The 115,017-nt window shown below is 68.0% G+C and carries 101 protein-coding genes and 1 riboswitch (1 of these 102 only partly in view); of the genes, 40 read left to right on the forward strand and 61 right to left on the reverse strand.

Annotated elements, in window-relative coordinates:
* Positions 1-413: 413 nt before the first annotated feature.
* The 3 genes from E3O67_RS10735 to E3O67_RS10745 form a co-directional block, all read right to left on the reverse strand.
* Positions 414-1,898, reverse strand: coding sequence for an amino acid permease (locus E3O67_RS10735; protein ID WP_134429329.1), 1,485 nt, complete (start codon positions 1,896-1,898; stop codon positions 414-416).
* 140 nt (positions 1,899-2,038) lie between these two features.
* The gene (gene manB, locus E3O67_RS10740) at positions 2,039-3,535 is read right to left on the reverse strand and encodes a phosphomannomutase/phosphoglucomutase (RefSeq protein ID WP_135102682.1); all 1,497 of its coding nucleotides are present in this window, start codon (positions 3,533-3,535) and stop codon (positions 2,039-2,041) included.
* Positions 3,532-3,765 (reverse strand): DUF3499 family protein, encoded by a 234-nt coding sequence (locus tag E3O67_RS10745; protein ID WP_134429333.1) that lies wholly within the window; start codon positions 3,763-3,765, stop codon positions 3,532-3,534. The genes manB and E3O67_RS10745 overlap by 4 nt, the downstream gene beginning before the upstream one ends.
* Positions 3,766-3,809: 44 nt before the next feature.
* On the opposite strand from E3O67_RS10745, the gene E3O67_RS10750 reads away from it, so the two are divergent.
* Positions 3,810-4,262, forward strand: a complete 453-nt coding sequence (locus tag E3O67_RS10750; protein WP_135102683.1) for a metallopeptidase family protein — start codon at positions 3,810-3,812, stop codon at positions 4,260-4,262.
* A gap of 211 nt (positions 4,263-4,473) precedes the next feature.
* The gene (locus E3O67_RS10755; RefSeq protein WP_135102684.1) at positions 4,474-5,151 is read left to right on the forward strand and encodes a hypothetical protein; all 678 of its coding nucleotides are present in this window, start codon (positions 4,474-4,476) and stop codon (positions 5,149-5,151) included.
* 619 nt (positions 5,152-5,770) lie between these two features.
* Here the strand turns inward: E3O67_RS10755 and E3O67_RS10760 are convergent.
* On the reverse strand, positions 5,771-7,165 hold the full coding sequence (locus tag E3O67_RS10760) for a glycosyltransferase family 87 protein (RefSeq protein WP_167726589.1): 1,395 nt from the start codon (positions 7,163-7,165) through the stop codon (positions 5,771-5,773).
* A gap of 112 nt (positions 7,166-7,277) precedes the next feature.
* Here E3O67_RS10760 and E3O67_RS10765 point away from each other — a divergent pair, with 112 nt between their 5' ends.
* Positions 7,278-8,585: a molybdopterin-dependent oxidoreductase gene (locus E3O67_RS10765; protein WP_134429341.1), complete on the forward strand. Its 1,308-nt coding sequence runs from the start codon at positions 7,278-7,280 to the stop codon at positions 8,583-8,585.
* Positions 8,582-9,103, forward strand: coding sequence for a hypothetical protein (locus tag E3O67_RS10770; RefSeq protein WP_134429343.1), 522 nt, complete (start codon positions 8,582-8,584; stop codon positions 9,101-9,103). The genes E3O67_RS10765 and E3O67_RS10770 overlap by 4 nt, the downstream gene beginning before the upstream one ends.
* Here E3O67_RS10770 and E3O67_RS10775 read toward each other — a convergent pair.
* Genes E3O67_RS10775 through E3O67_RS10785 form a run of 3 tightly spaced genes read right to left on the reverse strand, consistent with a single transcriptional unit; the run spans position 9,052 to position 11,065 of the window.
* Positions 9,052-9,747 (reverse strand): bifunctional 2-polyprenyl-6-hydroxyphenol methylase/3-demethylubiquinol 3-O-methyltransferase UbiG, encoded by a 696-nt coding sequence (locus E3O67_RS10775; protein ID WP_134429345.1) that lies wholly within the window; start codon positions 9,745-9,747, stop codon positions 9,052-9,054. The two genes, E3O67_RS10770 and E3O67_RS10775, sit on opposite strands and share 52 nt — an antisense overlap.
* Complete coding sequence (locus E3O67_RS10780; protein ID WP_135102686.1) at positions 9,744-10,400, reverse strand: DUF2064 domain-containing protein; 657 nt, start codon at positions 10,398-10,400, stop codon at positions 9,744-9,746. The genes E3O67_RS10775 and E3O67_RS10780 overlap by 4 nt, the downstream gene beginning before the upstream one ends.
* A complete protein-coding gene (locus E3O67_RS10785; protein WP_134429349.1) occupies positions 10,397-11,065 on the reverse strand; it encodes a glycosyltransferase family 2 protein in 669 nt (222 codons plus the stop codon). Before E3O67_RS10785 ends, E3O67_RS10780 begins: the two co-directional genes overlap by 4 nt.
* A 120-nt stretch (positions 11,066-11,185) precedes the next feature.
* On the opposite strand from E3O67_RS10785, the gene E3O67_RS10790 reads away from it, so the two are divergent.
* Together E3O67_RS10790 and E3O67_RS10795 are read left to right on the forward strand one after the other, a co-directional pair.
* Positions 11,186-11,938, forward strand: a complete 753-nt coding sequence (locus tag E3O67_RS10790) for a response regulator transcription factor (RefSeq protein WP_135102687.1) — start codon at positions 11,186-11,188, stop codon at positions 11,936-11,938.
* Positions 11,935-13,101 (forward strand): sensor histidine kinase KdpD, encoded by a 1,167-nt coding sequence (locus E3O67_RS10795; protein WP_134429351.1) that lies wholly within the window; start codon positions 11,935-11,937, stop codon positions 13,099-13,101. Before E3O67_RS10790 ends, E3O67_RS10795 begins: the two co-directional genes overlap by 4 nt.
* A 156-nt stretch (positions 13,102-13,257) precedes the next feature.
* Here E3O67_RS10795 and E3O67_RS10800 read toward each other — a convergent pair whose 3' ends face one another.
* The 8 genes from E3O67_RS10800 to manA all read right to left on the reverse strand — a co-directional run bounded on the left by E3O67_RS10800 (position 13,258) and on the right by manA (position 24,321).
* The gene (locus tag E3O67_RS10800) at positions 13,258-14,322 is read right to left on the reverse strand and encodes an NAD(P)-dependent oxidoreductase (RefSeq protein ID WP_134429353.1); all 1,065 of its coding nucleotides are present in this window, start codon (positions 14,320-14,322) and stop codon (positions 13,258-13,260) included.
* The gene (locus tag E3O67_RS10805) at positions 14,319-15,257 is read right to left on the reverse strand and encodes an MTAP family purine nucleoside phosphorylase (protein ID WP_135102688.1); all 939 of its coding nucleotides are present in this window, start codon (positions 15,255-15,257) and stop codon (positions 14,319-14,321) included. The genes E3O67_RS10800 and E3O67_RS10805 overlap by 4 nt, the downstream gene beginning before the upstream one ends.
* Before the next feature lie 21 nt (positions 15,258-15,278).
* Complete coding sequence (locus tag E3O67_RS10810; RefSeq protein WP_135102689.1) at positions 15,279-16,736, reverse strand: DUF5719 family protein; 1,458 nt, start codon at positions 16,734-16,736, stop codon at positions 15,279-15,281.
* Positions 16,726-19,821 carry a glycosyltransferase gene (locus E3O67_RS10815; RefSeq protein WP_135102690.1) on the reverse strand — a complete coding sequence of 1,032 codons (3,096 nt, stop codon included), beginning with the start codon at positions 19,819-19,821 and terminating at the stop codon, positions 16,726-16,728. Before E3O67_RS10815 ends, E3O67_RS10810 begins: the two co-directional genes overlap by 11 nt.
* A 145-nt stretch (positions 19,822-19,966) precedes the next feature.
* On the reverse strand, positions 19,967-20,287 hold the full coding sequence (locus E3O67_RS10820) for a WhiB family transcriptional regulator (protein WP_134429361.1): 321 nt from the start codon (positions 20,285-20,287) through the stop codon (positions 19,967-19,969).
* Positions 20,288-20,446: 159 nt separating this feature from the next.
* Positions 20,447-21,421, reverse strand: a complete 975-nt coding sequence (galE, locus tag E3O67_RS10825) for a UDP-glucose 4-epimerase GalE (protein WP_134429363.1) — start codon at positions 21,419-21,421, stop codon at positions 20,447-20,449.
* A gap of 249 nt (positions 21,422-21,670) precedes the next feature.
* The gene (locus tag E3O67_RS10830; protein ID WP_135102691.1) at positions 21,671-22,627 is read right to left on the reverse strand and encodes a hypothetical protein; all 957 of its coding nucleotides are present in this window, start codon (positions 22,625-22,627) and stop codon (positions 21,671-21,673) included.
* A gap of 275 nt (positions 22,628-22,902) precedes the next feature.
* Complete coding sequence (gene manA, locus E3O67_RS10835) at positions 22,903-24,321, reverse strand: mannose-6-phosphate isomerase, class I (RefSeq protein ID WP_135102692.1); 1,419 nt, start codon at positions 24,319-24,321, stop codon at positions 22,903-22,905.
* 131 nt (positions 24,322-24,452) lie between these two features.
* On the opposite strand from manA, the gene E3O67_RS10840 reads away from it, so the two are divergent.
* Positions 24,453-25,631 carry an acyl-CoA dehydrogenase family protein gene (locus E3O67_RS10840; RefSeq protein WP_134429368.1) on the forward strand — a complete coding sequence of 393 codons (1,179 nt, stop codon included), beginning with the start codon at positions 24,453-24,455 and terminating at the stop codon, positions 25,629-25,631.
* A 169-nt stretch (positions 25,632-25,800) separates the two neighbouring features.
* Here the strand turns inward: E3O67_RS10840 and E3O67_RS10845 are convergent, their stop codons facing one another.
* On the reverse strand, positions 25,801-26,085 hold the full coding sequence (locus tag E3O67_RS10845) for a metal-sensitive transcriptional regulator (RefSeq protein WP_134429370.1): 285 nt from the start codon (positions 26,083-26,085) through the stop codon (positions 25,801-25,803).
* The gene (locus E3O67_RS10850; RefSeq protein WP_135102693.1) at positions 26,082-27,758 is read right to left on the reverse strand and encodes an FAD-dependent oxidoreductase; all 1,677 of its coding nucleotides are present in this window, start codon (positions 27,756-27,758) and stop codon (positions 26,082-26,084) included. The genes E3O67_RS10845 and E3O67_RS10850 overlap by 4 nt, the downstream gene beginning before the upstream one ends.
* A gap of 81 nt (positions 27,759-27,839) precedes the next feature.
* On the opposite strand from E3O67_RS10850, the gene E3O67_RS10855 reads away from it, so the two are divergent.
* Positions 27,840-29,144, forward strand: coding sequence for an O-antigen ligase (locus tag E3O67_RS10855; protein WP_241982126.1), 1,305 nt, complete (start codon positions 27,840-27,842; stop codon positions 29,142-29,144).
* A 19-nt stretch (positions 29,145-29,163) separates the two neighbouring features.
* Complete coding sequence (locus tag E3O67_RS10860; RefSeq protein WP_135102695.1) at positions 29,164-30,465, forward strand: O-antigen ligase; 1,302 nt, start codon at positions 29,164-29,166, stop codon at positions 30,463-30,465.
* A gap of 25 nt (positions 30,466-30,490) precedes the next feature.
* On the opposite strand, the gene E3O67_RS10865 is transcribed toward E3O67_RS10860, so the two are convergent.
* Together E3O67_RS10865 and E3O67_RS10870 are read right to left on the reverse strand one after the other, a co-directional pair.
* Positions 30,491-31,525, reverse strand: coding sequence for a glycosyltransferase family 2 protein (locus tag E3O67_RS10865; protein ID WP_241979218.1), 1,035 nt, complete (start codon positions 31,523-31,525; stop codon positions 30,491-30,493).
* Entirely contained in the window at positions 31,525-32,694 is a 1,170-nt protein-coding gene (locus E3O67_RS10870; RefSeq protein ID WP_241979219.1) for a glycosyltransferase family 2 protein, read from the reverse strand. The genes E3O67_RS10865 and E3O67_RS10870 overlap by 1 nt, the downstream gene beginning before the upstream one ends.
* A gap of 58 nt (positions 32,695-32,752) precedes the next feature.
* Here E3O67_RS10870 and E3O67_RS10875 point away from each other — a divergent pair, with 58 nt between their 5' ends.
* From E3O67_RS10875 to E3O67_RS10885, 3 genes are read left to right on the forward strand one after another with little or no spacing between them, the layout of a single operon-like run.
* Positions 32,753-33,628, forward strand: a complete 876-nt coding sequence (locus tag E3O67_RS10875; protein WP_134429380.1) for a glycosyltransferase family 2 protein — start codon at positions 32,753-32,755, stop codon at positions 33,626-33,628.
* Positions 33,625-34,782: a hypothetical protein gene (locus E3O67_RS10880; RefSeq protein ID WP_135102696.1), complete on the forward strand. Its 1,158-nt coding sequence runs from the start codon at positions 33,625-33,627 to the stop codon at positions 34,780-34,782. Before E3O67_RS10875 ends, E3O67_RS10880 begins: the two co-directional genes overlap by 4 nt.
* Positions 34,779-35,876: a glycosyltransferase family 1 protein gene (locus tag E3O67_RS10885; RefSeq protein ID WP_134429384.1), complete on the forward strand. Its 1,098-nt coding sequence runs from the start codon at positions 34,779-34,781 to the stop codon at positions 35,874-35,876. The genes E3O67_RS10880 and E3O67_RS10885 overlap by 4 nt, the downstream gene beginning before the upstream one ends.
* On the opposite strand, the gene E3O67_RS10890 is transcribed toward E3O67_RS10885, so the two are convergent.
* The 7 genes from E3O67_RS10890 to E3O67_RS10920 are packed head-to-tail and all read right to left on the reverse strand — an operon-like array spanning position 35,852 to position 42,987.
* Positions 35,852-37,015 carry a glycosyltransferase family 4 protein gene (locus tag E3O67_RS10890; protein ID WP_134429386.1) on the reverse strand — a complete coding sequence of 388 codons (1,164 nt, stop codon included), beginning with the start codon at positions 37,013-37,015 and terminating at the stop codon, positions 35,852-35,854. The two genes, E3O67_RS10885 and E3O67_RS10890, sit on opposite strands and share 25 nt — an antisense overlap.
* A complete protein-coding gene (locus E3O67_RS10895; RefSeq protein WP_135102697.1) occupies positions 37,008-38,642 on the reverse strand; it encodes a DUF2142 domain-containing protein in 1,635 nt (544 codons plus the stop codon). The genes E3O67_RS10890 and E3O67_RS10895 overlap by 8 nt, the downstream gene beginning before the upstream one ends.
* A complete protein-coding gene (locus E3O67_RS10900) occupies positions 38,639-39,925 on the reverse strand; it encodes a hypothetical protein (RefSeq protein ID WP_134429390.1) in 1,287 nt (428 codons plus the stop codon). The genes E3O67_RS10895 and E3O67_RS10900 overlap by 4 nt, the downstream gene beginning before the upstream one ends.
* Positions 39,922-40,890 carry a UDP-glucose 4-epimerase GalE gene (galE, locus tag E3O67_RS10905; RefSeq protein ID WP_135102698.1) on the reverse strand — a complete coding sequence of 323 codons (969 nt, stop codon included), beginning with the start codon at positions 40,888-40,890 and terminating at the stop codon, positions 39,922-39,924. Before galE (E3O67_RS10905) ends, E3O67_RS10900 begins: the two co-directional genes overlap by 4 nt.
* Positions 40,887-41,270: a DUF2304 domain-containing protein gene (locus E3O67_RS10910; RefSeq protein WP_134429394.1), complete on the reverse strand. Its 384-nt coding sequence runs from the start codon at positions 41,268-41,270 to the stop codon at positions 40,887-40,889. Before E3O67_RS10910 ends, galE (E3O67_RS10905) begins: the two co-directional genes overlap by 4 nt.
* Positions 41,271-41,294: 24 nt before the next feature.
* Positions 41,295-41,984, reverse strand: coding sequence for a glycosyltransferase family 2 protein (locus tag E3O67_RS10915; protein WP_241979220.1), 690 nt, complete (start codon positions 41,982-41,984; stop codon positions 41,295-41,297).
* A 43-nt stretch (positions 41,985-42,027) separates the two neighbouring features.
* A complete protein-coding gene (locus E3O67_RS10920; RefSeq protein WP_167726592.1) occupies positions 42,028-42,987 on the reverse strand; it encodes a glycosyltransferase in 960 nt (319 codons plus the stop codon).
* Between the two features lie 132 nt (positions 42,988-43,119).
* Between E3O67_RS10920 and E3O67_RS10925 the strand changes: the two genes are divergently transcribed.
* Positions 43,120-44,517 carry a hypothetical protein gene (locus E3O67_RS10925; RefSeq protein WP_134429399.1) on the forward strand — a complete coding sequence of 466 codons (1,398 nt, stop codon included), beginning with the start codon at positions 43,120-43,122 and terminating at the stop codon, positions 44,515-44,517.
* 82 nt (positions 44,518-44,599) lie between these two features.
* Here E3O67_RS10925 and E3O67_RS10930 read toward each other — a convergent pair whose 3' ends face one another.
* The gene (locus tag E3O67_RS10930; protein ID WP_135102701.1) at positions 44,600-46,825 is read right to left on the reverse strand and encodes a hypothetical protein; all 2,226 of its coding nucleotides are present in this window, start codon (positions 46,823-46,825) and stop codon (positions 44,600-44,602) included.
* Positions 46,826-47,064: 239 nt separating this feature from the next.
* Between E3O67_RS10930 and E3O67_RS10935 the strand changes: the two genes are divergently transcribed.
* Together E3O67_RS10935 and E3O67_RS10940 are read left to right on the forward strand one after the other, a co-directional pair.
* Entirely contained in the window at positions 47,065-47,985 is a 921-nt protein-coding gene (locus E3O67_RS10935; protein ID WP_134429403.1) for an ABC transporter permease, read from the forward strand.
* Positions 47,986-47,989: 4 nt separating this feature from the next.
* The gene (locus E3O67_RS10940) at positions 47,990-49,216 is read left to right on the forward strand and encodes an ABC transporter ATP-binding protein (protein WP_134429405.1); all 1,227 of its coding nucleotides are present in this window, start codon (positions 47,990-47,992) and stop codon (positions 49,214-49,216) included.
* Here E3O67_RS10940 and E3O67_RS10945 read toward each other — a convergent pair.
* The 4 genes from E3O67_RS10945 to E3O67_RS10960 are packed head-to-tail and all read right to left on the reverse strand — an operon-like array spanning position 49,213 to position 53,797.
* Positions 49,213-50,508 (reverse strand): glycosyltransferase family 4 protein, encoded by a 1,296-nt coding sequence (locus E3O67_RS10945; protein WP_134429407.1) that lies wholly within the window; start codon positions 50,506-50,508, stop codon positions 49,213-49,215. The genes E3O67_RS10940 and E3O67_RS10945 overlap by 4 nt on opposite strands.
* A gap of 44 nt (positions 50,509-50,552) precedes the next feature.
* Positions 50,553-51,542, reverse strand: a complete 990-nt coding sequence (locus tag E3O67_RS10950) for a glycosyltransferase family 2 protein (protein WP_135102702.1) — start codon at positions 51,540-51,542, stop codon at positions 50,553-50,555.
* Positions 51,535-52,464 carry an NAD-dependent epimerase/dehydratase family protein gene (locus E3O67_RS10955; RefSeq protein WP_135102703.1) on the reverse strand — a complete coding sequence of 310 codons (930 nt, stop codon included), beginning with the start codon at positions 52,462-52,464 and terminating at the stop codon, positions 51,535-51,537. Before E3O67_RS10955 ends, E3O67_RS10950 begins: the two co-directional genes overlap by 8 nt.
* Complete coding sequence (locus tag E3O67_RS10960) at positions 52,457-53,797, reverse strand: glycosyltransferase family 1 protein (protein ID WP_135102704.1); 1,341 nt, start codon at positions 53,795-53,797, stop codon at positions 52,457-52,459. Before E3O67_RS10960 ends, E3O67_RS10955 begins: the two co-directional genes overlap by 8 nt.
* 97 nt (positions 53,798-53,894) lie before the next feature.
* Between E3O67_RS10960 and E3O67_RS10965 the strand changes: the two genes are divergently transcribed.
* A complete protein-coding gene (locus tag E3O67_RS10965) occupies positions 53,895-54,767 on the forward strand; it encodes a glycosyltransferase family 2 protein (RefSeq protein ID WP_135102705.1) in 873 nt (290 codons plus the stop codon).
* Here E3O67_RS10965 and rfbA read toward each other — a convergent pair whose 3' ends face one another.
* Together rfbA and E3O67_RS10975 are read right to left on the reverse strand one after the other, a co-directional pair.
* Positions 54,768-55,637 carry a glucose-1-phosphate thymidylyltransferase RfbA gene (rfbA, locus tag E3O67_RS10970; RefSeq protein WP_134429417.1) on the reverse strand — a complete coding sequence of 290 codons (870 nt, stop codon included), beginning with the start codon at positions 55,635-55,637 and terminating at the stop codon, positions 54,768-54,770.
* Positions 55,638-55,639: 2 nt separating this feature from the next.
* On the reverse strand, positions 55,640-56,248 hold the full coding sequence (locus E3O67_RS10975) for a dTDP-4-dehydrorhamnose 3,5-epimerase family protein (RefSeq protein WP_134429419.1): 609 nt from the start codon (positions 56,246-56,248) through the stop codon (positions 55,640-55,642).
* A gap of 72 nt (positions 56,249-56,320) precedes the next feature.
* On the opposite strand from E3O67_RS10975, the gene rfbB reads away from it, so the two are divergent.
* From rfbB to E3O67_RS10990, 3 genes are read left to right on the forward strand one after another with little or no spacing between them, the layout of a single operon-like run.
* The gene (rfbB, locus tag E3O67_RS10980; protein WP_134429421.1) at positions 56,321-57,307 is read left to right on the forward strand and encodes a dTDP-glucose 4,6-dehydratase; all 987 of its coding nucleotides are present in this window, start codon (positions 56,321-56,323) and stop codon (positions 57,305-57,307) included.
* Positions 57,307-58,161 (forward strand): dTDP-4-dehydrorhamnose reductase, encoded by an 855-nt coding sequence (rfbD, locus tag E3O67_RS10985; RefSeq protein ID WP_134429423.1) that lies wholly within the window; start codon positions 57,307-57,309, stop codon positions 58,159-58,161. Before rfbB ends, rfbD begins: the two co-directional genes overlap by 1 nt.
* Positions 58,158-59,303, forward strand: a complete 1,146-nt coding sequence (locus tag E3O67_RS10990; protein ID WP_134429424.1) for a glycosyltransferase family 1 protein — start codon at positions 58,158-58,160, stop codon at positions 59,301-59,303. Before rfbD ends, E3O67_RS10990 begins: the two co-directional genes overlap by 4 nt.
* A 61-nt stretch (positions 59,304-59,364) precedes the next feature.
* Here E3O67_RS10990 and E3O67_RS10995 read toward each other — a convergent pair whose 3' ends face one another.
* The 3 genes from E3O67_RS10995 to E3O67_RS11005 form a co-directional block, all read right to left on the reverse strand.
* Positions 59,365-60,729: an LCP family protein gene (locus E3O67_RS10995; protein ID WP_241979221.1), complete on the reverse strand. Its 1,365-nt coding sequence runs from the start codon at positions 60,727-60,729 to the stop codon at positions 59,365-59,367.
* Positions 60,726-61,193, reverse strand: coding sequence for a 5-(carboxyamino)imidazole ribonucleotide mutase (purE, locus tag E3O67_RS11000; RefSeq protein WP_135102725.1), 468 nt, complete (start codon positions 61,191-61,193; stop codon positions 60,726-60,728). Before purE ends, E3O67_RS10995 begins: the two co-directional genes overlap by 4 nt.
* Before the next feature lie 87 nt (positions 61,194-61,280).
* Positions 61,281-62,417 (reverse strand): 5-(carboxyamino)imidazole ribonucleotide synthase, encoded by a 1,137-nt coding sequence (locus E3O67_RS11005; protein ID WP_135102706.1) that lies wholly within the window; start codon positions 62,415-62,417, stop codon positions 61,281-61,283.
* Between the two features lie 121 nt (positions 62,418-62,538).
* Between E3O67_RS11005 and E3O67_RS11010 the strand changes: the two genes are divergently transcribed.
* Positions 62,539-63,063, forward strand: coding sequence for a GtrA family protein (locus E3O67_RS11010; protein ID WP_135102707.1), 525 nt, complete (start codon positions 62,539-62,541; stop codon positions 63,061-63,063).
* Here E3O67_RS11010 and E3O67_RS11015 read toward each other — a convergent pair.
* Both E3O67_RS11015 and E3O67_RS11020 read right to left on the reverse strand, forming a co-directional pair.
* Positions 63,022-63,579 (reverse strand): PH domain-containing protein, encoded by a 558-nt coding sequence (locus E3O67_RS11015; protein WP_241979222.1) that lies wholly within the window; start codon positions 63,577-63,579, stop codon positions 63,022-63,024. The genes E3O67_RS11010 and E3O67_RS11015 overlap by 42 nt on opposite strands.
* Before the next feature lie 6 nt (positions 63,580-63,585).
* On the reverse strand, positions 63,586-64,428 hold the full coding sequence (locus E3O67_RS11020) for a biotin--[acetyl-CoA-carboxylase] ligase (protein WP_134429430.1): 843 nt from the start codon (positions 64,426-64,428) through the stop codon (positions 63,586-63,588).
* Between the two features lie 204 nt (positions 64,429-64,632).
* On the opposite strand from E3O67_RS11020, the gene E3O67_RS11025 reads away from it, so the two are divergent.
* The gene (locus E3O67_RS11025) at positions 64,633-66,246 is read left to right on the forward strand and encodes an acyl-CoA carboxylase subunit beta (protein ID WP_370260434.1); all 1,614 of its coding nucleotides are present in this window, start codon (positions 64,633-64,635) and stop codon (positions 66,244-66,246) included.
* 9 nt (positions 66,247-66,255) lie between these two features.
* Positions 66,256-66,558, forward strand: coding sequence for an acyl-CoA carboxylase epsilon subunit (locus tag E3O67_RS11030; protein ID WP_134429433.1), 303 nt, complete (start codon positions 66,256-66,258; stop codon positions 66,556-66,558).
* A gap of 436 nt (positions 66,559-66,994) precedes the next feature.
* On the opposite strand, the gene E3O67_RS11035 is transcribed toward E3O67_RS11030, so the two are convergent.
* The 4 genes from E3O67_RS11035 to E3O67_RS11050 all read right to left on the reverse strand — a co-directional run bounded on the left by E3O67_RS11035 (position 66,995) and on the right by E3O67_RS11050 (position 71,393).
* On the reverse strand, positions 66,995-68,032 hold the full coding sequence (locus E3O67_RS11035; protein ID WP_134429434.1) for a hypothetical protein: 1,038 nt from the start codon (positions 68,030-68,032) through the stop codon (positions 66,995-66,997).
* Positions 68,029-69,327 carry a sensor histidine kinase gene (locus E3O67_RS11040; RefSeq protein WP_135102709.1) on the reverse strand — a complete coding sequence of 433 codons (1,299 nt, stop codon included), beginning with the start codon at positions 69,325-69,327 and terminating at the stop codon, positions 68,029-68,031. Before E3O67_RS11040 ends, E3O67_RS11035 begins: the two co-directional genes overlap by 4 nt.
* Complete coding sequence (locus E3O67_RS11045) at positions 69,314-69,970, reverse strand: response regulator transcription factor (RefSeq protein WP_134429552.1); 657 nt, start codon at positions 69,968-69,970, stop codon at positions 69,314-69,316. The genes E3O67_RS11040 and E3O67_RS11045 overlap by 14 nt, the downstream gene beginning before the upstream one ends.
* Positions 69,971-70,079: 109 nt before the next feature.
* Complete coding sequence (locus E3O67_RS11050; RefSeq protein ID WP_135102710.1) at positions 70,080-71,393, reverse strand: class I SAM-dependent RNA methyltransferase; 1,314 nt, start codon at positions 71,391-71,393, stop codon at positions 70,080-70,082.
* A 45-nt stretch (positions 71,394-71,438) separates the two neighbouring features.
* On the opposite strand from E3O67_RS11050, the gene E3O67_RS11055 reads away from it, so the two are divergent.
* Together E3O67_RS11055 and E3O67_RS11060 are read left to right on the forward strand one after the other, a co-directional pair.
* Entirely contained in the window at positions 71,439-72,092 is a 654-nt protein-coding gene (locus E3O67_RS11055; protein WP_135102711.1) for a nucleoside triphosphate pyrophosphatase, read from the forward strand.
* Between the two features lie 109 nt (positions 72,093-72,201).
* Positions 72,202-73,986, forward strand: a complete 1,785-nt coding sequence (locus E3O67_RS11060) for a biotin carboxylase N-terminal domain-containing protein (RefSeq protein ID WP_134429438.1) — start codon at positions 72,202-72,204, stop codon at positions 73,984-73,986.
* Positions 73,987-74,119: 133 nt separating this feature from the next.
* Here E3O67_RS11060 and E3O67_RS11065 read toward each other — a convergent pair whose 3' ends face one another.
* Positions 74,120-75,556: an NAD(P)H-quinone dehydrogenase gene (locus tag E3O67_RS11065; RefSeq protein WP_135102712.1), complete on the reverse strand. Its 1,437-nt coding sequence runs from the start codon at positions 75,554-75,556 to the stop codon at positions 74,120-74,122.
* Between the two features lie 191 nt (positions 75,557-75,747).
* Here E3O67_RS11065 and E3O67_RS11070 point away from each other — a divergent pair, with 191 nt between their 5' ends.
* Together E3O67_RS11070 and E3O67_RS11075 are read left to right on the forward strand one after the other, a co-directional pair.
* Positions 75,748-76,581 carry a purine-nucleoside phosphorylase gene (locus E3O67_RS11070; protein WP_134429440.1) on the forward strand — a complete coding sequence of 278 codons (834 nt, stop codon included), beginning with the start codon at positions 75,748-75,750 and terminating at the stop codon, positions 76,579-76,581.
* 146 nt (positions 76,582-76,727) lie between these two features.
* On the forward strand, positions 76,728-78,503 hold the full coding sequence (locus E3O67_RS11075) for a phospho-sugar mutase (protein WP_135102726.1): 1,776 nt from the start codon (positions 76,728-76,730) through the stop codon (positions 78,501-78,503).
* 317 nt (positions 78,504-78,820) lie between these two features.
* Here E3O67_RS11075 and E3O67_RS11080 read toward each other — a convergent pair whose 3' ends face one another.
* From E3O67_RS11080 to E3O67_RS11125, 10 genes are all read right to left on the reverse strand, one after another.
* Positions 78,821-79,093: a PTS sugar transporter subunit IIB gene (locus E3O67_RS11080; RefSeq protein ID WP_134429441.1), complete on the reverse strand. Its 273-nt coding sequence runs from the start codon at positions 79,091-79,093 to the stop codon at positions 78,821-78,823.
* Entirely contained in the window at positions 79,090-79,554 is a 465-nt protein-coding gene (locus E3O67_RS11085) for a PTS sugar transporter subunit IIA (RefSeq protein WP_134429443.1), read from the reverse strand. The genes E3O67_RS11080 and E3O67_RS11085 overlap by 4 nt, the downstream gene beginning before the upstream one ends.
* Before the next feature lie 43 nt (positions 79,555-79,597).
* Positions 79,598-80,719: an adenosine deaminase gene (locus E3O67_RS11090; RefSeq protein WP_135102713.1), complete on the reverse strand. Its 1,122-nt coding sequence runs from the start codon at positions 80,717-80,719 to the stop codon at positions 79,598-79,600.
* Positions 80,720-80,876: 157 nt separating this feature from the next.
* Positions 80,877-82,184: a thymidine phosphorylase gene (locus tag E3O67_RS11095; protein ID WP_198417168.1), complete on the reverse strand. Its 1,308-nt coding sequence runs from the start codon at positions 82,182-82,184 to the stop codon at positions 80,877-80,879.
* An 8-nt stretch (positions 82,185-82,192) separates the two neighbouring features.
* A complete protein-coding gene (locus E3O67_RS11100; RefSeq protein WP_255575855.1) occupies positions 82,193-82,630 on the reverse strand; it encodes a cytidine deaminase in 438 nt (145 codons plus the stop codon).
* A complete protein-coding gene (locus E3O67_RS11105) occupies positions 82,627-83,922 on the reverse strand; it encodes an ABC transporter permease (RefSeq protein WP_370260436.1) in 1,296 nt (431 codons plus the stop codon). Before E3O67_RS11105 ends, E3O67_RS11100 begins: the two co-directional genes overlap by 4 nt.
* A complete protein-coding gene (locus E3O67_RS11110; RefSeq protein WP_174776823.1) occupies positions 83,919-85,187 on the reverse strand; it encodes an ABC transporter permease in 1,269 nt (422 codons plus the stop codon). The genes E3O67_RS11105 and E3O67_RS11110 overlap by 4 nt, the downstream gene beginning before the upstream one ends.
* On the reverse strand, positions 85,184-86,704 hold the full coding sequence (locus E3O67_RS11115; RefSeq protein ID WP_134429449.1) for an ABC transporter ATP-binding protein: 1,521 nt from the start codon (positions 86,702-86,704) through the stop codon (positions 85,184-85,186). The genes E3O67_RS11110 and E3O67_RS11115 overlap by 4 nt, the downstream gene beginning before the upstream one ends.
* Before the next feature lie 186 nt (positions 86,705-86,890).
* The gene (locus E3O67_RS11120) at positions 86,891-87,982 is read right to left on the reverse strand and encodes a BMP family protein (RefSeq protein WP_134429561.1); all 1,092 of its coding nucleotides are present in this window, start codon (positions 87,980-87,982) and stop codon (positions 86,891-86,893) included.
* A 212-nt stretch (positions 87,983-88,194) separates the two neighbouring features.
* Complete coding sequence (locus E3O67_RS11125; RefSeq protein ID WP_134429450.1) at positions 88,195-89,316, reverse strand: mannose-1-phosphate guanylyltransferase; 1,122 nt, start codon at positions 89,314-89,316, stop codon at positions 88,195-88,197.
* A gap of 78 nt (positions 89,317-89,394) precedes the next feature.
* On the opposite strand from E3O67_RS11125, the gene E3O67_RS11130 reads away from it, so the two are divergent.
* From E3O67_RS11130 to trpS, 8 genes are all read left to right on the forward strand, one after another.
* Complete coding sequence (locus tag E3O67_RS11130) at positions 89,395-90,549, forward strand: glycosyltransferase family 1 protein (RefSeq protein WP_134429452.1); 1,155 nt, start codon at positions 89,395-89,397, stop codon at positions 90,547-90,549.
* Positions 90,550-90,662: 113 nt separating this feature from the next.
* Positions 90,663-91,076, forward strand: coding sequence for a succinate dehydrogenase, cytochrome b556 subunit (gene sdhC / locus E3O67_RS11135; protein ID WP_134429454.1), 414 nt, complete (start codon positions 90,663-90,665; stop codon positions 91,074-91,076).
* A gap of 12 nt (positions 91,077-91,088) precedes the next feature.
* Entirely contained in the window at positions 91,089-91,541 is a 453-nt protein-coding gene (locus E3O67_RS11140) for a succinate dehydrogenase hydrophobic membrane anchor subunit (protein ID WP_134429456.1), read from the forward strand.
* 17 nt (positions 91,542-91,558) lie between these two features.
* The gene (gene sdhA / locus E3O67_RS11145; protein ID WP_134429457.1) at positions 91,559-93,373 is read left to right on the forward strand and encodes a succinate dehydrogenase flavoprotein subunit; all 1,815 of its coding nucleotides are present in this window, start codon (positions 91,559-91,561) and stop codon (positions 93,371-93,373) included.
* Between the two features lies 1 nt (position 93,374).
* Complete coding sequence (locus tag E3O67_RS11150) at positions 93,375-94,157, forward strand: succinate dehydrogenase iron-sulfur subunit (protein WP_174776824.1); 783 nt, start codon at positions 93,375-93,377, stop codon at positions 94,155-94,157.
* Between the two features lie 99 nt (positions 94,158-94,256).
* Complete coding sequence (locus tag E3O67_RS11155; RefSeq protein WP_134429459.1) at positions 94,257-95,357, forward strand: YihY/virulence factor BrkB family protein; 1,101 nt, start codon at positions 94,257-94,259, stop codon at positions 95,355-95,357.
* Between the two features lie 9 nt (positions 95,358-95,366).
* Positions 95,367-96,290, forward strand: a complete 924-nt coding sequence (locus E3O67_RS11160; RefSeq protein ID WP_134429461.1) for an exodeoxyribonuclease III — start codon at positions 95,367-95,369, stop codon at positions 96,288-96,290.
* Between the two features lie 65 nt (positions 96,291-96,355).
* Positions 96,356-97,360: a tryptophan--tRNA ligase gene (gene trpS, locus E3O67_RS11165; RefSeq protein ID WP_134429463.1), complete on the forward strand. Its 1,005-nt coding sequence runs from the start codon at positions 96,356-96,358 to the stop codon at positions 97,358-97,360.
* A 535-nt stretch (positions 97,361-97,895) separates the two neighbouring features.
* On the opposite strand, the gene E3O67_RS11170 is transcribed toward trpS, so the two are convergent.
* The 4 genes from E3O67_RS11170 to E3O67_RS11185 all read right to left on the reverse strand — a co-directional run bounded on the left by E3O67_RS11170 (position 97,896) and on the right by E3O67_RS11185 (position 103,407).
* The gene (locus E3O67_RS11170) at positions 97,896-98,786 is read right to left on the reverse strand and encodes an endonuclease domain-containing protein (RefSeq protein ID WP_134429465.1); all 891 of its coding nucleotides are present in this window, start codon (positions 98,784-98,786) and stop codon (positions 97,896-97,898) included.
* A 331-nt stretch (positions 98,787-99,117) separates the two neighbouring features.
* On the reverse strand, positions 99,118-100,632 hold the full coding sequence (gene glpK, locus E3O67_RS11175) for a glycerol kinase GlpK (RefSeq protein ID WP_134429466.1): 1,515 nt from the start codon (positions 100,630-100,632) through the stop codon (positions 99,118-99,120).
* Positions 100,633-100,714: 82 nt separating this feature from the next.
* The gene (locus E3O67_RS11180; protein ID WP_134429467.1) at positions 100,715-101,479 is read right to left on the reverse strand and encodes an MIP/aquaporin family protein; all 765 of its coding nucleotides are present in this window, start codon (positions 101,477-101,479) and stop codon (positions 100,715-100,717) included.
* Positions 101,480-101,718: 239 nt separating this feature from the next.
* Positions 101,719-103,407, reverse strand: a complete 1,689-nt coding sequence (locus E3O67_RS11185; protein WP_241982131.1) for a glycerol-3-phosphate dehydrogenase/oxidase — start codon at positions 103,405-103,407, stop codon at positions 101,719-101,721.
* A gap of 218 nt (positions 103,408-103,625) precedes the next feature.
* Between E3O67_RS11185 and E3O67_RS11190 the strand changes: the two genes are divergently transcribed.
* Positions 103,626-104,600 (forward strand): sugar-binding transcriptional regulator, encoded by a 975-nt coding sequence (locus E3O67_RS11190; protein ID WP_134429468.1) that lies wholly within the window; start codon positions 103,626-103,628, stop codon positions 104,598-104,600.
* Between the two features lie 75 nt (positions 104,601-104,675).
* Here the strand turns inward: E3O67_RS11190 and E3O67_RS11195 are convergent, their stop codons facing one another.
* The 4 genes from E3O67_RS11195 to dhaK form a co-directional block, all read right to left on the reverse strand.
* Complete coding sequence (locus tag E3O67_RS11195; protein WP_134429567.1) at positions 104,676-105,797, reverse strand: glycerol dehydrogenase; 1,122 nt, start codon at positions 105,795-105,797, stop codon at positions 104,676-104,678.
* 388 nt (positions 105,798-106,185) lie between these two features.
* On the reverse strand, positions 106,186-108,660 hold the full coding sequence (gene ptsP, locus E3O67_RS11200) for a phosphoenolpyruvate--protein phosphotransferase (protein WP_134429469.1): 2,475 nt from the start codon (positions 108,658-108,660) through the stop codon (positions 106,186-106,188).
* A gap of 3 nt (positions 108,661-108,663) precedes the next feature.
* Positions 108,664-109,308, reverse strand: coding sequence for a dihydroxyacetone kinase subunit DhaL (gene dhaL / locus E3O67_RS11205; RefSeq protein ID WP_135102714.1), 645 nt, complete (start codon positions 109,306-109,308; stop codon positions 108,664-108,666).
* Positions 109,309-109,312: 4 nt separating this feature from the next.
* Positions 109,313-110,311 carry a dihydroxyacetone kinase subunit DhaK gene (gene dhaK, locus E3O67_RS11210; protein ID WP_134429472.1) on the reverse strand — a complete coding sequence of 333 codons (999 nt, stop codon included), beginning with the start codon at positions 110,309-110,311 and terminating at the stop codon, positions 109,313-109,315.
* 208 nt (positions 110,312-110,519) lie between these two features.
* Here dhaK and E3O67_RS11215 point away from each other — a divergent pair, with 208 nt between their 5' ends.
* The 5 genes from E3O67_RS11215 to ribH form a co-directional block, all read left to right on the forward strand.
* Complete coding sequence (locus tag E3O67_RS11215) at positions 110,520-111,305, forward strand: IclR family transcriptional regulator (protein WP_134429473.1); 786 nt, start codon at positions 110,520-110,522, stop codon at positions 111,303-111,305.
* Between the two features lie 82 nt (positions 111,306-111,387).
* Positions 111,388-111,519: riboswitch (FMN riboswitch) on the forward strand.
* Between the two features lie 105 nt (positions 111,520-111,624).
* Positions 111,625-112,641, forward strand: coding sequence for a bifunctional diaminohydroxyphosphoribosylaminopyrimidine deaminase/5-amino-6-(5-phosphoribosylamino)uracil reductase RibD (gene ribD, locus E3O67_RS11220; RefSeq protein ID WP_134429474.1), 1,017 nt, complete (start codon positions 111,625-111,627; stop codon positions 112,639-112,641).
* Positions 112,642-112,648: 7 nt separating this feature from the next.
* Positions 112,649-113,281 (forward strand): riboflavin synthase, encoded by a 633-nt coding sequence (locus E3O67_RS11225; protein WP_134429475.1) that lies wholly within the window; start codon positions 112,649-112,651, stop codon positions 113,279-113,281.
* Positions 113,278-114,540: a GTP cyclohydrolase II gene (gene ribA, locus E3O67_RS11230; RefSeq protein WP_134429476.1), complete on the forward strand. Its 1,263-nt coding sequence runs from the start codon at positions 113,278-113,280 to the stop codon at positions 114,538-114,540. Before E3O67_RS11225 ends, ribA begins: the two co-directional genes overlap by 4 nt.
* A protein-coding gene (gene ribH, locus E3O67_RS11235) for a 6,7-dimethyl-8-ribityllumazine synthase (RefSeq protein WP_135102715.1) crosses the window boundary here: on the forward strand, positions 114,537-115,017 show its 5' portion. 2 nt of this gene lie beyond the right edge of the window; only the first 481 of its 483 coding nucleotides appear in the window; its start codon is at positions 114,537-114,539; only part of the stop codon is in view: it crosses the right edge, with 1 base visible at position 115,017. Before ribA ends, ribH begins: the two co-directional genes overlap by 4 nt.

The raw sequence follows: 115,017 nt of genomic DNA on the forward strand, positions 1-115,017 counted from the left end.
TTCCGCGGTACCCCCTAGAAAGGAGCCCTACGGCCGAGGTTTTTGGCATTTGACATTGTGCACGCTGTTGAGTTCTCAAGGATCGGACGCACTCGACTTCAGGCCCAAAAACAGGCTGTCGCTTCGAGGCAACTTGTATAACTTAGCTGCCCGGCCACACCCTGTCAAATCACGGAAAAGCAGCCAATTCCAGCCCGCCGAAGCGACCCGAACCACCACCCACCAGACCAAACACGCAGCCGGAGAAAGTTACAATCTTAGGCCTCCCCCACACCCACCTGAAACAGGAACAAGCATGAGACGAAGCTAAAAACTTTGGTTCCACATGAGGCCGGGAAGCTCTGCGGCTTTCCGCACCTGTGGGGTACGTTTGAATACATTACGGTCCCCACCCACAGCCGTCNTCAAAAGACCTACTTCCGGGCAGTCGCGTTCTTGATCGGGTCGAGAGTCTTCAACTCGTCGTCGGACACCGAACCGTCCGTGCCGGGGTGCACGGCATCCCGGTCGCCGCGGTATTTCCACAGGCCGATGCCGACCACGATGCCCGCAAGCAGCAGAGACATCAGGAGTTCCATTCGGGTGCGTTCGAGGATGGCCATGCCCACCAGCAGAGCAACGATCGCGGCGATGGCCACCCAGGTCAGGTAGGGGAAGGCCCACATTTTCAGGCTCAGTCGACTGGCGGCATCCGTGCTCATACGGCGGCGCAGGATCAGCTGCGACACGGCGATGACCAGCCAGACGAGGAGCGCGATCGCACCAGAGGTGTTGACCAAGAGAAGGAAGACCGTATCCGGGGCGATGTAGTTCAGGCCCACCGTGATGAAACCAACCACCGTGGAGGACAAGACGGCGCCGCGCGGCACGCCTCGGACGGAGATCTTGGACCACGCCTTGGGGGCATCGCCGCGTTCGGACAGGGAGAAGAGCATGCGGCTCGCGGTGTAGAGCCCCGAGTTCAGGCAGGAGAGCACGCTGGTTAACACGATGATGTCCATGATCGTGCCGGCCCCGGGGATTCCATAGAGCTCGATCACGGCGACATAGGGGCTCTTGGCCACCGAGGCGCTGTTCCACGGCAGCAGCGTGACGACGACGGCGATAGAACCGATGTAGAAGACGAGGATGCGCCAGACCGTGGACTTGACGGCTTTCTTGACGGCGTCGACCGGGTTCTCGGACTCGCCGGCGGCGATCGTGGCGATTTCGGCGCCGAAGAACGAGAAGACGACCACGAGCACGCCGCCGAGGACGGCTCCGCTGCCGCTGGGGAAGAACCCGCCGTTGCCGGTGAGGTTGCTCAGGCCGGGGGCGGCGACCCCGGGCATGAGCCCGAGAATGGCCACGACGCCGAGGAGCAGGAAGACGGCGATCGCGGCCACCTTGATCGACGCGAACCAGAACTCGAATTCGCCGAACATCTTGACGGAGGCGACATTGGTGCCGGTGAGCAGCACCATCAGGATGAGAGCCCAGACCCACTGGTCGACCTCGGGCACCCAGCGGTGCACGATCGCCGCGCCGGCTGTGGCCTCGATGCCGAGGACGATGATCCAGAACCAGGCGTACAACCAACCGATACTCAGTCCGGCCCAGCGACCGAGTGCTTTATCGGCGTAGGTGGAGAACGAACCGGTTTCCGGATGCGCCGCCGCCATTTCGCCGAGCATCCGCATGACCAGGATGACCAGGAGTCCCGCGGCCGTATAGGCCACCAGGATTCCCGGCCCAGCTTGCTGGATGGCGGCGCCGGACCCGACGAAAAGTCCGGCGCCGATCACGCCGGCGATGGCGATCATGGAGAGGTGGCGCGGTTTCAGAGACTTGGACAGCTGCCGCCCTCCCCCGTCGTCCGCCTTCGCGGCAGTGCGGTCTGTGTCCGTCTGGTGGGCCATGTCACTCCAGTTTCAGTGGGATGCTGCCACCGCGACGGTGCGGCCGGCTGCTATCCATTGGGAATCGTGTGTCAGCGTATGACGCCCGAATGCGGGTGCCGGAACCGACTCGCGGGCGGAAACGTGCTCGTAACGTGCCGTCAGTCGTCGGCAACGAGCGCGAGGACCGCGTCGCGGATGCGCACCATAACCTCAGGGGTCGCGGCCTCCACGGTGAGCCGCACCACCGGTTGAGGTTGCTGCTGTTCCGGTGCTCGTTGCGGCACGGGGTGCGACGGACGCACGTTGAACCACCAGAACGGTTCGTCGACGCTCGTCATGCCGATCGCCGTGAGGCCGTCGACCTCCTCGAAGTCGGCGGAACCCGTGAACGCGTCGACGATGCGCGCGTAGACCCCAGGCAGGTCGTCGACGGCCACGCTGATTTCGCCGGAATGGGCGTAGGGCATGGCATCCGTCGCCAGCGCCGACAGCGGGCGGGACTGGAAACCGACCTCCGCCAGGACGTACATGGCCGCGAGGAGACCGCTCTCGGCGCACCAGAACCGGGGGAAGTAGTAGTCACCGGAGTGTCCGCAGCCGAGGACGGCTCCGGTGGACCGCAGCTCCGCCCGCATCGGGGCACCGCCGACCGGGACGGGGACGGCGGCCGCTCCGTTCGACTCGATCGTCTCCGCGACGAAGCGGGAGACCGTGAGGTCGTGCAGGACGAGTTGGTCCCGGTCGGGGGTTTCGATGCGCGCCTGTGCGATCACCTGCCGGGCGAGTATCGCGCCAATGGCGGACGCAGGCACGACGGACCCGGTTTCGTCGACGACCACGCAGCGGCCGCCATCCGGGTCGAAGCCGAGCCCGAGGTCGGCCGCGTGCTGGATCACGGCATTGCGCAGATCGGTGAGGGTGGTCGGGTCGGCAGGGTCGATCGGGTGCGGCGGGAGATTTGGGTCCTGGTCGAAAAAGAGCGGCACGATGGTGAGAGGTGACCCTCGGCCGGCGTCGCCGGCGGTGTCGGCCGTGTCGCGGGTGGTCCGGCCTTCCGCAGCGGCGCCGGAACCGTCGCCGAGGACGACGGGAACCGTGACCGCGGCGGCTCCGCGGCCGGCGTCGACCACGACGGTGAGCGGGCGGATGCCGCTGAGCCCGACGATCGCGCGCAGGCCCGCCGCGTAGTCGGGCATCAGATCGAGCGTGCGGCGGGTGCCGGGCGTGGCCACGGGTGCCGTGCCCTCGACCAGGTAGCCGACGGCCCGGTCACGGATGCCGCCCAGACCGTGATCCTGACCGATCTCCTGGGCGCCCGCCCGCAGCAGCGTGAGCGAGGAGGTCGTGATCCGGGCGGCCGGGGCGTTCAGGGTTCCCGAGCCGAATCGGATCTCGTCGGTGGAGCACACGCCGAGGTCGACGACGGTGGCCCCCCGGGCATTTGCGCCCTGCGCGAAGGCGGCCGCGAGTTCGATGGCTTCGCCGCGGTCGTATCCGACGAGCACGTCGCGGCTCCGCGCGCCGACCTCGTCGACGAAGGCGGCGGCAAGGGCAGCCACCATCTGACCGGTCAACGGTTGGTCGGCCGTGCCGCGCACCTCGTCCTGGCTGACGACGGCGTCGAGGCGGGCGGCGGCATCCGTCTGGGCGCTCATATCGTGAATCCCGACTCGGTGTCCGGCCCATCTACCGTGCGGAGACGCACCAGCTGCCAACCCTGCGGGGCGGCGGTCAGCCGCGCGTGCCGGGCGCAGAGGTCGAAGGTGTGCGGTTCGCGCTGCACGGCGAGCGGGCCGAGTACGGCCATTGCGTCGGCGTAGTCGAAGGTGAGAGTCGCGGCGGATTCGTCCGGGCAGGCGACACGGGAGCAGGGCCGGAATGACATTGGCTACAGGCTACCCGTTCAACCGGCAGAACTAGGATGGAAGCATGTCCCGAGCTCGCAGTTACGCCTCCTCGACCCCGGCGCCCGTTCAGCGCGGGCGCGGTCGGGACCGGCACGGCCGGGGCATCCGCAGCTCGGCCACCGGACCGTACTTGCCGCCCCTGCAGACGCGCATCGACACCTTCGACATGACCGTGGCCTCCACCGTCGACTACCTCCGCTCGGTCTGGCCGGACCAGTTGAGCGATGTCACGTTCGAGGTAGCCGCCGGACCTGCCTCGGTTCTGCCGGGCATCGGGGTGGAGCGCTGGGGCGTGAACGCCCCGGAGCGTCGCGTGGTGTTCTATCGTCTGCCGATCCAGCGGCTGACCCGGCTGCACAGGAGCGACGACCTGCATCGGCGAATGGTGATCGAGAGCTGCGTGTTCCGCGCGATCGCCGAGCTGCTCGGCAAGGACCCGTGGGACCTGGCACCGGATCGGTTCCGGCACTTCTAGGGACGATTAATTGCTCTGCTTGCCTCCTCCGCTTGCCGGCGGCCGGGTTCTGCTCGGCCGCTTTTTTGTGCCCGGATCCCCGGAATGGCGGGGTTTCCGGCCGGAGTTCACACTGATTTGAACTTATTCCAAACCGTTTGCCGGAGGGGACCGAACCTCATTCAGCACCAAGAACTGCTGAATCCCAACCACAGACCCTAAGGAATTCCTCATGCGCTCATTCACCAAGACCACGCTCAGCCTCGCCACCGCGGGCCTCCTCATCGCCGGGCTCGCCGCCTGCTCGACCACCGCGGATGCAACCGCCCCGGCGGAGAATTCCTCCTCCTCCTCCGAGGAAGCAACCCCCAAGGCCGTCGCCTCGATCCCCGCGCTGTCGGGCGTCGACACGTCCGTTCTCCTCGACGCTGACTTCGCTGCGGCGCTGACCAGCCTCGGCCTCACCCCCGGAACCGTGGGCACCGCCACCCTGACCGACGGCAGCCTGCACTTCCCGATCACCGGCGGAAACGTGGACTACTACGACCCCGAAGAGGACTACCGCCCCTTCGTTCAGGGCTCCATCGAGCACGAGGGCTCCGGCTTCTCGCTGACCGCCGGCGAGACCACGGTCGAACTGACCAACTTCACGATCGACCCGGGCTCCAGCAAGCTGTTCGGTGACGTGAGCGTCAACGGCGAGTCTGCCGCCACCCAGGTCCTGCTCTTCAACCTGTACGGCGGAACCCTGAAGCCGCTGCAGATGGACGGCGACAACGCCATCCTCGAGGGCACCACCGTGCACATCTCGGCTGAGGCCGCCGGCCTGCTCAACGACACGTTCATGACGGATGCCGTCGCTGACCAGCTCCTGGTCGGCATCGCGAAGATCACGGTCGCCACCAAGTAACACCGCTTTCGTCGAGGGCCCGTCGCGCAGATGCGCGGCGGGCCCTTTTTCGTGTTGCTGCCGGTGCTCGAGCTCGGCGCGGCCCGGTGGTCAAGACTGCCGAGGCCCGGTGGTCGAGCTCGTCGCGGCCCGATGGTTCCCGCCCAGCATCCGTTGTCGCCACCCACGCTAACTGAGGAAAATTTCGCAACACGCCGCTCAGACAGGTTGGGGTGCCCGAACTGGAGTGTCCCGAATATCTCCTCATTCACGTTATGTCGGATGCGGGTAGCCGGCCCGTGTGACAAATGCCGGCAACTGGCGCTGCGGCGAGCCCCATTTCCTCCACAATGCGGTTTTGATCAGGTTATCCACAGGCCGCCGGTGGGCTCCCGGCCGGACCATCGAATGTCAGTGGCTGCCCGTAGGGTGTCCCTCATGAAGACCTTCTACAGTGAGCAACGGGAGGAGCAGACGGTGAAAGTGCGGCAGCCGGATCAGGGCGAAGGGGCACCGTTCTGAGTTTCGTCGGGCCCGGATTCGTCGGGCCCGGATTCGGCAGGCCCGGATTCGACAGGCCCAGATTCGGACACGCCCAGATGCCACAGGCCCAGATACGACAGGCTCGGTCTCGGCAGGCTCAACCGCCGGGTTTCGACAGGCGCGCGAGCGGTCGGAACAGGCGCCGCGCCACCTCGGGGCGGGCGCGGTGGATCGACATGACGATGATTACGACGATCGCCGTGGCGATGGCCACCCGGGTGAGCGGAATCGACGGGACCAGAAGGCGCAGAGTGAGGGCCATCGGCACGAGGAGCCATTCCCAGCGGCCGCTGAGGGCGATGAACGGCAGCAACAACAGGGCATACCAGGAGTAGCGCGGGCTCAGAATGAGCAGCGCGCTGCCGATCATGACGAGCTGGCCGAGCCACGGCTGGTCGGGGTCAGTCTTCCAGATGACGAGCACGGCGATGACGATTAGCAGCACGCCCGCGACGATGACCGCCGAGCCGCCCGGGGCGACGAGCGAGAGCAGGGCGAAGCGGGTGCCGTCCTCGTACCCTTCCTCGGAGAGGTAGCCGGGCAGGTAGCCGAGCACCCCGATCCCGGTGGTCAGCACATACGGCACGTACAGCAGCAGGAAAGTGACCACGGCCGCCACGGTGACCTTCCAACCCTGGCGTCGCAGCATGGCCGGGGCCGCGAGCACGGGGATCAGCTTGGTCGCGATCGCCGCGCCGAGCGCGATCCCGCCGCTCCAGTAGCGTCGGCCGGTCACCAGGAACACCGCGCTCAGGGTGAAGACCACGCCGAGCATGTCGACATGGGAGTTCGTGACCGCCTCGGTGGCCACGAGCGGACACCAGGCCCAGAGCGCGGCGAACCGCTGTTCGATGCCGCGGCGGCGCATCCCGACCAGCAGCATCACGGTCGTGCCGACGCTGAGCAGGAGACCCGTCAGCTGCAACGGCCAGTACTCCGCATCCGGGCCTGTGATCGCCCGCACGCCCGCGAAGTAGATCTCGGCCGCCGGGGGATAGATCGTGGGCACGCCGGTGCGGTTCAGGGCCGAGCAGAGGATGTCCCCCGACTCGGATTTCTGCGCCGTCTGGATGCGTTCGCCGACGCACACGGGCTCTCCGGCCTCGGACAGCACCGGGCCGGGGAACAGCCAGTCGGGGCGCAGGGCGTCCAACCGGTCGTCGGCCGGCGTGTAGGCATACGGCGAAATGCCCTCCATGGCCACGATGCCGTCCCAGGCGTAGCGCGCGGAGTCCGTGCTCGTGTTCGGCGGGCCCACCATGGCCGCGGCCCCGGTCCCGACCGAACCGGCCAGGATCAGCACCACCACGGCCCGGCCCCGCACCCCGCGCAGCACGAGCACGGCGAGCGCGAAGAGCAGCCACAGCCCGGCGGTGCAGATGACGAGGGGCACCGTGTCGCGTCCCGGTTTGAACAGGTCGTACGACAGCACGCTGAAGGCCGTCAGGGCCGCACTGGCGGCAAGGAGGAGGGAGACAACGGCGATACGCACTCCCCCATCCTGACGGAATCCGGGCACAAGGGCGCCACCGACCCGGGCGCGCGTCACCGGACCGTAAGGATTGCGCCGTCTCTTCGGGCGTTCCGGATGATGCAATGGACCCATGAGGCGAATGATGTACGAGGCCCGACGCGCGCTGGCCTCCCCCGTGCGCAATCCCCGAATGGCGGTCGTGATCGGCCGGCTGCTCGGCGCCGCGTTCATCGTCTGCTTCGGAACCGGCCTGTACAGCCACTTCCTGCAGGAGCCGCTGCCGTGGATGCGGTTCGCGACCCGGCCGGCGTCGCTCTACCAGTTCACCCAGGGCACGCATATCGTGGCCGGCATTGCCTGCTTCCCGCTGCTGCTGGCCAAGCTCTACATCGTCTTCCCCGAGCTGTTCGCGTCCCCACCGGTGAAATCGTTTCTGCACCTGCTCGAACGCGCGTCGATCGCCCTGTTCGTGGGTGCATCCCTGGTGCAGATCACAATCGGCCTGGTCAACACCTACAAGTGGTACCCGTGGCCTTTCCCGTTCCGCGAGGTGCACTACGCCCTCGGCTGGGTGCTGGTGGGGCTGCTGGTTCTACACATCGGCATCAAGCTGCCGGTCATCACCCGGTTCTGGAGCGGCCGTGCCGCCGCCGAGCACGAGGCAACGGATGCCGCGAGCGAGGCGGACACCCCGGCCGACGTCGAAGCGGTGCGACTCTGGGGCAGCAGCCGGCCGTCCGGGGTGACGGGCCGGATGATCGCCTGGATCGACGCCACGCCCTCGGCCGTGGGCGGAGCGAAGGCCTTGACTGAGGCGAAGCCCGCGACGGACGCGAGGGCGCTGAGCCGCCGGGGCTTCCTCACCACCGTCGGAGTCGCCTGCGCGGCCGTGGTGGGGCTGACCGCCGGGCAGACCTTTGCGCCCCTCGACGCTGTGAACGTGTTCGGTCCGCGCAAGAAGGGCGTCGGCCAGCAGGGCGTTCCGGTCAACCGCACGGCCGAGCAGGCGAAGGTCACCGCGTCGGCCACCGCGGCCGGCTGGGTGCTCACCCTCGCCGCCGGCGGGGTGGAGCGCAACTTCAGCCGGGCCGAACTCGAGGCCCTGCCGCAGACCGAGGTGGAGCTGCCAATCGCCTGCGTCGAGGGCTGGAGCCAGCTGGCGGTCTGGCGCGGGGTTCGCCTGTCGGAACTGGCCGACCTGGTCGGCGCCGACGCCGGCGCATCCTTTCGCCTGACCAGCCTCGAGGAGCGCGGCAGCTTCAGGAAGACCGAGATGGGACCGGAATACGTGCGGGACCCGCTGACCCTGGTGGCGCTCGAGCTGAACGGTGAGACGCTCGACCTGCAGCACGGCTACCCGGCGCGCATGATCGCCCCGGGCCGGCCCGGAGTACTGCAAACCAAATGGCTGAGCCGGATAGAGGCGATCACCGCATGAGCACCCCAGGCACAAGCACCACAGGAACGAGCGCCGCAGGCGCTCTCCCTTCGACCGTCGACCGACGGATGCGCGCGGTGCGCACCAGCCTGATCCTGATCGGCACGGCCGGGCTCCTGTTCGGCCTCTACGTGCTGTTCGACACCGTGCGCCTCACCCGACTGCCCGGGGTGGCGCTCTGGATCGGCGCGGCGATCGTGCTGCACGACGCCGTGCTGGCGCCCCTGGTGTTCTTCTCCGGCATTCTGCTGCGCCGCGCAGGGCGCCGCGTCGCGGGCACGATCGTGCTGGTCGTGCAGGGCGCCATCGTGGTTGGCTCGATCATGACGCTGATCGTGGTGCCCGCGATCGTGGCGAAGTCGCTCTCCTCGAACAATCCGAGCATCCTTCCGCTGGACTACGGGCGGAACCTCGCCCTGTTCTGGGTGGTCGTCGCCCTGGTCGCGACGGTCTGGTCGGTCGTCATCTACGCGCGCAGCAGGCGCGCGAACCAGCGGCCGTCCAGCCGCCAGTCCTGAGTCACGACCAGACCGGCCGCCCCGGCTCGGTCGCGGAGGCCGTCGATGCCGATTTCCGCCCAGGGGAACACCGCGCTTCGGAGCCCGGTTGAATCCTCGATCGTGCCGAGGTAGCTGTCGTCCCTGGCCGCGTCGTGGCTGAGTTCGACCAGCAGCACACCGCTCGGGTCCAGCAGTTCGGCGCAACGCGCCAGCAGAGCGGAGGCGTCGCCGCCGATCCCGATGTTGCCGTCGACGAGCAGCGCGGCAGCCCAGGCTCCCTCCCGCGGCAGCGGGTCGAAGACGCTGCCCTGCAGCACGTCGAGGCCGGCGTCGGCGGCCATGCGCACGGCGGTCGCCGAGACGTCCAGGCCGAGCGCGGTCAGGCCGAGCCCCATCGCGGCCCGCACCATGCGGCCGGGTCCGCAGCCAATGTCGAGAACCGGTCCTGTGATCCCGTCGAGCAGGCGGAGGTCGGTGTCATCGGCGTCGGCGCTCCACCGACCGGCGTCGATGGTGGCGTGCTCGCCGGAAGACGCCCGGCGCAGGTAGAGCACGTTGTCGGCGTTCTTCAGCGCGGCAGCATAGGGTTCCGCCCCGCCGGCGCCGAACGTGGTCGGTTCGGGCGCCCACTCCCCCTCGAGCAGCGCGGGAACCAGCTTCATCGGAGCCCGTCCGTCGTGCTCGGTGCCGTCATGGCGGTCAGGGCCGCGGCGAATCCACCGGTGGGCGCGATCTCCGCCACCCGGTGGGCGTCATCGATGGTGTCCACGTCGGTGAGGGTGGGCAACAGGCTCACGCGCAGGCCGGCATCCGTCAGCCGTTTCAGCTGCAGCGCCCCGGTGTCGTCGCGGGACATCGGCACGCCGCGGATCAGGTCACCTCGAACGCGGGCATCGGCCAGGTCATTCAGAGCCAGCGCCCAGAAGCCGCCGTCGTCGGCGAAGCCGAACCAGGCGTCCACGTCGTCGGTCCAGTCGGTGAAGACGGGTTCGAGCTGGGCGGAGGTGAGCTGCGGGGTGTCCATGCCGACCAGCACCGTGGGACCCTCGCAGGCGTCGAACACTGCGGCGAGCCGCACGTCGAGGGTGCCCTCCACCTGAGGGAGGATCTCGTAACCGGCTGCGGCGAGCGGCGCAATCACGCCGTCGAAGGCCAGGATGCGGCGGGTCGCGGGCAGGGCGGCAAGCGCGGCGAGGGTGTCGTCGAGGCTGGCCGCCGCCAGTTCGGCGGCCTGCTCGAGACTCAGAGGCGGGTGCAGCCGGGTCTTCACGCGTCCCGGCAGACATTCCTTGGCGATCACGACGATGGTCGTCATCGGCGCGTCTCCCGGAGAAGGGCGGACATGTCGTGGACCGCGGTCAGGGTGCCGCGCACGGTGCCGGTCACCTTACTGCGGCCGACCCGGGGCGAATACGAGGTATCGACCTCCAGGATGCGCCAGTTCGCCTCCGCCGCCTTCAGGAACATCTCCAGCGGATACCCGCTGCGGCGGTCCTGCAGGTCGAGGTTCAGCACGGATTCGCGGCGCGCGGCGCGCATGGGCCCGAGGTCATGGATGTTCACCCCTGTTATTCGGCGCAGACGCCAGGACAGACTGGAATTGGCGATGCGCGCGTGCAGCGGCCAGGAGGCGGCGGTCGCGGGTAGGCGGCGGCCCAATACGAGATCGGCCGTTCCGGCCCGCACGGGGTCCACCAGGCGCGGCAGCTCGGCCGGGTCCATCGAGGAGTCGGCGTCGCAGAAGGCGACGATCGGCGCGGTGGCGGCCAGGAGTCCCGCGTGCGCGGCGGCACCGAAGCCTCGGCGGGCCTCGTGCACGACCAGGGCGCCGGCCGCGGCGGCGATCTCGGCCGATCCGTCGGTCGAGCCGTTGTCGACGACGACGGCCCGATACCCCTCCGGCAGGCGCGACAGCACCCAGGGCAGGGCGCCGGCTTCGTTCAGGCACGGCAGCACGAGGTCCACTTGGATCACAGTCATGAATCGACCCTAGGGGGGCAGGCTCCCCCGAAACACCAGAAGAGATTACGGACTGAGGAAGAAACGGGGTCGCTGGCTCCAACCCGGCACACCCGGTGCCCGCCGCCCTATCCTGAACTCGTGCCCTCTTCCCTGCCCCCGAGCGATTCACGCCCGCTACCGCCCCACGAGCGCCGCATCCTGGTTGTCGACGACGATCCGACGGTGTCCGAGATCGTCTGCCGGTACCTGCGGGCGGCCGGGTTCGTGGTCGACGAGGCGGCGGACGGCCTGGCCGGGCTGGCGACGGCCGAGCAGCTGCGTCCGGACCTGGTCGTGCTCGACCGAATGCTGCCACTTCTGGACGGCATCGAGGTGTGCCGCCGCATCCGTGGCGACTGGGAGATCCCGGTGATCATGCTGACCGCCCTGAACCAGGAAGAGGACCGCATCGACGGTCTCGAGGCCGGCGCCGACGATTACCTGACCAAACCGTTCTCCCCCCGCGAACTCGTGCTGCGGGTTCAGTCGGTGCTGCGGCGCAGCAGTGCGACCGTCGTTCCGGCCGGGCTGATCTCGGCCGGCGAGTTCGACTTGGACGCGCAGGCGCACGAGGTGCGGCTGCGCGGCGAGCCGCTGGTACTCACTACGCGGGAATTCGACCTGCTGTCCTACCTGATCGGGCGGCCGCACACCGTGCTCAGCCGGGAAGACCTGCTCCGCTCGGTCTGGGGCTGGGAGTTCGGCGACCTGTCCACCGTCACCGTGCACGTGCGCCGGCTGCGGGAGAAGATCGAGGCCGACCCGGCGCAGCCTCGGCTGCTGAACACGGTCTGGGGTGTCGGCTACCGGTTCGACCCGGTTCCGCTGACTCTGACCGGGCGGCCGTCATGACACCGGATGTGCTTCCCGCCGCCTCCCTGTTCGCTCTGGCCTGCGCGGTGGTCGTCGGCGGCGCCGGCCTGCTCACCCTGCGACTGCTCTCCCGCACCTCCCTGGTGCTGCAACTGATGGTGATCGCCCTCGCCACCGTGGTGTCGGTCGTCGGCGGGATGGCGGCGGTCGCCTCGCAGATGTACGTGTCCCGGCACGACCTCACGGTCTTCTACTCCGTGGCCGGAGTCGCCGGACTGGTGTCGCTGGCGATGGCTGCGGTGCTTGGTCGGCAACTCGCCCGGGACAGCCGCTCCCTGCGCTCGGCCGCGGCCAGCATCGGGCGTGGGGAACGGGTCGCGTCGACCGACCGGCAGAGCAACAACGAGTTCACGGCGCTGGCCGGGGAGCTGGCCGCGACCGGGGAACGGCTCGCCGAATCCCGCGCCCGCGAGAACCAGATCGAGGAGTCACGGCGCGAGCTGATCGCCTGGATCTCGCACGACCTGCGCACGCCGCTGGCGGGCATCCGTGCCATGGCCGAAGCCCTGGAAGACGGGATGGCCGAGGACCCGGACCGGTATTACACGCAGATGCGCGGGCAGGTGGACCGGCTCACGGGCATGGTCGACGACCTGTTCGAGCTGTCGAAGATCCACTCCGGCACCCTGCGCCTGACGCTGCAGCCGGTCTCGCTCTACGACCTGATCAGCGACACGGTCGCCGGGCTCTGGCCGATCGCGCAGGCCAAGTCGCTCGACCTGCGCTTCGCCGGGGAGACCAGGCTGACGATCCTCGCGGACCCGCGCGAGCTCTCCCGGGTGGTCGGCAACCTCGTCATGAACGCCATCCAGCAGTCGCCGGCCGGCAGCGCGATCGTGGTCTCGGTCACGGCCAGCGCCGGTTCGGGCGCCGGTGCCGCAGACCACGCCGTGATCTCGGTGACGGATGCCGCGGGCGGCATCCCGGAGCGGGACCTCGGCCGGGTCTTCGAGGCCGGCTGGCGGGCGAGCGGTCCGCGCACCCCGGCGGCCGAACCGCTGGGCACCGGCGGCGCGGGCCTCGGGCTGGCCATCGTGCAGGGGATCGTCCAGGCGCATCACGGCGAGGTGCGCGTGTTCAATGTTCCGGGCGGATGCCGGTTCGAGGTGCTGTTGCCGCAGCATCCAGCCGCTGCGACCTGACCCGCGCCGAAGGCACCGAACGCACCGATCGCATTCGACGGAGATTTTGCCCGAATCGACACCAAAAGCGCCGGAAATGCCGCTTCTCAGCAAAATCTCCGTCGAATCGGTTCACGCCGGGCTACCGGGTGACGGCGGGGCGCCCGGGCTACCGGGCTACCGGGTGACGGCGGCGCGCAGGGGCGCTGTCGCGAAGGAGCGCATGCCCTCCTCGAAGGAGACGGCGGGCGCCCAGTCGAGTTCGCGGCGGAGCCGTTCGGAGGACGCTGTGATGTGCCGCACGTCGCCGAGCCGGAATTGCCCCGTGACGATGGGGGCCGGGCCGTCGGTGGCCCGGCTGAGGGCGGCGGCCATCTCACCGATCGTATGCACCACACCGCTGCCCACGTTGAACGGGCGGAAGGTGGACGGCTCGGCACCGGCGGTCCAGTCCAGGGCGGCGAGGTTGGCGGAAGCGACGTCGGCGACATGCACGAAGTCGCGGCGCTGGCCGCCGTCCTCGTAGACCCGCGGGGCCTCGCCGCGTTCCAGGGCCGAGCGGAACAACGACGCGACGCCCGCGTAGGGCGTGTTCTGCGGCATCCCCGGCCCGTAGACGTTGTGGTACCGAAGGGCCACGGCCCGGCCGCCGGTGGACCGGGCCCACGCCGACGCGAGGTATTCCTGCCCCAACTTGGTGCTCGCGTAGACGTTGCGCGGGTCGAGCGGGTCGTCTTCGGTGACCAGGAGCGGCTCGAGGGGCTCGCCGGTGGCCTCGTCGACGGGGTCGAACACGCCCCGCTGCAGATCGGTCTCGCGGCGCGGTCCCGGACGGGTGAAGCCCTCCGGTCCGCAGTAGCTGCCCTCCCCGTAGACCACCATCGACGAGGCCAGCACGAGCCGGTCGATCCCAGCCGAGGTCATCGCGGCGAGCAGCACGGCAGTGCCGACCTCGTTGCTGTGCACGTAGTCGGGGGCGTCGGCGAAGTCCACACCGAGGCCGACCTTCGCGGCCTGGTGGCAGACGACATCCGTGTCGCGGAGGGCGAGGGTGACGACGGATGCGTCAGTCACGTCGCCGACGATGATGTCGACCCCGTCGGGCAGCACCGGAAGCCCGCCGTGCACGTCGTTGCGGAGGGAGTCGAGCACACGCACCTGCCAGCCGCGGGCGAGCGCGCCGGCGACGATCGCGCCGCCGATGAAACCGGCACCGCCCGTAACGAGCAGGCGCCGCGTCACTTGTCGGCTCCGGCCGACGCGGCGTCGGTGTCGGCAGGGGAACCGTCGGCAGACTCAGGGCGGCGATCGAGCACGGCACTGACCTGCTCGGGAGCGATCAGCATGCGGGGGGCGAACTGCTCGGGCAGGGCGCGCAGGATGCCGTCGATCGCGGCCAGGATGCGCGGCTGGGCGGCCCGGAGGCGCGTGAAGACCAGGTCGGCGGAGACGGCGTCCGGGTCGGCCGCATCGTCGAGGGCGGGGGCCAGGCCCGCGTCGGCGTCGGTGACGAAGGAGAGGTTGACCGTGCCGATGTTGAGTTCGGCGGCCAGCACGACCTCCGGGTACTGCGTCATATTGACGGTGTGCGCGCCCGCGGCGCGGAACCAGAGCGATTCCGCCCGGGTGGAGAACCGTGGGCCCTGGATCACGACGCAGGTGCCGGTCGGCGCGAAGTCCTCCTCCAACGACGCGAGCGCGTCGACGGCGAGCCGGCGCAGCTCGGGATCGAACGGGTCCGCGGCGGCCAGGTGCGCGACGGTGCCCTGGTCGAAGAAGGTGTCGGCGCGCCCCGAGGTACGGTCGATGAACTGGTCGGTGACGACCAGCATCCCGGGCGGATAGTCGGGGCTGACTCCGCCGACCGCCGAGGAGGAGATGATGGCCTTCACGCCCAGCCACGCCAGAGCCCAGATGTTGGCCCGGTAGTTGATCAGGTGCGGCGCCACCGAGTGGTCGCCGCCGTGCCGGGGCAGGAATGCGACCCGCCGGCCGGCCCGCACACCGATGGTGATGGACGCGGAGGTAGGGCCGTAGGGCGTGATGATGTCGACGGATGTCACGGTGCCGACGTCGAACAGCCGGTACAACCCGGACCCGCCGATCACGGCGACGGCGACGTCTTCGGGCGTGCGCTGGTCGGCGGCGGGCCGGGCAGCGTTGGTGGTCTCGGTCACGGGGGCTCCAGAGGTTCGCGGTTAGCGGGGGTAGACCCGGATCGGGGCCGCCAGCGGACCGGCCTGGTTCAGCGTGAACGCGGCGAGCAGTCCGTCGCCCGCATAGGACACCGAGGCAACGGTCGAGGTTCCGCCGGAGACAAGGTAGCGCTGCGACTGTTCCAGCGGCACCGTCGCCGAGCCGCCGGCCGGCACCGTCACGGTGCTGGGCGCGCCGTTCTCGGGGCTGATCGTGTAGCCGGCGTCGGCGCTGCCCGTGTTGACCAGGTTCAGCTGGGGGGACGGCCCGGCGGCGGCGGCCACCAGGAACTCGTCGGCGAGGGCGTCGGAGGACGCGAACCAAGCGAAGTCGCGACCGGCCGAACCTGCCGCCGAACTCTGCGCCGCGGCGACGATCGGCTCACTGGCGATCAATTTCAGGGAGTAGGTGCCGGGTACGAGCCCGGTCAGGGGCACCTCGGTGGCCACCCCCGGCTGCACGTCGACCTGCACCGAGGTCCCGGCCGCCTGGCCGGTCGCACCGGTCACGCCGACCTGCACCGTGGCGGCCACGGCGCCGGGCACGAGCACCCGCACCGAGGTCACGTCGTCGCTGAGTCCTCCGACCTCGTCGGGGGCATCCGATCCGGCCGCGTTGGAGACAACCACGCCGGCGATGGCCTGCTCTTCGGTGGGGCCGCTCGAGGGTCCGACCAGGTCGACGCCACCGGGTTCGAGCCCGCGCACGATGCTCTGCTGCAGCGTGGCCGCCACCTGGCCACCCGTGGACAGCACGTGCACGACGGGCGAGCGGAGGTTGGGGGCCAGTCCGGCGAGAGACACGACCCGCTGGGTGCCCGGCTGCACGAGGATGCCGGTGGAGCCGGGAGCGTCCACCGGCCCGGTCTCGCCGAACACGGCCAGGTCGACGGTGGCCACGACGGTGGTCGGATTGCTGAGCAGCACCAGGCTGGTTCGACCGATGTCGGTGGAGCCGCCGACCAGCCAGTTGTCGCCGGCAGCCTCTCCGCAGCCCGCGACGGCCAGGCCGCCGAGCGTTTCGCTGCCGGCGATCTGGGACTGGCTGCCGCTGACCAGCGGTGCCGCCTCCGAGCCGGGCGGGGTCGGCACGCGCAGCAGCAGCGGAGCCCCGAACGACTCGGCGTTCGCATTGTCCGGGGCCTCCATACCGGTGGCCTCCGGGTCGATCCACCCCGACTCGCCCGCCGCCGGGTGGGCGCCGAAGACTGCTGCGGCACTGTCGATGGAACTGGTGGCCTGGGCCTGACTGGAATCCTCGGCCAGCGCAAGGAGCGGCCCCGGGCAGACTCGTTGCTGCTCGCTCGGTGTCGGGGACACGATCACGGATGACGGCTTCTTCTCGACCGTGGGCCAGCTGACGAGGGTGGCGGCGCCGACGGATGCGACGACGACGCCGAGACCGACGAGTCCGGCCACCGCCCGCGCCCCGAGCAGGGCGATTCCGCGTTTACTGGACATGGTGGTGTTCCTCCGAGCGGGCGCCGCTTTCGGCGTCAGGAGCGATGTCGGTTGACGTTTCCCGTTCGGCTCCGGCGGTCGTGCCGGGTTCCGTCGTGCCGGGTTCCGTCGTGCCGGGAACAGCGGACGCAACGGCGCGTTCCGCGGACGGCCGGAAGCCGGGCGCCGGCTTCTTGCGGGCCGCCGCCTTGGCGAGGCGCTTGTTTTCCCTGGTGCGGGCCTTCGCCGTGTTGCGGATGGCCTCGCGACTGGCCTGGCGCACCGCCTCCGGCCCCGCGCCGGTCGGGATCGAGAGCAGCACGGTGGCGCCGATCACGAGCGCGGTGATCAGGAAGAACACCAGGCCGAGGGTGCCGCCGGCGTTGGCCGGAACGGCGCCGTTCGCCGTGGTGGCGACCGAGGCATCCGTCACCTCGGACTGCCAAAGCCGGCCGAAGACCGTGTCGCCCACCGGGGACAGGGCGGCGTTGCCGTCGAGGGCGGTTGTGGTGCGACCGGCGGTCTCCGCTGCCGCTGGGCTGACCGCGTCCGTGACCCCCGGGGCGGCCGGCGTGACGACGGCCGGGCGCAGCAGCACGAACCGGATGCCGAAGTCGGCCAGACCGGCCGCGGCGTCGAGCCCGCTTCGAGAGACGAGGTTTCCGGCCAGGGTGGCCAGTTCCTCCTCCCGCGGGCTGAGGGCCCTGTCGGTGCTGCTGAGGGTGGACTGGGTGTTCAGGGTGGCACCGGGGCCGCGCACGATCGTCGCGAGGATGCCGCCGTCGGGTTGCGGCACGATCTGCAGAGTGCCGACCCGGGCATCCGTCTGCGCCTCGGCGGTCACGAACGCAGGTTGGGTGCGGTCGATGCCCTCGGCCACGACGCTGGTGCCGAGGGGCAGGGCTGCGACCAGCGGTGACACGACGATCACGAGCAGGACGATCGCGGTGACCGCCGGGGCCATGGCGAAGCGCTGCATGCCGCGCAGGGCGAAGACGACCGCGCCGACCAGTCCGAGCCAGTAGAGGCTCAGCCCCGTGCCGGCCCAGATGCCGGCCGACTGGCCCCCGACTGAAATGAGGTAGAGCTGGCTGGCGGCGAGGGCCGTGCCCACGCCGAGCAGTGCGGTCAACAGCGCGAAGCTCGCGCCCCGGGCCCCGTGCAGGAAAAGGGCCAGGAGGGCGAGCACGGCCAGCGGGATCAGGAGCACCGGCACGAGCACCGACGCGTCGACGCCGGGCAGCCCGAGCGACTCGAGCAGCGGGGTCCAGCCGCCGAGTTGGCCGGCAGGGAAGCCGAGCAGCAGCTGCCCCACCGAGACGTCGGGGCCGGGCAGCGGCACGCCCGGGTCGGCCAGCAGGGCCAGCCAGTTGCCGCGCAATCCCTGGTCCCAGATCAGCGGCGCCGCGAGGGCGAGGGCCGGCAGCGGTATTCCGATGAACCGCATCACGCTGCGGCCGCTGACCAGCATGGCAATCAGCCAGACCACCAGCAACGCGGGCGCAAGCGACGGCGCCGCGGCGACGATGGCGGCGAACAGCAGGGCCGCCGAGGCAGAGGCCGACCAGGAGCGGGCGGCCATGAACCCGGCGAAAAACAGCCACGGCAGCAGCAGGTGCACGAGGATCGCGGCCGGGCGCCCGGCGGCGAGGGCACTCAGGAAGGTGGGCGCGAGCATCCAGAGCACGGCGGCGACGGCGCGAAGTGACGCGCGCTCGGTGAGGCGGGTCGCCGCCAGCCAGGCGCCGAGGGCAGCGAGCGGCAGAGCGAGGAAGAAGAGCAGGACAAGGGAGAAGGACGGCGACCAGAAGGTGAGCGAGCCCAGTACCGCCAGCACCGACGCGAACGGGTCGGCTCCGCCGACAAAGCCCAGGCCGATGTCGCGCCAGCCGTAGCCGATGCTCCCCCAGAGGTCGGCAGGAGTGTCCGACAGCGGCAGCAGCCCGCCTCCGGTGAGGGTGCGGGCTCCGATCAGCGGCGCCAGAACGATCAGCCCCGCAACCAGTGCGGCGAGCACGGTCCACGCGCCACCGCCGGACATGAAGCGGATTTCGGGGACCTCGCCGTTCACGCCGGTGAGGCTGGCCTCCCGGCGGAGCGCCTGACGGCGGCGCACCTCGACGGTGGGCACGCGCAACGAGGCGATCGACGACCAGCCCAACGTGCGGGTGGCGGCGAAGCGGCGGCGGGCCGCTCTCACCCGCAGCCCGCTGAACGCGGCGGCGAACGCGGCGGAGTACTCGCCCAGGATCGCGCCGGGTTCCTTCTGCAGCAGTTGGACGAACGAGCGCAGGAACGCGAGGGGAACCAGTCCCAGCCAGTGCACGGGGATCATCCAGCGCGGGGAGTAGACGAGGCGGCGATGCAGTTGGGCGGCACGCATGGCGCGGAGACGCTTCCGACGTGCGCGGCCGCGGGAGGAGCCGCTGGTGCCGGCGACGCCGTCGCCGGCCGAGGCGACCTGGGCCGCGGCGACGCCGGAGACGCGGTAGCCGGCCATCCGCACACGCACACAGAAGTCGAGGGAGTCGTCCGCGGACGGCAGGGCCGGGTCGAAGCCGCCCAACTGCTGCCAGACGAGGTGGCGCACCAGCATGCCGCCGGCGCTCACGCCGAGCACGTCGCTCATGCCGTCGTGCTGGCCCTGGTCGAGTTCGCTCTCCACCAAGGTGACGGTCGCGCCGCCGGGAGTCAGGGACTGCCCGAATTCGTGGATGTAGTCGCCGGCATCCCAGTCCATGACCTTCGGGCCGGCCACGGCGACGGATGGCGCAATCTCCAGTTCGCCGAGCAGGGCCGCGAGGGCGCCGGGTTCCGGCGCGCTGTCCTGAGCGAGGAGCCACAGCATTTCCCGGTCGTTCTCCACGGGTGCGATCACCCGCACGGCCGCGGCGATGGCCTCTCCGAAGCTGATCCCGGCATCCGCTGAGATGAAGTGCGTCGGCGCGTGGGCAGCCAGAAGCGCCGCCGTGGTGTCGGTCGATCCGCAGTCGACCGTGATCACGACGTCGGGTTGACGCGTCTGGCGGCTCAGCGCCTCGAGCGTGCGTTCGAGGTGTTTAGCGCCGTTACGGGCAACAAGGATGGCGGTGACTCTGGCATGCATATGGAGAACAGCCTAGGTTGGATCGGGCCCGATGAGGAGCAATCTGAGGGGCGAGCCTGAAAAACACGGCCTCGCCTCCGGTTCGCTGCTGCCGGCTTCGGGGCCGGATTCGCGTGCGGCAGGCGTTCGAACGCCCGCCCTGGGCCTAGCTGGCGCGCTTGCGCAGTTTGCGCCGTTCCCGCTCGGACAGGCCGCCCCAGATGCCGAACCGCTCATCGTTGGTGAGCGCGTACTGCAGGCACTGGGTTCTCACCTCACAGGAGGAGCAGATCTTCTTGGCATCGCGGGTCGACCCTCCCTTTTCGGGGAAGAACGCCTCCGGGTCGGTCTGCGCACAAAGCGAGTCCGACTGCCAGGACAGTGGATCGCCGTCGCCCGCTTCCTTGCGAACTCCGGGCACGCCCAGTCGGACCGGGTCAATGAACCAGTCCTCCGGCACCCCGGCACGAGACTCTGATAGCGCCAAATCGTCACCCACCCCACTGCAATACTTGCCCCGAAATTACGCGTCAGCCCTAATTACAGCCGTGTAATTCCTTGCCGTCAAGTCGCAGATAGTAAACCCTCAATATTCGCTGGAGAGTTTCGACTCGCCCAAGAGCGAAAATAGGTGCGATTTGTTTGATCAGGGCTGAGAGACGGATGCCGCCTGCCGTGATTCCCAGGCGCTCTGCACCATATCCTCGAGGCTGTGGCGCATCGCCCAGTCCAGATCGCGGGCCGCCAGTTCACCGGAGGCGACGATCCGGTCGGGGTCGCCCGCGCGGCGCGGGCCGATCACGGGCGCGAAGTCGATTCCGGTGACGGCGGACACGGTGGACATTATCTGCCCCACCGATACCCCATCGCCGCTGCCGAGGTTGTAGACGGGCAGCACGGGCTCGCCGGCGTCGAGGCGCCGGGCGGCGGCCACGTGCGAGAGGGCCAGGTCGGCCACGTGGATGTAATCGCGCACGCAGGTTCCGTCGGGGGTGGCGTAGTCGTCACCGTTGATGTTCGGGGTGCGACCCTCCATCAGCGCGTCGAAGACGAGAGGAAAGAGGTTGTGCGGGCTGGTATCGCGCAGGTCGAGCGCTCCGGAGCCGACCACGTTGAAGTAGCGCAGGGCTGTGTACGTCAAGCCGGCGGCGATGGCCTGGTCGCGCAACAGCCATTCGCCGATCAGCTTCGACTCCCCGTAGGGAGATTCGGGGTTCTTCGGGGTGTCCTCGGTGACCAGGTCGGTGTGCGGGGTGCCGTAGACCGCCGCGCTCGAGGAGAACACCATCCGGCCCACTTCGTTCTCCTGCATGACCGACAGCAAGGTGGCCATGGCCGTGACGTTCTGCTCGTAGGTGTGCAGCGGACGCTGCACCGAGACGCCGGCGTACTTGTAGCCCGCGACGTGCACGACGCCGGTCACGGCGTGCTCCGCGAAGGTGCGCATCAGCAGCTCGCGGTCAAGGAGGGTGCCACGCACGAACGGCACATTCACGGGCACGAATTCGGCGTGCCCGCTGGAGAGATCGTCGATGACGACCACGTCGATGCCCTCCGCCAAGAACGCACGCACGATGTGGGAACCGATATACCCGGCACCTCCGGTGACTAGCCACGCCATTTGAACCTCGCAAGATCTGACGGCAATCGAGCACTGCCGCCCTGCAAGCCTAGCCTCGGGTGCCCGAACGAATTCGACGGAGATTTTGCTCCAGACGCACCCAAACAAGGGTTTTCGAGGCTGAATAGGGAAAATCTCCGTCGAATTCGTCCGGCCGGCGGGCGAGGGGGGGGGGTCGGCGGGGTCGGCGGCCACTGGCGATGGATGCGCCGGGGCGGCGACCATGGGGATCGGGAACCGAGCCGATCGCTAGCCGGTGCGGCGGCGGACCCGCGGCATCCGTTCGGAGAAATGCGGGAACGCGGTCGACGGCTCGCGCCGGTAGTCGTACTCCAGCGCCGTGACCATCGCCCGCACGCACAACCCCCACTGTTTGCGGAGAAGTGCGTAACTGAACCGCAGTGTGCGCCCGTTCTTGCTCGCGACCAGCAGATCGCGCTCCCGGTCGGCCTCGAAGGCAAGCGAATCGTCGTGCCAGTCTTTTCCGTCGATCTCCACGAAGGTCGACGGCCCGATCTGGCCGTCAAGACGCCCGACCCCGGTGACGAACGGTTGCGGCACGAAAGGGATGCCCGCGGCCAGTGCTTTGAGCCGGAATTCCGTTTCACCACCCGCGGCGGCGCGCCCGTCGACCTCGTGGCGCCAGGGCTGCACCCGCAGCGGAGCGCGGGCGAAGATCCAGTCCAGATCGTCGAGGACGATACCGACGCCGTTTTCCTGGGCGCTGTGCAACGCCGCATCGAGACACACGATCGCGGTCACCCGGTCGTGGTTGTTCAGAATATGCACCAGGGCCTCACGCACGCCGGTGCGCCACACGCAGTCCCCGCGCCCATCGATCGCCTCATCACTCCACGTCACGCGGCACCGCACGCCGTCGAGCACATCCAGCCGCGCGCGCATATCGGTCGGTCGCCGCAACCCGCGCGCCGCACTGGGGACGCTGACGTGGAGTTTGCCGGTGGCCGGGGTCCAGATCCCGTAGGACGTGAGGCAGCTCAATCCGGTGAGCCGCCCACCGATCCGGAACGCCTCAACGGCCGGCTGCGGCGCCGACGGCACCGAATACCAGCCCGTGCGCACCCGCACGATCGTTCCGCGGCTCACCGCGCCGCGGAGGCTGCCATCGCTCCAGCCTCGGGCACGGAGTGCGGCGCGCTTGACGAAGAGTCCGTGGTCGACGATGTCCCTGGTGAGCGAGCGCATGGTCCGGAGTCTCGCAGCGGGGTCGACCCGGCGCCCCGCATCCGTCACCCTGGGGAGAACCCACCCTCGCCACGAGTTGGGGAGGGTCTCACTTCCCGGACGCACCCGCACCCGGCTCGACTGCGGCAGCGCTCCAGTGCGGCAGCGCACGACTGCGCCAAGGAACGAATTCGACAGTGAACGAATTCGACGGAGATTTTGCCCCAGATGGCCCAGAAACGGGCGACAAACAGGTTCTGGAGCAAAATCTCCGTCGAATTGGTGAGAGACCGGGCCTAGGGGGTCGTGGCCAGGAAGACCTCGCCGCTGCCGGCGAACGTGAGCATGCCCTCGTCGGGGGTGATGTAGACCGAGTCGCCGCGCTTGAGGGCGGCGGATGACCCCGCACCGGCCACGAGGAATCCCCCGGCCGTGCAGATGGCGATCGCGGGTCCCGTCAGCGTGAACTGCCGCATCGGCACCCCCGCGTCCGAAGCCGAAGCGGCATCCCGGCCGGCAGGGGCAGCGGCGGCACCGACTCCGGCGACGCCGGCCGACGCACCGGCACCCGCACCGGCACCGGCCCCCGCACCGGCACCCACACCAGCACCAGCACCAGCACCAGCACCCACACCAGCCCCCTCAGCCTCCGCCGCGATGTGCACGAGCACGAAGTCATCCACGTCGGGGCGGTACTCCGAGACGCCCCGCGACGACACCACGGGCGAAAGATACGGCACGGGCAGCGGCGTGAAGTCGAGCACCTCGAGCAGCTCGTCGACGTCGATGTGCTTGGGGCTGAGGCCACCGCGCAACACGTTGTCCGAGGCGGCCATCAGCTCCACGCCGAGGCCCCACAAGTAGGCGTGGATGTTGCCGGGCGGCAGGTACAGCACCTCGCCGCGCTTCAGCGACACCCGGTTCGTCAACAGCGAGATCACGACGCCGGGGTCCCCCGGGTACGCGCGGGCGAGGTCCCGCACGGTGGCGAGTTCGAGCGGGAAGTCGAGGATCGCGCCGCTCTCCGCCAAGCCGGCAGCGCTCTCGGCGAGCGCGACCACCCGCTCGACCAGCCAGGCCACCTCGCCGGAGTCGCCGCCACGGCCGTCGCGCAGTAGCCAGTCGACGCAGTCGCGCAGGGCGTCCGGGCCGAGCAGGTGCCGCTCGAGCGCATCGAGCGCGCCGGGCTGCGGGTGCTCCGAGGCCACGTCGAGGGCGCGGAGTTCGCCCAGGATTCCGCGGATCTCACCCAGCTCGCGGAACCCGCAGAGGGCCTCGAACGTGTCGCTCAGGGCGAAGATCAGCTCGGGCTTGTGGAACGGGTCACGGTAATTGCGGTCCGCCGCGTCCTGCGGGATACCGGCCGCATTCTCCAACCCGAAGCCGATGCGCGCCCGCTCCGAAGTCGGGTGCGCCTGCAGCGAGAGCGGTTTACCGGCCGCGAGGACCTTCAAGAGGAACGGCAGCCGCGGTGACGCAGGCGCGGTCGGCACACCACCGAGGGTCGCCTCCGGATCTGCCTGGATCCAGTCCAGCAGGGTGCGGTGGCCGCCGACCTGCTCGGGGTCGGTGATGATGCTCGGCGAACCGTGGTGCGCGCCCAGCCAGAGCTCGGCCTCCGGTGTGCCCGACGCCGCATAGCCGAGCAGACCCGGAATGGCGGTGGTCGAACCCCAGGCATAGTCCCGCGGCGAATTGGTGATGCCCACAAACATGGCGCTCTCCTGCACTCTTCGGTTTAGACCAAACTACCAACCGCTTTCGGCGAGCCGGTCCGCGCCCATAGGCTGCGAGCATTCGCCGACCGCCGCAAGCGAGGCCGTCGCCCCCTGCAATGGAGCACCTGATGACCTTCGAGCTACTTCCCAGCGACTTCTACGGCTACGAGAATCTACTGACCGATCAGGAAAAAACCGCGCTGGCCAATCTGCGCGCCTATCTCGAGTCCGACGTTCGGCCCATCGTGAACGGATGCTGGGAGCGCGCCGAGTTCCCGGCCGAGGTCATCCGTCCGCTGGCGCAACTCGGCGCCTACTCCTTCGGCTGGCCCGAGACCCGACCCTTCGAGAACTCAGCGGTGTTCCGCGGCTTCGTGGCCCTCGAGACGGCGCGCGTGGACGCATCCGTCGCCACGTTCGTCGGGGTGCAGAACGGACTCGCCTGCGGCACCATCTCGGCGACCGGGTCGCAGGAGCAGCGCGACGAATGGCTGCCGCGCCTGGCGAGCGGGGAGATCGTGGGGGCGTTCGGGCTGACCGAACCGCTCTCCGGCTCGGACGCGGCGCAGGGCCTCCGCACGACGGCCACTCGCACCGGCGACACCTGGCTGCTGAACGGTTCCAAGCGCTGGATCGGCAACGCCACCTTCTCCGACATCACCATCATCTGGGCGAAGGACACCGCCGACGGGATGGTCAAGGGCTTCATCGTGACCACCGACACCCCCGGCTACACCGCCACCCGGATCGAAGGCAAGATCAGCCTGCGCTCGGTGCAGAACGCCGACATCGTGCTCGAGAACGTGGTCGTGCCCGAGAAGAACCGGCTGCAGAACGCGAACTCGTTCAAGGACACCGCCAAGGTGCTGCGCCTGACCCGCGCCGAGGTGGCCTGGGCTGCCGTGGGCACCTCGATCGGCGCCTACGAGGCCGCCGTCGCCTACGCGAAGGAGCGTACGCAATTCGGCAAGGAGATCGGCGGGCACCAGCTGGTGCAGGACCTGTTGGTGAAGTCGCTCGGCAACATCACCGCCAGCCTGGGCATGGTCGTGCGGGTCTCGCAGATGCTCGACGAGGGCACCCAGCGCGACGAGCACGCCGCCCTGGCCAAGCTCTACACGACGGCACGGATGCGCGAGACGGTCGCCTGGTGCCGCGAACTCTTCGGCGGCAACGGCATTGTGCTCTCGTACGAGGTGGCCCGCTTCTTCTCCGACGCGGAGGCCGTCTACTCCTACGAGGGCACCCGGGAGATGAACACCCTGATCGTGGGGCGCAGCATCACCGGGCAGGCGGCCTTCGTCTAGCGACGTCGGAGCCCGAGTCAGGGTGCGCGACCGTCCTCCGGCCGCGCACCCCCAACGAATTCGACGGAGATTTTGCCGAAATCGGGCCCGAACCGGGTGGAAACGAGCATTTTCGAGAGAATCTCCGTCGAATTGGTTCGACGCCGGGCTGGGTGACGCGCGGAAGGCGCTACGCCAGCGTCAGGAAGAGCTTCTCCAGCTCCTCGACCGTGAGGGAGTTCTCCCCCTGCGGGTTGTCGAGGCACTCGCGCATCGCCGTGGAGACGATGACGAAGCCCGCCTTGTCGAGCGCGCTCGACACTGCGGCGAGTTGGGTGACGACATCCTTACAGCTGCCGCCGGCCTCGACCGCGGAGATCACGGCGGCGAGCTGGCCCTGGGCCCGGCGCAACCGGTTGAGAATCTTCTTCTGGTTCTGCTCCCCGGCGACGTGGGCAGCGCTGATTTCGGTCATGCCGGAATCCTTTCAGATTTGGCGGCGCTGACGTTCATCAGGCCGAGGGAGGTAACACCAGCGGTCCAGGTGCGGTAGCCGCCGTCGAGGTTCCGCACGTCCAGCCCGATCTGGCTGAGGATGCGCGCAGCCGTGTGGCCGCGCTGGCCCACCTGGCAGTGCACGATCAGAGGCGCGTCGGGCAGTTCGGCCAGGCGGTCCCGCAGTTCGTCGAGTGGCACGTTGATCGCACCCGGAATGCTCCCGGATTGGAACTCCGCCGCCGAGCGCACATCCACGAGCACCGCGCCCGCGGCCCGGGCGGCGGCCAGCTCATGCCACTGCAGCGCACGCGTCGTACCCGCGGCGAGGTTGTCGGCGACGTAGCCGAGCTGGTTGATCGGGTCCTTCGCCGACGAATACTGCGGCGCGTACGCCAGCTCGAGGCGGGTGAGCGCGGATGCCGTCAGCCCGCCGGTCATCGCTGTCGCCAGGATGTCGATGCGCTTGTCGACGCCGCTGCCGCCGACGATCTGGGCGCCGAGGATGGCATCCGTCGCCGGGTCGACCAGAAGCTTCATCGACATGGTCTCGGCGCCGGGGTAGTAGGTCGCGTGGGAGGCCGGGTGGGTGTGCACGACCCGGTGCGCGCGGCCGCGCTGAACGAGGCGCTTCTCGCTCCAGCCGACCATGGCCGCCGTCAGGCCAAAGATGCCGAGGATGGCGGTGCCGAGCGCCGGGGACGCCGTTCCGGGCTCACCGGCGATGCTGTCGGCAGCAGCCCGACCGTGCCGGTTCGCGAGACCGGCCATGGTGATCAGGATGCCGCTGTCATCGATGGCGTCGATCTTCTCGACGCCGTCGCCGACCGCGTAGATCGCCGGATCGTTGGTCTGCTGGCTGCCGTCGACGGCGATGCCGCCACTGGCTCCGATCGTGATTCCGGCCAGGGCGGCGAGCGAGGTGTCGGGGACCACCCCGACGGAGTCGATGACGAGGCCGGCCGGGACGACGGATCCGTCGCTGAGTTCGACTCCCCCGTCGGCGGCGGCGACGACGGTCGTATTCAGGCGCACGTCGACGCCTCGCACCAGCAGCTCGTCGAAGATCGGCGCGGCCATCTCGGCGTCGAACGGCCCGAATACCTGGGAGCCGAACTCGACCAGGGTCACGTGCACGCCGCGGTGCACGAGGTTTTCGACGGCTTCCAGGCCGATGAACCCGGCGCCGATGACGACGGCGGAGGCCTGACCCGTGACGCCGGCCAGCAGGGCGGTGATGTGGTCGACGTCGTCGACCGTTCGCAGGGTGCGGGTGGCGAGGCCGGCCGGGGTGATCCCGGTCCGGGCCGTGGCGCCGGCGGCCAGGACGAGTCGGTCGTACGTCTCGGTGGTTTCGGCGCCGGTCTGCGTCCGACGCACGGTGACGGTCTTCGCTGCCCGGTCGATCGCGGTGACCTCGTGGTCGACGCGTACGTCGAGGCGGAAGCGGGACGCGAGGGATTCGGGCGTCTGGAGCAGCAGGTTGCTCCGGTCGGTGATCACGCCGCCGACGTAATAGGGCAGGCCGCAGTTCGCAAACGAGACATAGTGGCCGCGCTCAAATACAATGATTTCGGCCGTCTCGTCCAGCCGACGCAAACGCGTCGCCGCCGACATTCCACCCGCGACTCCACCAACAATGATCGTTTTCATTTCGAACCTCCGGGATAACTATACCCCAGGGGGTATGAAAAATGACAGATGACCGCCCCGGCACGCTCTAGCCTTAGACACATGCCCGCCGTCCAGAGCCGATTCGTGGTTCGCAGCTTCGCGACCCTCGTCTTTTTCTCCACCCTGGCCGGGCAGTTCTGGCGCAGCCTGTTCGGCTGGTGGGGCTACGGCGCGATCGCGCTGCTCGTTGTCGCGGGCGCCGTCGTCGCCCTGATCAGACTGAAACCTGACTGGATGTGGCCGCGGTTCCCGAAATCGCTCATCGCCTTCCTCGGCCTGGCCACGCTGTCGCTGGCCTGGTCGTTCTATCTCGGCGCGTCCCTGATCGGGGTCACCCTGCAGTGGGTCACCACCCTGGCCGCGCTCTTCCTGGCCCTGTGCCTGAGTTGGGCCGAGCTGCTGCGCACGCTGTCCGCCGCCCTGCGCTGGATCCTCGCCCTGTCCCTCGCCTTCGAGCTGATCGTCGCCGTGTTCGTTCGGCAGGCCGTGCTCCCCTTCTGGGTCGACTACGGCGCCCGCGACGTGCCGGAGTCGTTTTACTGGTCCCGCGGCATCCTGTTGCAGGGCGGCCCGATCGAGGGCATCGTCGCCAACCGCAACCTGCTCGGGTTCGTGGCGCTGATGGCCGTGATCGTGTTCGCCGTGCAGCTGGCCGCCGGCACCGTCAGCCGCAGCTGGGGCCTGGCCTGGCTGGGCCTCGCGTCGCTCATGCTGCTGCTGACCCGGTCCGCGACCGTGACGCTCGCCGCCGCCGCCGTCGCCTTGGCACTGCTCTTCGCACTCTGGGCCCGCCGCCGCGCCCCCGAAGGGCGCCGGCCGGTGTATCTGGCGGCTGCGGCATCCGTGATCGTCGGCGGCGCCGGCCTGGCGGTCCTCACGCCGACGCTACTCACCCTGCTCGGCAAGTCCGCCGACCTCACCGGCCGTCTCGACATCTGGCGCAGCGTGACCGGGCTGGCCGCCGAGCGCCCGGTGTTCGGCTGGGGCTGGGTGAGCTACTGGGCTCCCTGGGTCGAACCGTTCGAGGGTCTCGCCGTGCGCCGCGGCGTCGTCTACCTGCAGGCGCACAACGCCTGGCTCGACGTCTGGCTCCAGCTGGGCATCCTCGGGCTGATCGTCCTCGCCGCCCTCGTGTTCGCCACCCTCTGGCGCAGCTGGTTCCTCGCGGTCGACCGGCCGCGGCGCGCCCTCGAGGACACGGAACCGTACGCGGCCTCCGCCCTGCTCCCGCTGCTGCTGACGGTGGCCCTGATCGCCCAGACCCTGGCCGAGAGCCGCATCCTGATCGAGTCCGGCTGGCTGCTGCTGGTGGTGCTCGCCGTGACCACGAAGCGGCAGCAGGCCACCAATCAACGGATGCCGTAGGCGGTAGCGTGGGAATGTCATGACCTACCGCGCGAATTCCCCCGCCGTGCCGGACCAGTTCAAGCGACTGTTCGCCTCCCCCAAGTTCGCCTCCTCGCTGACACTGGTCATCATCGGCTTCGCCTTCGCGGCCACCGCCCTGCGCGCCGTGATCGGCCCGCCCGGCGTCGTGGGCATTCTCGTGGGCCTCGTCGTGCTGGCCGCGTTCTCGCTCACCGCCCGCTGGGCCGGCGTCGACTGGCACGGGCTGCTGCCGATCTCGATCATGGTCTTCGTGGGCTGGTGCGCCCTGTCGGTGCTGTGGTCCGGCTACCCGCTGCACACCCTCAGCGCCGCGCTCTACCAGCTCGCCTTCACCTTCCTGGCCATCTACATCGCCCTGGCCCGCGACACCATCCAGGTCGTCCGCGCCACCGGCGACGTGCTGCGGGTGCTGCTCGGACTGTCCCTGGCCCTGGAGGTGCTCTACGGCCTGCTGCTCGACACCCCCTTCGTCTTCCTCGGCATCCAGGGCAACATCGACTCGTTCGGGCCCGTGCAGGGGCTCTTCGGGTCCCGCAACGTGTTCGGGCTGGTCTCGCTGATCGCGGCGGTCACCTTCGCGGTCGAGCTGCGGTCCCGGTCGGTGCGGCGCGGGCTCGGCATCGGCTCCATCGCCCTGGCCGTATTCGGCCTGCTGCTCACCCGCTCCCCCGTCATCCTCGTGGTGGCCCTGTTCGTGGGCCTCGCCGCGCTGGCGCTGATCTGGTTGCGCGCCACGCCCGCCGCGAACCGATGGCTGCTGCAGACCGGGCTGCTCGGCGGCACTGTCGTGGCCGGCATCATCGCGGTCGCGGCCCGCGCGCGCATCACCGACCAGCTGAACGCAGGTAGCGAGTTCGAGGCCCGCACCACACTGTGGGGCGAAATCTGGCGTCTGGCCACGCTGAACCCCCTCGAGGGCTGGGGCTGGGCCGGCCGGTGGCCCGTCGACGTCACGCCCTACGGCTGGCTCAGCTTCGTCACCGGGCGCCCGCAGACCTCCGGTTTGAACGCGTACCTCGACGTCTACTTCCAGGTCGGCCTGGTCGGCCTCCTGGCATTCCTCGCGCTCGTACTGCTCGCGTTCTGGCGGTCGTGGCTGCTCGCCTCCGACAAGCGCTCAATGGTCTACGTCTGGTCGCCGCTCGTGCTGGTGACTCTGCTCGTCACGTCGGCGGCCGAAAGCACCGTGCTGGTCGACTTCGGCTGGCTGCTGCTGCTGATCTGCGCTGTGAAGGCCGCGCAGGGCAAGAGCTGGCGCAGCCTGCTGCAGCCCACGCCGCACCGGCACCCGGAGTAGCGGGCGCCGGCCGGGAGTCGAGTGCTCAGACCGGCTGCACCAGATCACGCAGAATATCCTGCAGGCCGAGTCCGAAGCGACGGTAGTCACCGACACGCCAGCCCTCGAAGACGGAGGCGACCCGGGCCGCGCGCAGGGCCGGAAGGGTGCTTCGGCGGCGTTCGTGGGCCAGCTTGGCGTCGATCAGAGCGAGTGTTGCGGCCGAAGGCGCAGGCTGCAACTGCGCGGCCCGCGCTTGCAGCGACTGGGCTCGGACCAGCAAACGGGCGTTGCGCGCCGTGCGCGGCGCCCGCAGCCGACCCAGCTTGCCAGCCGCGTCGAGGCTGGAGGCACCGATCTGGTTACCCGCATGCTGCCGGTAGTCCAGCAACGGAAGTTCGAGCAGGTCAACCTCCCCGGTCGCGGCGGCCACGACCGCAAGCCATTCATCGTGCACCCACGCCGCCGGGAACGGGCGCGCCCGCTGCACCAGCCCCCGACTCAGCATCACGGTGGCGCCGGTGACGATGTTGCGGCGCAGCAGGATGTCGAAGGCGTGCCCGTCATGCTCCGCGGCCCGCTCGGCGGCGGAGACCCCCAGGGTGGCGAGCAGGGTACGGCCCGTCTGCCGGCCCGCCTCGTCGACGAGTCGGGCATCCGTATGGAGCAATTGCAGGTCGGGGCGAGCGTTGAACTCGGCGGCCAGCAGGGCCAGCCGCTCCGGGGGCCACACGTCATCCTGATCGCTGAGTGCGAGCAGCTCACCCGTGCAGGCGCCGAGCGCCTGCTCGAAGTTCGCGGTGACGCCGAGCGGCGCCGGGTTGCGGATCAGTCGCAGGGTCACGGTCTTCCGCGGATGCTCCGCCTTCCACGCGGCGAAGACGCGTTCCACCTCAGCCGGGGTTCCATCGGTGGAGCCGTCGTCGGAGACGACGATCTCCTGGGCGGGCGCGCTCTGGCCGAGGATGCTGCGCAACTGTTCCTCGATGAACTCGGAACCGTTATAGGTGCAGAGCGCCACGGACACGCGCGACACAGCGGACATGGGTGGGCGGGCGGCGGTACCGGTTGAACGACTCATCAGCGTCGCTTCAGGCCGACTGAGAGCACCCCGAGGAAGAGGCCACCCATGACCGTTTGCGACCCCAACATCATCAGCAGGGCCGAGGGGATGGCCACCCGTATGGTGGTGCCGGCCTCGAGCGCGCCGTATCCAGTGGACGCCCAGCCGATCAGCTGCGAGAGGGCGATGGCCAAGCCGATCACGAACAGCACAACTCCGAGGATCGCTCCACTCTCGAGGCTGATGCGTTTCTCGAGCCGCTCGAAGTTGCGGCTTCGGGGGATTCGGAAGCCCTCGTGCTGGGCGTAGATCTTGGTCAGCAGGGCGAACAGAAAGGCCTGATAGCCGACGACCGCCAGAGCGGCCAGGTAGATCTGGCTGGAGTAGGTGAAGCCCACCTCCCCCACCACGACGGGCCCGAAACCGAGCAGCACGGTACCGACCAGACCGATCAGGAACGCGGCCACCCCGGGGATGAGGAAGAGCCAGCGCGGGCTGAAGATGAGCAGGAAGCGGAGGTGCCGCCAGCCGTCATGCCAGCTGCGCAGGTGCGGCGGCCGGCTGCGGCCGTCCTTCTTCAGGGTGGTGGGCACTTCGCTCACCCGGGACCCACCCAGGGTGGACTTGACGACCATCTCGCTGGCGAACTCCATGCCCGAGGTCTGCAGGTGCAGGGCAAGCATCGACTCCCGGTTGAATCCGCGCAGCCCGCAATGGAAGTCCTTGATCGGGGAACGGAACAGGGACCGTCCGATCCAGGACAGTACCGGGTTGCCCAGGTACTTGTGCAACGGCGGCATGGCGCCGGGTTCGATGCCACCTCGGAAGCGGTTGCCCATCACCAGTTCGTCGCCTGCGCGCAGCCGCTCGACGAAGCCGTCGAGTTCGCTGAAGTCGTAGCTGTCATCGGCATCGCCCATGATGACGAAGGTGCCCCGGGCGGCCTCGATACCCCCGATCAGAGCGCTGCCGTAGCCCCTTTCCGTGACATCCACCACCCGGGCCCCGTGGGCCTCGGCAATCTGCTGCGACCCGTCAGTGCTGCCGTTGTCGGCGATCAGGACCTCACCGGAGATGCCGCTGCGCCGCAGATATCCCTGGGCCTTGTCAATGCAGATCGCGAGCGTCTCGGCCTCGTTGAGGCACGGCATCAGGATCGAAAGTTCAATGGTTTCGGTGATTGGCATGCGTGGTGCAAGTCCCGTCATTGTTGGTCTGGCTCCATCATCGTACAGAATGTGCTGTGTGGACCTTGGACTGGTGGTGACGACGCTCGGCCGTGTCGAGGGCCTGAAACGACTCTTCGATTCTCTGTCCGACCAGCTTCTCGCCGCGGACGCCCTCGTCGTCGTCGCCCAGCGCAACCTGCCGGAGGTGGAGGCGCTCGCATCCGTCTACCGCTCGGAGAGCATGCGAATCATCGTGATGACGTCGCCGCTCGGTGCGGCCCGCGGCCGCAACGCGGGCGTCGCCGCACTTCCGGCCGACCGGGATCTGATGCTCAATTTCCCCAATGACACAACCTGGTACCCGCAGGGCGCTCTGGCCCGGATGCGGCTCCTGGCTGAGACGTTCCATGCAGGCGCCCTCACCGTGGTCGACGAGAACGGGCCCAAGTTCGTGCTGCCCGAGCCGGGCGCGGCCTTGACCCGGTGGACGGTCTGGAGCGTGATCGAGATGGGCATCCTGATCCGGCGCACCATGTTCGACCGGATTGGCGGCTTCGACCCGGAGATCGGCACCGGCGCCCCGACGCCGTGGCAGGCCGGGGAGGCCACGGATCTGCTCCTGAAACTGATCCGTGCCGGGGAGCAGGCCGGCTTCGCCTGGCAGCCGCCCTCGCTCACGGTGGGCGGAATCAGCGACCCGAGCGGGCTCAGCAGCGCGGAACGACGCCACAAGCTGCGCGGCTACGGCCGCGGGCTGGGGCGGCTGGTGACCCGCTGGAAGTACCCGTCGTGGTGGCGGTTGGCGTTCCTCGGCGGCGGCCTGTTCTTCGGCCTGCGCAACCGTGGCACGAACGCCCTCCTCGACGGCTGGTGGGTGTTCCTCGGTCGCCTCGAAGGGATGCTCGGGCGCACCCTCGGCCCGGCCGGCACGCTCACCGCGGTGACCCGGTGACGGCCGACCTGCCCTCCCCCCTCCGGCTGCGGCGGGCCACCCTCAGTCTGATCACCCTGCTCGGGGGCGTGTCACTGGCCGTCATCCCCGCGGCCACGGTCGCCATCTCCTCCCGGCTGTTCAGTCGCCCGGAGCAGGGCCTGATCGCCGTTGCGGTAATGGTGGCCACCTTCGCCGGCCAGCTCACCTTCGCGGTCGTTCTGGAGTCCCGGCTCAGTTCGGCCGCCACCGAACGCCGGGTGGTGTTCCCGCTCTGGTTGGCGGGCCTCGCCCTGGTCGCCGCCGCGGTGATCGCACTCAACGCCACGAATCCGGTCGTGCTCTGCCTCGGCCTGCCCCTGCTGATCGCGGCCCTCGAGGTGGGCCGGGGCGTCTCGGTCGCCGAGCGCCTGGACTTGCGGGAGATCTGGGCATCCGTTTTCGTGGGTCTGGGCGCCCTCGCCGGCGTGCTGGCCGCGTTCACCGGTCAGGACTGGGCGCTGATCCCCCTCGTGGCCGGTATCGCCCTGGCCACCCTGGTGCGCTGCCTACCGGTGACCCACCGGGCCAGCCGCCCAGAGCCGGCCGTGCTGGGCTGGGTGGTGGCCGACACGGCGATCACCGGCGTGATCTACCCGCTCCTGAACACCATGATCCTCACGCTGATCGGACCGGATGAAGCGGTGCTGTTCACGGCCATCGCGACGGTGTCCGGCCTGCTCGCGATCCCCCTGAACTTCATGCGCCTGCGCCTGCTCAAGGAGCACTCCCGCCTCGATATCGCGGTGTCGGCGGGTGCGGTCCTGGCAGCCGTGGTGGTGCTGGTCGTGCTCGAACGCACGGGCGTGCTCGGCTTCGTTTTCGGCGGCGTCTGGACCAGCTCGGCCACGATCCTGCCGGTGGTGCTCGCCTGCGGCTGGCGGGCCGCGTCGCTTGCCACGACCATTCCGTTCGCCGCGCTGCGCCGGATGGGCGAGGTTCGGCTGCTCACCGGGCTGCGCGCCGCCGTCTCCGTGATGGCCTTCGCCCTGGCCGGAGTCGGCCTGGCCCTGCACAGCCTGTCGGCCGTGTTCCTGGGTCTGCTCGTCGCGGAACTGGCGTCGGCCGTGGTCTACGAGCTCGCACGACGCCACCGGGTACGCGCCGCCGCGCTGGCGATGGCGGCCGCCGCGTGAGCCGCGTCCTCGTCGATCTGCTCTTCTTCACCGGCCGCAAGGGCGGCATGGAGTCGTACGTGCGGGAGGTGTACGGTCGCATCGAACGAGGTGCCGACGGGATAGAGTTCGTCGGCTTCGCCTCGAGCGAACTCGCCGGCTCGGACACGTCCTGGTTCCCGGGCGCGATCATCGACTCCGGCATCAGCGGCGAGAACCGGATCGCCTGGGCCCGCGGTGAGCTCTTCTCCGTCACCCGCGCGGCTCGGCGGCTGCGTGCCGACCTGGTGCACTGCCCGGCGAACCTCGGTCCGTTCTGGTCGCGGGTGCCCGTGGTGCTGACCGTGCACGACCTGCTGCCGTTCCGGCATCCGGAATACGTGCCGGGGGCCTACTCGCGTATTCTCCGCACCATGATTCGGGTGGCCGCGCACGGCGCCCGCCGCGTTCTCACCGTGAGCGTCGCCTCGGCGGACGACATCGTGCGCTTCCTTCGGGTTCCGGCCGCCCGCGTCGACGTGGTGCCGCTCGCGGGCCAGGACACAGATGCCTGCCCGCCCGCGGCACCCCTCCCCCGATTGCCACGCCACGTGCTGGCCGTGGGCAACCGGATGCCGCACAAGAACTTCCCCCTGCTGCTGGAGGCCGTCGCCCTGATCCCCGCCGCGTCCCGGCCGCACCTGACGGTCACCGGCAGCCACGGTGATGACCCACTCGCCCCCGTTGTAGCCAGGCTTGATCTGGAGGCGTGGGTGTCGCTGCGGGGCTGGCTGAGCGCTGAGGAACTTGACCGGCTCTACGCCGAGTCGAGCCTGATCGTGTTCCCTACTCTGTTCGAGGGCTTCGGCCTGCCGGTGCTGGAGGCCATGTCCCGAGGCTGCCCCGTGGTCTGCTCCGATATCCCGGTGCTGCACGAGGTCGCCGGCGACGCGGCCGTGTACGTGGCGCCGCAGGATGCCGCCGCCCTCGCGGCGACAGTAGCCCGCCTACTTGACGACCCGGCCGAGCTGGCTCGCCGGTCAGAGCAGGGCCGTGAGCGCGCCCGCGCCTTCTCGTGGACGCGGACCGCCCGGCACACGGTGGCGTCGTTTCAGCGGGCCCTCTCCGAGCGGTAACGCGCCAGGATCTGGTCGACCGAAGCGCTCAGGCCGTGGCTGAGCCGCTCGCGCCGGAACCAGTCCAGGGTAGTGCGGCGCAACGGCTCACCGGCCTCGACTGCCCGCACGATGGCCGCACCGAGTTCGGACGGGCCCACGGAGACGGACACGAAGCCATTGACGCCGTCTACGACCAGCTCCGCGGCGGCGTTGTCGGGGCCCGCCACCACCACGCTGGGCGTGCCGAATGCCGCCGCCTCGGCGATGACGAGCCCGAACCCTTCCCGGGCCGACGGGTTGACCAGCACCCGGGCACCCTGCACGAGGCCCCGGAGCTCGCCCTCGCTCACCCGCCCTCGCAGCTCGACGGCGGAGGCCAGGCCGAGTTCGCCCACCCGCGCGGCCACGCGGGGCGTTTCAGGGCCGGAGCCCACGATGACCGCGCGCAGGGTTGGCGCCTGGTGACGGGCCTCTCGCAGGGCCGGAATGAGATCGATCAGGCGTTTGTCGGCGATGTGCCGGCCCACAAAGACCAGGTAGGGGTCGACCGGCCGCTCGGTCGTGGCATCGGGCTCGGCGCCGACGAGATCGACCAGTCCCAGCGTGACCGGCTGGGCGCTGCGCCGATAGCGGCGCAGCCGGGCGCCGGTGAACGCGCTGTTGACGGTGTGTACGTCACAGAGACGGATGCCCACGGTCTGCAGCAGGAACGCGATCGTTCCCGGCAGCGCGCCGGCGTACTCCCGCCACTTCGTCCACGGCCAGACCTCGAGCCAGTCGGCGACAACGAGCGCGGGCGTGCCGAGCAGGGCCAGCCGCACCGCGAACAGGTTCAGCACCGGCAGGGTGCTGACGACCACGATGTCGTAGCTCCCGCGCCGGCGGAGGAAATGATGGAACAGCGCCCAGGCGAAAGCGACAGCGCTCCGCGGCGTGCGGGTGCCGCCGGCATCGTAGATGTCCCCCTGCCACACCGGCACGATGGTGAAAGGCGCCGCCGGGGGCGCATCCGTCGGCCATTGACCGCGGGTCACGTAATCGACCGTGCACCCACGCTCGATGAAAAGCTCCGCCAGGCGGCGGTAGACCCGTTCGCCGCCGCCGGTGTTGACCGGGAACAGGCAGTCGAAGGCGACCGCGACCCGCGGTTCAGGCACGGATCATCTCGGTCTCCGGCTCGGGCGACGCGGACGCGCCGGGGTTGGTATCGCCGACGGAGTTGGCTTCGGCTTCGGCTTCGGCACGGGCGCTTCGCGCGGCGAGCCGGCCCGCCCACAGCAGGAAAAGGAGCGAGACGAGGCCATAGAGGGCGACCAGGGGTAACGCCCCCAGCGGTGGTTCCCAATCGGGGTTCTCCCAGATGGTGCTGAACGATTGCTCCGTGCCGACCACGTAGCGCCGCAGCACCAGGAAGAACGCGGCCAGGCCGTAGGCGGCCAAGAGGGTGAGTCCGATCCAGGTCAGCCGGGTGGACAGGAACGCGAGACGCCGCCCCGACCGACCGGACAGGAGCCACGCGGCCACGAGCGTCACCCCCACGTAGAGGAAGAGTCCGTAGCGGCCCTGCCAGATGATGCCGGTCTGGTGCGCGCTGTAGCCCTGCACGAGGGCAGGAACCAGCAGCGCGGCTCCCGTGACGATCCCCATGGTCACCACGCTGCGCCGGTCCAGCCCGGCGAAAGCGAGCGCCACCAGGATGGCCAGGGCGGCCACGAACGGCCAGTAGACGGCGACAGACAGAGGCGTGTCGAGCCAGCCGAAGAACCCGATGGCCTGCTGGATATAGTCCGGGGTCAGTTGGATCACATACGCGAAGCCATGCATGAACGATGCCCCCACCTGGGGCGCGTCCGAGGCATCCGCCTGGCCGGACAGGCTGCCACCCCGGAGGGTCCAGAGAATCGAGAAGAGCCCGCCGGCCGCCACCGACGCCAGCGCGACATAGGAGGAACCCGTCGTGAAGAGGGTCCTCACCGCCCTCCACCCCGTGGCAGCGAAGCACAGGCCCACCACGACCACGAGCCACAGCGGCCCCGTCGCGCGGGCGGTGGCCAGCACGATCGATGCCACCGTGACGATCGTCCAAAGGTAGCGGCGGGACAGTGACGACACCACTCCCGCGTCCCGGCCGTCGAAGTGCTGCAGGAGCCGGAGCAGGGAGATCCAGAGTGCACCGGCCGCCGCGACCTCGATGCCGTTGGGGTTCACCGCACCGAAGAGGTACAGCACCATGGGCGCAGCGAGGAAGGCCAGCCCGAACGGCAGCCAACGGGAACGCCACACCGACATCGCGGTTTGGAAGGCCCAGGCCACGAAGACGGAGCACAGCAAGCCGCTGACGATGCGCATGGAGTAGATCCCGGCCGATCCGTCGAACAGAAGGGTCGGCCAGCCGACGAGGTAATAGTAGATCGGGTTGTACGCGCTCACCCAGGTGTTGAACCAGTCGGCGCCGCCTGAATCCCCTAGCTCGAACCCGCAGTCCGCGGTCATCTCGGGGTGGAACAGGTAGCAGACGATCTGCTGGCTGTAGGAGTACTCCTCCGGCAGGTCGACGACGGAGTGTCTGACCCCCGCCACGGGGTGTCCGGTCAGGTCACCGCGCACCTGTGCGATGGCCTTGGCGGCATGGGCGTTCTCGTCGGGGACGGAGAAGATCGGGCTGGCGAGGGACCACAGGGTGGCGAGCATCGCCATCAGGGCGAAGGCCGTCCAGAAAACGGACCGGGTGTGCGCTGGTTTGTGGCGAACACGGAGCGCCTTCCGGGAAGACAGCACCCTCATGACACGTCTCGTGAGAGGCGGTCTCGCCGTTGCGCAGACGTCCGCACGACAGCCGTGATGTGAATGAACAGACCGGCGGCGGGCCCGATGACCAGGGCTGCAATCACACGATCACCGATCGCCCAGGGCATCAGCACCGCGCCCATGGCGATGACGGCCGCAACCACCCATCCGGCCGTATAGGCGGTGTGACTGTCACGGGACAGAACGGCCGGCCCGGTCACGAAGAGCCCCGCGATCATCCCTGATGCGAACACCAGCGGAACCAGGAGGTCGCTCACCTGCCTCACCGTAACGCCGAACAGCCAGACGAAGACCTGTTCGCCCCAGAGCGCCGTCATCCCCGCGAAGACCGCAGTACCGATCGCGACGACCGTGAGAAAAAGGACCAGAGCGCGGATGATGTTCGCTTCACGGGACGCGAAGAAGACCAGCAGGTAACTCTGGAATGCAGTGAGCGGCACGAGCAGGGGCGCCCGGAGGAGCGTGATGGCCAGAATAAGAGCGCCGAAATAGGCCCGGTCGACTCCGTCAGCGAACAGCGCGAGGAGCGCCGGGAACCCGGTGACCATCGCCGCCATGGCCGCAGCCGCCAGCATGGTGCGGGAGCTGTTCCAGAGCAGGCTGCGATAGGTGCCGTCGACATAACGTGCAAGCGCCAACCGCTTGCGGGCAACCACCAGGACGGTTCCCATCGTGATCGGGAACGGTGCGATCACGGCCCAGGCCAGCCAGGTCTGGTCCCCGCCGAGCGCGAGCACCGACAGGACCGCTGCGAGGCGCAGAGCGCCGTCCAGGCCCACGATCAGAGCTAGGTCGGCCCAGAGTCCGAGTCCGGAAAGGACCCCGCTGAGGGAGGCGACCGCGACGCAGGCCACCGCTCCCACCGCCAACGGCAGGACCAGTCCGAGTTGACTCGCCCCGAAAGCGGGGAGCGCCCAGAGGGGGAAACTCACCGCGATCGCAATACCAACGATCCCGGCCGCGAGAAGAACGAACTTCGGGACCGGAACGCGGGGTTGCCCGGGCACCTCGGCGGTGGCGAGTGCGCGGGTACGCGCCGACACGGCCCGGGTCATCTCCTGTTGAAGGCCGAAGAGACATCCCACAATGAAGTAGAGAACGGCCCAGAAGACAGCGAACACAGAATAGGCAGCGAGGCCGGCCTGCTGGGCCACCGCCAGGGTGACGAGATAACCGGAAACCCCGGCCACCACGGCGGCTCCCCCGATGAGGAGGATGCTGAGCTTTCCCCGCCGGCCGCTGCCGGTGGATTCACTCACCGAGATGATTCCTGGGCGCTCCAAGCCGAACTCACCATGTCACTCAGGGAGCGGATTGCTGACCATCCCAGGACTCGACCGATCTTGTCGACCTCGGCGACCACGGAGGCAGGGTCGCCCGGGCGTGGCGACTCGATCGACGGGTGCAGGTCGGTGCCGGAGACACGTGCCACTGCGTCGACCACATCACGCACCGAATACCCGCGGCCGGTGCCGACGTTGAAGACGTCGAAGGGCTCGGGCTGCTCATGCAGCCGGGAGAGCGCGGCCAGGTGAGCGTCCGCGAGATCGGCGACGTGGATGAAGTCTCGAACGCACGTGCCGTCGGCCGTGTCGTACGTGTCACCGAAAATGACCGGGTTCTGGCCCTCGGCCATTTTCTGGAAGACCATCGGTATCAGGTTGAGCACAGCGCGGTCAGCCAGCTCGGGTCGGGCGGCGCCCGCCACATTGAAGTAGCGAAGGCTGATCGCGCGCAGTGGCCGTGCCACTGTCTCGTCGCGGATCATCCACTCGCCGACGAGCTTGGTCTCGCCGTAGGGGTTCACCGGCCGTGTCTCGTCAGTTTCCAGGAGCGGGAGCCCGGCGCCGTTACCGTACACGGCGGCCGAAGAGGAGAAGACCAGACGGGTCACCCCGGCCTCGCCCATGGCCGCCAACAGATTGGCCAGACCACCGAGGTTCTGCTGGAAGTACCACGTGGGGCGCTGTACCGATTCGCCGACTTGCTTGCGCGCGGCAAGGTGCACGACCTCGTCGACATCGTGCTCCATCATCAGGTCGCGAAGGCGTGCGACCGCGGTGTCTTCCGACAGCTCCAAGCGCAGGATCGGCACCCCGGGCACCCGTGCTTCGATGCCGGTGACGACGTCGTCCGCGATCACGACCGAGCGCCCCTGCTTGAGCAGCAGATCAACGATATGAGCTCCGATGTAGCCTGTGCCACCGGTCACCAGGGTTGTCATGCGGGATTGACATCTTCCGTCGGGGTTCGGCCGTCCTGCGCCGTGGGTGCTTCGGTCAGTGCGATCTGGCGGGCCAGGTCGGTTATCTGACGGTCGAGTCGCCGGTTGTGAGCGGAGGACGTGACGGCGAAGCCGAGGAAGACCACGATCAGCCCGTAGAGGAGCAGATCCGTTCCGCGCCCCACGCCCAGCACGGAGGCGACCGCGTTGGTCAGGTTCGGGAAGATGACGGCGATGACCGCACTCACCATGACCAGCAACAGTGTCAGACGGCGGATGGCCATGCCCCGCGCACCACGCCGGGGTAGGAGGATCACCAAGCCCAGAACGGCGAAGACTGTGATCAAGACAACCTTGATCAGAATTTGATTAGCGTCCATGGGTTTCCGTCCCTCGCAGTCCGATCATTTGAAGATGAGGTCGCTGACAATGTTGACGGAGTTCCAGACGGACTGGCCCTTCGACCTCGAGTAATCCGTATAGATGATGTGCACCGGCTGCTCGGCGTAACGGAGCTTCAACCGCCCGATTTCGTTGACGATCTCGGAGGCGTGGGCCATCCGGTTCTGGGTCACTCGAATCGAACTCGCCGCCTGGCGAGACAGGGCACGAAGTCCGTTGTGCGCATCCGTGAGGCGCACACCTGATGTGACGTTCTGGAAGACGACGGCGGCCTTGAGGACCAGCCGTTTGATCGCGCCGGGTTTCGTGCGGTCGTCGAGGAAGCGCGACCCCACCACGATGTCCAGCGGCTCCGTCGCCAGGCGCCTGACCATGTCCAGAGCGTCCTCTACCCGGTGCTGCCCGTCGGAGTCGAAGGTCACGAAATACTCGGCCCCCGGGTCGGTGAGTGCGTATCGAAGTCCGGTTTGCAGCGACGCACCCTGACCTAGGTTGATGGGGTGGTGCACGACGTGGGCACCAGCGCGGCGCGCCGCCTGGGCCGAGTCGTCGGTGCTGCCGTCATCCACGCAAACGACGTGGGGGAACGTCTCCCGGGCGTAACGGATGACGTCTCCCACCACGGCTGCTTCATTGAAGAGCGGAATGACGAGCCACGTCTTTTCCGCGATTATCCGGTCCGCGTCGCTCATCGCCGGATCCATCGGACTAACGTCCCTAGTCATATCATCTGCTTCATAATCCATCGGACTTGGCTGTGCCTTTCCCATTCTCTTTCGAGCCTAGGCCCTTGCTCCCTGCGGGACGGACCCGGAACAACAGCGCGTAGGCGAACCTCAAGGCGCGTTGCGGAAGTGCTCTGAACGCACTTCGGACAAGCAGGTTCACGTACATTCGGGGCGTTCTGATCAGACCGTACGAGCGCAGGTTGCGCTGCATCTGCACCTCCGCGGCGAACATCCCGCGGGCGGACCGACGCTTGAACATGGCCGGGTCAGCCCGGAACAGGAGTAGTGGTTCAGCGAGATTCAGCATCGGATAGCCCCCGGCAGCCAGCCGGGCAAACAGGTCATAGTCCTCCATATTGGGGACATGACGCACGCCGCCGACCGCCAGGGCTGCGTCCCGGTCCAGGAAGAGCGTCGGATTGTTGATCGGGCTGTTGGTCAGAACGTATCGCCGGATTCGTTCTTCCGTGAGCGGCATCACCCGCAGTCCGACGATGTTCTCCTCGTCGCCCTCGAATTCCAGCATGGCGGCGCCGATCGCCGCATAGTGCCCACCGGATGCGGCCTGCGCCTGCATTTCCAGCCGGTTGGGCAGGGAGACGTCATCGGCGTCCATCCGGGCGACCCAGCGGTTTCTCGCCGCTTCAATGCCCGCCTGCATCGCGTAGGCCACGCCCCGATTCTGCGCCAGCGAGATTCGGCGCACCCGGGAGTCGACCCCGCCGAGTTCGGCCACGACCGCGTCAAGGCCCGGGCCCAAAGGCCCGTCCTCCACGATCAGGATTTCGTCGGCAGGGAGAGTTTGATCCTGCATACTCCCGAGGGCCCTGCGCAGATGGCCAGGCTCGACTCCGCTGTAGACGGGGATCACCACGGTGATCGGTTCGAAGGATTCGCCGACTGGGCTCACGGTACTATCCATCCTTCTGTTCGTTGCACCCCTTTGCCGGGGATTATCTGCGCTCACGACTAAGGTCGAAGTACCCATGGTATGCGGCCCATTCGACGGCGCGCGCACCCGTTAACGCCCCATCCGTCTTCCAGCTATCGGGGCCGCCGGTATTCTCGACGGAATCCGGGTCGCCTCCAAGAGATTGATATGACCGTGTCACACGAGCAAACCGTCACAGCCGCCGCAAAATACCAGTCGCGATGGAGGCGCCTCTTCATCGCCCTCTGGGTACCGGTCGTTCTGGTCATTGCCTCGTTCGGGATGTCAGCCGTCGTAACCGCGAACCACGGACCGGCTCTCTCCCCTGTTGACGAATGGGTCTATGTCGACTACCTGTTCAAACTTCCCGTACAGGGCATCGTGCACGAGGGCGAGAAGATCGGCAAGGAAGCCCTCGTCATCATGTCCTGCGACGGCGTCACGCCGTACGGCCCGATGGGCCCGGCGTGCGGCAGCAGCGTCGCAGACCTGTCGGTGTTCCCATACAAGGGCGTCACGTCGGCCGATGCGTACACTCCAGCCTACTTCGCGGTGACGCGCGTGGTCGGAGACGCCGTCCACACGGTCACGGGCATCAATCAACTCTCGTCATGGCGGGTCACGGGGGCGCTCTGGCTCGGGCTGGCCTCCGTGCTTCTGCACCTCCTACTTCGGCAATGGCGCATCCGGCGCCCGGTCATCCTCGGGCTCGGGTTGGCCCTGATCGCATCGCCGTTCGCCTGGTGGACCTATACCTATATCAGCACGGACGCTCCCTCCCTCGCCTTCGGCATCCTCCTCCTCCTGACGGCGGTGAAGATCGGCCGGGGCCAATGGTCCGGGTGGTGGCTGGCGGTGATCTCAACGGCAGCGGTGCTCTTCAAAGTGACGAATGTTCTCGGCGTCTGCCTCGCTGCTCTGTACCTGCTCATACTGTGGCTGCTGGAGCGGAAAGAAACACACTGGGCCGGTTGGAAGACTCGCAGACCGTATCAGCGGAACCGGTCATCGCTTGGATTGCTCTTCTTCGCCGTCCTCGCGCTCGGCGCATCGGTGACCGCCCAGCTGGCTTGGCTGGCCTTCCGCTCAGCGGAAGCGGTCGGAATCCCCGTCGATCAGGCGATCGGCATTCCACTCACACCTGAGGAGCTCGTCTCCCAAGTCGCGACATTCCTTCCCAGCGCGATCGTCTCCAACGTCAATGTCACGGGCTCGACCGACCTCGCCTACGCAATTCCGGGCTTCGTGGTTGCACCGCTCACGTGGATCTGTGTTGCCGGGGTCCTGGGGGCGTTTTGGACCCTGCGCAAGGGATCGAAACTCACCCCGATCGTGGTGTCCGTTACTATGGCCGCTTTGTTCTTCGCGCCCATGCTCGCAATTATGATCCATGTGACGACCGGCAACTACTTTCCGCTTCCGCCTCGGTACGGGGCCTCGATCGTGGGGTCGTTCCTGCTGCTGGCCGGTCTCACAATTCGGAACCGCTGGGCCGTCGGCATCCTCGTGGCCTACTCGGTCGCCCTTTACGCCTACGTTCTCGTAAGTGCCCCGTTGCTGGCCTAAAACCCCAGTTGCAGAAAGAACTGGCCCCGTGCGCTGTAGGCATGGGGCCAGTTCTACGAAAACTACGGGATCGTGATTGAGGTCAGCCCCGTGTACCCCCGGTTCCAGGTGTCCAGGTGAGAACGCCGCCAAAGAACGTCTGAGTGCACACCGAGGCCGCGTTGCAAGTCATCTCTGACTTGGGCCATCCGAGTGTGCCGCCCAGGCCTCCGAGGGTGTTGTAGTACGTGCGCATCTCGCCTCGAAGGGCATACGCGCCGAACTGCTTCGACGCGGCGATGGCTCCCTTCTCGAAGGTCTGCACCGATCCTCCCCCGTTCGCGGCGACGAAGATCTCGCCACTGGTGGGCCAGCCCAGGACCCCCGTGGTTCCACCGGCCGTCGTATAGGCACCGTTGATGGCGGTCCCAACGATCGAGGCCCCTTGGGTTGACGACCAATACAGCGTGCCGCCCACGAACGTCTGTGAGCACCGCGTGGCATCGCCACAGACCTGATCCCCCGTGGGCCATCCCAGCATTCCATCGATGCCGCCGGCCAGATTGAACGCGGTGCGGATGTCCCCGGTGAGAGCGTGCGCCCCACCGTTCGGGGACCAGGCGATCGCCCCGTTCTGGAATGCCTCAACCACACCGCCGCCATTGGCGGACAGGGCAACGACACCGGAGGTCGGAAGGCCTAGCGACCCAGTCGACCCGCTCGTGCCACCCAGCTTGTCGTAAGCGCCCGCCAACCGTGCGTCTACGTACGCCCCCTGACCCGCCGTCGTCCAATAGAGTTTGGCACCCTGGAACGACTGGGAGCAGTCGGCTGCTCCGCAGAGCTGGTCCGACGTCGGCCAGCCAGCGGATCCGCCGATTCCCCCGACGGTGCCGTAATAGTCCCGAATGGACCCGGAGAGTACGTGCGCCCCGCCGCTCGAGGACCAGGCGATGGCACCCTTGGCGAATCCCTGCACGCGCCCGCCACCGTTGACGGTCAAGGTCGATGGCGCAGTCGTCGGCAGCCCGAGGCTTCCCGCCGGGCCTCCGGCAGCCGTGTAGGCCCCCAGCAGTGCGGTCGGAACGAAGCTGCCGCCCGCGGCGGGCGAGGCAAAGAACGTGCCGCCCGTGAAGGGCTGCGTGCACAGACCCGCACCATCGCAGGTCTGGGCGGCGGTCGCCCACCCGGGATCGCCGGTGACTCCGCCGGCTCGCGCCAGCTGGCTCCTGATCTCCCCGGACAAGACCCAAGACCCGGCCTTGGAGGACACGATGGCCCCCTTCTGGAAACCCTGGACTGTGCCGCCGCCGTTTGCCGCGATGCTGTTCGGGTCGGATGTCGGCCATCCGAGTGTCCCGGTGATGCCCCCCGCCAGGCCATATGCGGTGCGGATGGCGCCCGTGAGGACGTACGCGGTGGTACCGGTGGACCAAGCGATGGCGCCGTTCACGTAGCCGCGAACGTACCCGCCGCCGTTTGCCGTGTACTTGGTGACCTTCGTTGTCGGTGCGCCCAGGTAGCCGCCTGAACCGCCCGCCCGTTGGTAGGCCCGTTCGATGTACGTCTCGGGCCCTTCGATCGGGGAGCCGAACCAGTCCGAGTACATGCGCCAGAAATTACGGTTACCGTAGGAGCTGCAGGTGTCGCCGGACCCGTAGAGATTGGAGAGGCCCGCCTGGTTGGGCTGGTATGGCGTGTAGTTGTAGAGTCCGGCCGTGGCCTGATTCCTGATGTATACCGAACTGCTTCCGCAAGAGCTATTCGGGTGGTACCACACTGCGTTCCAGCGATCCGGTGCGTGACGCCACCGGGTCGGATTGTTGGCGTAGTACTGAAATTGCAGCGCAGCGGCGTAGACCTGGTTGAAGAAGCCGTAGTACGACGTATCACAGTCGGCCGTGTCCGGGCATCCGTAGCCGGTGGCACTGCGGTACTGACGCGCCGACGGCCAATCGTCAGTGACTATTCCCTGCTCCTTTTCGAGCAGAACGATCATGGCTTTCTGACTGATGCCACAGGCAAGGCCCACCTTGGCAATGATCTGCGCGGCCGACTCATTGGCTTGGCCCTGATAAGCGTCACAGTCGTTGGAGACCGCGGCGCGAGTTGGCGTGTCCTGTCGATAGTCCTTCAGACAGACGTAGCCGATACGGCACGTCGGCACCCTCTCATTGAGGAATTGCTGAACCTGGGACGCGCTCATGGCGGCCCCGTCGAAGAACAGGTTGTCGCTGATGATGTAGGCCGGATCAAAGAAGGAAGCATCAGCAGCCTGGGCGGCTGGCGGCGGAGCGACTGATACAAAAAGTGCGCCCGCGAGGGCCACCGCCAGCGTCAGCCCAGTCAGGCGTTTGAATCTCACAGGATCTCCATCTTGGTCGGCATGACGCCGGGTTGGCCAGGCGATCCCAGCAGCGAGAGATTCGGGCCCTCGTCTCCTACACCACTCCCCTGGAGGTAAGCAGACCTCAAGGCTATCGACTCACAGGCAATGCGGAGCCTGCAACACGACACGATTTCGCCTAGACTCGTCCTCGCCCATCCCCCCACAATCGAGAGTTGTTCATGTCATTGGCACAAGCCCGCGATCGCGAACAGCGAGTTGCCATGGAAGACCTCAAGCCGGTCGGGCAGTCGACACGCTTCGTCACCGGCACCTGGACCTCGATCAAGGATGTCTGGGCCAGCCGCGAGTTGACGTCCCTCCTCGTGAGACGCGAGCTCAAGGCGCGGTACAAAGACAGCTCGCTCGGCATTGTCTGGAGCTTGGTACGTCCGCTCGCCCAGCTTCTCATCTACTACTTCGCCATCGGCGAGATTCTGGGCTTGGCCCGCAGCATTCCCAGCTTCGCTATTTTCGTCTTCGTGGGACTCACCACCTGGGGGCTGTTCGTCGAGATCGTCCAGGGCGGAACGACCTCCATCACCAACAATGCCGGCCTGATCAAGAAGATCTACTTGCCGCGGGAGATCTTCCCGCTCGCAAGCGTCGGTGGTGCCCTTTTCAACTTCGGCGTGCAACTCATCATCCTAATTCTGGCCACCATCGTGGCTGGCCAGATTCCCATGGACTTCAATCTGCTGTACGCACCCCTCTCCCTGGCTGTACTCATTTTCTTCGCCACAGGTCTGGGCATCCTCCTCGCCGGCCTGAACGTCTACTTGCGTGACGTCCAGCACCTCGTAGAGGTGGCTATCATGGTCCTCTTCTGGGCTTCGCCGATTGTGTACTCATTCTCGTTCGTGCACGACAAGCTGCAGGGAAACTGGCTCGAACAGTTGTATCTGGCAAACCCGATCACCGTCGCCGTGCTCGGGATGCAGCGTGCGTTCTGGGTAGCCGGCACCACCGAGTCCACGTCACAGAACTGGCCGGACGACCTGGCCATCCGGCTCTGGATCGCCTTGGGCATCAGCATCGTGATCCTCTGGATCGGCCAGCGCATCTTCTCACGCATTCAAGGCAATTTCGCACAGGAGCTGTGACCCGATGAGCACGCCGACAATCATCCACGTGGAAGACGTTTCGAAGAGATTCGTCATGCACAAAGACAAGTCCATCAAGGAGCGCATCCTCAACTTCACCCGGGCGCGCAAGCACCAGGACGACTTCTGGGCGCTCAAGGACATCTCCCTCGACATCGCAACCGGCACGACCGTGGGACTTGTCGGACACAACGGTTCAGGCAAGAGCACCCTACTGAAGGTCGTCGGTGGGATCATCCAGCCCACGACCGGCCATGTCAGCCGTCGCGGCCGGATGGCCGCTCTTCTCGAGCTGGGCGCGGGTTTCCACCCGGACCTCACCGGCCGGGAGAACGTCTATCTCAATTCGGCCATCCTCGGCCTCAGCCGCAGCGAAACCGACGGGTACTTCGACGAAATCGTAGACTTCTCCGGCATCGAGGAGTTTATCGACACCCAGGTGAAGTTCTACAGTTCGGGCATGTACGTGCGGCTGGCGTTCGCGGTCGCCGTCCACGTTGACCCTGACCTGCTCCTCGTCGATGAGGTTCTTGCTGTTGGAGACGAACCGTTCCAGCGCAAGTGCATGGCAAAGATCGCTCAGTTCCAGGCCGAAGGCCGCACGATCGTGTTGGTGAGCCACTCCGCCGAGCAGGTTGGCGCACTCTGCGACAGGGTCGTCGTGCTCGAGCACGGGGAAATGCTCCACGACGGCGATCCGGCACAGGCACTGCGCGTGCTCCGAGGCAGTTTCTCCGACGAGCAGGTCAGGCATGAAGAGAAGCTTGAGGCCGAAGGCCGGCCCGAGCACCACGTCGTCGCCGTTCCGCAGGTAAGCGTGACCGCATCGGAGCAGGACAACGCGGGAATTATTGCTCCGCGCGCCGACATCCACGTGAGCGTGCAGTACGAGGTTCTCGAAACCATCGACCCCTGGCTGATCGGCGTCGCCCTGGAGACCGCGGTCGGCAACGTGGTCTTTCGGATGACAACGCGTGAACTTGGCGAGACGCTTCCGCTGGAGCCTGGTACCTACGCGCTGAACGTGACGTTCAAGAACCACAACCTCGGGGGTGGGTCGTACTCGGTCAGCGTCGGCATGGCCTACGAGGCCGGGGCGACGATCCAGGTCGTGAACCCGGCCGCCACGTTCGAGGTCGCGGACTACGGAGTAGGCCGGGGTGCGATCCGTTTGGACGTCGAATCCAGTATCCGACGGATCGAAGCCGCCCGGGCCGCCGGCCTCTCCTAGAAGCCGCGACGCACCGTACGCAGTTTCCGCAAGGTCCGGTTCACCCAACTGTGCCGGATTCCGTTCAGGGTGCGATAGAGCCGACTCGAATAGAGCTCGTCCAGAGTCTCGTTCATCGAGGTGAGCCTGTCTTCCTGCTCCAGGATGTCCGTCTCCAGCTCGACGATGGTGGCGTTGAGTTCGGCTGACGCGTCCTTGAGCTCGTCGGAGAGCGCCTGCATTCGGATCCACTCGCGCACATACGAGCCGAAAGCGGCCTGAACGTTTTCGTGCGCCTGAATCTGCTGACGGGTAAGGTCGCCGATCGCCCTGCGCCGATCTGAGGCGAACTCCAGCAGGTCGTCGAGCCGTTCCGGCAGAAGGTAGACGCGCGTCCAGTCACGACGCACCAAGGCCGCCTCCGCGACCGCGTCGTCGATACCTTCGGAGATCTCTGCGACGATCTCCGAAGTGCTCTTCGTTCCGGTTCCTCTGCCCGAGAAATTCTGCCAGCGCGCTTCCTCAATGTTCGCCCGGCTGATCCAACCCGGTCCGCCGAAATGGTCGTAGCAGTACACGGGGACTCCGGCGACGATCGAGTACTGCACCGTCTTGCCGATGGAGATGATCGCGTCCGTGCCGGCCAGGGTGTCCGGCGTTACCCGCCGCGGAGCGGCTCCCAGCTCGGTCTGGGAACCGATCACGTCCAGGACGAAGTGTTCCCGGAGTCCACCGAAGGCAGCGACGAGTTCGGGTGGGATGTGGTTGGAGACCACCGTGATTCGCCGCTCAGCACTCGGAGTCGGTGACACCTCGCCGAATCGGGCCGGCGCCGCATTGCCCATCACCTGGAGACGATCGGGCTCCACATCCTCGTAGACCCCCGTCCCGCGATGGATTTCCAACGATCGCGGCGACTCGAACAGGACGGCCGTGGCCAAGGACGATTCCAAGGCCGCAGCCATCGTGAACTCAGCCGGGAGAATCGATGACATGTGGTGGAACACGAACAGGATCTCGTTGGCGTGTTCCAGCACGACCACTGGGATGATGGAGTGCTGAATCCACGCGAGGTCAGGAAGCCGTGCCTCCAGGTTCGCAGCGAGTGCGACATCCCACAGCTCGAAGACCGTGACGCCCTCGATCCGGTCGAACTCCTCACGGATCGGGTAACCGAAGGAGTGGGTTGCGATGACGACTTCCACGCCCTGCCCGGCGAGGTACTCTGCGAGTTCCAGGGTCACGATCTCGGCGCCCATGTAACGAAGCAGGTGCGCCTGGGTGATCAGGATCTTCGACCCTTTTAGCTGCATTTCATATCCTTGGAAGTTGCGGGGTCAGTGCTGAGCAGAGGCACTCAGATTTTGCGTGCAGTCTCCAGCGATCCCGAGTCGAGGGCCGCCTGATCCGTGAGATCCGTCAGGGTCGACGCTCGGTAGCTCGTCCACTTCCGCACCTGGTAGGGGGGGTTCATGGCGAGCCAGAAGAACCGGCGCTTCCAGCTGAAGTCGGGGTCTCGGAGAATGCGCAGCGTGTCGCCGGCGATACCCCGCATGGTGAGGCGAAGTTGCGCTCGCCCCGTCATGGGTGGGATCGGGAAACCGATCTGGCGCAGACCGATGGTCTCGTCGAAGATCCGCTTGCCGTACTCGGCCAGGGTGAGGTCGTTCGAGTGCTCGACCGCCGCTCGACCTGCGTACGCCTTGCGATAGCCGGCCTCGATTAGGTCCTTGCCGAAGAGTTGGTCCTCTGCGTAGCGCACATCGCGGTACGGGATGGTGTTGAGCAGGAAGTCTCGCCGCGCGGCCGAATTGACGTCAGAGTAGAAACTGATGGCGTTCAGCACACCCTCACTCTGCACGAACGCATCCTTGTAAAACACGGACGTGCCCCAATCCGGTCCGAAGCCCGCGAAGACACCCTGGATCTCGTACTTGAGCAAGGGGAAACAACCGGAGCGGGGAATCTGCTTGCCCATCACGGCGACAATGCGCTTATCGAGCCGGAACGGTTCGAGCAACTCGCGCAGCCACTGGCGGGAGGCGGGGATGGCATCGTGGGTCAGATACGCCACGAACTCGCCGGTCGCCAGCTGGGCGGCGAGGTTACGGGTCTTTCCGTGGCCGAACTCCGAGTTCGGGATCTCGTGCAGGCGCACCGAGGAGAATCGGCGCACGATGTCGAGGGTTGAATCCGTCGATCCTGAATCGATCACGAGCACCTCGAACGCGCCGTCCAGCTCCTGGCCCAGGACTTCCGTCAGGATGCGTTCGAGGTAGGCCTCACCGTTGTAGGTGAGGATCGCGACCGTCGCACGGGTCGGGGTTACAGCGTTCTCATCAGTCATTCGGGTGGTCTCGGATCTCTTCATAGGTCAGCCTGACGCCTTCGTCGAGCTCGGTCATATTCGCCGTACCGAACTCCGAGCGGTAGCGTTCGGTGTCGAGAACGACGCGGTCGACGAACGTGGGCGGGGCCGGTCGTTCCTCAACGGTGAAGTCGATGCCGGTCACGCGGCGCAGTGAGTTGATGATGTCGGACACCGAATAGCCGATGCCGCTGCCCAAATTGTAAAGGTCGAATTCGGTGTCCACGCCCACCATAGGCGTCACCATCCGAACAAGATCCTCCACATAGACGTAGTCGCGCACCATCGACCCGTTGCCCAGCCGGATCACCGGTCGCCCCAAGGAAATCTGTCGGAGTGCGATCGGGATCAGGCCCTGCTTCTTGTTGGGCTTCTGGCGCGTTCCGTAGGGGTTTGAAATGCGCAAGGCAGTGGACTCGAGTCCATGTTTGGCCTTGAAGTAGTGCAGGTAGTGCTCGATCGACAGCTTGCCGATCCCGTACGGGGAAATCGGCAGTGCCCGGTCGATCTCCGAGTACTCTGCCTTGCACTGCGGTCCGTAGATGGCACCGCCGGTCGAGGCGAAGTAGAACCGTTTGATCCCCGAAGTCGCGGCCGACTCGAGCAGCTCAACCGTCTGGGCGACATTGGTGCGGATGTCCAGGGTCGGATCGCTCTCGGCGGTCGCTGGGCTCGTGGTCGAAAGGAAGTGGAAGACGTAATCTTGACCGCTAACGGCGCCTTCGAGATCGGAGCGGCTGAGGAACTCCCCCTGCTGCACCCGCACGCCCGGGGCCGTAAATGTCGGTTTCAGGGAACTGAACCGGTCGAAGGCGGTGACGGTATGCCCGGCAGCGGCGAGTGAATCTACAAGATGGGATCCGATGAAGCCGTTGGCGCCGATAACGACTGTATTAGCCACGCATAGCCCCTTCGAACGCCGCGAGGAATTGCACGCCGGAATCCGACCAGTTGACCTGAGCTACCGACTCCGACATGGCGATCGATCGTGCGACCGCATCGGGGTGGTCGAATACTTCGGCCATTTTGCGCGCGATGGCCAGTGGCGAGGCCGGCACGTATTCGATGAAGGGGTTGTCCGAGACCATCCGGTTGTTCGGGCCATCGTTGACGACCGGAGTGACACCGCTCGAGAGCAGTTCCAACGGCAACAGGGACATATTGGACAGCGACATCACGAGACCCGCGGCGCAGCGGTTGTACACGGCGTTGAGTTCGGAGATGTCGAGGCTCGAGAGGTTCGTGTACTCAAACGGGATATTCCAGTTGGACACGTCCCAGCCGGCGAGGTTGATGCGCACCTCGGGTTTGAGCCTGGCGAACTCAGCCAGGGCGAGCAACCCGAATTCGAACGCGCGGCGCGGCGTGACGGGCCTAGCGTAGAAGAAGACCTCGTTGCGACGTCCGACGTTTGTGACGCTGTAGTGAGTCTTGTCCACTGCGAAATCGAAATGGTCCGTGGTCATGCCATATTCGGTGGCGAGCTTGTGGGCCAGCCACCCACCGGCGGTGATGCCGTGAAAGCCGAATTTGTAGGTGTTGCCAGCCAGCAGGGACTCGGTGCCAAGCGGGTAGAAGCTTGCCTCATAGTCCTGCACGAAATAGAACCGGCGAGCATCGGACTTGTCAAGATAGGCAGGGTAGGCCGTCTCCCATCCGGTGGCGAAGAGGGCCTGGGTGCTTGCGTCAACGCCCTGCTCGCGGTCGTACATCGTGATGCGGGCCGCTACTTCCGGGTATGCCCCGGCAGACTTCAGCATCGCGCGGATGTCGGGGATGCTCACGGCGGCGGCACTCGTCGTGTAGAGATAGATCGAGCAGCGGTGCCCGGCTTTCTCGGCGATGTCGATGAACCGGAACAGGTTCTGGTGCCCCCCGCTCTCGAGCCCGGGAGGCGACATGATCCAGGCGATGTCTACTGGGCCTTCGTCGACCACGGTCGGCGAGACTCGCCAGTGCGGGGACTGGGTCCAATCCAGCTCCGCCGCATCCTCATTCGCGACGAGCATGATGGCCTCGTGTCGCGCGATCACCGAGCTGGCCTTCGTCAGGCTCCGCACGATGAATACACGCGCGCCCTCCGCACGCAGAACTCGCGCTGGACGAAGGGCGATGTGCAGCGCCTTTCCTACAAAAACTCGAGGACCCTGCTCGCGGATGATGCGCATACTCCGGTGGAACACAGAGATCCCCTTGTGGGTCGGCATCGGATCGGTATTAGTAGGTATAGACATGTCTGGATCACTCTATCAACCGGCCCGGGCCGGGTCGGAACCCGCCTGTCGGACGCGGCGACCCGGGGCAACACGGCACTGGGTATGCTTGACCCTGATGTCTAGCACTCCCCTCGAATCCACGGTTGTGGTCACAGTCACCTACAATTCGAGTTCCCACCTGCCGAAATTCCTCGACTCGGTGCGCACCAGCGAAGACCACCAGCTCACCGTGATCGTGGCCGACAATCACTCATCAGACCTCGAGGCCATAAGTCTCATTGTCCAGTTGCAAGGTGCACGCCTTCTGCCACTGGGTGAGAATCGAGGCTATGGCGGTGCCATCAACGCAGCGATCGCGTCTCTGCCGAGACACGTCACCTCGATCCTGATCTCGAATCCGGACGTCGAGCTCGGCCATGGCGCAACCAGCGCGCTGCTCGCAGAGCTTGCGGCCGATCCTCTCGTCGGCTCGGTCGGACCGAGAGTGCTCAACGCCGACGGCACCACGTATCCGTCCGGACGAGAGCTTCCCTCGCTCCGAAACGGAGTGGGGCACGCGCTCTTCGCACGCATCTGGCCAGCCAACCCGTGGAGTCGGTCGTATCGTGCCGAGAGCGAGGGTTCCGACGTGCGCCGCCCGGTTGGCTGGCTGTCCGGTTCCTGCCTCCTCGTTCGTCGCACCGCGTTCGAGGAGCTGAACGGTTTCGACGAGGGGTTCTTCATGTACTTCGAAGACGTCGATCTGGGCTACCGGCTGGGAAAGGCAGGGTGGAAGAACGTCTACACGCCCGAAGCATCGGTCGTTCACACCGGTGCGCACTCGACCAGCACCGAGTCCGGCAAGATGGTGCGCGCCCACCATGACAGCGCGTACCGATACCTCGAGAAGAAATACTCTGCTCCCTATCTGGCTCCGGTTCGCTGGGTGCTGAAGCTCGGCTTGACGGTGCGGGCCCACGTCTTGGCCCGCACCGGCCGGCTCGGCTAATCAGTCGTTCGCGGCGATGAGCCCGGTCAGATAACGCCCGTATCCGCTTTTCTGGAGCGGCTCCGCCAGCGCCTCGAGGTCGGAATTTGAGATCCAGCCGGCCCGCCAGGCGATCTCCTCGATGCAGCCGACCTTGAAGCCCTGGCGGTCTTCGATCACGCGCACGTACTCGGACGCCTGCATCATCGACTCGAACGTGCCGGTGTCGAGCCACGCCGTGCCGCGGTCGAGAACCTGAACGTGCAGGTTGCCCTGGGCGAGGTAGCGCTCGTTGACGGTGCTGATCTCGAGTTCGCCGCGCGCACTGGGCTCGATGGTCTTCGCGATCTCGACGACCGAATTGTCGTAGAAGTAGAGGCCGGGAACCGCGTAGTTGCTCTTCGGCTTCGTCGGCTTCTCCTCGATCGACAGCGCGGTCATGCTGCCGTCGAACTCCACCACCCCATAGGCGTTGGGGTTGCTCACGTGGTAGGCGAAGATCCGGGCTCCCACCAGGTCGGCGTTGCCGCGCAGGGCCGATCCCAGGCCGGCGCCGTGGAAGATGTTGTCGCCGAGCACGAGAGCGACGCTTTGGTCCCCGATGAATTCCTCGCCGATGATGAACGCCTGGGCGAGGCCGTCCGGCGACGGCTGCGAGGCGTACTCGATCCTGAGGCCGAGGTGAGACCCGTCGCCGAGCAGCGCCCGGAACTGGTCGTTGTACTCGGGCGTGGTGATGATCAGGATCTCGTTTATGTCCGCCATCATCAGCGTCGACAGAGGGTAGTAGATCATCGGCTTGTCGTAGATGGGCATCAGCTGCTTGGAGATGGCCTTGGTGATGGGCCACAGTCGGGTGCCGGAACCGCCGGCGAGGATGATTCCGCGCATTGTTACTTTCCTTCGTTTAGGGAGGTGTAGAACGCCCGAGCGTCGGCCCAGGTGGGCAGCTGACCGCTGGCGGCGGCTTCAGTCAGGCTCGGGGCATCCGTGTCCTTCGGGGACAGGAGAAGCTCGCCGGCCTCGGGCGGGAAGACCAGGCCGATGTCCGAGTCAAGCGGGTTGATGCCGTGTTCGCGTCCCGGGTTGAAGGGCGCGGTGACGAGGTAGCTGACCGTGGCATCGTCGGTGAGTGCCACGAAACAGTGGCCGAGACCCTCGGCGATGTAGATCGCTCGGCGATCCATGTCGTCAAGTAGGACGCTGTCCCACTGGCCGAAGGTCGGCGAGCCGACCCGGATGTCGATCACGTAGTCAAGCACGGCGCCGTGCGTCGCGGTGACGTACTTGGCCTGGCTGGGTGGGATATCGGCGAAGTGGATGCCGCGCACGGAACCGCGCTTGGACACCGACGTGTTGGCCTGGGCGATCTTGAGGCTGTGCCCGATCGTCTCCTCGAGACGGTCGAAGCGATACCACTCGAGGAAGACTCCCCGGTCGTCTCCGAACTGCTTCGGAGTGATTTCGTAGGAATCGGGGATGGAGAGTTCGCGGATCTTCACCGACTAAGCCTACCAAGCGCTTACCGGTAGAATCGCGGGGGCACTTTCATCAAACGGAACGGTTACCTCCATATGAAGATCCTCGTCACCGGCGGAGCCGGTTTCATCGGCTCGAACTTCGTTCGGCGCACCCTCGAAGACGCCTACCCCGGCCTCGAAGGAGCCGAGGTCGTCGTACTCGACGCCCTCACCTACTCGGGCAACCTCGAGAACCTGGCCCCGGTCGCCGGGTCCCCGCGGTACTCGTTCGTGCACGGAGACATCCGTGACGCCGCGCTGCTCGACGAGCTCTTCCCGTCCCTCGACGCCGTGGTGCACTTCGCCGCCGAATCCCACGTGGACCGCTCGGTGCGCGACGCGTCGATCTTCGTCGAGACGAACGTGCTCGGCACCCAGCAGCTGCTCGACGCGGCGCTCCGGCATGACCTGGCCCGGTTCGTGCACGTCTCCACCGACGAGGTCTACGGGTCCATCGCCGAGGGTTCGTGGAACGAGGAGCGCGCGCTCGAGCCGAACTCCCCCTACTCCGCCTCGAAGGCCGGCAGCGACCTGCTCGCCCGCAGCTACCACCGCACGCACGGTCTGAACATCTCGATCACGCGGTGCTCAAACAACTACGGGCCGTACCACTTCCCCGAGAAGGTCATCCCGCTGTTCGTCTCCAACCTGATCGACGACAAACATGTTCCCCTCTACGGCGAGGGCAACAACATCCGTGACTGGCTGCACGTGGACGACCACACCCGCGCCATCGCGATGGTGCTCGTCGGCGGCCGCGCGGGTGAGATCTACAACATCGGCGGCGGCACCGAGCTGACCAACAAGGAGCTCACGCAGATGCTCCTCGACTCCACCGGCAAGGACTGGTCCTATGTGGACCGGGTCGCCGACCGCCTCGGGCACGACCTGCGCTACTCCGTGGACATCTCCAAGATCCAGGCCGAACTCGGCTACGCACCGCTCGTTCCGTTCACTCAGGGACTCGCGGACGTGGTGCAGTGGTACCGGGACAACCGCAGCTGGTGGGAACCCCTCAAGGCCCGTGCGGAATTGAACTGATGACCCGCTACCTGATCACCGGCGCGGCCGGGATGCTCGGCCGCGACCTGCAGGCGGCGCTCGCCGGCCGCGACGTCACGGCGTCCGACCGCACCGAGCTGGACATCACCGACCGGGCCGCGGTTCTGGCCGGAGTCGTCGGCTATGACGTCATCATCAACGCCGCCGCCTACACCAAGGTGGACGACGCCGAGACGAACGAGGATGCCGCGTACGCGATCAACGCGACCGGTCCGCACAACCTGGCGCTCGCCGCATCCGCTGCCGGGGCGAAGCTCGTGCAGGTCTCGACCGACTACGTGTTCGACGGCAGCGCCACCGATCCCTACTCCGAGGACACCCCGCTCAACCCGATCTCCGCCTACGGCCGCACCAAGGCCGCGGGCGAGGCGTTCGTGCTGGCGGAGCACCCGGCGGGCAGCTACATCGTGCGCACGGCCTGGCTCTACGGGGAGCACGGCCCGAACTTCCCCAAGACCATGCTGAAGCTCGCCGCCGCCCGCGACACCCTCAGCGTCGTCGACGACCAGGTCGGCCAGCCCACCTGGACTGCCGACCTGGCCGCACAGATCGTCGCCCTGCTCGATTCCGACGCGCCCGCCGGCATCTATCACGGCACCAGTTCGGGCGTGACGAGCTGGTTCGGCTTCGCTCAGGCTGTGTTCGCAGCCGCGGCCCTGAACCCGGAACGGGTCACCCCGACCGACAGCTCGCAGTTCGTGCGCCCGGCTCCCCGGCCCTCGTATTCGGTGCTCGGCCACGACGCCTGGGCCGCTGCCGGGCTGTCCCCCATCCGCGACTGGCGCGAGGCTCTGGCCGTGGCCTCCGAGCAGGGGATCTTCGCGGACCGATGACCACACTGAAAGTCGTCCTGGACCGGATGAGCGCACCGGTTCCGGGCGGCATGGGTCGGTACACCGAAGAACTGACCCGGGCCCTGATCGCTGCGGCTCCGGCCGAGTGCGACGTCGGAGGAATCGTGTCGGCCTCGTCGGCTGAGGACTACGCGCGGATCGAGGCCTCCCTCCCGGGCCTGGCCGGCCTGCACAAGACGACGCTCCCCCGCCGCGAACTCACGGCGGCCTGGCAATTGGGCATCGTCAACAGCTCCGGGTCAGGCATGATCCACGCCCCGTCTCTGCTGGCGCCCCTGCACCGGCACAGCATCGTCAAGGACGGCACCCAGATGACCGTCACTATTCACGACGTGCTGGCCTGGACGCATCCGGAGGCCCTCACCCCGGCCACCGTCGCGTGGACGAAGGTCATGGTGAAACGCGCCCGCAAGTACGCGGATGCGATCGTGGTGCCCAGCCACGCCGTGGCCCACCAGCTCGCGGGCATCGTCGACCTCGGCGACCGGGTGCGCGTGATCGGCGGCGGCATCGGCAGCGGCCTCCGCCTGCCGTCGAACTCCTCCGCGACGGAGATCATCGCCGAACGCCTGACACTGCCGAACGAGTACATCGTCGCCGTCGGAACGCTGGAGCCGCGCAAGGCCCTCACGGCGCTGGTCACGGGCCTCGGCCTGCCGGGAGCCCCGGACCTTCCACTGATCGTCCTGGGACCGGCCTCCTGGGGCGAACTCGAACTGGCCGCCGTGGCCGACGAGGCCGGGCTCCCGTTCGGCCGGGTGCGGGCTCTCAACGGGCTGACCGACGAGGAACTGGCCGTGGTCATCTCACGGGCGTCCGTGTTCGTCTACCCCAGTCTGGAAGAGGGCTTCGCCGGCCCGATGATCCAGGCGTTCCACCTGGGCACCCCCGTGGTGCACTCGGACGCGCCTGCCCTGATCGAGGCCGCCGGCGATGCGGGGCTGGTCGTCGAGCGTGCGGATGCCGCCGGGTACCCCGAGCGTCTGGCCGCGGCCGTGACCCAGGTGCTGTCCGACACCACACTGGCCAGCCGTCTGCGCATCTGCGGCACCGACCGCGCCTCGGCCTTCACCTGGCGCGATTCCGCCGAGCGCATCTGGCTGCTGCACGCGGACCTGTAGGCCGGGGCCGGTCCTGCCGGCCCCGAACCTCGACCTCGCCCTGCACCGGACTCGACCGGCTTTACGAGGCCGGTTCCGCCGTGGGCGGCGGAGCCAGGGCGGTCTCGATCAGGCTGCGGATGACGTCGTAGTCGGGGTCCTCCGGGTCGATGTCGTTCTCCGGCACCAGCTCCACGGACTGGATCGGCAGCGCCTTCGTCTTCGATGCCAGGTCCACGAAATAGCCGAGCATACCCTGGGGGATGTCGGTCTTCACGACCTGGCTCCCGGCGGTGGCGATCGCCTGGAACTTCGTCAGCACGTTGGCGGGGCTCGCCTGCTGCAGGATCGCCTCCTGAACCTGCCGCTGCCGCACCATCCGGTCGTAGTCGCTCGTGTCGTGGCGTGAGCGTGCGTACCAGAGGGCGTGGAACCCGTCCATGTGCTGCATGCCGGGCTCGAACCAGAAGGCCACCTCGGAGAACGTCTCGTCGGTGTGCACCGGGACGCGGTGGTCGACGTTGATGTCGACGCCGCCGAGGGCGTCGATCAACTCGGAGAAGCCCTGCATGTCGATCAGCACGTAGTACTGGATCGTCAGGCCGGTCACTCCCTCGGCCGCGTCGCGCATGCCCTCGATCCCCGGTTCGCTGCCCTGATCGACGGCGTCCGGATACATCTCCGGGCTCTTCAGCTCGACCTCGGTGTAGATCGAGTTGAGCATGCAGGCAGAGACCTCGCAGCCGTCGATCGAGCCGTACCCCTCCGGGTAGACGGATGCCAACGGCGAGTCGGCCGGGAACGGCACGTCCTCGAGGTTGCGCGGCAGGCCGATCATGCTGGCCTGGCCGGTCTCGGCGTCGATGCTGACCACGGAGATGCTGTCGGGGCGCAGGCCCTCCCGGTCAGGGCCGGCGTCGCCGCCGAGCAGCAGGATATTGTAGCGGCCGTCGGAGGGCGGCTCGGTCGGGCCGGCCACGAAGACCGAGGACAGGAACCCGCTGGCCGTCGTGGCCACGTAGGCCCCATACCCGGCCGTGCCGACCACGCCCACCATCAACACCGTCGCGAAGCCGGCGATGATCGGCCGGGCCTTGGGGGTGGCGCGAACGAGGCGCACCAGGCGCAGGGTGTCCAGAGACAGGATCAGCCAGACCACGCCGGAGAAGGCCAGCAGGAGCGCTACCGCCCACAGGCCGATCGAGTTCGTGAACACGGTCAGGACGACGGCAGGCCAGAGCACGTAGACAACCCCGGCGACCACCGCGAGGGTGAGCAGTGTGAGCGTCAGGCGGAGGCCGAACCGGCCGAGCCGACGGCTGCCGGCCAGCACCTGAGCGGAGCCGGGCAGCACGAAATTGAGCACGACGAGCCACCAGGCCCGCTTGGTCATGACCGGGGCGGACCCGACATCCGGATGCCGGATCGGCGTACGTGCACTACTCATAATCTGTCTTGGAGGTCCAGGTTCTTCTGCTCGACCTGGGCGGCGAGCATCTCCATGTAGCCGAGCAGCTTCACCCGGAGGGTGTCGTCGGCGATGGCGAGAACCTTGACGGCGATGAGAGCCGCGTTGCGTGCGCCGCCGATGGAAACGGTGGCCACGGGAACCCCGGCCGGCATCTGCACGATCGACAGGAGCGAGTCCAGGCCGTCGAGTCGGCCGAGCGGCACGGGCACGCCTACCACCGGCAGGGTGGTCACGGCCGCGAGCATGCCGGGCAGGTGGGCAGCCCCTCCGGCGCCGGCGATGATCACCCGGAGGCCGCGCGCGTGGGCGCTCTGGCCGTAGGCGATCATCTTCTCGGGGGTGCGGTGCGCCGAGACGACCTGCACCTCGAAGGGCACGCCGAAGTCGCGCAGCAGCTGGGCGGCGTCGCTCATCACCGGCCAGTCGGAATCGGAGCCCATCACGACGCCCACAAGCGGCGTCGGGGTGGCGCCGCGCGGAGCGGTCTCGGGCACAGGGTTGTCTGTCACGCAGTCGATCCTATTTGGTCAGTCCTGAAAAACAGCCGCTGCGGCCCGCGCCTGGTAGGCGACGAGGTCCAAATCGTCCCCACCGACGGTCACATGGCCGACCTTGCGCCCCGGTCGGGGGTCCTTGCCGTAGGTGTGCACCTTGGCTGTCGGAAAGGCCTCGAACGCGGCCGGGTAGCGGGACGAGAGGGTCTCCGACGCCGGCCCGCCGAGAATGTTGACCATGACGGTCCACGGGTCCCTGGCGTCGGTCGCCCCGAGAGGAAGGTCGAGCACGGCCCGGAGATGCTGCTCGAACTGGCTCGTCGTCGACCCTTCGATCGACCAGTGGCCGCTGTTGTGCGGGCGCATCGCCAACTCGTTGACCAGGATGCGCTCATCCGTCGTCTCGAACAGTTCGACGGCCAGCATGCCGGTGGCGCCGATGCCCTCGGCGATGCGCACGGCTATGTCGGCCGCCGCATCGGCCAGTCGACCCTCGGACTGGGGCGCCGGAGCGATGACCTCGGAGCAGACGCCACCCTGCTGCACGGTCTCGACCACGGGCCACAGCGCGATCTGGCCGGACGGACGGCGCGCGACCAGCTGGGCGAGCTCCCGGCGAAACTCGACGAGCTCCTCCACCAGGAGGGCGCCGTCATTGCCGTCTTCGGCGAGCGCGGCGAACCAGTCATCCACCTCGTGCTCGTGGGTGACCAGTCGCACCCCCTTGCCGTCGTAGCCGCCGCGGGCCGTCTTGACGACCGCGCGACCGTTATGGGCGGCCAGGAACACGCCCAGCTCGGCGGCGTTCTCAACCCGCGCCCAGTCCGGCACCGGCAGACCCAGCTCGCTCAGGCGCTGACGCATCAACAGCTTGTCCTGGGCATACAGCAGCGCGTCGGGGCCCGGGTGCACGGCCACGCCCCTGGCCACAAGCTCACGCAGGATCTCCTGCGGCACGTGCTCGTGGTCGAACGTGACGACGTCGACGGTCTCGGCGAAGGCCAGCACCACGTCCCGGTCGCGGTAGTCGCCCACCTGCACCGCGGCCAGGTCGGCCGACATGCCCTCGTTCTCGGCCAGCACCCGGATCCGGATGCCCAGGTTGACGGCCGCCGGAATCATCATCCTGGCCAGCTGTCCGCCGCCGATCACACCCACAGTCGTATTCATCGCTCCACCAACTCCTTGACACCGTTCATTCCCCGATACGGGTTCTCTCAGGCAGCAGGCTGGGCCTCGCCGTAGACTCGGGTTCTCGTCTTCTATCTTTGCCCATCATCCGGAGGGATGCATGCCGAGTACACAGCGCCGATCAGCACGGCTTCTGGCCTTCGCCAATCAGCTCGGCAAGTTCGGAGCTGTCGGCCTGGTCGGCTTCGCCGTCGACTTCACGGTCTTCAACCTGCTGCGCACCACGGTCTTTGACCCTGCCGTGCTGGAGGCCGGACCGATCTACGCCAAGGTTGTGTCGACCACACTGGCCATCATCGTGAACTGGATCGGCAACCGCTTCTGGACCTTCGGGGCGAACCGCCAGTCCCGCACGCTGCGCGAGGCGGCCGAGTTCTTCGCCGTCAGCCTGATCGGCATGGCCATCGGCCTCGCCTGCCTCTGGGTCAGCCGCTACGGGCTCGGCTACACCAGCCTGCTCGCCGATAACATCTCCTCGAACGTGATCGGCCTGGGGCTGGGTTCGGCTTTCCGCTTCGTGCTCTACCGGCACTGGGTGTTCTCCCCGCGGCGCGCGGCCGAGGCAAAGGCCGGCCGGGGCCGTCTAGCGGGATCCCCAGTGCGCGGTCTCGTCGGCGAGAGCTGACTGCTCCTGGCGGCGCGAGCCCATCAGGGTGCGCGAGGACTCCATCTGGTCGTGCAGCACCTGCTGCACGAGGGCGGCGTCAGGCACGTCTTTCAACACGAGCGGATGCTCCAGTCCGGCATTGATCAGCACGTCACCCGAGTGGGCCAGCGACTGCAGCCAGTTCTGGCGTACGGTCACGTCGTAGCCGCGGCTGTGCAGAAGTTCCTGGCGGGTGCGCACGAAGAATCCGTGCCGAAAGATGATGCGCCGGGTCGTGATCGTATAGCGGTTGTTCAGCCACGAGGCCAGCGGCAGCAGCCAGAGCAGCAGCACGAGGGCGGCTGCGGCGGCCAGCAGCGCCAGGTTCTCCCACGGCTCCGGCAGCGAGCCGTAGAAATACCCGGCGGCGCCGACAATGGCCAGTAAGGCCAGAGTGGGCCAGAACAGGATCCGGGCGTGCGGGCGAAGCCCGGCCACGACCGATTCGGCCGGGGGAAGCACCTCGGCCGTACCGAAGCCCGCTGTCTTTGTCATAACCCATTAATACCGCAGGTGGGTGACATCCCCGGCTGCGACGGCCTGCGGTTCTCCGTTCGCCTGGTCTTCGACGATGAGCCGGCCGCTGACGTCGAGAGCGATCGCGGTGCCCACGAGGTCGGTGCCGCCGGGCAGTTCCACCCGCACGACCCCGCCGATCGTGGCGCACAGCTCGGTCACCGCGTGCAGCAGCCCGCTCCGCACCGGGTCACCCTCCGCGTCGAGGAAGGCCCGGGTGAGCTGCCGTAGTTCGGTGAGGTAGCGGGCGAGCACGGCATCCGGATCGGGCGCAGAACCGGTCACCAGCAGCAGCGACGTCGACGTCAGCGTGGGCAGGTCGTGCTCGTCGAGGGAAACGTTCAGGCCGGCGCCGATGACCAGTCCCTGCGCGTCGGGCAGCAGTTCCGAGAGGATGCCCGACACCTTGTAGCCGTCGATCAGCACGTCGTTGGGCCACTTCAGGGTGACCTCGTGCCGGGGGGCCGCCTCGCCGGGCTCGTTCGCCCGGGCCGCCAGGCTCGCCTCGACGACCGCGCGCACGGCCCGGGTCATCGCCGCCCCCGCGAGAAGGGGGAACCAGCCGTAGTGGTCGATCGGGAGCGGGGCCGCGCCCACCCGCGGTCGGAGCAGCACCGAGATGGCGAGCGACTTGCCGGTGGGGGCGAGCCAGGTGCGGCCCAGTCGGCCGCGACCGCGAGTCTGGTTGTCGGTGACGACCGTCGACAGTTCGGGCCAGGCTGCGGCATCCTCACCCACCGCGTGGCCGACGAGAACGTCGTTCGTCGACCCGGTCTCGGCCAGGTATTCGAAACGTGGCACGACCTCGCGGCTGAGCGGAAACTCCATCTGGCACTCTCCCTGTGGCTAACTCCTGTAATTCTCCCGAATGGCGGCTCAAATGACACAATCCCGGCTCGAAACCGAGAGTTCTCAGGAGTTGGCCACGGTATTTCAGCCCTTGGCCACGGGGATGCGGGCGCACCCGACCAGCAAACCGGCCGGTTTTTGTAGACAATCGTCAACGATCGGGGGCCGGGGCTGGCCGGTAGAGTGAACCGCGTGACTGAGAACTCGCCCCTTGCGGGCCCCGACCTGTACACGACGGCTGGAAAGCTCGCCGACCTCAAGCTGCGCTATCACGAAGCCGTGACCGCCAGCGGCGAGGCCGCGATCGAGAAACAGCACGCCAAGGGCAAGATGACCGCCCGGGAGCGGATCGACCTGCTCCTCGACCAGGGCTCCTTCGTCGAGCTCGACGAGTTCGTGCGGCACCGCACGCACGCGTTCGGCATGGAGAAGAAGCGGCCCTACGGCGACGCCGTCGTCACGGGCACCGGCACCATCCACGGCCGCCAGGTCTGCGTGTACTCGCAGGACTTCACCATCTTCGGCGGTTCGCTCGGCGAGGTCGCCGGCGAGAAGATCATCAAGGTGATGGACCTCGCCCTCAAGACCGGGGTGCCCATCATCGGCATCCTCGACTCCGGCGGAGCCCGCATCCAGGAGGGTGTCGTCGCCCTCGGCAAGTACGGCGAGATCTTTCGCCGCAACACGGCCGCGTCCGGCGTCATCCCCCAGATCTCGATCATCTGCGGCCCGGCCGCCGGCGGCGCCGTCTACTCCCCCGCCCTGACCGACTTCGTGATCATGGTCGACAAGACCAGCCAGATGTTCGTCACCGGCCCCGACGTGATCAAGACCGTCACCGGCGAAGACGTCGGCATGGAGGAGCTCGGCGGCGCGCTCACCCACAACACGATCTCCGGGGTGGCGCACTACCTGGCCAGCGACGAACCCGACGCCCTCGACTACGCCCGCACCCTGCTCAGCTACCTGCCGGACAACAACCTGGCCGACCTGCCCGTGTTCGACAGCGACATCGAACTCGAGACGACGGATGCCGATCGGTCGTTGAACACGATCATCCCCGACTCCGCGCACCAGCCCTACGACGTGAAGACCGTGATCGAGCACATCGTCGACCATGGTGACTTCCTCGAGACTCAGCCCTTGTTCGCACCGAACATCGTCGTCGGCTTCGCCCGGGTCGAGGGACGTTCGATCGGTATCGTCGCCAACCAACCCAATGCCATGGCCGGCACGCTCAACATCCCGGCCGGCGAGAAGGCGGCCCGTTTCGTGCGGTTCTGCGACGCGTTCTCGATTCCGATCCTCACCTTGGTCGACGTGCCCGGGTTCCTGCCCGGCACCGACCAGGAGTGGACCGGAATCATCCGCCGCGGCGCCAAGCTGCTCTATGCCTACGCGGAGGCGACCGTGCCTCTGGTCACCGTCATCCTGCGCAAGGCCTACGGCGGCGCGTACATCGTGATGGGCTCCAAGCAGCTCGGCGCGGACATCAACCTGGCCTGGCCGACCGCGGAGATCGCCGTGATGGGTGGACAGGGCGCCGTGAACATCCTGTATCGCGCCGAGATCAAGAAGGCCGAGGCAGCCGAGGAAGATGTCGCCGCCGTGCGCACCCGCCTGGCCAACGAGTACACCTACAACGTGGCCAGCCCGTTTCTGGCGGCCGAGCGCGGCGAGCTGGACGGCATTATCGAGCCGGCCACGACGCGCGTCGCGGTGACCAAGGCACTGCGCGCCCTGCGCACCAAGCGAGCGAGCCTGCCGCCCAAGAAGCACGGGAACATTCCGCTGTAAGCGGGCGTCATGACCGATCCATCGAATTCCACAACTCACCTGCCCGACTCGGGCTCCCCGGGCTCAGCCGAGCACGACGGGTCCGCAGCGCCCGACGTTCCTGCGGTGCCCGGGCTGCGCTTCGTGACCCGCGGCGTCACCTCCACCGAAGCGGCGGCCGTGTCGGCCGTGCTGCACGGCCTGGTGCGTGAGGAGTCCGACAACCTGCATCAGGCGCCGGCGCGAGGCCAGAGCGCCTGGCACCGCAGCCAGCGAGGTGTCCGGGTGCCTCTGACGCCCGGCCGAGGCCACTGGCGCGGGTTCTCGGCCTGACCCTGCGGACCTTCGGTTCGGGAAGGGACTCCCGGTCCCCCTAAATGCCGACTTATATTGCCGAATCGGTTCGACCAAGATTGGTTTTGCTGGTGGAAATCCTCGGAGGTCCACAACCAAAGCCCGTCGACTAGGGTAAGCAGTCGGGTTTTGGGGGCAAGTCAGGGTGACATTCGGGTTGTCGCCCTGGCACGAAAGTCGAAAGGGATCAACCGCACGGTTGGTCCCTTTCGCATGTGCGGCGCGATTGGCCCAGATGGACGGGTGTTGCACACCGCCGCGTCGTTCGACTCCGAGGCCTGGAGCAACTCCGTCCCCAACGAATTCGACGGAGATTTTGCCGAGAATGGCCCTGAACGCCGCGAAAAATCCCCTTGAGGAGAGAATCTCCGTCGAATTGGTTCGGCGCCGGGCGCGCACTCCCGCCGGGGCTGACCTAGCCCTGACCGGACATGAGCACCGGGTTGCGCGGAATCTCCAGCCAGAGGTGCACCTCGGGTTCCGGCGACTCCTGGCCGAGGGCGCTCAACCTGGCGTCCGCACTGCTGAGACCGACGACGGTGACCGCTGTCGCGGATCCGTCGCCCGCGGTGCGGGCGATGATCGTGTCGGCCGTGGTTGAGTCGATCGCGTCCGCCAGGGTGTTGAGCACCGCTTCCAGCTCCGAGCCGCGGATGTCGTCGATGCTGCCCTCGTCGAGCAGGGTGACGATGGCGCCGCGGCGGCGGGCGGCCATCACCGCGTCGCGGACGGCGTCATTGAGCAGCTTGCGACCGCGGATCTCGTCCCGCACGGCCGCCTCCAGGTAGCGGGACTCCTGCCGTTGCTCGGCGGTCAGCTCACCGCCCTGGTCGATGATGCTCCGCAGCATGGGTGCGGCCAACCGGATGGTCTGGGCAAGCCGCACCTGGCGCTCGTAGAGGTGCGCTTCCTGGGCGGCCTGCCACTCGGTGGCCTCCTGCTCGGCCAGGGCGTACTGCCGGGCGTCGCGGCCGGCCTTCGCCAACGCCCGCGCCAGGATGACCGCGACCGCGACCCAGACCACGCTTCCGATGACGCCCATCGACCCCAGGGCGGCCGGGCCGGCCCAGAAGACCGTGTGCACGACCAGCGTCGCCGCGCCGACCCAGGCGAGCCACGGGCGCCGGCGGGTCGCGGTGATGGTCATCAGGGTGCCCACTGCCGCGACGTACCAGGTGGCGTAGCCGTTGTCGACGGAGCCGTCCAGCTGGCTCCCCACGAGCAGCGGCAGCATCGCGCAGACGGCGATGTTGAAGTACGCCAGCCACAGCGGCATCCGGATCGGGCTCGTCGGCCAGAGGCTGAGCACGGTCGCCACGCAGTAGACGAGAAGCGCCAGTGCCGCCGGCACCGGGCTGCGCGGCTGGCCCAGCGAGTAGAAGCCGAGCACGACGTGGTAAGTGGAGAACATGGCGGCCAGGGAGAGCACGAGTCCGCGCGGAACGGTGATCATTCGGGGCGTCCGTCCTCGGCCGGCGGCCACTCGAGGGTGATGGTCGTGCCGCGGCCGACCGCCGCGCACACCCGCACGGATCCGCCGGCGCTGGCCACCCGATCCTGGATTGAGATGCGCAGTCCGAGCCGTTCCGCCGGCACCAGGTCCGGGTCGAAGCCCACGCCGGTGTCGGCGATGGTGATGGTGCAGCCGCCCTGGGCGTTGCCGTTCATCGTCAGGGTCCGGTCGGGCTCGAAGCTCGGCGTGCCGGCATGCTGGGCGCTGTTCACCATGGCCTGCACGCTAGCGGCGAGGATCGCTTCGCTCGCGTGGGCCGGGAGGCGCAGCCCGTCGATCTCGCACCCGACGACGTCGAACGACACCGGCAGCCGGTCCGCGGCGGCCCGGATCTGCGCGCTGAGCTCGCTGAAGGGAACCATGCTGTCGTCGCCGGCCGGCACGATGGCTGCGTCGTTGAGCCGGGTGAGAGCATCCGCTGCCATGCCGGAGGCCAGTTCCGCCGCCTTCGGGCTGGAGGCCGCGGCCGCGGCGAGGAACGTGGCCAGCACGCTGTCGTGCACGATCGAGTCGACCTGCACACGCTCGACCTCCGTCGCATGCTGGCGCACGGCGTTCCCGTACTGGTGCAGCGCGTTGGTCTGGGCGTTGTCGACCGCAAGGGCCGTCTGCCGCAGCATGAAGATGATGATCAGGATGACCTGGCCGAGAATGATCGCGTAGACCGCGTCCAGGGACGACAGGAGGAAATCGGCGTCGCCGCCGGACGGCATCGACCGCACCACCCCATAGACGATCGGCACGACCACCGTGTAAATCACGGCCCAGAGCACCGGGAAGGCCAGGGCTGCGCAGGCCGTTGCGATCGTGCACATGTACCAGAGCCACGGTTTTCCGTCGAGCACGGCCGCAGGGTCGCGCATCAGGAGCGGCCAGGCCAGCAGCGCCGCCAGGTAGAACATCGCGACGGTTCCGGCGGCTGCCCGCACCCCGACCTTGGTCACGGCGGCCACCACGACGGCGGCCAGCGACAGACCGAGCAGCAGCGGCGTGAGCAAACCCATCACCGGCATCCGCACCGGTGCCTGAGCGAGCATGATCGGCATCGCCTGGAGGGCGAAGACCACGCCGACCCCGGCGACGGAACGCGACGCCACGACTTCGATCCGGGTGCGGCTGATCGGGTTCCGCGGCTGTTTGGGTCTCCCGATCAGATCGGAATCTACCAGCTCGGCGTCTGGCTGCGCCGCGGTGGAGCCCCGTGTTCCGGCGCCCGCAGGCTCACCCGCGGGCATCTCCGCCATCCGGGTCGAGGCCCGGCAGGATTCCGTCTTCGACGGCGCGCCGGAGCAGGTCCACCTTGGTGGGTGCCGGACGGCCGACCTCCACGTATTTCACGCGGATTCGGTCGAGGTACTCACGGGCGGTCGAATGCGCGATGCCGAGCTGCATCGCCACCATCTTGAGCGGGAGTCCCGAGGCGTAGAGGTGCAGCACATCGCGTTCGCGCCGGCCGAGCTGGGCCTTGGCGAAGTCGCGGTCGGCGTCGATGGCCGTGGCCCATTCGAGGTTGTTGAGCACATCGCCGCGGGCCACGGATGCGACGGCCGCCATGACCGTCGTCGTGGGCGACGACTTGGGGATGACGCCGGCCGCACCGGCGGCGAGCGCCTCGCGCACCAGGGCGACCCGGTCGGCGATACTGTGCACGAGCACCGACGCCCCCGTGCTCTGGGCCCGGTGCACATTGTCGGTGACGCGGGATCCGTCGCCCAGCGACAGGTCGAGCACGATGACGTCCACGGCGCGGCCGTCGATGCCGTCCACCAGCTCCTGCACGGTGGGTGCGGTGAAGACGACCTCATAGCCGACGTTCTCGCAGGCCGCTTTGATGCCCAGGCGCACCGACTCGTGATCGTCGGCGATACCCACCCGCACGGGATGGTTTTGCGCGCCGGCGTCGGGGGTTCCCGGGGCCGAGGGGAGAGGTGCTGCTGGCTGGTTCACGGTTCCTACGTCCTCACGTTGTCGTACACGTCAACGATAGCTACCGGGACAGGAGCGCGACGGCTTCGACATGGTGGGTATTGGGGAACAGGTCGAAGGCACGCAGTCGGCGAAGGGTGTACCCATGGCCGGCGAGGAGGGCGATGTCGCGGGCCAGGGCGACCGGGTCGCAGGCCACGTAGACGATCTGGGCCGGTCCGACGGCGGCGAGCAGGTCGATGACTTCCTTGCCGGCGCCGGAGCGGGGCGGGTCGAGGATCACCGTGGCGGCCGCCTGGCGGGCCCGGTCGGCGGCGCTCGAATCGCGCACCAGAGCGTTCAGGAACCGGTCGACGCGGGAGGTCTGCACGCTGGCCCCGACCCATTCGGCGAGGTTCTCGGCCGCGAAATCGGTGGCCTGCGGGTCGCTCTCGACGCTGGTCATCCGCACGGTGCTGCCGAAGCGGTCGCCCACAGCGGCGGCGAGCAGGCCCACCCCGCCGTAGAGGTCCAGGTTCGCCGCCCGCGGATCGAAGGCATCCGGGTCGATGCTGTCTTGCACCGCGCGGTAGAGGGTCTCGGCGGCGCTGGTGTGCACCTGCCAGAACCCGGCGGCGTCGAGGCGGAACTCGCGTTCGCCCACGACCTCGCGGATCAGTGTTTTCGGGGTGTGGCGGCGACGGCCCTTGTCGTCCTGTTCCGCCACCAGGATCTGCACGGTGCCCAGGCTCGGGGCGACGATATCGACGGTTGCGGCGCCGGGGAACATTTTGTCCAGCGGTGCGGCCGCCTCCAGCAGGCGGTCGGCCAGCGGCAGGTCGCCGACCGGGATGACCCGGTGCGAGCGGGCGGCGTAGGGGCCGACCGAGCCGTCCTCGTCGACGTGCAGGCGCACGCGGGTGCGCCAGCCGGTGCCGTCGGCAGCGTCCCCGGGCGAGGCGTTGGGGCCGACCGGGACCGGCTCGACGGCGACCTCGGACTCGATGCCGGCCATCCGTTTCAGGGCGTCAGCCAGAACCTGCCGCTTCAGCTCACGCTGGAAGCCGAGCTCGATGTGTCCGAACTCGGCGCCGCCGGCGCGGTCGACGGGGTCACGGTCGAGGGCAGCCGCAGCCCAGATGTGCGGCTGGCGCTCCGGTGCGGGGGTGAGGACCTCAACGGTCTCCGCCCGCCAGAAGCTCTTGTGGCTGGCAGAGGTCAGCCGGGCGCGCACGCGCTCCCCCGGCAGGGTGTCGCTCACGAAGACCACGCGGCCCTCGTGCCGGGCGATGAAGATACCGCCGTGAGCTACGTTGGTGACGTCGAGTTCGAGTTCCGCGCCCACTTCTGCGGAGTGCCCGCTCGAATCTGCCTGAATGTCATTGCTGGTGCCCATCCTTCGATGATCCCACACCGCTCCCGCCCCGATCGAAGGAAACCCATGCGCTTGTACCTCGCGTCCACGTCTCCGGCCCGGCTGATGCTGCTGCGCACCGCCGGGATCGAGCCTGTCACCGTCGCGCCCGACGTCGACGAGGACGTGGTCGCCGCCGATGCCGCCCGAGCCGCCGGCGGGCCGCTCACCCCCCACCGGGTCGTGGAGTTGCTGGCTCGGGCCAAGGCGGAGGCCGTCTCCCGCACCCTGACCGGCAGCGGCGACATCGGCGACGGCCTGGTGCTCGGGGGCGACTCGGTCTTCGTGATCGACGACGTCATCTACGGCAAACCGCACACCGCCGCGAAGGCGCGGGAACGCTGGCACCTGCAGCGCGGCCGCACCGGGCAGCTGTACTCGGGACACTGGCTGATCGAGCACTCGGAGGGCGTGGCCGGGCGGGCTGTCGGCGCCGTGGCCGTCGCCGACGTCACCTTCGCCGACGACATCGAGGACGCCGAGCTGGACGCCTACATCGCTACCGGCGAGCCTCTGTTCGTGGCCGGGGCCTTCACCATCGACAGCCTCGGGGCGCCGTTCATCACCCACATTAGCGGGGATCCGTCCACCGTTGTCGGGCTCTCGCTGCCGACCCTGCGCCGGCTCGTGACCGGGCTGGGCCACGCGTGGCCGAGCCTGTGGAACCGCCCCCGCGACTGACAGGGCGCCGGTCTTCGAGCCCGATTGTAGGCATCCGCACCTTTCCCGCACCCCTTTTTGTGGGAGAGAACCAAAAACCCGGCTGCTCTGCCCCATAAGCTAGGGCACTGTGCCCCCAATAACGAAGGTCCTCATCGCAAACCGGGGCGAAATCGCCGTCCGGGTGATCCGAGCCGCAAAAGACAGCGGCATAGCCTCGGTTGCCGTCTACGCCGACCAGGATCGCGACTCGATGCATTCGCATCTGGCCGACGAGGCCTATGGCCTCGACGGAACCACGAGCGCCGACACCTATCTGGTCATCGAGAAGCTGCTGTCCGTGGCCCGACGGTCCGGCGCCGATGCCGTGCACCCCGGCTACGGGTTCCTCGCCGAGAACGCCGACTTCGCCCGCGCCGTGATCGGCGCCGGCCTGATCTGGATCGGCCCGTCCCCCGACGCCATCGAGAAGCTCGGTGACAAGGTTTCCGCCCGGCACGTCGCCGAGAAGGTGCACGCGCCCATGGCGCCCGGCACTCTCAACCCGGTGGCGGATGCCGCGGAGGTGCTCGATTTCGTCGACCTCCACGGCCTGCCGGTCGCCATCAAGGCGGCCTTCGGCGGCGGTGGGCGCGGCCTCAAGGTCGCCCGCACCCGCGAGGAGGTGCCCGAACTCTTCGACTCCGCAACCCGCGAGGCCATCGCCGCGTTCGGTCGCGGCGAGTGCTTCGTCGAGAAGTACCTGGACAAGCCGCGCCACGTCGAGACTCAGTGCCTCGCCGACGCGGACGGCACCGTCGTCGTCGTCTCCACCCGCGACTGCTCGCTGCAGCGCCGCCACCAGAAGCTGGTCGAGGAGGCTCCGGCGCCGTTCCTCACCCACGCGCAGCGTGACGAGATGTACCGCGCGTCCAAGGCGATCCTCGCCGAGGTCGGCTACGTCGGCGCCGGCACCTGCGAATTCCTGATCGGACAGGACGGCACCGTCTCATTCCTGGAGGTCAACACCCGGCTGCAGGTCGAGCATCCCGTGTCCGAGGAGGTGACCGGAATCGACCTGGTGCGAGAGCAGTTCCGCCTGGCCGAGGGCGGCCGCCTCGACTACCCCGACCCGGCGCCGATCGGGCACTCCTTTGAGTTTCGCATCAACGGCGAGGATGCCGGCCGCGGCTTCATGCCGGCCCCGGGACCCGTGCACGTCTTCAAGCCCGCCGGCGGCCCCGGTGTGCGCGTGGACAGCGGTGTCACGGCCGGTGACGTCATCTCGGGCTCGTTCGACTCCCTGCTCGCCAAGCTCATCGTCACCGGCGCCACCCGGGAGGAGGCGCTCGAGCGCTCCCGCCGGGCCCTGGACGAGTTCGAGGTCGCGGGTCTCCCCACCGTGCTCCCGTTCCACCGCCGGATCGTGCGCGACCCTGCCTTCGCCCCGGCGAACGGCGAGCCGTTCACCATCTTCACCCGGTGGATCGAAACCGAGTTCGTCAACGACATCGAGCCGTGGAACGGCTCACCGGAGGAGCTGACCGGCCCCGCGAAGCACCACAACGTCGTCGTCGAGGTGGAGGGGCGGCGGATCGAGGTCAGCTTGCCGGTCCGCCTGCTGCCCGGCGGGGCTTCCGAGAGCACGGCCGGCCCGGCACCCCGTCGGCGCGGCGGCTCCCACGCCGTCAGCTCCGCTACCGGTGATGCCGTGCACGCCCCGATGCAGGCGACCATCGTGAAGGTGGCCGTGGCAGAGGGGGACCTTGTCGTCAAGGGCGACCTGCTGCTCGTGCTCGAGGCCATGAAGATGGAGCAGCCGCTGACCGCGCACAAGGACGGCGTCGTCGGCAACATCGGCGCGATCATCGGAGCGACCGTGGCCTCCGGCTTCCTACTGATGGCCGTCCTCGACGGCGACCCTGTCGGAGCCTGACGCGCGACGCCCGCTCGTCCCAGCCCGCCGCTCCTCCCCCGTCCGCTCCCACTGACCCGCGAGTTGCGGACATGACACCCTCGCTGCCGAAACGAAGGTGTTTTCTCCGCAACTCGGCGGGCAGGCGGGGAGGTCAGAGCACGATGTGCATGGCGCGGGCGGCATCCGTGATCGAATGCGTCAGCGACGGGTAGACCGGGAACGCGCGCGCGACCTCGTCGACGGTGAGCCGGTGCTCCACGGCCAGGGCCAGCGGGAAGATCAGTTCGCTGGCCTTGGGTGCCACGATCACGCCGCCGATCACGGTTCCGGTGGTGGTGGTGGCGAACAGCTTGACGAAGCCGTCCTTGATGCCCATCATCTTGGCGCGCGGGTTCGAGGCCAGCGGGAGCTTGTAGATGCTGCCGCGGGTGAGGCCGTCCTCGATCTGCTTCTGGGTCCAGCCGACCGTGGCGATTTCCGGTTGCGTGAAGATGTTCGCCGCGACGTTGCGGATCTCGATCGGGTTGACCGCGTCGCCCATGGCGTGGAACACGGCGGTGCGCCCCATCATCGAGGCGACGGATGCCAGCGGCAGCTCGGTCGTGCAGTCCCCGGCCGCGTAGATGTTCGGCATCGACGTGCGCGCGACCCGGTTCACCCGGATGTGACCGGATTCGGTGAGTTGCACGTCGGCCTCCTCGAGGCCGAGGCCCTTCGTGTTCGGAACGGATCCGACCGCGATCAGGCAGTGGCTGCCCTCGACGGTGCGGCCGTCAGACAGTGTGGCGAGCACGCCGACCTCGGTGCGTACGACGGACTCGGCGCGGGACTTGCTGAGCACGACCATGCCGTTGCGTTTGAAGACGTTCTCGACCACGTTCGCGGCGTCGGCGTCCTCGCCGGGCAGCACCCGGTCGCGGCTGGAAATCAGGGTGACCTTGGCACCGAGGGCGCGGTAGGCGGAGGCGAATTCGGCCCCGGTGACGCCGGAGCCCACGACGATCAGATGCTCGGGCACGGCCCGCAGGTTGTAGAGCTGCGTCCAGGTGAGGATGCGCTCGCCGTCGGGGATGGCGGTCGGCAGGATGCGCGGGGTCGCCCCGACAGAGACGACGATCGTGTCGGCCTCGATCCGGTCGAAGTCGATGCCGGAGCCGTCCTCGGCCGTGGACACGATCACTCCGCGGGTGCCGTCCAGTCGGCCGTGGCCGTGCACCAGGTTCACCCCGGCGCGCATCAGGGTCGCCTTCATGTCTTCGGATTGCTGCCGGGCCAGGGCCAGGAGCCGCTTGTTGACCGCGGCGAGGTTGATGGCCACCTCGGGGCGGGCCGGCTTGCCCTTGTCCCCGCGCACGAACAGCTGCACGCCGAGCTCGGTCGCATCGTGGATCGAGTTGGTGGCCTCGGCCGTCGCGATGAGGGACTTGGATGGGACGACATCCGTGATCACGGCCGAACCGCCCACGCCGACGCGCTCGATCAGGGTGACCTCGGCGCCCTGCTGGGCGCCGGCCAGTGCGGCCTCGTACCCGCCGGGACCCCCGCCGAGGATAGCGATGCGCTGCTTGCGTTCGAAGTCGTAGGCCATGCACATATTCTCCTGCCCCGGCGCGCCCGCCGCCAAACCCCGGGGCCCCGCTCCCCCACCCGCGAACCAATTCGACGGAGATTCTGCCGAAAACTGACGTTGCGGCCCCTTTTCGGCTGCTCATTTGCAGAATCTCCGTCGAATTGGGCAACGGACCATCTCCGAAATCGGCGGGCAATTAGAGTGGGGGAATGCTGAAGACCGACATTAATCCGCTTGACACGCCAGAAACCGATCCGTTCGAAGTTGCACGGACCGCCGCTTCTGAGATCGCCGAGGCCACGGGCGTAGCCCACCACGACATCGCCCTGACCCTGGGCAGCGGATGGGGCAAGGCCGCCGATCTCATCGGCGAGACCACGCACACCCTCGACGCGCAGTACATCACCGGTTTCAGTGCACCGGCACTGGCCGGCCACGCCGGCACGCTGCGGTCGGTGCTCCTGCCCAACGGAAAGCGCGCCCTGCTCATCGGCGCCCGCACCCATTACTACGAGGGCCACGGCGTCCGCCGGGTCGTGCACAGTGTGCGCACCGCCGCCGCCACCGGCGCGACGACCATGATCCTCACCAACGGTGCCGGCGGCATCCGAGAGACTTGGAGAGCCGGCACCCCGGTGCTGATCAGCGACCACATCAACCTCACGGCCGACTCGCCCCTCGAGGGCGCCACGTTCGTCGACCTCACCGACCTCTACTCGCGCCGCCTGCGCGACCTTGCCCGCACCATCGACCCGTCGCTCGACGAGGGCGTGTACTGCCAGTTCCGCGGCCCGCACTACGAGACGCCCGCCGAGGTGCAGATGGCCAAGGTCATCGGCGGCCACATCGTGGGTATGTCGACCGCCCTCGAGGCGATCGCCGCCCGCCAGTCCGGCATGGAGGTCCTCGGCCTGTCCCTGATCACCAACCTCGCGGCCGGTATCCAGCAGGAGCCGCTCAGTCACTCCGAGGTGCTCGAGGCCGGCGCGCTCGCCGAGCCCGTCATCAGCGCGCTCCTCGCCCGGATCGTGGCCGCACTGTGAGCCTCGACAACACCGGCCCGCAGGCGACCGGCCGACACTCCGCCGACGCAGACGCCGCTCCCACCACCGACCCCGGCACTGACCCCACCACCGATGCCGGCACCGACCCTGTCACCGACTCCGACGCCACCGCCCTTCCCGACACGATGGTCATCGAGACCGTCGACGCCGACACCGGCACCGACACCGGCACGAATGTCGAGACCGGAACCGATCCCGCTCCGGCCACGGATGCCGCCATCTCCGTGATCGCCGTGGCCAACGCCTGGCTCGGCCAGGACCCCGATCCCGAGACCCAGGCCGAGTTGCGCCTGCTGCTGCGCGGTGCCGGAGACGGCGACGCCACGGCTCTCGCTGAACTGCACGACCGCTTCGACGAGCGCCTCGCCTTCGGCACGGCCGGGCTGCGCGGTGCCATCGCCGCCGGCTCCAACCGGATGAACCGCGTGCTCGTCTGCCAGGCCGCCGCAGGCCTGGCCGCCTTCCTGAAGAGGACCACAGCCCCGGGCCGGGTCCCGTCGGTCGTCATCGGCTACGACGGGCGCAAGAACTCGCAGGTCTTCGCTACCGACTCGGCCGCGATCATGGCTGGAGCCGGGGTGCGCGCGATCCTGCTCCCCCGTCTGCTGCCGACCCCTGTGCTCGCGTTCGCGGTTCGCCACCTCGACGTCGGCGCGGGCATCATGGTCACCGCCTCGCACAATCCGCCCAACGACAACGGCTACAAGGTCTACCTGGGCGGAGCCAACCAGGGCTCGCAGATCGTCTCGCCCGACGACGCCTCTATCGCAGCCGAGATCCTGCGCGTCGCCGCGGAGGAACGGGTTCCCGATCTGCCCCGTGCACCCTACGAGACCGCCCCCGAGGCGGTCGTGCAGGCCTACATCGACGCGACGGCGGGCCTCGCGCACCGACCGCGGGCCCAGGTCAACACCGTTTATACGGCCCTGCACGGCGTCGGCTGGGATACCACCCGCCGGGTGTTCGAGGCCGCCGGCTTCGACCTGCCCACCCTCGTCGACGCGCAGATAGCCCCGGACTCCGCCTTCCCCACGGTCTCCTTCCCCAACCCCGAGGAACCCGGCGCAATGGACCTCTCCTATGAAACGGCCCGGGAGGCCGGCGCCGAACTGATCATCGCCAACGACCCGGATGCCGACCGCCTCGCGATCGCCATCCCGCACGAGGGTTATCCCGGCGGCTACCGTCGTCTCAGCGGCAACGAGGTCGGGGCCATCCTCGGCTGGCGGGCCGCCGAACTGGCCGCGAGCGCCACCGGTGACGGCGGCGCCACCGGCACCCTCGCCTGCTCCATCGTATCCACCCCGGCGCTGGAAGCAGTGGCGAAGGCCTATGGGCTCCGGTTCACCGACACCCTCACCGGCTTCAAGTGGGTGTCGCGCGCGCCCGGTCTGATCTTCGGCTTCGAGGAGGCCCTCGGCTACCTGGTGAACCCCGAGACCGTGCGCGACAAGGACGGTATCTCCGCCGCGGTGGCGCTGCTCTCCCTGGTCAGCGACCTGAAGGCGGAAGGGATCACCCTGGCCCAGCACCTCGACCGGTTCAGCGAACGCTTCGGCCATTTCGCCTCCGGTCAGATCTCCGTGCGCGTCACCGACCTGACCGAGATCGAGCGGGTCATGGCGCGGCTGCGCGAGACCCCCCCGGCCTTCGTCGGCAGCCTCGCCGTCGACCACATCGACGACCTCTCCGAGGGCTTCAACGGGCTGCCGCCCAGCGACGTGCTGCGCATCCGCCTGGCCGACGGTTCGCGTGTCATGGTGCGCCCGAGCGGCACCGAGCCGAAGCTCAAGGTTTACCTCGACACCAGCAGTTCCAACGGCACGGTCGCCGAACGCCGGGCCGCCGCCGAGGCGACCCTCACCGAGCTGGACCGAGGCATGCGCGAACTGATCGCCTAGCCCCCGGGCGGTTCCCACCGCCGTCACCGTGCCCGTTCCGGTCGAGAGTGCCCGCTAGAGCGGGCACTCTCGACCGGAACGGGCACTTTGGCGTGTGGGTCCCGGGCCCGGCACCGCTACAGCGCCACAACACGGGGGCGAGCGGGTCAACTGGTGCCACGGGCACCGTCGCGCGGCCGGCAGGCCAACGGGCGGCAGGCGAGTCAACGGGTGGCACGGGCACCAACGGGCGGCAAGTCAACGGGCGGGCGGCAAGTCAACGGGCGGTAGGCAGCCGGGGACACCCACGGGCAACAGGCCGATGGACAGGGCGCAGGTCAGCCCAGGGCTGCTTCCAGCTTGGCGGCAAGCTCGTCCACGTCGAAGTAGTTGTCGATCACGACGATGTCGGCGTTGGTTTTGCCGATGGCGGCGACCAGCTCGGAGGAGGTCAGGATAACCTGCGCATCCGCGCCGACCGTGCGCACGCCGGCGACGTCGGTGGCGGTCACATCGGCCTCGATGTCGAGCCGCGCCAGCGCACGCTCGGCGTTGATTTTGAGGATGGCGGAAGTTCCCACTCCCACCCCGCAGAGGGCGACGATCTTCATGAGGGCTCCTCGGTTGGTGTGGGCACGCCGAGCAGGGCACGGATGGCGTCGGCCTCCGTCGCCGCGGCGAGCGAGGGGATGACGTGCGGGTCGTTGAAGACGTTGGCCAGCTCGGCCACGAGCAGCACGTGCTCGTCGGAGCTGGTGACGGCGAGGCCGAGCACCACGCTGACCGGATCGTTGTGCGGATGTCCGAACGCGACCGGTTCGGCCAGGGTCACGATACTGAGGCCCTCGGAGTGCACATCGGGGCCGGGCCGGGCATGGGCGAGGGCCAGCCCGGGGGCGATCACCACGTAGGCGCCGAATTCCTCGATGACGGCGATCATGCGTTTCGTGTATTCGGGGGTCGTGGCACCGGAACGCTCGAGGGCGTCACCGGCGGCGGCCACCGCGCCGCGCCAGTCGTCGACGTGGACGCCGATCGCGATGGCTTCGAGGGGCAGGGGCGGAAGGGGCATGGGAACTTTCACGGGGTATAGGTGGTCGGCTTTCGAGAGGAGATCAGGCGCTTTCGAAACCGGCGACGATGGTGTCGGCCAGCTCTTCGCGTTCCTCGAGCGGCAGGAACGCGGCCTGCGCAGCGTTGAGCTGAAATACCTCGAGGTCGTCGATGTCGTAGCCGAACGCATCGCTGAGCAGTGCGAGCTCCTTGGTCAGGGTCGTGTTGCTCATCAGCCGGTTGTCGGTGTTGACCGTGACCCGAAAGCCCAGCTGGTAGAGCAGGTCGAAGGGGTGGTCCAGCAGGTCCTCGCCCCAGGTGGCGATCGCGCCGGTCTGCAGGTTCGACGACGGGCTCAGCTCAAGGGCGATCTCGCGGTCGCGCACCCACTGCGCCACCGGGCCGAGCGTGACATAGGTGTTCTCCGCGTCTTCGCGGCCGATCACGATGTCCTCGGCCACGCGCACGCCGTGGCCCAGGCGCAGCGCCCGGCCGTCGTAGAGCGCCCCGCGGATGCTCTCCAGCCCGTCGGCCTCGCCTGCGTGCACGGTGACGGGCAGGAAGGCCTGGGCCAGGAAGTCGAACGCGTCCCGGTGATTGTGGGCCGGGAACCCCAGTTCGGCGCCGGCGATGTCGAAACCGACGACCCCGTTGGAGCGGTGCCGCACGGCGAGCTCAGCGATCTCCAGGCTCCGATCCGCGTGCCGCATGGCGGTGATCAACTGGCCGATTCGGATCCGGGAACCGGCGTCGGCGACCAGCGCCATGCCGGCCTCGATGCCTTCCCGCACCGCCTCCACCGCCTGGTCGAGGGTAAGTCCACGGGTCAGGTGCTGTTCGGGCGCCCAGCGGACCTCCCCGTAGATCACGCCGTCGGCGGCGAGGTCTTCCACGAATTCGCGGGCCACGCGCACTAGTCCCTCGCGGGTCTGCATGACGCCGACGGTCACGTCGAAGGTCTTCAGGTAGTCGACCAGGTTGCCCGAGTCGGCCTGGGTGCTGAACCACGAGCCCAGCGCCGCCGCATCTGTCGCCGGCAGGGACGCCCCGACCGCCTCGGCCAGCTCGATAATGGTCTGGGTGCGCAGCCCGCCGTCGAGGTGGTCGTGTAGCGAGATCTTCGGCAGCGCGTTGATGCTGGTGCCGGCTCCGGGCAGCAGATAATCCTCAGGGCTCTTGTTCACCCCTCCAATCTACCGGCTGGGTGCTGAGAGTCACGCTGCTGGGCCGACCAGGCCCGCACATCCGCTCAGATGAGCGGGCCCGCGGCGCACGGCCCGAGGGCGCACGGCCCCAGAGCGCACGGCCCGAGGACGCGCGGAACGGGGCCGTACCGGCGGCTTAGCGCCCGATGCGCTCGGCGATCAGCGGGCCGCCGTCGAGCACGGGTTCCCCGGGGTCGCCGATGCGGTAGGCGCCGTCCACGGCTTCCAGGGCCCGCGCGAAGCGCTCGGGCTCGTCGGCGCTGAGGGTGAACAGAGGCTGGCCGGCTCGCACGGTGTCGCCGGGCTTGGCGTGCAGGTCGATTCCGGCGGCGTGCTGCACGGGATCCTGCTTGCGGGCCCGGCCCGCGCCGAGGCGCCAGGCGCCGATGCCGAACGGCAGTGCTTGCTGCTCCACGAGCACCCCGTCGCGCTCGGCGGTGACGACGTGGGTTTCGCGGGCCATGGGCAGCGGGGCGTCGGGGTCGCCGCCCTGCGCACGGATCACGTCGCGCCACTTGTCCATGGCGCGCCCGTCGGTGAGGGCGGATTCTACGTCGACGTCGGTGATGCCGACCAGGGCGAGCATCTCCCGGGCCAGGGCCACGGTGAGCTCGACGACATCCGCCGGCCCGCCGCCGGCGAGGACCTCGACCGATTCACGCACCTCGTTGGCGTTTCCGATGGCAAGCCCGAGCGGCACGTTCATGTTGGTGAGCAGAGCGGATGTCGCCACGCCCGCGTCCTCTCCCAGCGCCACCATGGTGCGGGCGAGTTCGCGGGAGCGTTCGATGTCTTTCAGGAATGCGCCCGACCCGAACTTCACGTCGAGGACGAGGGCGCCGGTGCCCTCGGCGATCTTCTTCGACATGATCGACGACGCGATCAGCGGGATCGCCTCGACGGTGCCGGTGATGTCGCGGAGCGCATAGAGTTTGCCGTCGGCCGGGGCGAGCCCGCCGCCGGCGGCGCAGATCACGCCGCCGAATTCCTGCAACTGCGCGAACATCTCCTCGTTGGTCAGGTGTGCGCGCCAGCCGGGGATCGATTCGAGCTTGTCGAGGGTTCCGCCGGTGTGACCGAGGCCGCGGCCGGACAACTGCGGCACGGCCGCGCCGAAGACGGCCACAAGGGGCATCAGCGGCAGGGTGATCTTGTCGCCGACGCCGCCGGTGGAGTGCTTGTCGGTGGTCGGTTTGCCGAGGCCGGCGAAACTCATCCGCTCGCCACTGTTGAGCATCGCCATGGTGAGATCCTTGATCTCCCGGCGATTCATGCCGTTCAGGAAGATCGCCATGGTCATGGCGGCCATCTGCTCGTCGCCGACGTAGCCGCGCGTGTACGCGTCGATCAGCCAGTCGATCTGCGGCGTGCTGAGCTCACCCCGATCACGCTTGGCGTGGATCAGGTCCACGGCGTCGAAGGCCTCGATACGATTCTGGTTCAAGCTCACAACTACTCTTCCTGGTATTCGGCGAGCTGCCTCGGCCCGAAGGCGTCCGGCAGCACTTCATCGATGGTGCGCACACCCGACACGGTCTGCAGCAGCATGCCGGGCGCGGAGTGTTCGTACAACAACTGGCGGCAGCGGCCGCAGGGCATCAGCGTGCGTCCGTTGCCGTCGACGCAGGTGAACGCGACGAGGTGGCCACCGCCGGTCAGGTGCAGCATGGAGACGAGGGCGCACTCGGCGCAGAGGGTGAGCCCGTAGGAGGCGTTCTCCACGTTGCATCCGCTGATCACCCGCCCGTCGCTGACCAGGGCCGCGGCACCGACCGGGAATTTCGAGTACGGCACGTAGGCCTTGCCCATCGCCGTCGTGGCGGCTTCCCGCAGAGCGACCCAGTCGATTTCGGCGGCCTTCGAGAGGGCGCCCGGCGTGGTCCCGGTCACGATTTGATGTACGGCTTGCCGGATGCCGCCGGGCCCCGGGACATTCCGACGAACCCGGCTACGGCGAAGATGGTGACCAGATACGGCAGCATGAGCATGAACTCGCTCGGCACTGGCGAGCCGATGATGCTGAGCACGTTCTGCAGGTTGCTTGCAAACCCGAACAGGAGGGCTGCGAGGGTGGCCCGGATCGGGTCCCAGCGGCCGAAGATCACGGCGGCGAGGGCGATGAAGCCGGCTCCGGCGGTCATCTCCTTGCCGAAAGCGCCGACCGAACCGAGGGTGAAATAGGCGCCGCCGAGTCCGACGATCGCGCCGGCGAGCGACACGTTCCAGAACCGGGTGCGGGCGACGTTGATCCCCACCGTGTCGGCCGCCTGAGGGTGCTCGCCCACGCTGCGCAGGCGCAGGCCCCACCGGGTATGGAAGATGCCGTAGTACACCAGGGCGACGGCCACGTACATGATGTAGACGATCAGCGTCTGCCGGAAGAAGACCGGGCCGATGATCGGGATCTCGCTGAGCAGGGGGATGTTGATGCGCTCGAACCGCGGCGGCTGGTTGAGCAGCGCCGCATTGGGCGCCATCACCTGGGAGTAGAGGAAGCCGGTGACGCCGATCACGAGCACGTTGAGCACGACACCGACGATGACCTGGTCGACGAAGTACTTGATCGAGAACGAGGCGAGCACCATCGAGACGAGCACACCGGCGAACATGGCCGCGACGAGGCCGAGGATGGGCTGGTTGGTCAGGGACGCCACCATGGCCGAGGTGAACGCCCCGGCGAGCAGCTGGCCCTCGATCGCGATGTTGACGACGCCGACCCGCTCGGAGATGACACCGCCGAGTGCGCCGAAGATCAGCGGTACGGCCAGGCTGAGCGAACCGAAGAGCAGTCCGGGCACCGGGATGGACTCGCCGGCGGCGGCCCAGACCAGGAATCCGATCAGGAAGAGCACCGCGAAAACGGCGATCAGCCAGATCGGCACCTTGCGCCGGGACTGCACCAGCCACACGCTCACGCCCGCGATCAGGAGCAGCAGCACGCTGATGACGATGCCGGTCATCCGGGTGGGCAGCTCGAGATCGGGAAGCTGGATCAGGTCGCTCGTGGTGGAGAGCCGCATGGTGCTGACACCCTCGCGGCCGAAGACCACCAGGAGCACGAAGGCGAAAACCGTGAAGACTCCGAGGGCGATCGGAGCCTTCCAGCTCTTCACGTTCTCGAACTCGGGGCGATCGTCTGCGGCGGGCAATACGGGCTGGACGGCCGGAGCTACTGTGCTCACTTTGCAGCCACCTCCTGGGAAACGTTGGGCAGTGCACGGCGGGGCGCGGAACCCGGGGCCGGCAGGCGGAAGATGGCCCTCACGAGAGGCGGAGCCGCAATGAAGAGCACGATCAGCGACTGCACGACGAGCACGATGTCGATCGGCACACCCTCGGCCGCCTGCATCGAGAAGCCGCCGGCCTTGAACGCTCCGAACAGGATGCCCGCGGCGAACACGCCCCACGGTTTGGACCGGCCCAGCAGGGCGACCGTGATCGCGTCGAAGCCGATGCCCGAGTCGAGCCCGGCACCAAACCCACTCGTGGTGGTGCCGAGCACCTGGTTGATGCCGGCCAGGCCGATCAGCCCGCCCGAGAACAGCATCGCGTAGACGTAGATTCGTTTCACGCTGATGCCGGCGACGCGCGCCGCGTGGGGGTTCAGCCCCACGGCCCGGAACTGGAAGCCCAGGTTCGACCGGGACAGCAGCCACCAGGTGAAGATCGTGGCGGCGATGGCCAGGATGAACCCGAAGTGCAGGGAGTAGGTCGAGCCCAACAGATCGGGGAAGACCGCGGTGGCCTTGGTCGCCGGACTCTTCGGGTTGTTCGACCCGGGCGTCTTCAGGAAGCCCTCGCGCAGCAGGTAGCTGACCAGGTAGAAGGCGACGTAGTTGAGCATGATCGTCGTGATCACCTCGTGGGCACCGGTGCGGGCCTTGAGCAGACCCACGATCCCGCCCCAGAGGGCACCGCCGAGGACGCCGGCCACGAGGGCGGCGACCATGTGCAGGCCGTAGGGCAGGTCGACCGCGAAGCCGACCCAGCCGCCGAGGGCTGCGGCGATCAGCATCTGGCCGCGACCACCGATGTTGAACATGCCCACCCGGAAGCCCAGGGCCACGCCGAGCCCGGCCATGATCAGCGGGGTGGCGAAGGTGAGCGTTTCGGTGAGCGGCTTGATGCCGGCCGCGAAACTCGGCCGGCGGAAGTTGTAGACCGACCCCTGGAACAGGGCCGAATACGCACCGGCCACGGAGTTCCAGACTTCCCGCAGCAGGTCGCCCGGCCGGGAGAAGAAGTAACCGGCGGCTTCCTGCACACCGTCGTTGGTGAAGGCGATCATGATGCCGCCGACGAAGAGTGCGAGCACGACGGCGAGCACGGAGATGATGGCGTTGCCGGTGGTGATCTCGCGGAACGCCTGGTTCCAGCGGGACGGCTGTTCGGGGTCCGGCGTCGCCGGCGTCCCTGACTCGGTTATGGGACCCTGTGTCGCGCTCACGCGGCAGCTCCTTCTCCGGCGGGCGTTTCGCCGGCCATCATCAAACCAAGAACGGCGCGCGGCGTGTCGCCGGGAACGATGCCGACGATGCGCCCGCGGTACATGACCATGATCCGGTCGGCCAGGGCCGCCACCTCGTCGAGCTCGGTCGAGATGACGATCACGGGCGTGCCGGCATCCCGGGTCGCCACGATGCGCTCGTGCACGAACTCCACCGAACCGACGTCGAGTCCGCGGGTGGGCTGGGCCGCGATGAAGAGGCGCAGGTCACGGCCGAGCTCGCGGGCGAGCACGACCTTCTGCTGGTTGCCGCCGGAGAGCTTGCCGACCGGGGTCTCGATGCCCTGGGCGCGCACGTCGAACTCCGTGACCTTCTTCTCGGCGAACGCGGCGAGGACGGCTCGCTGCACGTTCCAGCGCTTCACGAAGGGTTTCGAATTCGAGCGGTCGAGCATGAGGTTCTCGGCGATGCTGAATTCGCCGACCAGGCCGTCTTCGTTGCGGTCCTCCGGAACGAAACCGACACCGGCTTCGAGCACCTGGCGCACCGAGTGCCCGCGCAGCGACGTGCCGTCGAGGGTGATCTCACCGGAGACCCGCGGCTGCAGGCCCATCAGCGCCTCGGTGAGGTCGGTCTGGCCGTTTCCCTGCACCCCCGCGATGGCGAGGATCTCGCCGCTGTGCACGTCGAAGCTGACGTTGTTGACGAGGATCTGCCCGTGCGGGTCGAGCACGGTGAGGTTCTTCACTGAGAGAACCGCCGCACCGGGCCGGGCCGGAGACTTGTCCACGGTGAGGTCGACGGCACGGCCGACCATCTGGGTGGCCAGTTCGACGTTGGTCGCGGTCGGGGAGGCCTCGCCGACGACCTTGCCCAGACGGATGACGGTGATCCGGTCGGCGACCTCGCGCACCTCGCGCAGCTTGTGCGTGATGAAGACGATCGAGGTTCCGCTGGCCTTGAGCTGGCGCATGATGACCATCAACTCGTCGGTCTCCTGCGGGGTGAGCACGGCGGTCGGCTCGTCGAAGACGAGTACCTTCGCGTCTCGGGAGAGCGCCTTGATGATCTCGACCCGCTGCTGCACGCCCACGGGGAGGTCCTCGACGAGGGCGTCCGGGTCGACGTCGAAACCGAAGCGCTGGGAGATCTCGCGGACGTGCTGGCGAGCAGCGGGCAGGTCGAGGCGACCGCCGGTCTTGGTCTCCTCATGCCCGAGCATGACGTTCTCGGCCACGGTGAACACGGGGATCAGCATGAAGTGCTGGTGCACCATGCCGATTCCCGCGGCCATGGCGTCGCCGGGTCCGCTGAAGTGCTGCGGGACACCGTCGAGCAGGATCTCGCCCTCCTCGGCCCGGTACAGGCCGTAGAGCACGTTCATCAGGGTGGATTTCCCCGCGCCGTTCTCACCGAGAAGTGCGTGGATTTCTCCGGCCTCGACGGTGAGGTCAATGTGGTCGTTAGCGACCAGGGCACCGAATCTCTTCGTAATGCCTCGAAGTTCGAGCTTCATGTGGACGATTCTATTCAGTGGCGAGCGAAAGTTGACGCTCTTGCTCATATGTTGGCGGGAGGACAGAGTTCGCTCGCGTGTGCCTGAACTCGGCCTCACGGAGTGCACCCTTTAAGGCGGGAGGGGAGGCCCGCTCGATGCGTGCCTCCCCGACTGCGTTTCTTGTGCTGCTGTGGTGCTTCGGTGCTACTTCGGGGTCGCGGGCGACTCAACCGTGAGGGCGCCGCTGATGATGTCGGCCTTGATGGCCTCGATCTCGGTCATGACCGCGGGGTCGACCTTGGATTCCCAGTCGTGGAGCGGGGCGATGTCGACGCCCTCATTCTCGAGCGTGCCCACGTACGGGGTGGCCGAGAAGTCGCCTTCGGCGTCATCGAGGATGATCTGCTCGGTGGCATCCGTCATCTTCTTCAGCACCGAGGTGAGGTACAGCGGAGCGAATTCGGGCGTGGTCTCGAACAGGTCGCTGTCGACACCGATGATGGCGACGTCCTTGCCGGAGTCCTGGATGGCCTGCGCGGTGCCCTGGAAGAGCGGTCCGGCAACCGGGAGGATGATGTCTGCGCCGCCGTCGATCAGCCCGGTGCTCAGGGCCTTGCCCTGGTTGATGTCGTCGAAACCACCGGCGAAGAGACCGGTCTGAGCGGCCTTGTCCCAGCCGAGGACCTTGACATCGGTGCCCTTCTTCTCGTTGTGGTACGCGACGCCGTCGACGAAGCCGTCCATGAAGATGGTGACCGACGGGAACTGGAGTCCGCCGAAGGTTCCGACGACACCGGTCTTGGAGGTGCCTGCGGCCAGGTAGCCGGCCAGGAAGGCGGCCTGCGCGGTGTCATACAGGACCGGCTTCACGTTCTCGAGCTCGAGCGGGCTGAAGTCATCGTTGGAGAGCGCGGAGTCGATCAACGCGAAGTTGGTGTCCGGCGCGGCCTGGGCGGCGTCGCGGGTGGCATTGGCCAGGGCGAAACCGACCGTGAGGACGAAGTCGCAGCCCTGGTCGACCATGCTGGAGACGTTCGGGCCGTACTGGTCCTCCGACTTGGACTCGGCCTGCTGGAATTCGATTCCCAGGTCGTCGGACGCCTTCGTGATGCCCTCGAAGCTGGACTGATTGAACGACTTGTCGTCGAATCCGCCGAAGTCGGAGACGATGCAGGGCAGGTAGTCCGACTCGGCACCGCCGGTGGTTCCCTCATCGGTCGGCGCCGGCGCGCAAGCTGCGAGAAGGGCCACGACGCCCAGCGTGGCGAGGCCGCTGAATGCGACCCGTCGTTTCATGATTGTCAAAATGACCTCCAATGGTCGCCCGGCGCGGGTTCGCAGGGGGCTGTATTGGACTACACGCTACCGAAAGATCCACTGCTCAAAGGAGCAAACCCGGCCCGCGCGCGAAAGGTTATCAAGACGCGATATTGGCCCGCGGCAGCCCTGCCCGCCACCGCGGCCCCATCCAGTGCAAAAGTGCCCTCGATCGGGGGGTTCGATGCCGGTTAGAGGACGTCGCTACTCCCGGACAGCTTCAGCGCGTCGACGACGGCCTTCACCTTCTGCGCGTTGGCGCTGGTGGTGATCAGGAGGGCGTCCGGGGTGTCGACCACCACGATGTCCTCGACGCCGATGAGGGCGATCATCCGCCCGGTGTGACTGACCACGATCCCGCTCGAGGAGTCGGCGAGCACCCGGGCACCCTCGCCGAGGATGGCGAGGTCCCGCTTGCGGCCGTTGGCGAGGATTTTCGCGATCGACGCGAAGTCGCCGACGTCGTCCCAGTCGAACTGTCCGGGAATCACGGCCAGCTTGCCGCGGGCGGCAACCGGTTCGGCGACCGAGTAGTCGATCGCGATCTTCTTCAGACGCGGCCAGACACGGTCGACCACGGCGCCGCGCCGCGGGGTGTCCCAGGCGTCGGCGAGTTCCAGCAACCCGGCGAGCAGTTCGGGCTCAGACGCCCCGATCTCTTCGAGCAGGCGGTCGGCGCGGGCGATGAACATGCCGGCGTTCCAGAAATAGGTGCCGTTCGCCAGGTAGTCCTGAGCCGTGGCCAGGTCGGGCTTCTCCACGAAGGAATCCACCGAGAGGGCGCTGGCTGCTCCGGCGATGTCCAGGGGGCCGGCGGTCTTGATGTAGCCGAAGCCGACGGCCGGCTCCGTGGGCTGGATTCCGATGGTGACGATGTAGCCGGCGTCGGCGGCGCGCACGGCGTCGGCGACCGCCTGACGGAACAGGTGGGGCCCCTTGATCACGTGGTCGGCGGCGAAGGAGCCGATGATGACGCCCGGTTCGCGTTTCTCCAGGATGGCCGCGGCCAGGCCGATCGCGGCGGTGGATTCGCGCGGCTCACTTTCGAGCACCACGTTCCGGTCGGCCAGCTCGGGCAGCTGCTCCTCGACGGCGGCCCGGTGCGCGCGACCGGTGACGACCATGATGCGCTGCTCGCCCGACAGCGGCGCGAGCCGGTCCCAGGTGGCCCGCAGCAGGGTCTGGCCGGACCCGGTCAGGTCGTGCAGGAATTTGGGGGCGTCGGCACGTGAGAGAGGCCACAGCCGGGATCCGATGCCACCGGCCGGGATCACGCTGTAGAAACGGTCAAGAGGTTCCGTGGACTGAGGCATTCGGCCAGACTACCGCCCGGTCCGCGCCGTTCACGGTGCGTTCACCTGCCCGCCGGGGGGCCTGCCTACGCTCGCACCATGAGGGTTGCACTCATCACCGAAAGTTTCCTGCCCACGATCAGCGGAGTCACCACGAGCGTGTGCAGGGTGCTCGAGCACCTCGCCCGCACGGGCCACGACGCGATGGTCATCGCCCCGGCCGGCGCTCCCGACGAGTACGCCGGGTTCCCCGTGCACGGCATGCCCGCGGCACGCTACCGGCAGTTCCCGGTCGGGATGCCCAGTCCGCAGGTGCACCGGCTGCTGGCCGATTTCGCCCCCGACGTGCTGCACGCCGCCTCGCCGTTCCTGCTCGGCGCCCAGGGCATCGCGGCCGCGAACCGGCAGGACGTGCCCAGCGTCGCCATCTTCCAGACGGATGTCGCCGGCTACGCCCGCCGCAACCGGCTCGGCCCGGCCGCGCAGTCGGCCTGGCGCTTCGTCAAGTGGGTGCACGAGGGAGCCGACCTCACCCTGGCTCCCTCCTCCGCGTCGATGAGCGATCTGCGCCGCATCGGCCTGCGCCGGCTTGCGCACTGGAACCGCGGCGTCGACCTGGTCGGCTACCACCCCAATCGGAGATCCGATCCGGAGGTGGCCGCCCTCCGGCGCCGGCTGGCCCCGAACGGGGAGGTCGTCGTGGGTTACGTCGGCCGCCTGGCACCGGAAAAGCAGGTGGAGAGGTTCCGGGCGCTGCGGGGGATGCCGGGCATCCGTCTCGCCCTCGTCGGCGACGGCCCCTCGCGGCCGGCGCTCGAGCGGGAACTCGCCGGGATGCCGGTGACTTGGCTCGGCCGTCTGGACGGAGCGGACCTGGCCCGGGCCTATGCGAGCTTCGACCTATTCCTGCACGCGGGCACCGAGGAGACCTTCGGCCAGACCCTGCAGGAGGCGCACGCCGCCGGTCTTCCGGTGGTCGCTCCGCGCGCCGGCGGCCCGATCGACCTGGTCAGCCATGGTGAGAACGGCTTCCTCTTCCACCCGGACGACGAACGGGATCTGCGCCGCTTCGTCGCCCTGCTGGTGCTGGACCCCGCGCTCCGGCGACGCATGGGTGAGGCCGGGCGCCGCAGCGTGCTCGGCCGATCCTGGGAAAATGTCTGCGGCACGCTGCTGGAGCACTACGAGCACGTCATCGACGAACGCGCCGCCGTACGCGCCATGGTTGCGGTTCCGCTGTCAATGCAGCGATAGCCGGGCATTCGCGTTTTATCTCGGCACAGAGACACTTATAATTGTTTCACGTGCGTATTGCGCATTGTCGGCCTGATTCGTCGAGGCCGCTACTCAGCCAGGGAGGGTTGGTCATGCCAGAGCAGGCAGCGACACTGACATCCCAGCAGAAGACGACATCACGTCGCCCCGCCGGAACCCTGTATCGGGGCCGCGAGGGCATGTGGTCGTGGGTTCTCCACCGCATTACGGGTGTTGCGATCTTCTTCTTCTTGCTGGTTCACATCTTGGACACCGCGCTGGTGCGCGTCAGCCCCGAGGCCTACAACGCGGTCATCAGCAGCTACCAGACGCCGATCATGGGCCTCGGTGAAACCGCGCTGGTCGGGGCCATCGTCTTCCACGCTTTCAACGGGCTGCGGATCATCCTGATCGACTTCTGGAATGCCAAGTACCAGAAGGCCATGTTCTACGTTGTGATCGCCCTGTGGGTGGTAACGATGCTCGCCTTCGTGCCGCGCCACCTGATCAACGTGTTCAGCCACTAAGCGGGGAGAGCCATGACATCCACAATCGAAGCTCCCCGCAGCCCCTATTCCCGCGCGCCGCGATCCCGCGGCGTGAACTGGGAGAAGTGGGGCTGGATCTACATGCGCGTCTCCGGCGTCGTTCTGGTCGTGCTCATCTTCGGCCACCTCTTCGTCAACCTGATGGTCGGCGAGGGCGTCAGCGCCCTCAACTTCGCCTTCGTCGCCGGCAAGCTGACCACCCCGTTCTGGATGGTCTGGGACGTGCTCATGCTCTGGCTCGCCCTGATCCACGGCGGCAACGGCATGCGCACGCTGGTCAACGACTACGCCACGCAGCGCCTGACCCGAGGCATCCTGAAGTCCGCCATCCTGGCGGCCGTCGTGATCCTGATCGTGCTCGGCACCCTCGTGGTCTTCACGTTCGATCCCTGCCCGGCCGGCTCGCCCGCCGACCTTCTCCCCTCGTTCTGCCCGGCCAGCTAGGAGCTGCTAACACACACATGACTACGGATGCTGTAACCGCGCCCTCTGAGTCCACCGTCATCGCCGGTGTGCACTATCACAAGTTCGACATCGTCATCGTGGGAGCCGGTGGCGCCGGCATGCGTGCCGCCATCGAAGCCGGCTCCGGCGCCAGCACCGCAGTGATCTCCAAGCTGTACCCGACGCGTTCGCACACGGGTGCGGCGCAGGGCGGGATGGCCGCGGCCCTCGCCAACGTCGAAGAGGACAACTGGGAATGGCACACCTTCGACACGGTGAAGGGTGGCGACTACCTGGTGGACCAGGACGCAGCCGAGATCCTCGCCAAGGAAGCAATCGACGCGGTCATCGACCTCGAGAACATGGGCCTGCCCTTCAACCGCACGCCGGAGGGCAAGATCGACCAGCGCCGATTCGGCGGCCACACCAGCGATCACGGCAAGGCGCCCGTCCGCCGGGCGTGCTACGCCGCCGACCGCACCGGCCACATGATCCTGCAGACGCTGTATCAGAACTGCGTCAAGCGCGGCATCAACTTCTTCAACGAGTTCTACGTTCTCGACCTGGTCATGACACCGGTCGACGGGGTCGACCAGCCGTCGGCCGTCGTCGCCTACGACCTCTCCACCGGCGAACTGCACGTCTTCCAGGCGAAGGCGTTCATCTTCGCCACCGGTGGGTTCGGCAAGATCTACAAGACCACCTCCAACGCGCACACCCTCACCGGCGACGGCGTGGGCATCGTGTGGCGCAAGGGCCTGCCGCTCGAGGACATGGAATTCTTCCAGTTCCACCCGACCGGCCTGGCGGGCCTGGGCATCCTGCTCACCGAGGGCGCGCGCGGCGAGGGAGCCATCCTCCGCAACGCCGCCGGCGAACGGTTCATGGAGCGCTACGCGCCCACCATCAAGGACCTCGCGCCGCGTGACATCATCGCCCGCTGCATGGTCAAGGAGGTCGCGGAAGGCCGCGGCGCCGGTCCGAACAAGGACTACCTCTACCTCGACTGCACCCACCTGGGCGCCGAGGTGCTCGAGACCAAGCTGCCCGACATCACCGAGTTCGCCCGCACCTACCTGGGCGTCGACCCGGTCACCGAGCCGGTGCCGGTCATGCCCACCGCCCACTACGCGATGGGCGGGATCCCGACCAACGTGAACGCGGAGGTGCTGCGCAACAACACGACCGTCGTGCCCGGCCTGTACGCGGCCGGCGAGTGCGCCTGCGTGTCCGTGCACGGCTCCAACCGCCTCGGCACCAACTCGCTGCTCGACATCAACGTCTTCGGCAAGCGCGCCGGAAACAACGCCGTCGCCTACGTCAAGACGGCCGAGTTCACGCCGCTGCCGGCCGACCCGGCCCAGGGTGTGCGGGAACTGCTGGAAGGCATCCGCACCTCGACCGGCACCGAGCGCATCGCCGTGCTCCGCAAGGAGCTGCAGGAGACAATGGACGCCAAGGCGCAGGTGTTCCGCACCGACGAGTCGCTCTCCGACGTCACCAACGTGATCCACGGCCTGCGCGAGCGGTACAAGAACATCGGCGTGCAGGACAAGGGTCGCCGGTTCAACACCGACCTGCTCGAGGCCGTCGAACTCGGCTTCCTGCTCGACTTGGCCGAGGTCGTCGTGTTCTCTGCGCGCAATCGCAAGGAGAGCCGCGGCGGGCACATGCGCGACGACTTTCCCCTGCGCGACGACGCAAACTACCTCGTGCACACCATGGCCTACCTGACCGGAGACCCGCTCTCCGCCGACGCCGCCGACCACATTGCGCTCGACTGGAAGCCGGTCACCATCACGCGCTACCAGCCGATGGAAAGGAAGTACTGAGTTGAGTACCGCTACCGCCACCGAAACCGCACCGACGACCGCGGGCGCCCCCGTCGTGCCGGAGGAAATCCAGTCCTTCACCGTCACCCTGATCATCCGCCGGTACAACCCGGAGGTCGACGACGAACCGCACTGGGACGACTTCGACGTGCAGATGTACCCGACGGACCGCGTGCTCGACGCCCTGCACAAGATCAAGTGGGAGCAGGACGGCAGTCTCAGCTTCCGACGCTCCTGCGCGCACGGCATCTGCGGCTCGGATGCCATGCGCATCAACGGCCGCAACCGCCTGGCCTGCAAGACCCTGATCAAGGACCTCGACATCACCAAGCCGGTGTACGTGGAGGCGATCAAGGGCCTGCCGCTGGAGAAGGACCTGATCGTGGACATGGAGCCGTTCTTCGAATCGTTCCGTGCCGTGCAGCCGTTCCTGGTGGCGAACAGCGCCCCCGCCGACGGCAAGGAGCGGATCCAGACCGTCGCCCAGCGCGAACGCTTCGATGACACGACCAAGTGCATCCTCTGCGCCGCGTGCACCTCGAGCTGCCCGGTGTTCTGGACCGACGGACAGTACTTCGGTCCGGCCGCGATCGTCAACGCCCACCGCTTCATCTTCGACTCGCGCGACGATAACGCCGCCGTGCGCCTCGACATCCTGAACGACAAGGAGGGCGTGTGGCGCTGCCGCACAACCTTCAACTGCACCGAGGCGTGCCCGCGCGGAATCCAGGTCACGCAGGCCATCTCCGAGGTCAAGCAGGCCATGCTGCGCGGCACCCTGTAGCCGCACGGACTCGACCGGCCGGTCTCCCCACGACGAACGTCCGTGGCGAGACCGGCCTTTCGCGTTCTCGACCGCACGGCCGCCGCCTAGGCTGAACTGGTGAATACTCCCGCGGTGATCGACCGGACCAAGACGCTCATCGGCCGGGTCATGCGTTCGCGCCCGGTGCGGGTCTTCACCCGTTTCGGGGAGAGCGGCGGCGGCATCCTCGCCGCCGGCATGTCGTACCAGGCCATCTTCGCGACGTTCGCCGCGCTCTGGCTGACCTTCTCCATCGCCGGGCTATGGATCACGTCGAACCCCGACCTGGAGCTGACGCTCTACTCCTTCATCAACCAGTCCGTCCCCGGGCTGATCGGCGAGGACGGCGTGATCGACCCGAGCGACCTCGCCAACGCCCGGGTCTTGGGCTGGTCGGGCGCCTTCGCTCTGGTCGGCCTGCTCGCCACCGTGCTCGGCTGGCTCTCGAATACGGCGCTCGCGGTGCGCACGATCTTCCGGATGCCGCCAGACAAGACCTTCATCCTCCTGGTCAAGCTGCGGGAACTGGGCCTCGGCCTGCTGTTTGCGGTGGTGCTGGTGCTGTCGGCGTTGATCTCGATCGCGAGCACCGAGGCGCTCGGGGCGCTGTTCGGGCTGTTCGGAGTGTCCCGGGATTCGTTCTGGTTCAACGCCGCCGCCCGCTCGGTCGGGCTGCTCCTCGTGCTCCTGATCGACACCATCACCCTCGCCGCACTGTTCCGGGTGCTGTCCCGGGTGCGGATCCCGTTCCGCCAGCTGATCACCGGCGCCGTCCTGGGCGCGGCGGGCCTCGGCGTGCTCAAGATCCTCGGCAGCACGCTGCTCGCCGGCGCCGGCCGCAATCCGCTGCTCGCCGCCTTCGCGGTGATCATCGGGCTTCTGATCTGGTTCAACCTGACCAGCACGCTGACGCTGCTCGCGGCATCCTGGATCGCCGTCGGCATGGACGACGGCGGGTTGTCTCCGCGCCGGATCAGCGCGGACGAGGTCGCCACCGAGAAGCGCCTGCGGGAGGAGGAGGCGTTCCGGGTGGTGGTGCTGGCCGAGCTCCGGGATGCCCGCCTCGCGCACGACACCGCAACCTGGCCCCGCCGGCTGCTCACCGGCCGCCGCCTGCGCGCCGCCGAGAAGCGGGCCGCAGAGCTTCAGGCCGACGGGTCGGAGCCCGAGCCAAAGTAGAATCGGGGAATGCCTTCCGCCTCGACTGCCGCCACCGGCCCCGCCGCTGCCGACCCTGCCTCCTCCGCCGCATCCGCCGCATCCGCCGCATCCGGGGCAGGCGGCACGCGGCTGCGGATCGCGAGCGTGAACGTGAACGGCGTGCGCGCCGCTTTCCGCAAGGGCATGGGCGACTGGCTGGCTGAGCGGGACGTGGACATCCTCGCCCTGCAGGAGGTGCGCGCCTCGACCGAGGACCTCGAGGGTCTGCTCGGGCCGGAGTGGAGCATCCTGCACGATGCCGCCACCGCGAAGGGCCGGGCCGGGGTGGCCCTGGCCAGCCGGTCGACCGCTGCCATCCACCGGGTCGAGCTCGGCGCAGCCGAATTCGACAGCGCAGGCCGCTGGCTCGAGGCCGACTACGAGGTCAACGGCACACTGATCACGGTCGTGAGCACCTACGTGCACTCCGGCGAGGTCGGCACGCCGAAGCAGGTCGAGAAGTACAAGTTCCTCGACGCCATGCTCGCTCGGCTGCCCGAGCTCGCCGCGCACAGCGACCGGGTCGTCGTGCTCGGCGACCTGAACGTCGGCCACCGCAAGTTCGACATCAAGAACTGGCGCGGCAACGTGAAACGCGCCGGGTTCCTGCCGGAGGAGCGCGCCTACTTCGACCGCATCGTCGGCGCCGAGGACGCCCCGGACTACAACGCCGGGGCCGGTCTCGGCTGGGTCGACGTGGGACGCCGCTGGGCCGGCGAAGTGGACGGGCCGTTCACCTGGTGGTCGTGGCGCGGCCAGGCGTTCGACAACGACACCGGCTGGCGGATCGACTACCAGCTGGCGACGCCGGCGCTCGCGGCATCCGTCACCGGTTACGCGGTCGACCGCGCGGCCGCCTACGACCAGCGCTGGTCCGACCACACCCCCGTGGTCGTCGACTACTTCATCTGACCTCCCACTCCATCTCGCGCCGTCGGCTCTGCCGGAGGCAACACGCTACGAAAAGATCTGATCCCATGACCAAGCCCCGCCTCTACTCGGGCATGCAGCCGAGCGCCGATTCCCTGCAGATCGGCAACTACATCGGCGCCCTCCTGAACTGGAAGGCGCTGCAGCAGACCCATGACGCGTACTTCTCCATCGTGGACCTGCACGCCCTGACCGTGGCGCAGGACCCGGTGAAGCTGCGGGAGAACACCCGGCGCACCGCCGCGCAGTACATCGCTAGCGGCATCGACCCGTCGGCGTCGACGCTGTACGTGCAGTCGCATGTCGCCGCGCACGCCCAGCTGTCCTGGGTGCTGAACACGATCACCGGTTTCGGCGAGGCCAGCAGGATGACCCAGTTCAAGGACAAGTCCGCCCGGCAGGGATCGGACGCGACCACCGTGGGACTGTTCGCGTACCCGATGCTGATGGCCGCGGACATCCTGCTGTACGACACCCAGATCGTGCCGGTCGGTGAGGACCAACGCCAGCACGTTGAACTGACCCGCGACCTCGCCGCGCGCTTCAACGCCCGGTTCGGGCAGACGTTCACGGTGCCCGAGGTCGCCATCGTCAAGGAGACCGCGAAGATCTACGACCTGCAGAACCCGACGTCGAAGATGTCGAAGTCGGCCGAGTCGCACGCCGGCGTGATCTGGCTGCTCGACGAGCCGGCGGTGACGGCCAAGAAGATCATGCGCGCGGTCACGGATGCCGAGGGCGGCGTGGTCTTCGACCGCGAGAACAAGCCGGGCGTGGCCAATCTGCTCACGATCTACTCGGTGCTCGCTTCCCGCAGCATCCAGTCGATCGAGGACGAATACGCGGGCCGCGGCTACGGTGACCTGAAGAAGGGGCTCGCCGAGGTGGTCACCGGCACGTTCGGGCCGATCCGGGCACGGGTGCTCGAACTGCTCGACGACCCCGCCGAACTCGACCGTCTCCTGGCCCAGAACGCTGACCGGGCGGCTGGCGTGGCCAACGAAACGCTGGCGCGCGCCTACGACCGCGTCGGCCTGCTGCCCCGCCGCTAGAGTCGAGGGATCCGCGCCGGCGGCCCGGGCCCGTCGACGGCCCCACTGCTGGGTCGGCAGGGAGTCTTCGTTCTCGGTTCGACGTGTGGCGAATTCAGGATATCCGTCGCCTCGGTTCGCATTCGCCCCGGAAAATCGCGGAATTGGTTGTATGTCTCGGCCAATCTCCTGAGTTGGCCACACGGAGACGAACCTCGGGCCCAGGGCGACGGATCCACTGGCAGGCCGCTCTGCTGCGCGCGGTACCCGGCCTCACTGTCGGGCGCTCGGGTTTCGGCGCGGGAGCGGCCCAACATTGTGTGGCTAAATCAGGACATCCGTAACGACCGTTGCCCTCCACGCCCGGAAAGTCCGGATCTGACACCGCGCTTGGGTCGATTTCCTGAGTTAGCCACACGGGTGCGGGCATAGAACTCTTGTCTGACCGGGTGGCCGGATTCGCCGGAACCGGGCGCTACGGCCCGGCCGCACCGGGAAGCCGGATTCGCCCGCACCGGGCGCTACGGCCCGGCCGGACCGAGGAACCGGAGGCAGGTTAGACGATGAAGGTTCGGTAGTGGCCGGCTGCCGCCAGCAGGCCCGTGATCGCGGCGATGACGCGCTCGGGGTGGTGGATGATGTCCCGGTAGAGCACTCGCAGAGTCAGGTAGCCCCGCATGGCGAGGTCGCAATCGCGGGAGCGGTCCCGCGCGTGCGCCTCCCAACCGTCGTGGAACTGCCGGCTGTCGGCTTCGACCACGATGCGCCCCTCCACGACCATGTCGACGCGGCCGACGCCCCCGATCTCAACCTGGATCTCGACGTCGAAGCCTGCTCCCCTGATCACGAGGCGAAGCACGGTCTCCTGGCCTGATTCACTTCGGCAGTCGATGAGCCGGCGCAGGGACTGGAATTCCGCGGGCAGGGCTGCGAAGATCTGCGACACGGCCTGAGCCGTAAGCAATCTCTTGAATAAGGCATTGTCGAGCGAGGCGATCGCGAATCTCGGTTTCTGACACCGGAAAACCTGGACCAGCGCATCGGCCAGCCCGATGCGGCACTCGGAGCCACCGGCTGGATCGAGCAGCTGACCCCAATGGAGTTCCACACCGTCTCGATTCTGGGTGGTAAGCCGCTGAAAACGATCGTGCGGGGCCCTTAACCGGGAAGCGGTGGGGTCGAGGTGGATGTGCGCGAAGGTGCTGTCCAAAACGAAAATCCCGGAGTTCGCGACCGCGGAGATGCAGGCGAGCCGCCCGCCCAGCCGCACCGCTTCGAGGACGTGCGCATCCGTATCGGGAAGCGCGTAGTGACCGCGGCGCGCCCGGACCAGATAGCCACTCTCCACAGCCGCCCTCAGCACCCGCCAATTGGCGCCGGCGGCGTTGAGAGCCTCGGTCTCGGCGATCTGCACATTGTGGACGCGGAAATATTCTGCCCAAGTCATGTCGACAGTGTGGACAGCACGGACTCCGTCCGCCGCGTTTGCGCCGACGTGTGGACTGCTCCGGTCAACCCGTGCTGTGGAGGACGAGCGGTTGCACCGCCTACCCGGGGCTAACTCAGGAGGAATGGCCGTGCCACTGGGGACGGACCGCACTGGTCCGGCGTGCTGGGGCTCGGCCGGTGTAGATTTCCTGAGTTAGCCACACATCACCCGGGAGAAGGGTCTCCGGGGAACTTCCCGTGACGGAGGGAGGGATGCCGAGACCCGGCGGCCAGGTGTGGCCGCCGGGTCTCGGTGGGTGGGGTGCGCGGGATGCGCGCGGCTGTGGGAGCTAGACCACGTCGGCGTCGACCCAGTCGAGGGACTTGGTGATGGCCTTCTTCCAGTTGCGCAGCAGACGGTCACGCTCGGCGACGTCCATGCTCGGCTCCCAGCGGGCATCCTCCTGCCAGTTGGACCGAAGCTCGTCGAGGTCGTTCCAGAAGCCGACCGCCAGGCCGGCCGCGTAGGCGGCACCCAGGGCGGTCGTCTCCGCCACCACCGGGCGCACGACGGTCACGCCGAGGATGTCCGCCTGGAACTGCATCAGCAGGTCGTTGGCCGAGGCGCCGCCGTCGACCTTGAGCTCGGTCAGCGGCACGCCGGAGTCGGCGTTGACCGCGTCCAGCACCTCGCGGCTCTGGTACGCGATCGCTTCGAGGGCGGCGCGGGCGATGTGGCCCTTGTTCACGTAGCGGGTGAGGCCGACCAGGGCGCCACGGGCATCCGCACGCCAGTACGGCGCGAACAAGCCGGAGAAGGCGGGCACGAAGTAGGCACCGCCGTTATCCTCGACCGACAGGGCGAGCGCTTCGATCTCCTCGGCCGTGTTGATGATGCCCAGGTTGTCGCGCAGCCACTGCACGAGCGAGCCGGTGACCGCGATGGAGCCCTCCAGGGCGTAGTGCGGTTCGGCGTCGCCGAGCTTGTAGCCGAGCGTCGTGAGCAGGCCATTCTTGGAGTGGATGATCTCGGTACCGGTGTTGAAGATCAGGAAGTTACCGGTGCCGTAGGTGTTCTTGGCTTCGCCCTGGTCGAAGGCCGCCTGCCCGAACGTCGCGGCCTGCTGGTCGCCCAGGATGCCGGAAATCGGGGTCTCGCGCAGCAGGCTGTGGCCGCTGGCGACGCCGTAGACCTCGGAGGAGGAGCGAATCTCGGGCAGCATCGACTTCGGCACGTCGAACGCGGCGAGGATCTCGTCATCCCACTGCAGGGTCTTCAGGTCCATGAACATGGTGCGGCTGGCGTTGGTGACATCGGTCAGGTGCACGCCGTCCTCGAGGCCACCGGTGAGGTTCCAGAGCACCCAGGTGTCGGTCGTTCCGAACATGAGGTCGCCGGCCTCAGCCTTTTCGCGGGCACCCTCGACGTTCTCGAGGATCCAAACGATCTTCGTGCCGGAGAAGTATGTCGCCAACGGCAGGCCGACCTTGGCCTTGAAGCGCTCGACGCCACCGTCAGCGGCGAGACGGTCGACGATGGGCTGGGTGCGGGTGTCCTGCCAGACGATCGCGTTGTAGACGGGAAGCCCGGTGTTGCGGTCCCAGACGACGGCAGTCTCGCGCTGGTTGGTGATGCCCACGGCCGCAATGTCGTGGCGGGTCAGGTTGGCCTTGGCCAGAGCCTGGCCGATGACCTCACGGGTGTTGTTCCAGATCTCCATCGGGTCGTGCTCGACCCAGCCTGCCCGCGGGAAGATCTGTTTGTGTTCGAGCTGACCGGTCGAGATGATCGAGCCGGCCTTGTCGAAGATGATCGCACGGGAGCTGGTCGTTCCCTGGTCGATTGCGATGACGTACTTTGCCATTGTTAACTCCTTTGTCAATGCTGGGTACACGGTTGTTCAGAAACGAGACGGGAAGAGCAAGGGAGAAGAGACGAGCGGATGCCTAGGCCAGGATCGGCAGGAGGAACGCGGAGGTCCACCCGGCCAGGAGGCCACCGATGACAGGGCCGACGACGGGCACCCAGGAGTAGGCCCAGTCAGAGGAACGCTTGCCCTGGATCGGCAGCAGGAAGTGCGCGATGCGCGGGCCGAGGTCACGGGCGGGGTTGATCGCGTAGCCGGTCGGTCCACCGAGCGAGGTGCCGATCACGATTACGAGCAGGGCCACCGGCAGGGCGCCGAGGGCTGCCAGGCCGCCGTTCTCGCCCTGGCGTCCGCCACCGAACGCGATGACGACGAAAACGAGAACGAAGGTGCCGATGATCTCGGTGACCAGGTTCCAGCCGTACGAACGGATGGCCGGGCCGGTCGCGAACACGCCGAGCTTGCTGGCCGGATCCGGTTCCTGGTCGAAGTGCTGCTTGTAGGCAAGCCAGACGAAGGCGGCACCCAGGATGGCACCGACCATCTGGGCCCCGATGTACGCCGCCACGGACACGGCGTTGACCGGAACTCCCGAGCCGAATTCGGTGGCCCCGGAGGACACGAGTCCAAGCGTCACGGCGGGGTTCAGGTGGGCGCCCGAGTTGTAGGAGACGATCACGCCGGCGAAGACTGCGAGGCCCCAGCCGATGGTGACCATCAGGAAACCGCCGCCGAAGCCCTTGTTCTTTGTGAGGGCGACGTTGGCGACCACCCCGCAGCCGAGTAGGACGAGGAGCGCGGTTCCCACCACTTCCGAAAGGAACACGATACCGAGATTGTCCACGTTGACATCCTTTTAAATGATTGAAATGAGTGAAGCGAGAAAAACGAACAGTAAAAAACCTAGCGACTCGAGGCCGCCCATTGCGCAGACCGCGGTGCACGTTTGTGCAGATCAGGCAATGAGTCGGTAGACCGCACCCCCGGCCGGGTGGTGGGGGTCAGTGCGAACGGAGGGCAGGCGGCCACAGGGACCGCCTGCCCTCCGAGCTGTTCCGTTCTGTTTCGCGGTTCCGAGCCGCCCTAGACGGCCGGGGCGACCGGCGTGTCCACCGGGGCCAGATGCACGCCGTACAGGTCGAGCAGCGTGTTCGCCGCGGTGTCGACCTCGTGCGCGCACCGAGCGGCGTCCCAACCCAGGATCGGCGCGAGTACGCCGGCCAGCTCGGTGAGCAACGGCAGGGTCACTTCGCCGCGGAAGGCGATGCTGGTGCGGCGCAGCAGCAGGTCCATCAGGTGCATGACCGATTCCGTGGAGGCGATGAGCTCGATTTCACGCCGGGTGTACCCAGGGTGCTGCGCGAGCGGAGCGTCCGGTTCGGCGGTGAGCCAACTGATCACCTCGGTGGCGCGGGTGCCGTACCGGGTCAGCAGCACGTCGGCCCGCTCGGTGCCGACCTGCTTGCCGTTGGCTGCAACCCAGACCCGGCGTGCGGCGTCCGTCGCCGGGAAGTCACGGCCACCACCGATGGCCAACCCGACCGTCGAGACAGTGCGCTGCTTGCCGAGCAGGGTCAGGATGTCACCACTCATGTGTTCGGCGAGGGCGCGGAAGGTCGTCCATTTGCCACCGACCAGGCTCAGCAGGGTGCCGGGCCGGGCTCCGAGCGGGCGCGACTCGATGCGGTAATCACGGGAGACGAAACCGGGCGCCTCGTCGTCGTGGCGGGGCAGCGGGCGCACGCCGGCGAACCGGAACACGATCTGCGACCGGTCCACGGCCACCTTCGGGAAGACGTGATTGACGAGTTCGAAGAAGTAGTCGACCTCGGCCTCGGTGCAGCGCGCCGGCTGGGTCATGTCGTGCTCGAGGTCGGTCGTGCCGACCAGAACGCGTCCCGCGAGCGGGTAGATCAGCACGATGCGGCCGTCTTTGTGCTCGAAGAAGATCTCGCGGCCGCCGGTCGCGGCAAGCAACTCCGGGTTGTCGAGCACGACGTGCGAGCCCTTGGTGCCGCCCATGTAGGTGCTGGCCTGGCCGAGGGCCGTGTTCGTGAGGTCGGTCCAGGGTCCGGACGTGTTGACGACGATGTCGGCTTCAAAGCTGAATTCGGCACCGGTGACCGTGTTGCGGAGGCGCACGCCCGCGGCATCCATGCCGACGGCCTCGATGTAGTTGGCGCTGCGGGCGTGGGTGCCGGCTGCCAAGCCATCGAACAAAACGTCGAGGGCGAGGCGCTCCGGGTCGTGCATGGAGGCGTCGTAGTAGGTGGCCGTGTACTTGAGGCTCGGGTTGATCTGCGGCAGCAGCTTGAGCGATGCCTTCCGTCCGAGGAACTCGTGCCGGGGCACGTTGCCGCCGTCGCGGGAGAAGGAGTCGTAGAGCATCATGCCGATCTTGATCAGCAGCGCTCCGCGTTCCTGGGCCGCACCCTGCTTGTGGGTGAGGAAACGCATCGGCGCGGACATCACGCCGGAGACGGTGGAGTAGATCGGGATGGTCGTCTTGAGCGGCTTGACGTAGTGGGGGGCGATCTTGAGGAGGCTGTTGCGCTCCTCGACCGACTCCTTGACGAGGCGGAATTCGCCGTTCTCCAGGTAGCGCACGCCGCCGTGAATCATGTGCGAGGACGCCGAGGAGGCCCCGGAGACGTAGTCGCCCTTGTCGACGATGGCTACATCGACGCCCTGGAGGGCCAGATCGCGGAAAGTCGCGATGCCGTTGATGCCAGCTCCGATGATGAGGACCTGGGCCCGGGGCCGGTCCTGGATGGCCGCCTGGGCGGCAGCGCCACTGGACTGAGGCGGGGCGGAGGATGACTGATCGGGTGTGGACAGCACTGATTCGCTCACTTCTCTGTGGGGGTAGAAACCGTGATGTTCTGTCACAGCCGGCCCGCAATCGCATTCGGGAGAGCGGGAACTCTACCAACCCTGCTAGGTTCTACACAAATGGTCAAGCGGTTTGAACATATGTGCAAGGAGTCAGAATGACCCATCCGGACGACCTCTCCCTGTCCGACCGCACCAGCGATACGCTCACGGCCGCTCACCTTTATTACATGCAGGACCTGACCATGGACGCCATCGCGCGGGAGCTGCACACCTCTCGCTCCTCGGTGTCCCGCCTGCTCAGCCAGGCCAGGGCCAGCGGGCTGGTCGACATCCAGATCAGATCCCCCCTCGACGCGACGAGCCGGGTGGAGAAACTGATTCTGGACCGCTTCCAGGTCACCGCGCACGTCGTGCCGGTACCCGACCACGCGAGCGACGTCGACCGTTTGGAACGAGTGGCCCTGTCGGTTGCACGGATTCTCGGCGAGTTCGTCGACTCGAACATGATCATGGGCATCGCTTGGGGCTCCACGATGAATGCGGTCAGCCGCCACGTGACCCCCAAACGCACACACAATGCGCAGATCGTACAGCTGAACGGCGCCGGCAACACGCGCAGCACCGGACTCGACTACGCCAACGAGATCCTGCAGCGGTTCAGCACCGCGTTCGGCGCCCGCCTGGAACAGTTCCCGGTTCCCACCTTCTTCGACGACCCCGCCACGCGCACGGCGTATTGGCGGGAACGCGGCCTGCGCCGACTGCTGGAGATGCAGAGGAACATGGACGTCGCCCTTTTCAGCGTGGGTTCACCCTTCTCGAATGTGCCCAGCCACGTCTATGTCGGCGGCTACCTGGACGACGACGAGCTCGACGCGCTCAGCGACGCGGGGGTCGTCGGCGACGTCGCGACGGTCTTCTATCGCGCGGACGGCTCGACCGACGGAATCCCGCTCAACGAACGCGGAACCGGCCCGGAACTGTCGGTGTTGCGCCGCACCCCCCGGCGCATCTGCGTCGTCTCGGGCAGGTCCAAGGTGGACAGCCTCCGAGGGGCGCTGGCGGCCGGCCTGATCACCGACCTGTTCATCGACGAGAGCACCGCCCGGGCACTCTGCGAGGGACCATGAGGAAGGCCCGCCGGCGGCCAGTGGACGTTCGTGGCAACCGGCGGAGCGACGGGTCAGTGCGTCAGCGCGAACGACTCAGTGCTTCCGCACGTACGGGATGGGGGCAGGCAGTCCCCGCGCCGCACGCACGGAGCGGGAAAGCCGCTCGATCGACTTGAGGGCGTCGAGAACGTCGTCTGCCGTGACCACGAACGGCATGTTGTGGATCGTCTCACCCGGCAGGGTTGAGGCCGTGGCGATGGCCCTCAGCTCCTTCTCGTCGTCCAGGCCGAGACCGATCTCGGTCAGCGTTGTGGGCAATCCGACCAGAGTGGTGAATTCGATGAAGTCTTCCACCTCAGCCCGGGGCGCGCCCTCGAGCACCAGCTGGGTCAAAGAGCCGATGTTCACTTTCTGACCGTGGGTGAGCCCGTGGGTCTGCGGGGCCGCGGTCAGGCCGTTGTGGATGGCATGAGCCGCGGCCAGGCCGCCCGACTCGAAACCGAGTCCGGACAGGAGAGTATTCGCTTCCACCAGCTTCTCGAGGGCCGGAGTGACCAGGTTGTCACGCACGGCATCGAGAGCGGGAAGGGCGTTCTCCCAAATGACGTCCCACGACAGCTTGGCCAGCGCGGTGCCGGTCTGAGTGGGCAGCCCTCCGGCCATCGTGGTCGCGTTGGCGGCCGCCGTGGCCCGGGCTTCCAGCCAGGTCGCCAGAGCGTCACCGACGCCGGCGATCAGGAACTCGACCGGCGCATTGGCCACGATCTGGGTATCGATGAGCACGAGGTCGGGGTTGCGAGGGAAGAAACGATATTCGACGAACTCACCCTCCTCGGTGTAGATCACCGAGAGCGCGGAGGTGGGAGCATCGGTCGACGCCACGGTCGGCACGCTGACCCAGCGGATACCGGCCAGGAAGCCGGCGGCCTTGGCGGAGTCGATCGTGCTTCCGCCGCCCACGCCGACGATCACGTCGGACTTGGTTGCGCGGATCTTCTCGACCAGCGCGTCGACTGCGGACGCCGTCGCGAAGCGGCCGAATCCGACCCGTTCAACGCGGAGGTCGGCCGCGGCAAAGCTCGCCGACACCTGCTCCCCGGCGAAACCCCACACGACGTCGTCAGCGACGATCAGAGGGGCGGAGCCGATCTGGGAGACGAATTCGCCGAGGCGATCGATCGCTCCCTTGCCTTGGACGTAACGTCCGGGGCTCATGACTGTGCGGATTGGAGTGGTCACGATGGACCTTCTTCCTGGTCGAACTGCGTCTACATCTTCGTGGGACGGCGGCGGTGAACCGGTCTTCCGGGGCACAGATTTCACACTACGCCCGCCGCTTGGGCCGATGCCGGATGCCCCGTGGCCAGCGGCCGCGCGACCGCACGACGAACGCGATTCCGGCACATGCGCCCACGTCGCGGTCGTGGCAAGCGGATCGGGTTTTCCGCAGAAACAGGCGCAAACAGCCATTTTTCTGAATGCTATTCAGGAATTGCCCGTGCGTGTCGGCGGTTCCAAAGGGCGCCGCTGCACGTGTGTGCAAAGACGGCGCCCGCGGGCGGCCGGCGTGAAGCCGGCGCCCGCGAGCGCCTTTTCCTGATCCCTACGCCCGCGCGGGCTCCAGTAGCGCGGCGGCCGCGGACCGGGCCGCACCGGTGCTGCCGGCGTCGGCCGCGGCGACCGCGGCATCCCGGCACTGGTCCACCGTCACGGCGCCCAGGAGCTCTGCCACGCCGCCGAGGGCGCGCGGGGACATCGACAGGCTGGTCGCCCCGAGTCCCACCAGGATGGCGGCGAGCATCGGGTCTGCCGCGGCCTCGCCGCAGACCCCGACCGGCTTCTCGGCCGCCAGCCCCGCCTGGCAGGCCTCCCGGATCATCCGCAGCACCGCCGGCTGCCAGGGGTCGTTGAGCAGGGCGAGCTCCCCCATCAGTCGATCCGCCGCCATGGTGTACTGGGCGAGGTCGTTGGTGCCCAGACTCGCGAAGTCCACCCGTTCGAGGATGGGGCCCGCGGTGATGGCGGCGGCCGGCGTCTCGATCATCACGCCCACGTTGTGCAGTCCGTGCGCGGCGCAGCGGGCCGCGAAGTCCACGGCCTCGTCGACGGTCGCGATCATGGGCGCCATGACGCCGACGACGGCGTCCTCCGCAGCCGCCGCCGTGGCGATGGCCTGCAGCTGGGTGTCCAGCAGCTCCGGCCGCCGCCAGGCGGTGCGATACCCCCGGATGCCCAGGGCAGGGTTGACCTCGTCGGCCGCCGTCACGAAGGCCAGCGGCTTGTCGGCCCCGGCATCCAGTGTTCGGATGGTGACCTTCCTCCCAGGGAATGCGGCGAACACCTGGCGGTAGGCGGCCACCTGTTCGTCGAGGCCGGGAGCCTCGGCGTGGTCGAGGAAGCAGAACTCGGTGCGGAAGAGGCCGACCCCCTCGGCCTTCGCCTCGATCGCCTCGGCAACGCTGTCCGGCGAAGCCACGTTCGCGAGGAGCTGCACCCGGTGACCGTCCCTGGTCTGTCCCGTGCCGTCGAAGGTGGCAACCCGGCCGATCTGTTCTTCGGCTCGTACCATCTGATCGTCGGTGGGATCCACCACGATCTCACCGGTCGTGCCGTCGACGATGACCACGCTGCCCTCGGGCAGGTCCAGCGCGTCCCGGACGGCCACCACGGCGGGCAGGCCGAGCGCCCGCGCGAGAATGGCCGTGTGGGATGTCGGGCCACCCTCGACGGTGACGATCGCCCGGCACACCGCGGGGTCGATCAGGGCCGTGTCGGCAGGGGCCAGGTCCCGGGCCACGAGTACATACGGCTCGGAACGATCCGGCAAGCCCGGCGCCGGCCGGCCGAGCAGTTCGGACACGATTCGGTTGCGCACATCGTTCAGGTCCGGGATGCGCGCTGCGAGGAGGCCACCCTGCTGCGTGAAGACCGCCGCGACCTCGCCCACGGCCGCCCAGACGGCACGCTCCGGAACATCACCCTGCCCGGTCACCCGGGAGACTGCGGCATCGATCAGACCCGGATCCTCGGCCATCAGCGCCGTCGCGTCCAGAATCCCCCGCGCCGCGCCCGACACCCGGGCAGCCTTCTCCCTGAGGGTCAGGGCAACGGATGCCGAGGCGGCCACGATCCGATCCGCGGCCGCCTCTCTCTCGCTCACCGGGAGTTCGGCTACCGGTCCCGGTTCATCCAGCGGCTCCGGCATGCGCACAATCGGACCGACGGCCAGGCCAGGGCTCACGCCCAATGGCCCGCTCGACAGTGGCCCGCTCGACAGTGGCCCGCTCGACAATGCCCCGCTGGCTGGCCGAGCCTGCGGTTGGGCCGGAGACGGCTCGGGCGCGCGGGCGGGGACGGTCCCCAGCTCCCCGAAGCCCTTCCCCACGAGGTCGCTCACGGCCTCGAGCGCCTCCACGGCCTGCCTCCCGGCCGCGGCGACGGAGATCGTGTCGCCCTTCCGGGCTCCGACGGTCAGCAGGGCCGTCGGACTGTTGGCCGGCACCGGGGCCTGGCCGGTGCGGAGGTTGGCAACCGTGACCGTGGCCTCGAGGGTGCTGAGGGCGGTGATGAGCATCGAAACCGGTCTCGCATGCAGGCCGTCGGGGTTCAGCAACGTCACCTCGATCGTGTGTTCCGCCGCCGGGCCGGTATCGACCGTCAGCCCGGCCGGGTCCTCGTCGCCCAGGTGACTCTGCTTGGCGCCGAGAGCGCCCCGGGCCTCGCGTTCAACTTCGGCCAGGGTGGCGCCACCCGCGGCGCGCACGACCGCCGCCATCAGACCCTCAACGAAGGGAGCACTGCTGAGCCGGACGGGAATGTCCGGGTCTTCCAGGAACTCCAGCGCCATTTCGGCGCTCATCACGGCCGAGCCCAGATCCATCATCACGAGCACGCCCTCGGGAGAGGAAACCTCGGCGATGGCCTCGGCGACCTTGAATGCATCCGTTCCGGTCACGCCCTCGCCGGCACCGGCCGCGATCGCGATGGCCGGGCCGGCGACGCCGACCATCTCCAGGGCAAGCTCCACCGCTGCCCTCGCGAGCTTGGGGCTGTGGGACACCACTACGATCCCGATCACGGTCTACTCCCCGTCGAGGATCTCGGACAGGGCCTGGAAAAGCAGTGCCGTCGACGCGGCTCCCGGGTCGATGTGGCCGATACTGCGCTCCCCCAGGTAGCTTGCCCGGCCCTTGCGGGCGAGCAGGGGCTCGGTGGCATCCCGTCCCGACTGTGCGGCGGTGTGGGCGGCACGGGCCGCCGAGGAGATGTCGGAGGACACCACGAGGGCGGCATCGAACGCGTCGAGAGCTGGAGCGAGGACGTCGAACATTGTCTTGTCCCCGGCCTCGGCCTTGCCGCGGGCGACGACACCACCCAGACCGGCACGGAGCGCTGCCGCGAGACCGGGCGCGTCCAGGGTGGCGACCGGCCCTGCCTCGGTGCCGATTCGCAGGAAGAAGGTGCCGTACAGGGGGCCGCTGGCGCCGCCCACCGATGTCACCAGGGTCATGCCCACGCCCTTGAACAGCTCGTCGACGGCCGTGGCCGGTGAGGCCTGGAGCTTCTCGATGACCGCCCCCATGCCGCGGGTCATGTTCGAGCCGTGGTCGGCGTCGCCGATGGCCGAATCCAGCTCGGTGAGGTAGGCGACGTGGTCGGTCACCAAGTCGCGAAAACGGGTGAGCCAGCCGGTGAGCTGGTCGAGGGTGACGGTGTCATTCGTCATGGTGCTAAATCCCCCAGCGCAGTCCGGCGGTGTTCACCGGCGCGTCCCACAGGTGGAGCAGGTCCTCATCGGCCTTGAGGATCGTGACGGAGCAACCGGCCATGTCCAACGCCGTGATGTAGTTGCCCACGAGCGAGCGGGCGACGGTGACGCCCGCGGCTTCGAGGACCTTCCTGACCTCGGCATACATGACATAGAGCTCGATCAACGGAGTTCCACCCAGCCCGTTGACCATCACGATCGTCGGGGCACCGGTGAAGTCCAGGTCGGCGAGGATCGGCTCGACGAGCAGACGTGCGACCTCGGCGGCCCCGGCCAGCGGCACGCGGCGGCGTCCCGGCTCGCCGTGGATTCCCACGCCGATCTCCATCTCGCCTTCGGGAAGTTCGAAGGTCGGTTTGCCGGCCGCGGGAACCGTGCAGCTGCTGAGGGCCACGCCCATGGAACGGCCGGACTCGTTGACCTGGCGGGCGACGGCCGCGACGGCCGCGAGGTTGCGGCCTTCCTCGGCTGCCGCACCGGCGATCTTCTCAAGCAGCACAGTGGTGCCGACGCCCCGGCGTCCCGCGGTGAATGTCGAGTCCTCGACCGCGACATCGTCGTTGACGACCACCACGGCCACCTCGATCCCGGTCTCCGCCGCCGCCAGTTCCGCGCCCATTTCGAAATTCATCACGTCGCCGGTGTAGTTCTTGACGATGTGGAGCACACCCGCTCCGCCATCCACGACCTTCGTCGCCTCGAGCATCTGGTCCGGTGTCGGCGAGGTGAAGACCGCTCCGGCGCAGGCCGCGTCGAGCATGCCCACGCCGACGAAACCGCCGTGCAGGGGCTCATGACCTGTTCCTCCACCCGAGAGCAGGGCGACTTTGCCTGCTCTCGTCGGGGCCGCGCGATAGATGATGCGGTTGACGTGGTCCACCCGGACTTCCGGGTGGGCGGCCGCCACGCCGACAAGGGAATCGGCCAGAACCGTCTCCGGGGAATTGATCAGTTTCTTCATGGTGAGACCTCCAGGATTATCTTCATGTTTGCTCTCCGTTGAACTTTTCGAGCTGGATCCGCGAGGCTGCTTCGTCCGCGACTCAAAGAAATACAGAACGCAATTCGACAATGTCGAATATCCTCCGGACGAATGCCCGATGTCAACACGGAGAATGAAATGACGTCGGTGACGCGGCATACTGAAAGGACCAACCTGAGGGGCAGCTGTGATTCAAGCCATCGATCGCGCGGCGAAAGTGCTGTCTTCCCTCCAGGGCGCACGCCACCTCGGCATCACCGAACTCTCCGCCGAACTGGGGCTGCCCGTCTCCACCGTGCACGGCATCGTCAAATCGCTGCAGGGCCACGGTCTCGTGTCGCAGGAACCCGGCGGCAACCGCTACATGCTCGGCCCGGCTCTGCTCAAACTCTCGAACGTCTACCTCGACACCCTTGATGTGCGTGCGCGGGCCATGCGCTGGACCCTCGAACTCGCGCGCAGAACCGGTCTGTCCACGCGTCTGGGCGTGCAATTGTTCGATGAGGTGATCATCATTCACCACAACCAACGCCCTGACGGCAGCCAGCAGATGCCCGAGACGGGCCTGGCCATTCCCGCCCACGCCTCGGCGATGGGGAAGGTGCTCCTCGCGTACAGCCCGGACTACGCCGCCGGACTCCTCGGCCGGCCTCTGGGCAGTCTCACCGGCGCCACGATCACCGATCCGGCCCGGCTGGGCGCTCAGTTCGCCTCGATCGCGGGCAACGGCATCGCCACCGAGGAGGACGAGGCCGTGCTGGGAGAGTCGTCGGTCGCGGCGCCCATTGTCGACACCCGCGGAAATGTCATCGCCGCGGTCGCCGTCGTCGTTCCGTCGAGCGAGTGGCCTCCCGATACCAGCGTGCTGAACGGCTTGCGCGAGACGGCCCGGAACATCTCCCGGGAACTCGGTGCCAGCACCTGGCCGCCGCGGGCACCCCAACGGTCCGTCGCCGTGCCGCCGGAGTCGTGAGAGCCGTGCACGATCTGGCTAGCAGCGCCGGGAATTCTTCCGCGGCCGACGCGTTGAGATATAACTAGTAGTAGTTACAAGAAACGTGCTCCGGGGTCGGTGTAAGTCCGAACCGGCGGTGAAAGTCCGCGACCCGTGCCGCTCCCAGAGCGGAACGGTTGAGCTGGTGAAATTCCAGCACCGACGGTTAAAGTCCGGATGAGAGGCGCACGAGTCGATTGACCTTCCCGGTCGGTCGGCGGGTTTCGCGTATGCGCGACCCACCAGGTGTTTGCCGCACCGAAAACCCGGAGTCCGTTCACTGACGGACAGGACGGGAATGACCGACATCGCGGCGCTCGAGGCCACCATGCGGCGCGCGCTCGAGCTGGCCGCGAACGGCCCGGCCACCGGACCGAACCCCCGCGTCGGATGCGTGCTCGTGGGAGGCACGGGCGAGGTGCTCGCGGAAGGCTGGCACCGCGGCGCCGGAACCCCCCACGCCGAGGTCGACGCCCTGAGCCGTCTCGCATCCGGCGCCGCCCGCGGAGCCACCGCCGTCGTGACCCTCGAACCCTGTGACCACACCGGCCGCACCGGCCCCTGCTCGCTCGCCCTGATCGAGGCCGGCGTCGCCCGGGTCGTCTACGCCGTCGCCGACCCCGGTGTCGATTCATCGGGCGGGGCCGACCGGCTCCGCGGCGCCGGGATCGACGTCACCGGCGGGCTGCTCGCCGGCGCGGGAGAGGCGTTCCTCGCCGACTGGCTCGTCGCCGCCCGTCTCGGGCGCCCGTTCGTGACGCTCAAGTGGGCGTCGAGCCTCGACGGACGCGCGGCGGCCGACGACGGGACCAGCCGTTGGATAACCGGCCCCGAGGCCCGGCAGGACGTGCACCGGCGCCGCGCGGCAGCCGGCGCCATCATCGTGGGAACCGGCACCGTGCTCGCCGACGACCCTACGCTGACCGCCCGTGACGCCGACGGACGGCTGCTGCCCACGCAGCCGGTGCCGGTCGTGATCGGCACCCGCGACATCCCCGCCGACGCCGCCCTCCGTGCCCACCCGCATCCGCCGCTGTTCTTCGCCACCGACGATCTCCAGGCTGTGCTGCACGACCTGCACCGGCGCGGCATCCGTCACGCCTTCATCGAGGGCGGACCCACTCTGGCCAGCGCGTTCGTCGCGGCCGGCCTGGTCGACGAGTACCTCGTGTACCTCGCGCCCACGCTGCTCGGCGGCGCCCGGCTAGCCCTGGGCGACATCGGGGTGGCGGGAATCACCGACCAGCGCCGCCTGGCCATCGACCACTACGACCGACTCGGCGACGACCTCCTCGTCGTTGCCCGGCCGAGATAGGACACCCATGTTCACCGGAATCATCGAGGAACTCGGCCACGTCGAGAAGGTGGAGCTATCCACGGATGCGGCCCGCCTCACCATCCGCGGCCCGCGAGTCGTCGCCGACGCCGGCCACGGCGACTCGATCGCCGTCAACGGGGTCTGCCTCACCGTGGCAGAGCGGACCGGCGACACATTCACGGCCGATGTGATGGCCCAGACCCTCCTCATGTCCACGCTCGACGCCGCCCGCGCCGGCAGCCCGGTCAACCTCGAGCGCGCCGCCCTGGTGGGCGACCGCCTGGGCGGCCACATCGTGCAGGGCCACATCGACGGCACCAGCACCCTGCTTGTCGTCACCCCCGGCGAGGCTTGGCGGGTGCTGCGGTTCAGCCTCTCCCCCGAACTCGCCCCGCTCGTGGTGGGCAAGGGCTCCATCGCCGTGGACGGCGTCTCGCTGACCGTCAGCAACATCAGCCCGGCGAGCGATCCGGACCAGTGGTTCGAAGTCTCGCTCATCCCCGAAACCCTCACCCATACGACGCTGGGACAGCGCACGATCGGCGATCACGTCAACATCGAAACCGACATCCTGGCCCGTCACGTTGAGCGCATGCTCGCCTTGGCGGACGTGGGATCGAAAAGGAGCCACTCATGAGCCTCGCCGACATTCCCACCGCACTGGATGCCCTCCGGCTGGGGAAACCGGTCATCGTCGCCGACGACGAGGGCCGCGAGAACGAGGGCGACGTGATCATCTCCGCGCAGATGGCCACGCAGGAGTGGATCGCCTGGACCGTGCGGTACTCCTCCGGCTTCATCTGCGCGCCGATGACCAACGACCTCGCCGACAAGCTCGACCTGCCGGTGATGGTGCAGAACAATGAGGACCCCCGCGGCACGAACTACACGGTCTCGGTCGACGCGGCCGACCGGCTCAGCACCGGGATCAGCGCGGCCGACCGCGCGCACACCCTGCGCGTGCTGGCCGACCCGGCCTCCACGCCGTCCAGCCTGCACCGGCCCGGCCACATCATGCCGCTGCGCTCGATGGACGGCGGGGTTCGCGAGCGTGACGGCCACACCGAGGCTGCCGTCGACCTGATGAAACTGGCCGGCCTCGTGCCGGTAGCCGGGATCTGCGAGATCGTCGCCGAAGACGGCGAAATGATGCGCCTGCCCGGACTGCTCGCCCTCGGCGAGCGCGAGGGCGTGCTGGTGATCACGATCAAGGACCTGATCGCCTACCTGCAGGAGTTCCACACCGACACCGAGCTGCCCACGGTCAGCCCGATCCTCGAGTCGCCGCGGGTCGACTTCGAGGTGGAGACCACGGTTCCCACCCGGCACGGCCACTTCCAGGTGCGTGCCTACCGGGACCGGATGACCGGCGCCGACCACGTCGCCATCGTCTCCGGCACCCCCGTGGACGGCGCCATCGTGCGGGTGCACTCCGAGTGCCTCACCGGTGAGGCGTTCGGTTCGCTCAAATGCGAGTGCGGCCCCCAGCTCGACGCTGCCCTGGAGACCATCCAGGAGTTCGGCGGGGTCGTCGTCTACCTGCGCGGCCAAGAGGGCCGAGGCATCGGGCTGATCAACAAGCTGCGCGCCTACAAGCTGCAGGAGGAGGGCCTGGACACCTTCGACGCCAACGTGGCCCTCGGCCTTCCCGCCGACTCCCGCGACTACGGCGCCGCCACGGCCATCCTGCACGAATTGGGTCTCTCCTCCGTGCGGCTGCTGACCAACAACCCGGAGAAGATGCGCCAGCTCGAGGCGCACGGCGTGACCGTGATCGAGCGCGTGCCGCTCGTCGTCGGCGTCGGCGCGCACAATCAGGACTACCTGGCGGTCAAACGCGACCGGATGGGCCACCACATCGCCGAAGCAGACATGCTGAAAGGAATCGCACTATGAGCGGAGCAGGCTCCCCGGAGATCGAGATCGACGGAACCGGGCTGGACATCGTGATCGTCGCCGGACGGTGGCATGACGTGATCACCGACGGACTGATCGCCGGCGCGACCCGGGTGCTCGAGGCATCCGGTGCCCGGTACTCGCTCGTGCGGGTGCCCGGCAGCTTCGAGTTGCCGGTGGCGTGCAAGGTGGCCCTCGACAACGGCGCCGACGCGGTCGTCGCGCTCGGCGTGATCATTCGTGGCGGCACGCCGCACTTCGAGTACGTGTCGTCGGCGGCGACGGATGGCCTCACCCGGGTGGCGCTGGACACCGGCAAGCCGGTCGGTTTCGGCGTGCTCACCCTCGACGACGAGCAGCAGGGCCTGGACCGTGCCGGCCTGCCCGGTTCGAAGGAGGACAAGGGCGAGGAGGCGGCCGCGGCGGCGATCGCGACCGCTCAGCTGCTGCAGAAGCTGCGCGCGTACACGTTCGAGT

Origin of the sequence: Cryobacterium sp. TMT3-29-2 (genome assembly GCF_004564305.1) — a bacterium.
Taxonomy (GTDB): domain Bacteria; phylum Actinomycetota; class Actinomycetes; order Actinomycetales; family Microbacteriaceae; genus Cryobacterium; species Cryobacterium sinapicolor.

Excerpts from the sequence above, each read along its gene's own strand:
- E3O67_RS10945 (WP_134429407.1), bottom strand. The coding sequence starts at position 50,508 with ATGCAGCTAAAAGGGTCGAAGATCCTGATCACCCAGGCGCACCTGCTT.
- E3O67_RS10780 (WP_135102686.1), bottom strand. The coding sequence starts at position 10,400 with ATGACGACCATCGTCGTGATCGCCAAGGAATGTCTGCCGGGACGCGTG.
- E3O67_RS11140 (WP_134429456.1), top strand. The coding sequence starts at position 91,089 with ATGACATCCACAATCGAAGCTCCCCGCAGCCCCTATTCCCGCGCGCCG.
- E3O67_RS11160 (WP_134429461.1), top strand. The coding sequence starts at position 95,367 with ATGCCTTCCGCCTCGACTGCCGCCACCGGCCCCGCCGCTGCCGACCCT.
- rfbA (WP_134429417.1), bottom strand. The coding sequence starts at position 55,637 with ATGCGCGGAATCATCCTCGCCGGCGGTTCCGGCACCCGACTGTGGCCC.
- E3O67_RS10925 (WP_134429399.1), top strand. The coding sequence starts at position 43,120 with ATGACCGTGTCACACGAGCAAACCGTCACAGCCGCCGCAAAATACCAG.
- E3O67_RS10895 (WP_135102697.1), bottom strand. The coding sequence starts at position 38,642 with ATGAGGGTGCTGTCTTCCCGGAAGGCGCTCCGTGTTCGCCACAAACCA.
- E3O67_RS10935 (WP_134429403.1), top strand. The coding sequence starts at position 47,065 with ATGTCATTGGCACAAGCCCGCGATCGCGAACAGCGAGTTGCCATGGAA.
- E3O67_RS10750 (WP_135102683.1), top strand. The coding sequence starts at position 3,810 with ATGTCCCGAGCTCGCAGTTACGCCTCCTCGACCCCGGCGCCCGTTCAG.
- rfbB (WP_134429421.1), top strand. The coding sequence starts at position 56,321 with ATGAAGATCCTCGTCACCGGCGGAGCCGGTTTCATCGGCTCGAACTTC.
- E3O67_RS11070 (WP_134429440.1), top strand. The coding sequence starts at position 75,748 with ATGCTGAAGACCGACATTAATCCGCTTGACACGCCAGAAACCGATCCG.
- manB (WP_135102682.1), bottom strand. The coding sequence starts at position 3,535 with ATGAGCGCCCAGACGGATGCCGCCGCCCGCCTCGACGCCGTCGTCAGC.
- E3O67_RS10845 (WP_134429370.1), bottom strand. The coding sequence starts at position 26,085 with ATGACCGAAATCAGCGCTGCCCACGTCGCCGGGGAGCAGAACCAGAAG.
- E3O67_RS11125 (WP_134429450.1), bottom strand. The coding sequence starts at position 89,316 with ATGCCTCAGTCCACGGAACCTCTTGACCGTTTCTACAGCGTGATCCCG.
- E3O67_RS10855 (WP_241982126.1), top strand. The coding sequence starts at position 27,840 with ATGCCCGCCGTCCAGAGCCGATTCGTGGTTCGCAGCTTCGCGACCCTC.
- E3O67_RS11085 (WP_134429443.1), bottom strand. The coding sequence starts at position 79,554 with ATGCCCCTTCCGCCCCTGCCCCTCGAAGCCATCGCGATCGGCGTCCAC.
- galE (WP_135102698.1), bottom strand. The coding sequence starts at position 40,890 with ATGACAACCCTGGTGACCGGTGGCACAGGCTACATCGGAGCTCATATC.
- E3O67_RS11050 (WP_135102710.1), bottom strand. The coding sequence starts at position 71,393 with ATGGGCACCAGCAATGACATTCAGGCAGATTCGAGCGGGCACTCCGCA.
- E3O67_RS10850 (WP_135102693.1), bottom strand. The coding sequence starts at position 27,758 with ATGAAAACGATCATTGTTGGTGGAGTCGCGGGTGGAATGTCGGCGGCG.
- E3O67_RS10915 (WP_241979220.1), bottom strand. The coding sequence starts at position 41,984 with ATGAGCGACGCGGACCGGATAATCGCGGAAAAGACGTGGCTCGTCATT.
- rfbD (WP_134429423.1), top strand. The coding sequence starts at position 57,307 with ATGACCCGCTACCTGATCACCGGCGCGGCCGGGATGCTCGGCCGCGAC.
- trpS (WP_134429463.1), top strand. The coding sequence starts at position 96,356 with ATGACCAAGCCCCGCCTCTACTCGGGCATGCAGCCGAGCGCCGATTCC.
- purE (WP_135102725.1), bottom strand. The coding sequence starts at position 61,193 with ATGGGCTCCGATTCCGACTGGCCGGTGATGAGCGACGCCGCCCAGCTG.
- E3O67_RS10995 (WP_241979221.1), bottom strand. The coding sequence starts at position 60,729 with ATGAGTAGTGCACGTACGCCGATCCGGCATCCGGATGTCGGGTCCGCC.
- E3O67_RS11040 (WP_135102709.1), bottom strand. The coding sequence starts at position 69,327 with ATGCCCGCGGGTGAGCCTGCGGGCGCCGGAACACGGGGCTCCACCGCG.
- sdhC (WP_134429454.1), top strand. The coding sequence starts at position 90,663 with ATGCCAGAGCAGGCAGCGACACTGACATCCCAGCAGAAGACGACATCA.
- E3O67_RS11015 (WP_241979222.1), bottom strand. The coding sequence starts at position 63,579 with ATGACAAAGACAGCGGGCTTCGGTACGGCCGAGGTGCTTCCCCCGGCC.
- E3O67_RS11005 (WP_135102706.1), bottom strand. The coding sequence starts at position 62,417 with ATGAATACGACTGTGGGTGTGATCGGCGGCGGACAGCTGGCCAGGATG.
- E3O67_RS11080 (WP_134429441.1), bottom strand. The coding sequence starts at position 79,093 with ATGAAGATCGTCGCCCTCTGCGGGGTGGGAGTGGGAACTTCCGCCATC.
- dhaL (WP_135102714.1), bottom strand. The coding sequence starts at position 109,308 with ATGACGAATGACACCGTCACCCTCGACCAGCTCACCGGCTGGCTCACC.
- E3O67_RS10965 (WP_135102705.1), top strand. The coding sequence starts at position 53,895 with ATGTCTAGCACTCCCCTCGAATCCACGGTTGTGGTCACAGTCACCTAC.
- E3O67_RS11055 (WP_135102711.1), top strand. The coding sequence starts at position 71,439 with ATGCGCTTGTACCTCGCGTCCACGTCTCCGGCCCGGCTGATGCTGCTG.
- E3O67_RS10830 (WP_135102691.1), bottom strand. The coding sequence starts at position 22,627 with ATGCGCTCGCTCACCAGGGACATCGTCGACCACGGACTCTTCGTCAAG.
- E3O67_RS10910 (WP_134429394.1), bottom strand. The coding sequence starts at position 41,270 with ATGGACGCTAATCAAATTCTGATCAAGGTTGTCTTGATCACAGTCTTC.
- E3O67_RS11075 (WP_135102726.1), top strand. The coding sequence starts at position 76,728 with ATGGTCATCGAGACCGTCGACGCCGACACCGGCACCGACACCGGCACG.
- E3O67_RS11065 (WP_135102712.1), bottom strand. The coding sequence starts at position 75,556 with ATGGCCTACGACTTCGAACGCAAGCAGCGCATCGCTATCCTCGGCGGG.
- E3O67_RS10940 (WP_134429405.1), top strand. The coding sequence starts at position 47,990 with ATGAGCACGCCGACAATCATCCACGTGGAAGACGTTTCGAAGAGATTC.
- E3O67_RS11020 (WP_134429430.1), bottom strand. The coding sequence starts at position 64,428 with ATGGAGTTTCCGCTCAGCCGCGAGGTCGTGCCACGTTTCGAATACCTG.
- glpK (WP_134429466.1), bottom strand. The coding sequence starts at position 100,632 with ATGGCAAAGTACGTCATCGCAATCGACCAGGGAACGACCAGCTCCCGT.
- E3O67_RS10950 (WP_135102702.1), bottom strand. The coding sequence starts at position 51,542 with ATGACTGATGAGAACGCTGTAACCCCGACCCGTGCGACGGTCGCGATC.
- sdhA (WP_134429457.1), top strand. The coding sequence starts at position 91,559 with ATGACTACGGATGCTGTAACCGCGCCCTCTGAGTCCACCGTCATCGCC.
- E3O67_RS10840 (WP_134429368.1), top strand. The coding sequence starts at position 24,453 with ATGACCTTCGAGCTACTTCCCAGCGACTTCTACGGCTACGAGAATCTA.
- E3O67_RS10745 (WP_134429333.1), bottom strand. The coding sequence starts at position 3,765 with ATGTCATTCCGGCCCTGCTCCCGTGTCGCCTGCCCGGACGAATCCGCC.
- ribA (WP_134429476.1), top strand. The coding sequence starts at position 113,278 with ATGAGCCTCGCCGACATTCCCACCGCACTGGATGCCCTCCGGCTGGGG.
- E3O67_RS11030 (WP_134429433.1), top strand. The coding sequence starts at position 66,256 with ATGACCGATCCATCGAATTCCACAACTCACCTGCCCGACTCGGGCTCC.
- E3O67_RS10755 (WP_135102684.1), top strand. The coding sequence starts at position 4,474 with ATGCGCTCATTCACCAAGACCACGCTCAGCCTCGCCACCGCGGGCCTC.
- E3O67_RS10815 (WP_135102690.1), bottom strand. The coding sequence starts at position 19,821 with ATGCATGCCAGAGTCACCGCCATCCTTGTTGCCCGTAACGGCGCTAAA.
- ribD (WP_134429474.1), top strand. The coding sequence starts at position 111,625 with ATGACCGACATCGCGGCGCTCGAGGCCACCATGCGGCGCGCGCTCGAG.
- E3O67_RS11130 (WP_134429452.1), top strand. The coding sequence starts at position 89,395 with ATGAGGGTTGCACTCATCACCGAAAGTTTCCTGCCCACGATCAGCGGA.
- E3O67_RS11190 (WP_134429468.1), top strand. The coding sequence starts at position 103,626 with ATGACCCATCCGGACGACCTCTCCCTGTCCGACCGCACCAGCGATACG.
- E3O67_RS10775 (WP_134429345.1), bottom strand. The coding sequence starts at position 9,747 with ATGAAGCTGGTTCCCGCGCTGCTCGAGGGGGAGTGGGCGCCCGAACCG.
- E3O67_RS11035 (WP_134429434.1), bottom strand. The coding sequence starts at position 68,032 with ATGATCACCGTTCCGCGCGGACTCGTGCTCTCCCTGGCCGCCATGTTC.
- E3O67_RS10865 (WP_241979218.1), bottom strand. The coding sequence starts at position 31,525 with ATGAGTCGTTCAACCGGTACCGCCGCCCGCCCACCCATGTCCGCTGTG.
- E3O67_RS10770 (WP_134429343.1), top strand. The coding sequence starts at position 8,582 with ATGAGCACCCCAGGCACAAGCACCACAGGAACGAGCGCCGCAGGCGCT.
- E3O67_RS11010 (WP_135102707.1), top strand. The coding sequence starts at position 62,539 with ATGCCGAGTACACAGCGCCGATCAGCACGGCTTCTGGCCTTCGCCAAT.
- E3O67_RS11225 (WP_134429475.1), top strand. The coding sequence starts at position 112,649 with ATGTTCACCGGAATCATCGAGGAACTCGGCCACGTCGAGAAGGTGGAG.
- E3O67_RS10785 (WP_134429349.1), bottom strand. The coding sequence starts at position 11,065 with ATGACTGTGATCCAAGTGGACCTCGTGCTGCCGTGCCTGAACGAAGCC.
- E3O67_RS10870 (WP_241979219.1), bottom strand. The coding sequence starts at position 32,694 with ATGCCAATCACCGAAACCATTGAACTTTCGATCCTGATGCCGTGCCTC.
- E3O67_RS11115 (WP_134429449.1), bottom strand. The coding sequence starts at position 86,704 with ATGAAGCTCGAACTTCGAGGCATTACGAAGAGATTCGGTGCCCTGGTC.
- galE (WP_134429363.1), bottom strand. The coding sequence starts at position 21,421 with ATGGCGTGGCTAGTCACCGGAGGTGCCGGGTATATCGGTTCCCACATC.
- manA (WP_135102692.1), bottom strand. The coding sequence starts at position 24,321 with ATGTTTGTGGGCATCACCAATTCGCCGCGGGACTATGCCTGGGGTTCG.
- E3O67_RS11195 (WP_134429567.1), bottom strand. The coding sequence starts at position 105,797 with ATGAGCCCCGGACGTTACGTCCAAGGCAAGGGAGCGATCGATCGCCTC.
- E3O67_RS10810 (WP_135102689.1), bottom strand. The coding sequence starts at position 16,736 with ATGTCCAGTAAACGCGGAATCGCCCTGCTCGGGGCGCGGGCGGTGGCC.
- E3O67_RS11120 (WP_134429561.1), bottom strand. The coding sequence starts at position 87,982 with ATGAAACGACGGGTCGCATTCAGCGGCCTCGCCACGCTGGGCGTCGTG.
- E3O67_RS10990 (WP_134429424.1), top strand. The coding sequence starts at position 58,158 with ATGACCACACTGAAAGTCGTCCTGGACCGGATGAGCGCACCGGTTCCG.
- E3O67_RS10765 (WP_134429341.1), top strand. The coding sequence starts at position 7,278 with ATGAGGCGAATGATGTACGAGGCCCGACGCGCGCTGGCCTCCCCCGTG.
- E3O67_RS10860 (WP_135102695.1), top strand. The coding sequence starts at position 29,164 with ATGACCTACCGCGCGAATTCCCCCGCCGTGCCGGACCAGTTCAAGCGA.
- E3O67_RS11170 (WP_134429465.1), bottom strand. The coding sequence starts at position 98,786 with ATGACTTGGGCAGAATATTTCCGCGTCCACAATGTGCAGATCGCCGAG.
- E3O67_RS10735 (WP_134429329.1), bottom strand. The coding sequence starts at position 1,898 with ATGGCCCACCAGACGGACACAGACCGCACTGCCGCGAAGGCGGACGAC.
- dhaK (WP_134429472.1), bottom strand. The coding sequence starts at position 110,311 with ATGAAGAAACTGATCAATTCCCCGGAGACGGTTCTGGCCGATTCCCTT.
- E3O67_RS10960 (WP_135102704.1), bottom strand. The coding sequence starts at position 53,797 with ATGTCTATACCTACTAATACCGATCCGATGCCGACCCACAAGGGGATC.
- E3O67_RS10795 (WP_134429351.1), top strand. The coding sequence starts at position 11,935 with ATGACACCGGATGTGCTTCCCGCCGCCTCCCTGTTCGCTCTGGCCTGC.